This window comes from Nonomuraea solani (assembly GCF_900108335.1).
GTDB classification, from domain to species: domain Bacteria; phylum Actinomycetota; class Actinomycetes; order Streptosporangiales; family Streptosporangiaceae; genus Nonomuraea; species Nonomuraea solani.
In genome coordinates this window covers 112,269-226,333 of the sequence record NZ_FNVT01000013.1, presented here as the reverse complement: position 1 = coordinate 226,333, position 114,065 = coordinate 112,269, and the positions used below count along the sequence as shown (strand labels likewise).

The 114,065-nt window shown below is 70.0% G+C and carries 103 protein-coding genes (1 of these 103 only partly in view); 49 read left to right on the top strand and 54 right to left on the bottom strand.

Annotated features, from left to right (window positions below; translation table 11 throughout):
- The 7 genes from C4V41_RS37850 to C4V41_RS37815 form a co-directional block, all read right to left on the bottom strand.
- Positions 1-73: the beginning of a glycosyltransferase gene (locus tag C4V41_RS37850; protein WP_103960805.1), read on the bottom strand. It extends 1,136 nt beyond the left edge of the window; the window shows 73 of its 1,209 coding nt (coding positions 1-73); the start codon lies at positions 71-73; the stop codon falls past the left edge of the window.
- Between the two features lie 114 nt (positions 74-187).
- A complete protein-coding gene (locus C4V41_RS37845; RefSeq protein ID WP_146103938.1) occupies positions 188-2,455 on the bottom strand; it encodes a hypothetical protein in 2,268 nt (755 codons plus the stop codon).
- On the bottom strand, positions 2,452-3,705 hold the full coding sequence (locus tag C4V41_RS37840; protein WP_235030636.1) for an acyl-CoA reductase: 1,254 nt from the start codon (positions 3,703-3,705) through the stop codon (positions 2,452-2,454). The genes C4V41_RS37845 and C4V41_RS37840 overlap by 4 nt, the downstream gene beginning before the upstream one ends.
- Positions 3,705-4,790 (bottom strand): LuxE/PaaK family acyltransferase, encoded by a 1,086-nt coding sequence (locus C4V41_RS37835; protein ID WP_103960803.1) that lies wholly within the window; start codon positions 4,788-4,790, stop codon positions 3,705-3,707. The genes C4V41_RS37840 and C4V41_RS37835 overlap by 1 nt, the downstream gene beginning before the upstream one ends.
- Positions 4,787-6,517, bottom strand: coding sequence for an AMP-binding protein (locus C4V41_RS37830; protein ID WP_103960802.1), 1,731 nt, complete (start codon positions 6,515-6,517; stop codon positions 4,787-4,789). Before C4V41_RS37830 ends, C4V41_RS37835 begins: the two co-directional genes overlap by 4 nt.
- A complete protein-coding gene (locus C4V41_RS64600) occupies positions 6,514-7,653 on the bottom strand; it encodes an SDR family NAD(P)-dependent oxidoreductase (protein WP_235030634.1) in 1,140 nt (379 codons plus the stop codon). The genes C4V41_RS37830 and C4V41_RS64600 overlap by 4 nt, the downstream gene beginning before the upstream one ends.
- Positions 7,628-7,876 (bottom strand): acyl carrier protein, encoded by a 249-nt coding sequence (locus C4V41_RS37815; protein WP_103960911.1) that lies wholly within the window; start codon positions 7,874-7,876, stop codon positions 7,628-7,630. Before C4V41_RS37815 ends, C4V41_RS64600 begins: the two co-directional genes overlap by 26 nt.
- 161 nt (positions 7,877-8,037) lie before the next feature.
- Here C4V41_RS37815 and C4V41_RS37810 point away from each other — a divergent pair, with 161 nt between their 5' ends.
- Genes C4V41_RS37810 through C4V41_RS37800 form a run of 3 tightly spaced genes read left to right on the top strand, consistent with a single transcriptional unit; the run spans position 8,038 to position 12,463 of the window.
- Entirely contained in the window at positions 8,038-8,919 is an 882-nt protein-coding gene (locus C4V41_RS37810) for a hypothetical protein (protein WP_235030633.1), read from the top strand.
- On the top strand, positions 8,916-10,556 hold the full coding sequence (locus tag C4V41_RS37805) for a methyltransferase domain-containing protein (protein WP_103960801.1): 1,641 nt from the start codon (positions 8,916-8,918) through the stop codon (positions 10,554-10,556). The genes C4V41_RS37810 and C4V41_RS37805 overlap by 4 nt, the downstream gene beginning before the upstream one ends.
- A gap of 20 nt (positions 10,557-10,576) precedes the next feature.
- Positions 10,577-12,463 carry a glycosyltransferase family 2 protein gene (locus C4V41_RS37800; protein WP_103960800.1) on the top strand — a complete coding sequence of 629 codons (1,887 nt, stop codon included), beginning with the start codon at positions 10,577-10,579 and terminating at the stop codon, positions 12,461-12,463.
- On the opposite strand, the gene C4V41_RS37795 is transcribed toward C4V41_RS37800, so the two are convergent.
- Positions 12,464-13,588, bottom strand: a complete 1,125-nt coding sequence (locus C4V41_RS37795; RefSeq protein WP_103960799.1) for an aminotransferase class I/II-fold pyridoxal phosphate-dependent enzyme — start codon at positions 13,586-13,588, stop codon at positions 12,464-12,466.
- Positions 13,588-14,565, bottom strand: coding sequence for a UDP-N-acetylglucosamine 4,6-dehydratase (inverting) (gene pseB / locus C4V41_RS37790; protein ID WP_103960798.1), 978 nt, complete (start codon positions 14,563-14,565; stop codon positions 13,588-13,590). Before pseB ends, C4V41_RS37795 begins: the two co-directional genes overlap by 1 nt.
- Positions 14,566-14,683: 118 nt before the next feature.
- Between pseB and C4V41_RS37785 the strand changes: the two genes are divergently transcribed.
- Complete coding sequence (locus C4V41_RS37785; RefSeq protein ID WP_103960797.1) at positions 14,684-15,397, top strand: cytidylyltransferase domain-containing protein; 714 nt, start codon at positions 14,684-14,686, stop codon at positions 15,395-15,397.
- Positions 15,394-16,383: a PseG/SpsG family protein gene (locus C4V41_RS37780; protein ID WP_103960796.1), complete on the top strand. Its 990-nt coding sequence runs from the start codon at positions 15,394-15,396 to the stop codon at positions 16,381-16,383. Before C4V41_RS37785 ends, C4V41_RS37780 begins: the two co-directional genes overlap by 4 nt.
- On the opposite strand, the gene pseI is transcribed toward C4V41_RS37780, so the two are convergent.
- Complete coding sequence (gene pseI, locus C4V41_RS37775) at positions 16,380-17,423, bottom strand: pseudaminic acid synthase (RefSeq protein WP_103960795.1); 1,044 nt, start codon at positions 17,421-17,423, stop codon at positions 16,380-16,382. The two genes, C4V41_RS37780 and pseI, sit on opposite strands and share 4 nt — an antisense overlap.
- Positions 17,420-17,941 carry a GNAT family N-acetyltransferase gene (locus tag C4V41_RS37770; RefSeq protein ID WP_103960794.1) on the bottom strand — a complete coding sequence of 174 codons (522 nt, stop codon included), beginning with the start codon at positions 17,939-17,941 and terminating at the stop codon, positions 17,420-17,422. The genes pseI and C4V41_RS37770 overlap by 4 nt, the downstream gene beginning before the upstream one ends.
- A 124-nt stretch (positions 17,942-18,065) precedes the next feature.
- Here C4V41_RS37770 and C4V41_RS37765 point away from each other — a divergent pair, with 124 nt between their 5' ends.
- The 3 genes from C4V41_RS37765 to C4V41_RS37755 are packed head-to-tail and all read left to right on the top strand — an operon-like array spanning position 18,066 to position 21,437.
- On the top strand, positions 18,066-19,511 hold the full coding sequence (locus C4V41_RS37765; protein ID WP_103960793.1) for a glycosyltransferase family 2 protein: 1,446 nt from the start codon (positions 18,066-18,068) through the stop codon (positions 19,509-19,511).
- Between the two features lie 48 nt (positions 19,512-19,559).
- Positions 19,560-20,378, top strand: coding sequence for a CDP-alcohol phosphatidyltransferase family protein (locus C4V41_RS37760; RefSeq protein ID WP_235030630.1), 819 nt, complete (start codon positions 19,560-19,562; stop codon positions 20,376-20,378).
- Positions 20,379-20,399: 21 nt separating this feature from the next.
- Entirely contained in the window at positions 20,400-21,437 is a 1,038-nt protein-coding gene (locus C4V41_RS37755; RefSeq protein ID WP_103960792.1) for a sulfotransferase family protein, read from the top strand.
- On the opposite strand, the gene C4V41_RS37750 is transcribed toward C4V41_RS37755, so the two are convergent.
- The 8 genes from C4V41_RS37750 to C4V41_RS37715 form a co-directional block, all read right to left on the bottom strand.
- Positions 21,434-22,498 carry a glycosyltransferase gene (locus C4V41_RS37750; RefSeq protein WP_103960791.1) on the bottom strand — a complete coding sequence of 355 codons (1,065 nt, stop codon included), beginning with the start codon at positions 22,496-22,498 and terminating at the stop codon, positions 21,434-21,436. The genes C4V41_RS37755 and C4V41_RS37750 overlap by 4 nt on opposite strands.
- Positions 22,495-25,128 (bottom strand): bifunctional glycosyltransferase/CDP-glycerol:glycerophosphate glycerophosphotransferase, encoded by a 2,634-nt coding sequence (locus tag C4V41_RS37745; RefSeq protein ID WP_103960790.1) that lies wholly within the window; start codon positions 25,126-25,128, stop codon positions 22,495-22,497. Before C4V41_RS37745 ends, C4V41_RS37750 begins: the two co-directional genes overlap by 4 nt.
- Positions 25,129-25,221: 93 nt before the next feature.
- The gene (locus C4V41_RS37740) at positions 25,222-25,974 is read right to left on the bottom strand and encodes an SRPBCC family protein (protein ID WP_200824486.1); all 753 of its coding nucleotides are present in this window, start codon (positions 25,972-25,974) and stop codon (positions 25,222-25,224) included.
- Between the two features lie 77 nt (positions 25,975-26,051).
- On the bottom strand, positions 26,052-26,906 hold the full coding sequence (locus C4V41_RS37735; RefSeq protein ID WP_103960789.1) for an FAD binding domain-containing protein: 855 nt from the start codon (positions 26,904-26,906) through the stop codon (positions 26,052-26,054).
- Positions 26,903-29,236, bottom strand: a complete 2,334-nt coding sequence (locus C4V41_RS37730; RefSeq protein WP_103960788.1) for a xanthine dehydrogenase family protein molybdopterin-binding subunit — start codon at positions 29,234-29,236, stop codon at positions 26,903-26,905. Before C4V41_RS37730 ends, C4V41_RS37735 begins: the two co-directional genes overlap by 4 nt.
- The gene (locus C4V41_RS37725; RefSeq protein WP_103960787.1) at positions 29,233-29,715 is read right to left on the bottom strand and encodes a (2Fe-2S)-binding protein; all 483 of its coding nucleotides are present in this window, start codon (positions 29,713-29,715) and stop codon (positions 29,233-29,235) included. The genes C4V41_RS37730 and C4V41_RS37725 overlap by 4 nt, the downstream gene beginning before the upstream one ends.
- 71 nt (positions 29,716-29,786) lie before the next feature.
- Positions 29,787-29,990: a hypothetical protein gene (locus C4V41_RS37720; protein ID WP_103960786.1), complete on the bottom strand. Its 204-nt coding sequence runs from the start codon at positions 29,988-29,990 to the stop codon at positions 29,787-29,789.
- On the bottom strand, positions 29,980-31,641 hold the full coding sequence (locus C4V41_RS37715; protein WP_160150521.1) for a PspC domain-containing protein: 1,662 nt from the start codon (positions 31,639-31,641) through the stop codon (positions 29,980-29,982). Before C4V41_RS37715 ends, C4V41_RS37720 begins: the two co-directional genes overlap by 11 nt.
- A gap of 114 nt (positions 31,642-31,755) precedes the next feature.
- Between C4V41_RS37715 and C4V41_RS37710 the strand changes: the two genes are divergently transcribed.
- From C4V41_RS37710 to C4V41_RS37700, 3 genes are all read left to right on the top strand, one after another.
- Positions 31,756-32,964 (top strand): ATP-binding protein, encoded by a 1,209-nt coding sequence (locus tag C4V41_RS37710; protein WP_103960784.1) that lies wholly within the window; start codon positions 31,756-31,758, stop codon positions 32,962-32,964.
- Positions 32,961-33,593, top strand: a complete 633-nt coding sequence (locus C4V41_RS37705) for a response regulator (RefSeq protein WP_103960783.1) — start codon at positions 32,961-32,963, stop codon at positions 33,591-33,593. Before C4V41_RS37710 ends, C4V41_RS37705 begins: the two co-directional genes overlap by 4 nt.
- Before the next feature lie 142 nt (positions 33,594-33,735).
- The gene (locus tag C4V41_RS37700; RefSeq protein WP_160150520.1) at positions 33,736-34,689 is read left to right on the top strand and encodes a L,D-transpeptidase; all 954 of its coding nucleotides are present in this window, start codon (positions 33,736-33,738) and stop codon (positions 34,687-34,689) included.
- A 250-nt stretch (positions 34,690-34,939) separates the two neighbouring features.
- On the opposite strand, the gene pcrA is transcribed toward C4V41_RS37700, so the two are convergent.
- Positions 34,940-37,201 carry a DNA helicase PcrA gene (gene pcrA, locus C4V41_RS37695; protein ID WP_456093861.1) on the bottom strand — a complete coding sequence of 754 codons (2,262 nt, stop codon included), beginning with the start codon at positions 37,199-37,201 and terminating at the stop codon, positions 34,940-34,942.
- A 95-nt stretch (positions 37,202-37,296) separates the two neighbouring features.
- Here pcrA and C4V41_RS37690 point away from each other — a divergent pair, with 95 nt between their 5' ends.
- Entirely contained in the window at positions 37,297-38,016 is a 720-nt protein-coding gene (locus C4V41_RS37690; RefSeq protein WP_103960780.1) for a PIG-L deacetylase family protein, read from the top strand.
- A gap of 296 nt (positions 38,017-38,312) precedes the next feature.
- On the opposite strand, the gene C4V41_RS37685 is transcribed toward C4V41_RS37690, so the two are convergent.
- The 6 genes from C4V41_RS37685 to C4V41_RS37660 form a co-directional block, all read right to left on the bottom strand.
- Positions 38,313-38,723 carry a PIN domain-containing protein gene (locus tag C4V41_RS37685; protein ID WP_235030629.1) on the bottom strand — a complete coding sequence of 137 codons (411 nt, stop codon included), beginning with the start codon at positions 38,721-38,723 and terminating at the stop codon, positions 38,313-38,315.
- The gene (locus tag C4V41_RS37680; RefSeq protein ID WP_103960778.1) at positions 38,723-38,947 is read right to left on the bottom strand and encodes a type II toxin-antitoxin system VapB family antitoxin; all 225 of its coding nucleotides are present in this window, start codon (positions 38,945-38,947) and stop codon (positions 38,723-38,725) included. Before C4V41_RS37680 ends, C4V41_RS37685 begins: the two co-directional genes overlap by 1 nt.
- A gap of 287 nt (positions 38,948-39,234) precedes the next feature.
- Positions 39,235-39,939: a CPBP family intramembrane glutamic endopeptidase gene (locus tag C4V41_RS37675; protein WP_103960777.1), complete on the bottom strand. Its 705-nt coding sequence runs from the start codon at positions 39,937-39,939 to the stop codon at positions 39,235-39,237.
- 336 nt (positions 39,940-40,275) lie between these two features.
- The gene (locus tag C4V41_RS37670; protein ID WP_103960776.1) at positions 40,276-40,533 is read right to left on the bottom strand and encodes a WhiB family transcriptional regulator; all 258 of its coding nucleotides are present in this window, start codon (positions 40,531-40,533) and stop codon (positions 40,276-40,278) included.
- A gap of 97 nt (positions 40,534-40,630) precedes the next feature.
- On the bottom strand, positions 40,631-41,278 hold the full coding sequence (locus tag C4V41_RS37665) for a neutral zinc metallopeptidase (protein WP_103960775.1): 648 nt from the start codon (positions 41,276-41,278) through the stop codon (positions 40,631-40,633).
- 5 nt (positions 41,279-41,283) lie between these two features.
- Positions 41,284-42,654 carry a glutamate--cysteine ligase gene (locus C4V41_RS37660; RefSeq protein WP_235030628.1) on the bottom strand — a complete coding sequence of 457 codons (1,371 nt, stop codon included), beginning with the start codon at positions 42,652-42,654 and terminating at the stop codon, positions 41,284-41,286.
- A gap of 724 nt (positions 42,655-43,378) precedes the next feature.
- Between C4V41_RS37660 and galE (C4V41_RS37655) the strand changes: the two genes are divergently transcribed.
- A complete protein-coding gene (gene galE, locus C4V41_RS37655) occupies positions 43,379-44,356 on the top strand; it encodes a UDP-glucose 4-epimerase GalE (protein WP_103960773.1) in 978 nt (325 codons plus the stop codon).
- A 6-nt stretch (positions 44,357-44,362) separates the two neighbouring features.
- Here galE (C4V41_RS37655) and C4V41_RS37650 read toward each other — a convergent pair whose 3' ends face one another.
- The 3 genes from C4V41_RS37650 to C4V41_RS37640 all read right to left on the bottom strand — a co-directional run bounded on the left by C4V41_RS37650 (position 44,363) and on the right by C4V41_RS37640 (position 46,899).
- A complete protein-coding gene (locus C4V41_RS37650; RefSeq protein ID WP_103960772.1) occupies positions 44,363-45,130 on the bottom strand; it encodes a hypothetical protein in 768 nt (255 codons plus the stop codon).
- 68 nt (positions 45,131-45,198) lie between these two features.
- A complete protein-coding gene (locus tag C4V41_RS37645) occupies positions 45,199-46,056 on the bottom strand; it encodes a hypothetical protein (RefSeq protein ID WP_103960771.1) in 858 nt (285 codons plus the stop codon).
- A 48-nt stretch (positions 46,057-46,104) separates the two neighbouring features.
- Positions 46,105-46,899: a hypothetical protein gene (locus C4V41_RS37640; RefSeq protein WP_103960770.1), complete on the bottom strand. Its 795-nt coding sequence runs from the start codon at positions 46,897-46,899 to the stop codon at positions 46,105-46,107.
- Between the two features lie 347 nt (positions 46,900-47,246).
- On the opposite strand from C4V41_RS37640, the gene sucC reads away from it, so the two are divergent.
- The 3 genes from sucC to C4V41_RS37625 all read left to right on the top strand — a co-directional run bounded on the left by sucC (position 47,247) and on the right by C4V41_RS37625 (position 51,093).
- Entirely contained in the window at positions 47,247-48,428 is a 1,182-nt protein-coding gene (sucC, locus tag C4V41_RS37635; RefSeq protein WP_103960769.1) for an ADP-forming succinate--CoA ligase subunit beta, read from the top strand.
- Between the two features lie 3 nt (positions 48,429-48,431).
- Entirely contained in the window at positions 48,432-49,307 is an 876-nt protein-coding gene (gene sucD, locus C4V41_RS37630) for a succinate--CoA ligase subunit alpha (RefSeq protein ID WP_103960768.1), read from the top strand.
- A 151-nt stretch (positions 49,308-49,458) separates the two neighbouring features.
- The gene (locus C4V41_RS37625) at positions 49,459-51,093 is read left to right on the top strand and encodes a cell division protein PerM (protein ID WP_103960767.1); all 1,635 of its coding nucleotides are present in this window, start codon (positions 49,459-49,461) and stop codon (positions 51,091-51,093) included.
- Positions 51,094-51,172: 79 nt separating this feature from the next.
- Here the strand turns inward: C4V41_RS37625 and C4V41_RS37620 are convergent, their stop codons facing one another.
- Complete coding sequence (locus C4V41_RS37620; protein WP_235030627.1) at positions 51,173-51,592, bottom strand: hypothetical protein; 420 nt, start codon at positions 51,590-51,592, stop codon at positions 51,173-51,175.
- 75 nt (positions 51,593-51,667) lie between these two features.
- Between C4V41_RS37620 and purN the strand changes: the two genes are divergently transcribed.
- The 3 genes from purN (at position 51,668) to C4V41_RS37605 (ending at position 54,375) form a co-directional block, all read left to right on the top strand.
- Complete coding sequence (purN, locus tag C4V41_RS37615; protein WP_235030626.1) at positions 51,668-52,297, top strand: phosphoribosylglycinamide formyltransferase; 630 nt, start codon at positions 51,668-51,670, stop codon at positions 52,295-52,297.
- Complete coding sequence (gene purH, locus C4V41_RS37610; RefSeq protein WP_103960765.1) at positions 52,294-53,850, top strand: bifunctional phosphoribosylaminoimidazolecarboxamide formyltransferase/IMP cyclohydrolase; 1,557 nt, start codon at positions 52,294-52,296, stop codon at positions 53,848-53,850. The genes purN and purH overlap by 4 nt, the downstream gene beginning before the upstream one ends.
- Positions 53,851-54,192: 342 nt before the next feature.
- Entirely contained in the window at positions 54,193-54,375 is a 183-nt protein-coding gene (locus tag C4V41_RS37605; protein WP_103960764.1) for a hypothetical protein, read from the top strand.
- Between the two features lie 150 nt (positions 54,376-54,525).
- Here the strand turns inward: C4V41_RS37605 and C4V41_RS37600 are convergent, their stop codons facing one another.
- The gene (locus tag C4V41_RS37600; protein ID WP_235030625.1) at positions 54,526-55,923 is read right to left on the bottom strand and encodes an ROK family protein; all 1,398 of its coding nucleotides are present in this window, start codon (positions 55,921-55,923) and stop codon (positions 54,526-54,528) included.
- A 403-nt stretch (positions 55,924-56,326) separates the two neighbouring features.
- Here C4V41_RS37600 and C4V41_RS37595 point away from each other — a divergent pair, with 403 nt between their 5' ends.
- The gene (locus C4V41_RS37595) at positions 56,327-57,172 is read left to right on the top strand and encodes a bifunctional methylenetetrahydrofolate dehydrogenase/methenyltetrahydrofolate cyclohydrolase (RefSeq protein WP_103960763.1); all 846 of its coding nucleotides are present in this window, start codon (positions 56,327-56,329) and stop codon (positions 57,170-57,172) included.
- 248 nt (positions 57,173-57,420) lie between these two features.
- On the opposite strand, the gene helR is transcribed toward C4V41_RS37595, so the two are convergent.
- Positions 57,421-59,574: an RNA polymerase recycling motor ATPase HelR gene (helR, locus tag C4V41_RS37590; protein WP_103960762.1), complete on the bottom strand. Its 2,154-nt coding sequence runs from the start codon at positions 59,572-59,574 to the stop codon at positions 57,421-57,423.
- A 789-nt stretch (positions 59,575-60,363) separates the two neighbouring features.
- On the opposite strand from helR, the gene C4V41_RS37585 reads away from it, so the two are divergent.
- Complete coding sequence (locus C4V41_RS37585) at positions 60,364-61,590, top strand: cytochrome P450 (RefSeq protein ID WP_103960761.1); 1,227 nt, start codon at positions 60,364-60,366, stop codon at positions 61,588-61,590.
- A gap of 9 nt (positions 61,591-61,599) precedes the next feature.
- On the top strand, positions 61,600-62,190 hold the full coding sequence (locus C4V41_RS37580) for a TetR/AcrR family transcriptional regulator (protein ID WP_103960760.1): 591 nt from the start codon (positions 61,600-61,602) through the stop codon (positions 62,188-62,190).
- 36 nt (positions 62,191-62,226) lie between these two features.
- Here C4V41_RS37580 and C4V41_RS37575 read toward each other — a convergent pair whose 3' ends face one another.
- Genes C4V41_RS37575 through C4V41_RS37555 form a run of 5 tightly spaced genes read right to left on the bottom strand, consistent with a single transcriptional unit; the run spans position 62,227 to position 67,021 of the window.
- Positions 62,227-63,807 (bottom strand): thiamine pyrophosphate-dependent enzyme, encoded by a 1,581-nt coding sequence (locus C4V41_RS37575; protein ID WP_103960759.1) that lies wholly within the window; start codon positions 63,805-63,807, stop codon positions 62,227-62,229.
- The gene (locus C4V41_RS37570; RefSeq protein WP_103960906.1) at positions 63,804-64,574 is read right to left on the bottom strand and encodes an ABC transporter ATP-binding protein; all 771 of its coding nucleotides are present in this window, start codon (positions 64,572-64,574) and stop codon (positions 63,804-63,806) included. The genes C4V41_RS37575 and C4V41_RS37570 overlap by 4 nt, the downstream gene beginning before the upstream one ends.
- Positions 64,567-65,316 (bottom strand): ABC transporter permease, encoded by a 750-nt coding sequence (locus C4V41_RS37565; protein ID WP_103960758.1) that lies wholly within the window; start codon positions 65,314-65,316, stop codon positions 64,567-64,569. Before C4V41_RS37565 ends, C4V41_RS37570 begins: the two co-directional genes overlap by 8 nt.
- A complete protein-coding gene (locus tag C4V41_RS37560; protein ID WP_235030624.1) occupies positions 65,313-66,086 on the bottom strand; it encodes an ABC transporter permease in 774 nt (257 codons plus the stop codon). The genes C4V41_RS37565 and C4V41_RS37560 overlap by 4 nt, the downstream gene beginning before the upstream one ends.
- Positions 66,083-67,021, bottom strand: coding sequence for an ABC transporter substrate-binding protein (locus C4V41_RS37555; protein ID WP_103960757.1), 939 nt, complete (start codon positions 67,019-67,021; stop codon positions 66,083-66,085). Before C4V41_RS37555 ends, C4V41_RS37560 begins: the two co-directional genes overlap by 4 nt.
- Before the next feature lie 101 nt (positions 67,022-67,122).
- Between C4V41_RS37555 and C4V41_RS37550 the strand changes: the two genes are divergently transcribed.
- Entirely contained in the window at positions 67,123-67,893 is a 771-nt protein-coding gene (locus tag C4V41_RS37550; protein ID WP_103960756.1) for an IclR family transcriptional regulator, read from the top strand.
- 49 nt (positions 67,894-67,942) lie between these two features.
- Here C4V41_RS37550 and C4V41_RS37545 read toward each other — a convergent pair whose 3' ends face one another.
- Both C4V41_RS37545 and C4V41_RS37540 read right to left on the bottom strand, forming a co-directional pair.
- Entirely contained in the window at positions 67,943-68,803 is an 861-nt protein-coding gene (locus tag C4V41_RS37545) for a MurR/RpiR family transcriptional regulator (RefSeq protein WP_103960755.1), read from the bottom strand.
- The gene (locus tag C4V41_RS37540; RefSeq protein WP_103960754.1) at positions 68,800-70,230 is read right to left on the bottom strand and encodes a glycoside hydrolase family 3 protein; all 1,431 of its coding nucleotides are present in this window, start codon (positions 70,228-70,230) and stop codon (positions 68,800-68,802) included. The genes C4V41_RS37545 and C4V41_RS37540 overlap by 4 nt, the downstream gene beginning before the upstream one ends.
- Positions 70,231-70,317: 87 nt before the next feature.
- On the opposite strand from C4V41_RS37540, the gene C4V41_RS37535 reads away from it, so the two are divergent.
- Entirely contained in the window at positions 70,318-71,850 is a 1,533-nt protein-coding gene (locus C4V41_RS37535) for a glycoside hydrolase family 10 protein (RefSeq protein ID WP_103960753.1), read from the top strand.
- A 181-nt stretch (positions 71,851-72,031) separates the two neighbouring features.
- Here the strand turns inward: C4V41_RS37535 and C4V41_RS37530 are convergent, their stop codons facing one another.
- Positions 72,032-72,679 (bottom strand): FHA domain-containing protein, encoded by a 648-nt coding sequence (locus tag C4V41_RS37530; protein WP_103960752.1) that lies wholly within the window; start codon positions 72,677-72,679, stop codon positions 72,032-72,034.
- A gap of 181 nt (positions 72,680-72,860) precedes the next feature.
- Between C4V41_RS37530 and C4V41_RS37525 the strand changes: the two genes are divergently transcribed.
- From C4V41_RS37525 to C4V41_RS37510, 4 genes are all read left to right on the top strand, one after another.
- Positions 72,861-73,982 (top strand): citrate/2-methylcitrate synthase, encoded by a 1,122-nt coding sequence (locus C4V41_RS37525; protein WP_103960751.1) that lies wholly within the window; start codon positions 72,861-72,863, stop codon positions 73,980-73,982.
- Complete coding sequence (locus C4V41_RS37520; RefSeq protein ID WP_103960750.1) at positions 73,979-74,278, top strand: DUF3017 domain-containing protein; 300 nt, start codon at positions 73,979-73,981, stop codon at positions 74,276-74,278. The genes C4V41_RS37525 and C4V41_RS37520 overlap by 4 nt, the downstream gene beginning before the upstream one ends.
- A gap of 53 nt (positions 74,279-74,331) precedes the next feature.
- Entirely contained in the window at positions 74,332-75,546 is a 1,215-nt protein-coding gene (locus C4V41_RS37515) for an NADP-dependent isocitrate dehydrogenase (RefSeq protein ID WP_103960749.1), read from the top strand.
- 157 nt (positions 75,547-75,703) lie between these two features.
- On the top strand, positions 75,704-76,711 hold the full coding sequence (locus C4V41_RS37510) for a polysaccharide deacetylase family protein (protein ID WP_235030623.1): 1,008 nt from the start codon (positions 75,704-75,706) through the stop codon (positions 76,709-76,711).
- Positions 76,712-76,848: 137 nt separating this feature from the next.
- Here the strand turns inward: C4V41_RS37510 and C4V41_RS37505 are convergent, their stop codons facing one another.
- Complete coding sequence (locus C4V41_RS37505; RefSeq protein ID WP_103960747.1) at positions 76,849-77,991, bottom strand: saccharopine dehydrogenase family protein; 1,143 nt, start codon at positions 77,989-77,991, stop codon at positions 76,849-76,851.
- Positions 77,992-78,180: 189 nt separating this feature from the next.
- On the opposite strand from C4V41_RS37505, the gene C4V41_RS37500 reads away from it, so the two are divergent.
- Together C4V41_RS37500 and C4V41_RS37495 are read left to right on the top strand one after the other, a co-directional pair.
- Entirely contained in the window at positions 78,181-80,175 is a 1,995-nt protein-coding gene (locus C4V41_RS37500; protein ID WP_103960746.1) for a serine/threonine-protein kinase, read from the top strand.
- 58 nt (positions 80,176-80,233) lie between these two features.
- On the top strand, positions 80,234-81,220 hold the full coding sequence (locus C4V41_RS37495; protein WP_103960745.1) for a malate dehydrogenase: 987 nt from the start codon (positions 80,234-80,236) through the stop codon (positions 81,218-81,220).
- Positions 81,221-81,462: 242 nt separating this feature from the next.
- Here the strand turns inward: C4V41_RS37495 and galE (C4V41_RS37490) are convergent, their stop codons facing one another.
- Positions 81,463-82,410, bottom strand: coding sequence for a UDP-glucose 4-epimerase GalE (gene galE, locus C4V41_RS37490; protein WP_103960744.1), 948 nt, complete (start codon positions 82,408-82,410; stop codon positions 81,463-81,465).
- An 86-nt stretch (positions 82,411-82,496) separates the two neighbouring features.
- Between galE (C4V41_RS37490) and C4V41_RS37485 the strand changes: the two genes are divergently transcribed.
- The 3 genes from C4V41_RS37485 to C4V41_RS37475 all read left to right on the top strand — a co-directional run bounded on the left by C4V41_RS37485 (position 82,497) and on the right by C4V41_RS37475 (position 86,456).
- On the top strand, positions 82,497-83,810 hold the full coding sequence (locus tag C4V41_RS37485; RefSeq protein WP_103960743.1) for a hemolysin family protein: 1,314 nt from the start codon (positions 82,497-82,499) through the stop codon (positions 83,808-83,810).
- A 14-nt stretch (positions 83,811-83,824) separates the two neighbouring features.
- Positions 83,825-84,829, top strand: a complete 1,005-nt coding sequence (gene trpS / locus C4V41_RS37480; RefSeq protein WP_200824484.1) for a tryptophan--tRNA ligase — start codon at positions 83,825-83,827, stop codon at positions 84,827-84,829.
- Positions 84,830-84,953: 124 nt separating this feature from the next.
- Positions 84,954-86,456, top strand: coding sequence for a DHA2 family efflux MFS transporter permease subunit (locus C4V41_RS37475; RefSeq protein ID WP_200824493.1), 1,503 nt, complete (start codon positions 84,954-84,956; stop codon positions 86,454-86,456).
- Between the two features lie 248 nt (positions 86,457-86,704).
- On the opposite strand, the gene C4V41_RS37470 is transcribed toward C4V41_RS37475, so the two are convergent.
- The 4 genes from C4V41_RS37470 to C4V41_RS37460 all read right to left on the bottom strand — a co-directional run bounded on the left by C4V41_RS37470 (position 86,705) and on the right by C4V41_RS37460 (position 89,008).
- Complete coding sequence (locus tag C4V41_RS37470; protein ID WP_103960740.1) at positions 86,705-86,980, bottom strand: hypothetical protein; 276 nt, start codon at positions 86,978-86,980, stop codon at positions 86,705-86,707.
- Between the two features lie 4 nt (positions 86,981-86,984).
- Positions 86,985-87,179 (bottom strand): hypothetical protein, encoded by a 195-nt coding sequence (locus tag C4V41_RS61030; RefSeq protein ID WP_146103936.1) that lies wholly within the window; start codon positions 87,177-87,179, stop codon positions 86,985-86,987.
- An 89-nt stretch (positions 87,180-87,268) separates the two neighbouring features.
- Entirely contained in the window at positions 87,269-88,459 is a 1,191-nt protein-coding gene (locus C4V41_RS37465; protein WP_103960739.1) for a helix-turn-helix domain-containing protein, read from the bottom strand.
- An 81-nt stretch (positions 88,460-88,540) separates the two neighbouring features.
- Positions 88,541-89,008: a MarR family winged helix-turn-helix transcriptional regulator gene (locus C4V41_RS37460; RefSeq protein ID WP_103960738.1), complete on the bottom strand. Its 468-nt coding sequence runs from the start codon at positions 89,006-89,008 to the stop codon at positions 88,541-88,543.
- A gap of 91 nt (positions 89,009-89,099) precedes the next feature.
- Between C4V41_RS37460 and C4V41_RS37455 the strand changes: the two genes are divergently transcribed.
- Positions 89,100-89,960 (top strand): haloalkane dehalogenase, encoded by an 861-nt coding sequence (locus C4V41_RS37455; RefSeq protein ID WP_103960737.1) that lies wholly within the window; start codon positions 89,100-89,102, stop codon positions 89,958-89,960.
- 66 nt (positions 89,961-90,026) lie between these two features.
- Here C4V41_RS37455 and C4V41_RS37450 read toward each other — a convergent pair whose 3' ends face one another.
- Positions 90,027-90,533: a MarR family winged helix-turn-helix transcriptional regulator gene (locus tag C4V41_RS37450; RefSeq protein ID WP_160150519.1), complete on the bottom strand. Its 507-nt coding sequence runs from the start codon at positions 90,531-90,533 to the stop codon at positions 90,027-90,029.
- A 61-nt stretch (positions 90,534-90,594) separates the two neighbouring features.
- On the opposite strand from C4V41_RS37450, the gene C4V41_RS37445 reads away from it, so the two are divergent.
- Positions 90,595-91,860, top strand: a complete 1,266-nt coding sequence (locus C4V41_RS37445) for an amidohydrolase family protein (protein ID WP_103960735.1) — start codon at positions 90,595-90,597, stop codon at positions 91,858-91,860.
- A gap of 26 nt (positions 91,861-91,886) precedes the next feature.
- Positions 91,887-92,834: a YihY/virulence factor BrkB family protein gene (locus tag C4V41_RS37440; protein WP_103960734.1), complete on the top strand. Its 948-nt coding sequence runs from the start codon at positions 91,887-91,889 to the stop codon at positions 92,832-92,834.
- Between the two features lie 8 nt (positions 92,835-92,842).
- Here C4V41_RS37440 and C4V41_RS37435 read toward each other — a convergent pair whose 3' ends face one another.
- Positions 92,843-93,961, bottom strand: coding sequence for a D-alanyl-D-alanine carboxypeptidase family protein (locus tag C4V41_RS37435; RefSeq protein ID WP_103960733.1), 1,119 nt, complete (start codon positions 93,959-93,961; stop codon positions 92,843-92,845).
- Between the two features lie 83 nt (positions 93,962-94,044).
- Here C4V41_RS37435 and C4V41_RS37430 point away from each other — a divergent pair, with 83 nt between their 5' ends.
- On the top strand, positions 94,045-94,278 hold the full coding sequence (locus C4V41_RS37430) for an SCO4848 family membrane protein (RefSeq protein ID WP_235030622.1): 234 nt from the start codon (positions 94,045-94,047) through the stop codon (positions 94,276-94,278).
- Here the strand turns inward: C4V41_RS37430 and C4V41_RS37425 are convergent.
- Positions 94,250-95,602, bottom strand: a complete 1,353-nt coding sequence (locus C4V41_RS37425) for a peptide ligase PGM1-related protein (protein ID WP_103960732.1) — start codon at positions 95,600-95,602, stop codon at positions 94,250-94,252. The two genes, C4V41_RS37430 and C4V41_RS37425, sit on opposite strands and share 29 nt — an antisense overlap.
- A gap of 530 nt (positions 95,603-96,132) precedes the next feature.
- On the opposite strand from C4V41_RS37425, the gene C4V41_RS37420 reads away from it, so the two are divergent.
- Positions 96,133-97,356: a M20 family metallopeptidase gene (locus tag C4V41_RS37420; RefSeq protein WP_103960731.1), complete on the top strand. Its 1,224-nt coding sequence runs from the start codon at positions 96,133-96,135 to the stop codon at positions 97,354-97,356.
- Positions 97,357-97,389: 33 nt separating this feature from the next.
- On the opposite strand, the gene C4V41_RS37415 is transcribed toward C4V41_RS37420, so the two are convergent.
- Positions 97,390-99,270, bottom strand: coding sequence for a Xaa-Pro dipeptidyl-peptidase (locus tag C4V41_RS37415; RefSeq protein ID WP_103960730.1), 1,881 nt, complete (start codon positions 99,268-99,270; stop codon positions 97,390-97,392).
- 292 nt (positions 99,271-99,562) lie between these two features.
- On the opposite strand from C4V41_RS37415, the gene C4V41_RS37410 reads away from it, so the two are divergent.
- From C4V41_RS37410 to C4V41_RS37385, 6 genes are all read left to right on the top strand, one after another.
- Positions 99,563-100,630 (top strand): BMP family lipoprotein, encoded by a 1,068-nt coding sequence (locus C4V41_RS37410; protein ID WP_103960729.1) that lies wholly within the window; start codon positions 99,563-99,565, stop codon positions 100,628-100,630.
- Positions 100,631-100,714: 84 nt separating this feature from the next.
- Positions 100,715-102,322, top strand: coding sequence for an ABC transporter ATP-binding protein (locus C4V41_RS37405; RefSeq protein WP_103960728.1), 1,608 nt, complete (start codon positions 100,715-100,717; stop codon positions 102,320-102,322).
- Positions 102,322-103,464, top strand: coding sequence for an ABC transporter permease (locus C4V41_RS37400; protein ID WP_103960727.1), 1,143 nt, complete (start codon positions 102,322-102,324; stop codon positions 103,462-103,464). Before C4V41_RS37405 ends, C4V41_RS37400 begins: the two co-directional genes overlap by 1 nt.
- Positions 103,461-104,738: an ABC transporter permease gene (locus tag C4V41_RS37395; RefSeq protein ID WP_103960726.1), complete on the top strand. Its 1,278-nt coding sequence runs from the start codon at positions 103,461-103,463 to the stop codon at positions 104,736-104,738. Before C4V41_RS37400 ends, C4V41_RS37395 begins: the two co-directional genes overlap by 4 nt.
- Positions 104,735-105,130, top strand: a complete 396-nt coding sequence (locus C4V41_RS37390) for a cytidine deaminase (RefSeq protein ID WP_103960725.1) — start codon at positions 104,735-104,737, stop codon at positions 105,128-105,130. The genes C4V41_RS37395 and C4V41_RS37390 overlap by 4 nt, the downstream gene beginning before the upstream one ends.
- A complete protein-coding gene (locus C4V41_RS37385; protein ID WP_103960724.1) occupies positions 105,130-106,404 on the top strand; it encodes a thymidine phosphorylase in 1,275 nt (424 codons plus the stop codon). The genes C4V41_RS37390 and C4V41_RS37385 overlap by 1 nt, the downstream gene beginning before the upstream one ends.
- Before the next feature lie 134 nt (positions 106,405-106,538).
- On the opposite strand, the gene C4V41_RS37380 is transcribed toward C4V41_RS37385, so the two are convergent.
- The gene (locus tag C4V41_RS37380) at positions 106,539-106,925 is read right to left on the bottom strand and encodes a MarR family winged helix-turn-helix transcriptional regulator (protein WP_103960723.1); all 387 of its coding nucleotides are present in this window, start codon (positions 106,923-106,925) and stop codon (positions 106,539-106,541) included.
- Between the two features lie 87 nt (positions 106,926-107,012).
- Here C4V41_RS37380 and C4V41_RS37375 point away from each other — a divergent pair, with 87 nt between their 5' ends.
- The 5 genes from C4V41_RS37375 to C4V41_RS37355 all read left to right on the top strand — a co-directional run bounded on the left by C4V41_RS37375 (position 107,013) and on the right by C4V41_RS37355 (position 111,130).
- Positions 107,013-108,419 carry an MFS transporter gene (locus tag C4V41_RS37375; RefSeq protein WP_103960722.1) on the top strand — a complete coding sequence of 469 codons (1,407 nt, stop codon included), beginning with the start codon at positions 107,013-107,015 and terminating at the stop codon, positions 108,417-108,419.
- A gap of 92 nt (positions 108,420-108,511) precedes the next feature.
- Positions 108,512-109,060 (top strand): AMIN-like domain-containing (lipo)protein, encoded by a 549-nt coding sequence (locus C4V41_RS37370; RefSeq protein WP_103960721.1) that lies wholly within the window; start codon positions 108,512-108,514, stop codon positions 109,058-109,060.
- Between the two features lie 4 nt (positions 109,061-109,064).
- Positions 109,065-109,415 (top strand): cupin domain-containing protein, encoded by a 351-nt coding sequence (locus C4V41_RS37365; protein ID WP_103960720.1) that lies wholly within the window; start codon positions 109,065-109,067, stop codon positions 109,413-109,415.
- Between the two features lie 33 nt (positions 109,416-109,448).
- Positions 109,449-110,522 carry an adenosine deaminase gene (locus C4V41_RS37360; protein WP_103960719.1) on the top strand — a complete coding sequence of 358 codons (1,074 nt, stop codon included), beginning with the start codon at positions 109,449-109,451 and terminating at the stop codon, positions 110,520-110,522.
- On the top strand, positions 110,519-111,130 hold the full coding sequence (locus C4V41_RS37355) for a PH domain-containing protein (protein WP_103960718.1): 612 nt from the start codon (positions 110,519-110,521) through the stop codon (positions 111,128-111,130). Before C4V41_RS37360 ends, C4V41_RS37355 begins: the two co-directional genes overlap by 4 nt.
- Positions 111,131-111,172: 42 nt before the next feature.
- On the opposite strand, the gene C4V41_RS37350 is transcribed toward C4V41_RS37355, so the two are convergent.
- From C4V41_RS37350 to C4V41_RS37340, 3 genes are read right to left on the bottom strand one after another with little or no spacing between them, the layout of a single operon-like run.
- A complete protein-coding gene (locus tag C4V41_RS37350) occupies positions 111,173-111,901 on the bottom strand; it encodes an enoyl-CoA hydratase/isomerase family protein (RefSeq protein ID WP_103960717.1) in 729 nt (242 codons plus the stop codon).
- Positions 111,898-113,367, bottom strand: coding sequence for an AMP-binding protein (locus tag C4V41_RS37345; RefSeq protein ID WP_235030621.1), 1,470 nt, complete (start codon positions 113,365-113,367; stop codon positions 111,898-111,900). Before C4V41_RS37345 ends, C4V41_RS37350 begins: the two co-directional genes overlap by 4 nt.
- Complete coding sequence (locus C4V41_RS37340; protein WP_103960716.1) at positions 113,360-113,998, bottom strand: TetR/AcrR family transcriptional regulator; 639 nt, start codon at positions 113,996-113,998, stop codon at positions 113,360-113,362. Before C4V41_RS37340 ends, C4V41_RS37345 begins: the two co-directional genes overlap by 8 nt.
- Positions 113,999-114,065: the final 67 nt, after the last annotated feature.

Genomic DNA, 114,065 nt, shown 5'->3' with positions numbered 1-114,065 from the left:
TGTCGACGTCGGCGAGCCTGGTCGCCGGGTCGAGAACGTGGGGGCTCGGCTCCATGGCGGCGCGCGTGTCCATAGACTCCCCTGATCTTGCTCGTGGCCGTGGGTCCACGGAAATGCTGGTGGGGGCGTCCAGTGGGGCGCGTGCGGTTTCTGATCACCATTCCATGAAGCGAAGATCTCTTTACCTTCAGCGAATCTGGTAGACGGCGGAGGTGGCGTTCCGGAAGCGCAATGTGGCAAATTTCCCCAGTTCCGGATTTATCCCGGTAAATAGCCACTTGACGCCATATTTCTGGGCGAGGTGCCGGACGTTCTCCGCCGACGGATACTGGAACGCCGCGTCGTTCGCCGCCAGCCGCACCGGGTCCGCGAACGGCACCTTCAGGTAGGAGGTCACGAACAGCTCCGCCCGCGACAGCGTGCTCTCGGCGTAGGCCCACCCCTCGACCAGCACCCGGCGCTCGGTGAACCCCGCCACCCAGTAGTGCCGGCTGTCGCAGCGCACGCGCCAGGCGTACCGGCAGTGCAGATCGGTGGCCACCACGTCGGCGGGCGAGGAGTGGTCGCGCAACCACCGCCCCGCCTCCAGCGCCCCGTCGGGGATCAGCCGCTCACGCTCGCCCTTCTCGGGCGTGACGTGCGCGACCACCTCGCGCACCGAACTCGGCACGGCATAGCCGCCGAGCAGCGCCACCACCGCCGCCACGAGCCCGCGCCGCCACACCAGCAGCGCCGCCACCCCCAGCATCAGGTACGGCGCCACGACCCGCACCAGGGCCCCGCCGGAGAACTCCAGCCCCTCGGCGGCCAGCGCCGCCCCGATCCCCAGCACCGCCATGCCGCCCACCAGGGTCCACGGCGGCCGCCGCGCCGCCAGCACCCCGCACACGGCCGCGATCGACAGGTAGGGCCGGACCGCTTCGAGGAAGTAGAGCTGGGAGTCGGACGGATGCCCGAGCATGACGGCCGCGCCGATGCCCGCCGCCCCGATGCCGAGCAGCAGCAACATGGGCGGCTCCAGCGCTCGCCATCCCAGCCCCGCCACCCCGCCCCACACGCAGGCCAGGCAGAACAGGTGCACCGCCGTCAGCACCACGAGCGGCACCACCGGCGCGCCGGCCAGCTCGGGCCGGTCGATCTCCGCCACCGTCCCCCACAGCGCGCGCATGGTCGCGAACGGCGACACGGCCGTGCCCTGAGCCCCCTGCCCGAACACCACGAACTGCGCGAACAGCAGGCACCCCAGCGTGACGCCCGCCGCCCAGAGCCACCGGCCCCTTCTGAGCACCGCCACGAGCAGCAACCCGGCCAGCAACAACGGCAGATACGTGGCCTTCGCCCCGGTGAGCGCCACCAGCAGCAGCACCATCGCCACCCGGCCGCGCCCACGGACGAGCAGCAGCACCACGGGCACGAACAGCAGCGCCCCGAAGGTCTGCGTGGGGCTGGCCCAGGCGGTGAACATCGACCGCGTCGTGAACACCACCCCCTCCTCCAGCACCGGCCCGAACAGGAAGTACGTCACCCCGACCGCCGCGACCCCGGCCCCCCACCGGCCGCCCAGCCGCCGCCCGAGCACCGCCACCAGCACCACGGTCGCCGCCGTCATCGGCAGCGTGGCCAGCCGGTAGACCAGCGTCACCGGCTCGATCCCGGTGACCCAGCTCGTGGCGGCCATCTCGGCGTAGACGAACCAGTGGTAGGACAGCCGCTCGCCCAGCACCGACGGCAACGTGGGCGGCACGTGGTTCCTCACCTCGCCGACCAGCGCCAGGTGGTAGGGCATGTCCACGTACGCGGTGGTGACCGGCAGCCGGTACAGGAACATCGTGCTCCAGCCGATCAGGTACGCCACCACCCCCGCCAGCGCCCAGGCGGACCAGGCGGGCATGCGCTCCTTACCCGCCGCCCCACGCCAGTGCCGCCGCAGTCCCGGCACGATCGCGAACGTGACCAGCACGACGACGGGCGGGACCAGCACGAGCAGCGGCATCCCGACGGCCCTGGCCGGAATGTAGGCCAGCACCTCGACCGCATACCCGAGCGCCAACCCGGCCGCGACATCCTCCCCGAGGAACCGCCCACCCCGAGCCGCCGCCCCGCCCCCGGCTATCGACCTGCCCCCGGCTATCGTCCCGGCTCCGGTTGTCGCCCCGGCGCCGGCTCTCGCCCCGGCCCCGGCTGTCGACCTGCCCTCACCTTGGGACCGCCCGCCCCTACCCTTCGGTCCGCCGCTCCCGGTCAGGGCCCGCCACAGCAGTGTCCCCGGCAGCGCCACCCCGCCGCCCACATAGGCTGCGAAAACGGCCAGATCACGCGCGGACACCCCGCACCACAGAAAGACGACGATCGCACCCAGGAACACGACCCCGGCGGGCAACCACCCGGAGCCGATGCCGACCCTGGGAGCGGCCGGCGGACGGATGACCCTGCTGTCGGGCGGTGCCAGCGTCATCGGATCACGGTCACCAGTCGGGTGAACTCGGCCGGCAGATCCACCCCGTCCCACACTCGGTGGAAACTCAGCGCGCTCCCGACCGGCACCATACGATCCACCCCACGCCCGCCCAGCCCTCTGGCCAGCTCCTCCAGCTCATCCCCGCCGAACCCGAAGTGCGTCATCGTCTGATCCCGCCGCTCGACCAGCCCGACCAGCTCGCCCAGCGCCGCCAGCCTCGCGTGCGCGAACGTCCCGGCCCCCAGCCAGCGCCTCGGCGCCGCCGTGGCCGCCGCCAGCCGCACGCTGGCCAGCGCGTTCCCCCGGAACTCCACGCTCTCCGCCAGCCCGTCGGCCGCCAGCCCGTAGGTGGAGACCCGTTTCTCCACGGCCATCGCCGCGTCCACCCCCCACCCGCGCACGGTCAGCACCCGCGAGAGGTGGTCGATGAAGTCGGTCCGCGCCGCCTCGCAGTCGCCCTCGGCGCCCACCCAGAACACGGTCCTGGGCGAGGAGCAGGCGGCCTGGTCGAACCAGTAGGTGTCGTTGACGAATCCCTCGGCGACCGTCACCCGGGCGGCCCTCGGGGCGCACAACCAGGCCGCCGCGCGTACCACGGCGAACGAAGAACGATCGGGAAAGACCAGGTCACGGGCGTGCGGCGGCAGCGGCTGCAGCCGGATCTCCCGCACGGTACGGTCGCCGCCCCACACCACCCGCAGGTCGCAGGCGGCCGACAGGGCGGCGGTGACGGCGTCGGAGCGGTCGTAGGAGACGATGCGCTGGGTGGCGGCGACGGCGGGATCGGCCTCGGCCAGCGCTTCGTGCAGCGTCTCCACGATGACCTCGGCGACCGGGCCAGAGCGCGGTGAGAGGCGTACGACGTTGCGGTTGCCCATCAGCGCCGACAGGGCCCAGGAGTAGACGAAGACGGTGTCGACGTTCGCGGGCGGGATGTGGAAGATCAGCCCGCGTGGGACGCGTACGTGCTCGCGCCCGAGACTCGCCACCGTACGGGCCAGCTCACTGGGCCGCAGAAAGAACCCCAGCGAGCCCAGTTCGGGATGCCGCCGAGCCAGAACAGGCCGCAACAGCCGCTTCCCAAAGGAGGACAGAAAGGCCCGAACCCGCTCATCCCCCACCTCAAGCCCACCGTCGCCGTCCAGCACGGCACCGCGCACCTGCCGGAGCAGCGCTTCGGCGGACATGCTCCCGGCGGCGGGAAACCGCACATCGAGCATCAGCTCCGCCTGACGTTCATCAAGCATCAGCCGCCGCCCTGCCCGTAGCCGCCGCCCTGCCCAAGCGTCGCGCTCTGCCCAAGCGTCGCGCCCTGCCCGAAGGTGTCGCTGCAGCCGCGCGCCTCGGCCCGCGGCAGCCTGCCCAGCACCTCGAAACGCTTGCCCGGCCAGCTCCCGTCATCGACGCCGCGCACCACGCCCAGGTCCTCGGTCAGCAGAACATGCCCCGGATATGACGTCGGCAGCGTACTGACCACCTCGATCAGCCCCGGCTCTCCCGGCGGCGCTTCCTGCCAGGTCTCCGGATCGCGGATCACCACATCGGCGAAATCAGGACAGTAGAGCCCGTCCCCATCGACCCCCTCCAGGAAGATCGTGCCGATCTGCTCCACCATGCCGTAGAAGTTGTGCACCCGGCTCAGCCCGCACTCGGCCGCCAGCCGCCCCCGGAACTCGGCGTTGTCCACCGCCTGCTCCGCCAGCCGTTTCCAGCCGCCCGAGTGGATGAGAACCGCCTGCGACAGGTCCGCGCCCAGGTCACGCAGGTAGAGCCAGACCATGAACGTGAACCCGAAGACCAGGAACCGCTCACCGCCATGCCGCGCCAGGAAGCCCTTGACCGCCTCCGCGTCGACCCGCCCGTGTTCGTCGAGGACGAACGTGTGGTCCCTGCCGAAGTTCATCATGCCGAGCACACCCGCGCCGCGCGCGCTCAGCGTCGGGTCGCGTACGACGGAGCGGCTGTCGACGACCAGCATCGGCAGCCGCCGCTCGCCCAGCACCACCCTGAGCGTCGCGGCCAGCATGCGTGTCTGCGCCGCCGCGGCCTCCCGGTCGAGATAGACCCGGCTCGGCCGCTGACCCGTCGTGCCGCTGGAGGTCAGCACCCGGAACACCTCCTCCTCGGGTACGCTGCGCAGCTCGTGCGTCTTGAACAGCCGCACCGGCAGCCACGGCAGGTCGGCCACCCGCTCGTACGGGGGCGCCGCGCCGATGGCGTCGAGAATCCCTCGGTACGCGCGGCACGCCCGGCGATGCCGCTCCGTCAGGGCCGTCAACTCGGGCAGCAGCACGCTCTCGCGCTCGGACGCGGTCAGGGTGAACACGCTCACGCACCCGCTTCCAGTGCCCGATAGTCCACCTTGCCGGTGGCCAGCAGCGGCAGCCGATCAATGCCGCGTACGTCGAATCCGCCCCAGTGAATCCGCAACTCGGCCGCCAGCCGCCGGGCCAGGGCCGCGCACGCGGACACGTCGAGCCCCTCGGCCCAGACCGTCAACCGGTCGTCGCCACTGGTGACCGCGACCGGGCCCGAGTCGCGCAGCAGCCGTTCGACGTCGTCCATGTTGACCCGGACCCCATAGACCTTGGCGATGCGCTTGAGCCGCCCCGTAACCGTCAGAAACCCATCGGAGTCCAGCCATCCCAGGTCACCGGTCCGCAGCACCCCACCAAGATCGTCCCCCCTGGCCAGGTCTTCAGCGGTTTCCGCGTAACCCATCATGACGTTGGGCCCCCGATAGACGACCTCGCCATCTTCAATGCTCAACCGCCCTCCGGGCACGGCCCGCCCGACCGAGCCCGCCTTGTCGGCCAGCCGCTCGGGCGGCAGAACGGCGATGCGGGCGGTCGCCTCGGTCTGCCCGTACATGACATAGAACCGATCGACCTGCCCGGCGAACTCCTTCACCAACTCAGGCGCGAGCCGCCCGCCCGCCTGCGTGAGCGCCGTGAGCGCCGGATGCTCCGCGCCGTTGAAGCGCAGCCGCCGCAACATCTGATACTGGTACGGCACAGCCGCCATCGAGGTGCACCTGTGGGCGTCGAGCAGCCGCCAGAACGACCGCATCATGAACGTGTTCTCCGTCAGCACCACGGTCGCGCCGGCCACCAGATGACTGTTGAGCACCGACAGGCCGTAGCTGTAGTACAGCGGCAGGGTCGTGGGGGCGATCTCACCGGGCCCGATCGCCAGTGCGGAGGCGATGGAGACGGCATTGGCGAGAACGGCCTGACGCGACAGGCGCACGAGCTTGGGGCTACCGGTCGAACCAGAGGTAGCCAGCAACACGGCCAGATCGGGATGCGGCCGAAGCCCATCACCCCACAACGACGCCAATGGACCGCCGGCCGGGTCGCCGCGCGACGGTGGCGGGCCATCAGGCACATGCGTGAACCCCAGCAGCGCGGCCGGCCTGAACCGCCGCGTCAGTTCGGCCAGCGCCTCCGCCGACAGGTTGGGATCCAGCAGCGCGATCGGCCGCCTCGCCTCCCAGGCGCCGAGGTAGCAGAGCACGGACGCGAGATCGTTCCGCATCCCCCGGAACACCGGCCCCGGCGGCAACCCGGCGATCCCCTCCGCCACCCGCCCGACCTGTTCAGCCAGCCCAGCACCCGAAAGGATCCCAGGCTGTTCAGCCAGCCCAGCACCCGAATGGACCCCAGGCTGTTCAGCCAGCCTGGCGCCCGAATGGATCCCAGGCTGTTCAGCCAGCCCAGCACCCGAATGGACCCCAGGTTGCTCAGTCAGAGCGGCACCCGCGACCGCCCCGAGCCCGATAGCCGGCTCGCCGCGCGAAAGAGCACCACATCGACCTGCTGACCCACCATTGCGCTGGCCCGCTGGGGTGCCGCTGTGCTGGTCGGCCGCTTCGGTGGCCGCAGGGGCGTCGTGCCCTCTGGCTGGCTCGCTCCCCGTGGGGGTGCCGCGTTGGCTTGGCGGTTCGTCGGCGTGGTGGCTGGTCGGCTGGGTGACTGCGGGAGCGTCTTGCCGGTCGTCCGCGGTGACCAGTTGGGCTTGGGAGTGGATGAGTGGGACCTGTGGGTTCGGGACGGTCATGGCACCAGCCCTCCGTCCACGCCGAGGACCTGGCCGGTGATGAATCGCGCTCCCGGTGAGAGCAGGAACGTCACAGCCTGGGCGACGTCGTCGGGACTGCCGAGGCGGCCGAGTGGGGTGGCCGCGACCGTGGTCGCCCGGGCCTGGTCGTCGAGCGTGGCGAGCATGTCGGTTTCGATGTAGCCGGGGGCCACCGCGTTGACCCTGACCCCGGCGGGCCCCAGTTCTTTGGCGGCGGCCAGGGTGAGGCCGATGAGCGCCGCCTTGGTGGCGGAGTAGACGGCCTGGCCAGGACCGCCCGCGCGGCCCATGACCGAGGAGATGAGCACGATCGCCGGGTTCGTGCCTCGGCGCAGCAGCCTGAGTGCGGCCTGGAGCGTGTGCGTGGCGCCGATGGCGTTGACCTCGAAGAGGCGGCTCACGCTCTCGTGGCGGGTCATGCCCAGGAGCCCCGCTTCGTGAACCCCGGCGTTGATCACGAGGGCGTCGAGCCGGCCATACCGCTGGTAGATCTGCCGCATCATGGCCGCGACCTGCTTGGGGTCGGCCACATCACCATGCACCGACCCGTGCACCAGCTCATGTGCCGTCTCAGATGCCCACCCGTGAGCCGGCTCGCGCTGGGGGACGCACACAGACGCGGCTGGATGGCTGTGCGCCGACCCGTGCGCCGACCCGTGCGCCGACCCGTGCGCTGGGGCGTGTCCGGGGTTGCGTGCCGATCCGTGCGTCGGCGTGTGTCCGGCGTCGCGTGCCGATTCGTGTGCTGGCGTGTGTTCGGCGTCGCGTGCCGATTCGTGCGTTGAGGCGTGTCCGGCGTTGCGTGCTGACCCGTGCGCTGAGGCGTGTCCGGGATTGCGTGCCGACTCGTGTGCCGGGTCAGGTGGGCAGTTGGTTGTGGTCGCCGCCAGAGCCGTGGCCGCCAGAGCCGGCGCCGAAGCCGCCGTCGTCAGCCCGGCGGGTGCGCAAGCGGTCAGGTCGGCCGCTGCCTTGGCGGCGCGGGACTCGTCGCGGCCGTGGACGATGACCGCATGGCCGCAGGCGGCCAGAGCGTGGGCGGTTGCCTGGCCGATGCCCGTGGTGGAGCCGGTGACCAGGGCGACCCTGTGGTCAGGCGGTGGCGGCGCCGACGTCATGGCTCTCCAGCAGTTCGACGGCCTTCGCGAACGAGCTCATGTCGATCATCTCGTCGGTGTCGACCATGATGGAGAACGCGTCCTCCATGGCCGCGATCAAAGCCATGTGGGCCAGTGAGTCCCACTCCGGGATGGCACGGTATTCGAGGCCGTCGACGTCGGCGTCGGCCGGCAGGTTGAGCGCCGAGCGGAACACGGCCCGCAGGCGATCGAGATGACTCATGATCACTCACTCTCTGTCCTCAAGCCATGACGAAGTGTAGCGGCAATCGGGATCCATTGAAAAACCAAGGCCCCGCGCTGAGTAATGGAACCGTATAACGAGGCGTGACCCGGGATGGGTGCTGGGAATGTCGGATGGGACACGGCAACCGTACGGGGGGAATGATGGACGAATCCAATCACTGGTACGGGCACTCCCGCATACTCGGCAGATACTGCGGCCAGCCGGACGAGTCGCCAAAGCGGATTCAAGGTTTCCTCCAGCATGGATGGAACTATCTGCATGGATTTCCGCCCAACGACCACTGGTGCAGCCCCGGCTACCCGCGTTTCGTGTGGTCGGACGTGCTGCGTCGCAGGGGTTGGTCGATGGGCCGCCGCAGTCACTATCTGATCGGCGCCCCCTGGATCTACCTTCTTTACCTGGAGCCTGAGCTGGGCGTGCGGCCCGATCGCGACGGTACGATCTGGTATCCCTTTCACGGCTGGGAGAAGCATTCCGTCAGCGGTGACCACGCCCGGCTCGCCGACGAAATCCGAAATGTCGAGACTGGTCCGGTCACGGTCTGCCTTTATTGGCTGGAATTCGCAAACCCGGACATTCGGCAATCGTATGAATCGAGGGGATTCCGGGTTATCTGTCATGGCGAGCGCGGTTCCCGCTGGGAAGGGAAAGGCCGCGACTTCCTGCGCAAGCAGTTGGTCGAGTTGCGGCGCCACCGCAGGGTGGCCTCCAACCGGCTCGGCAGCGCGCTGTTCTACGGCGCCTCGGTGGGATGCGACGTGGCCGTGTACGGGGACCCGATGCAGTTCGAGGACGAACGCCCCGAATACGGCGGTACGGCGCGCCGCATGCGCCTCTGGCCCGACCTGCACGGCACGAGCGTCGATCCCGGGCTGGCGGCGGAGGTGGCGCGGCGTGAGCTGGGATTCGAGTATCAGGCGACACCGGAGGAGCTACGGCGAATGTTCGGATGGAAGCCGGCGCGAGGGGGCACCGGCGGACGGCCGTGCCTGCCTCTGGGAGTGAGGTCCCGGGCATGAACGAGGCACCCGACAACGTCCGGTTGATCGGCGGGGAGATGCTGCTCTGGTCCGACCTGGCCGGCATGGGCGGCGTCACCGACTGGCGGGGCGCGGCCCTGGAGCTGATCAGGCGGATGATCCCGGCGAGCGGCCGGGTGCTGCTGGTCGGACCGCATCCCGAGGCGCTGGTCGACGACGTGGTCGCGCGGGCCGGCGAGGCCGCCGTGCTGCTGCGCTCGTACCCTGACGCGTGTGCCTTCGGGGAGCGGCACCCAGGGCTGGAGATCTACTGCGGGCGGCTCGACGTGCTCGACGTGGACGAGCCGTTCGACCTGGTGCTGGCCCTGGACGGCCTGCTGCGCACCCACTCGGCCGAGGCGCCCGCCGCGGCCTGGAACGAGTCGCTGGAGGCGCTGGCCGACCTCGTCGCGCCCGGCGGCCGGCTGCTGCTCGGCGTACGCAACGACCTGGGCGTGGACCGGTTCGTCGAGGCCAGGCCGGGCGACCGGGAGGGCGCCGACGACCAGTGGGTGCCGCACGGCTTCGACCCGAGCTACCCCAGCGGCCCAGGGTCACTCGACCTGGGGCTGGAGTCGGCGGGGCTGAGCGTGCAGCGCTGTTACGCGGCCTATCCGGGCCGGGAGGCGCCACGGTCGCTGCTGTCCAGGGAGGCGCTCGCCTTCGATCTGCCCGAGGCGCTCACGTTCCCGCTGAGCGCCAGGGACGACGATCGCATGCTGGTGGCCGACCCGCTCCGGCTGACCAGGCTGGTGTTCCGGCACCGGCTGGGGGAGGAGCTGGCCCCACTGTGGCTGGCCGTCGCCACCCGCCCTCCCCATGGCCCGGATCCGGCGCAGACGGAGCTGCCGCTCGGGCTCATCGAGGAGGGTTCGTCCCTGTACGAACTCACCCCCACGGGCGTCAGACGCCTGCCCGACGGCGAGGAAAGCCCCCTGCCGGCCGGCCGCGTACTGGAGGAGATCCTGGTCGAGGCGTGCGCCCGCGAAGACGTGAAGACCGTCCGCGACCTGCTCGCCGAGCTGGCCGACTGGGTGGAGACGGGCGGCGACCCGTCGGCCGCCGCCGACAGCCTGGTGTACGACGGCGAGCGTTTCGCCGCGATCAGACCAGCGATCAGACCGGCGATCAGGCCGGCGATCAAACTGGCGAAAAGCCCATCGAAGAGCCCGCCACACGTCGTCCTGTGCCGGATCCTGTGGCGGTTCGCGGTCAGGCTGCTGGCCGCCGGTCACCACCACCCGTGGCCGTGGCCGCTGGAGGCCGACCAGCTCACGCTGACCCTGTGCGGCATGGCCGGACGCCCCTGCGAGCCGGGCGACCTCGACCTGGCCCGCAAGCTCGACGCCGAGCTGGGCCACCCCGCCGAGATGACCGAGCAGGCCCCGACCTACCGCGACCTGCTGGGCGCGAGAGATCGCCTGGCCGACCAGCTCACCGCCGCGCTGGCCAGGATCTCGCGCCTGGAGACCAAGCTCTCCTACCGCGAGCGCGAGCTGGTCAGGGCCAAGGCCAAGCTGCGCAGGACCCAGCGCAAGGCCACCGCCTACCGCAGGACGCTCGGCTACCGCCTCTCCCGCCGCCTGGCCCGCCCCCGCAAAGTCGCCCGCCGCGTCATACGCCTGCTGTCCGGCTGACGAAACTATGAGGAGTGTAAGTGCCGGTTCTGTCGGTGATCGTCCCGTTCTACAACGTCGAGAAGTACATCGGACCCTGCCTTGACTCCATCGCCGCCCAGACACTGGGCGACCTGGAGGTGATCTGCGTGGACGACGGCAGCGGCGACGGTGGCCCGGCCATCGTCGAGTCCAGGCTGGCCGCCGACGGCCGGATCAGCCTCATCAGGCAGGACAACAAGGGCGTCGGGCACGCGCGCAACGTCGGCGTACGCCACGCGACCGGCCGCTACCTGGCCTTCGTCGACGGCGACGACATCGTGCCGCCCGACGCGTTCAACCGCATGGTGTCCTCGCTCGAATCCACCGGATCCGACCTGGCCTGCGGAAACGTCATGCGCATCTGCCGCAACCTACTGATCCCGTCGTGGGCGCACCGTGAGGCGTTCGCCAAGCCCGCCAAACGCACCCACATCACCCGCCACCCGCTGCTGATCCGCGACCGCATGTTGTGGAACAAGGTCTACCGCCGCTCCTTCTGGGACCGTCTGGGCCTGAGCTTCCCCGAGCGCATGTACGAGGACCAGCCCGTCGCGATGGCCGCCCACGTCGGAGCCGGTTCCGTGGACGTGCTGGCCAAGGTCGTCTACCACTGGCGTCAGCGCGACGAGCCCGGCACCTCGATCACCCAGCGCCGCCTGGAGCCGGGCAACCTGCGCGACCGCCTGCTGTCGGTGCTGCAGACCGCCGATCTGCTCGCCCGAGACGCGCCCAGGCTCAAGGCCGACTTCGACCGCGACACGCTGGACATCGACATGGGCGTCGCCGTGGAGGCCCTGGCCGCCATGGGCGCGTCGGCGGACCCGAAACTGGTCGACCTGGCCGTCCGCTACCTCGACGGCGTGTCCCGTGAAGCCTGGCAGAGCATCCCGTTCGAGCACCGGCTGCAGGTCCACCTGCTGCACCAGCGCCGCCTCGACGAGCTGTCGGGCGTCTTCGCCCAGGCGCGGGAGGGCCTGCTGCAGCCCAAGGTCGACTCGGCCGGCTTCCTGCGCAAGCGCTGGTACGGCCGGCACCCGAGCCTGCCCGGCCGCCTGTCGGAGATCTCCGGCGAGCTGGGCCTGCTGACCAGGCTGGTCGGCCTCGACTGGCGCGACGGCGTGCTGCGCGGCACGGGCCGGGCGGCCGTCGGCAGGTTCGACCTGGGAGAGCTGCGCCGGGTGCGTGTACGGGTCTGGATGGAGGAGCGCAGGACCGGCGAGAGCGTGCCGCTGTCCGACGAGGAGAGCGTGCCCACCTGGGACCGGGTCGAGCAGGAGGACGGCGCCTGGCTGCCGGAGCACGCCTTCCCGTTCGCGTTCGCGTTCGACCCGGCCGCGCTGACGCCGGCGCAGCTCGCCCGGCGCGGCCACTGGGACCTGCGCGTACGGCTGCGCGGCAACGGGCTGCGCCTCGACGGCCGGGTGGCGGGGCCGCGCTGGCTGCCGCCCCTGGTTCCGGCGCCGCGGCGCAGGTCGGGGGTGTGGCTGGTGCCCGTACGGACGTCGAAGGGAGCCTGGGGCGTACGGCTGCGCACGGCACAGGCGATCATCGGCGAGTGCCGGGTGGACGGCGGGGACCTGGTGTTCTCGGGGGAGATGTCCGACGTCGGCGACGGCGACCCGGTGCTGCGGCTGCGGCGCAGGAGCGACGGCGAGGAGATGTACTTCCCGGTGGCGCTGGCGGGCCAGGACTTCCACGCCCGCGTGCCGCTGGCCGACATCGACGAGAGCGTGGGCCACGAGTCGTGGTGGGAGGTCGTCATCGACCAGGGCCGGCCCATCCGCCCCCTGGTGCGGACGAGGGAGCGGCCGGTCGTGACGGTCGCGGACCGGCGCTTCCTCATCGACAGGGGTGAGGACGGCGGCCTGCTGCTGGCGGAAAGATGATCAGGTGAGGATGCCGGCCAGCGTCTCCGCGACCCGGTCCTGCTGGGCGTCCGACAGGCCGGGGAACAACGGCAGCGACAACTGCCCGGCGTAGTAGGCCTCCGCCTCCGGGCAGAGGCCGCGCCGGTAGCCGAGGTCTTCGAACACCGGATGCCAGTAGGCCGGCACATAGTTGACCTGCACCCCGATCCCGGCGGCGCGCATGCGGTCGTAGACCTCGCGCCGGCGCCCGCCGAGGATCCTGACGGGGTAGAGGTGCCAGCTCGGCCGCACGTAGGCGCGCTGGGCGGGCAGCGTCAGCCCCGGCACGTCGCGCAGCAGCGAGTGGTAGCGCGCGACCAGCTCGGCGCGCCGCTCGCGGAAGCGTCCGAGCCGGCCGAGCTGGCTGAGCCCGAGGGCGCAGAGCACGTCGGGCAGCCGGTAGTTGAGCCCGAACGCGTGCACCTCCTGATGCCAGCCGCCCTCGTCAGGAGTGCGCTGACCTGCTGGGTCGCGCACCAGGCCGTGGTTTCTGAAGCGGGCGGCCCGCTCGAACCGCCCGGGGTCGGCCGCCGCCACCGCCCCGCCCTCCGCCGTCGTCACGGTCTTGGTCGGGAAGAACGAGAACGTGGTCAGGTCGGCCAGCGCCCCCACCGGCCGATCCTTGTACGCCGACCCGATCGAGTGCGCCGCGTCGCCCACCAGCACCGCCCCGGCCCGGTCGGCCACCGTGCGCAGCTCGTCGTAGTCGGCCGGATGGCCCGCGTAGTCGACCGCCGTGATCGCCCGGGTGCGGTGGCCGGCCAGCGCCGCGGCGGCGTCGGGGTCGAGGTTGCCGGTGTCGGGCTGCACGTCGGCGAAGACCACCCGCGCGCCCAGCAGCGCGGCCGTGGCGGCCGTGGCCACGAACGTCAGCGGCGAGGTGACCACCTCGTCGCCCGCCCGCACCCCGGCCGCCACGTAGGCGACGTGCAGCGCCGCGGTGCCCGACGTGACCGACACGCACGGCACGCCGCCCGTCCAGCGGGCCAGCTCCGCCTCGAACCGGGCCACCGCGGGCCCGGTGGTCAGCCAGTCGCCGCGCAGCACCTCGGCGACCGCCTCGACGTCGGACTCCACGATCGACTGCCGTCCGTAGGGCAGCATCAGCCGGCCACCATGCCGCGCAGGTCGTCGACCGAGAGCCACTGGTCGTTGGTGTCGGAGCGGTAGGAGAAGCCCTCGGGCAGCAGCTCGCCGGTCTGCGGCGGCGCGTAGCCCCAGGTCGCGATCGTCGGCTGCACCACGTAGCGGTCGGCCAGCCGCAGCGCCCTGCGGCCGTCGTCGGGGCCGATCATCTCCTCGTGCAGCTTCTCGCCCGGCCGGACGCCGATCTCGTAGATCGAGCTGCTGGGGGCCAGGGCCTCGGCCAGGTCGGTGATGCGCATGCTGGGGATGCGCGGGACATAGAGCTCGCCGCCCTGCATGAGGTCGAACGAGTCGACCACGAACCGGACGGCCTGGTCGAGCGTGATCCAGAACCTCGTCATGCGCTTGTCGGTGATCGGCAGGCTGCCGCCCTGCTCGGCCAGCCGCTGGAACAGCGGGATGACCGAGCCCCTGCTGCCGACGACGTTGCCGTAGCGGACCACGGCGAAGCGGGTCTCGTGGGCGGCGGCGTAGTGGTTGGCCGAGACGAAGAGCTTGTCGGCCACCAGTTTCGTGGCGCCGTAGAGGTTGATCGGGCTGGACGCCTTGTCGGTGGAGAGCGCGACCACCTTGCGGACACCGCAGTCGATGGCGGCCTCCACGATGTTCTGCGATCCGGCGATGTTGGTGCGGACGTATTCGAACGGGTTGTATTCGGCCGTGTCGACCTGCTTGAGCGCCGCGGCGTGGACGACGTAGTCGATGCCGTGCATGGCCCGGGTCAGGCGGTCGCGGTCGCGGATGTCGCCGATGAACCAGCGCAGCCGCTCGTCGTCGGCGAAGAGCTGGCGCGTTTCGTACTGCTTCAGCTCGTCGCGGGAGATCACCACCAGGCGGCGGACCCCGAGCGAGTCGAGCGCGTGGCGGATGAAGGCTTTGCCGAAGGACCCCGTGCCTCCGCTGATCAGAATCGACGATCCACTGAGAATGCTCACGTGGCCCCCTGAAATCGCGCTTACGCGCTGTAGTCGTCTGAGCAGCATGTAGCATAACGCGATCGAACGACAACGCAGAGTCACACGGGGGAATGGGGCTTCGGTGCGGATTGTCGGAATGATTCAGGCCCGTATGGGCTCAAGCCGTTTGCCGGGAAAGGTGCTGCGCGAGCTGGGCGGGCGTTCTGTTCTGGGTTGGGTGGTCCGGGCGGCTCGCGAAGCGGGGGCGCTGGACGATCTCGTCGTCGCGACCACGACCGAGGCGGCCGACGACGCGGTGGTCGCCGAGTGCCGCCGGCTCGGGGTGGCCTGGCATCGGGGGCCCGTGGACGACGTGCTGACCAGGTTCGTGCAGGCGCTGTCGGGGCGGCGGTGGGACGCCGTGATGCGGTTCACGGCCGACTGCCCGCTGCTGGATCCCGCCGTGATCAGGGAGGCGGCGCTGGTCTTCCGTGCCGTGCCGGGGCTCGACTACCTGAGCACGAGCCTGGCCGGCACACTCCCGCGCGGCCTCGACGTCGAGATCGCGGGCTGGACGGCGCTGCGGCGGGCCGACGAGGAGGCCACCGCCCACCACCGCACGCACGTGACCTCCTACGTCTACACGCATCCCGGTGACGCGCGGCTGCTCGGGCTGGCCTACCGGCCCGTCGCCGACGACCTGCGGGTCACGCTCGACACCGAGGACGACTGGCGGCTCATCTCCACGGTCGTGGACGAGCTGGGCGACCGGTGCCTGCCGGTCAGGACGCTGGTGGGCTGGCTGCGCGAGCGGCCCGAGGTGTGCGGGCTCAACGCCCACGTGCGGCAGAAGGATCTGCAGGACGCGTGACGGACGACGTACACCCGGGCCGCAGTGCCGTCCGGGTCGGTTTCCGGTGCGATGCCGGGGTCACGTGCGGAGTCGGTCATCTGGTGCGGTGCGTGGCGCTGGCGGAGGAACTGGACGCCCGGGGCATCGAGGTGGTCTTCCTGGGTGAGGTGTGCGGCTCGGAATGGGCGCGGGCACAACTTCGCGAACGCGGGTACGCGCTGGTCCCGGCCCCGCCGGAGCCCGCCGCGCTGGCCGTCCTGGCCGGCCGGCTGGGGCTCGGCGCGGTCGTGCTCGACTCCTACCACCTGCCGCCTGAGACGGGGGCGACGCTTCGGGCGGCCGGCCTGACGGTGCTGGCGATCGTGGACGGCGACCCCCTGGGCCAGGAGGCCGACCTCTACCTGGACCAGAACCTCGGCGCCGACCAGCGGCCCTTCCACCGGAGTCGCGAGCGGCTGGCCGGCGCCCGGTACGTGCTGCTGCGCGACAGCGTGCGGCGGCGCGGGCGGGCGCCGTCCGACGAGCCGGTGCCGCACGTGCTGTGCTTCTTCGGCGGCACCGACGGCGCCGGCGTCGCCCCGGCCTGGGCGCGGGCGCTGCGGGAGACCGGGCGGCCGTTCCGGGGCACGGTCATCAGTCCGGTGCCGTTCGAGGCGGGTGATCCCATCACGGTCATCCCGCCGACGGACCGGCTGCCCGAGCTCATGGCCGGAGCCGACCTCGTGGTCACCGCCGCCGGCTCGGCCATCTGGGAGCTGCTCTACCTCGGCGTGCCCACGGCGCTGAGCTGGGTGGCGGACAACCAGCTCATCGGCTACGAGGAGCTGGTCGGCCGGGGGGTGGCGGCCGGGCTCGGGCGCGCGGCGGACGCGGCGGCCGTCGGCGTGCTGGCCCGCCTGCTCGCCGACCCCGCCGCCCGCGAGGAGCAAGGCGGCCGCGGCCGCGGCCTGGTGGACGGCCGCGGCCGGGAACGCGTCGCCGACGCCCTCCTGGCGATCGTCTAGATCAGGTCCCAGCTCAGCGGGGTGCCGAGCGGCACGTCGCGGGCGAAGCGCCGCCCCATCACCTCTCCGGCGGCGTCCGGCGGCAGCCCGCCCGCGGGCCTGATCGACCGGACGTTGCCCGGCGTCACCTGCTCGCCCGCGCGCACGTCGCGCACGACGTACAGAGATCGGCGGAACCGCAGCCCCTCACGCTCGGACGGACGCGGCCCGATCACCGGGTTGCCCAGCGCCCGCCAGGCCCGCTCGCTCTCCACCACCAGCGCCGCCAGCTCGGCGGGCTCCAGCGAGAAGGCCGCGTCCACCCCGCCGTCGGCCCGCGACATGGTGACGTGCTTCTCGATCACGCAGGCCCCCAGCGCCACCCCCGCCAGCGCGGCCCCGATGCCCGGCGTGTGGTCGGACAACCCCACGACCTCACCCGTGAGCGCCGCCAGCAGCGGCAGCGCGCGCAGGTTGCTCTCGGAGGGCTCGGCGGGGTAGGAGGCCGTGCACGACAGCACGGCCAGCCGGGTGCAGCCCGCCTCGCGGGCGGCCGACACCGCGGCGTCGATCTCGCCGGTCGAGGCCATGCCCGTGGAGATGATCAGCGGCTTGCCGGTGGCGGCCGCGAGCCGGATCAGCGGCAGGTCCACGATCTCCGAAGAGGCGATCTTGTACGCCGGCACCTCCAGCTTCTCCAGCAGCTCCACGGCCGTCGGGTCGAACGGCGCGGAGAACGCGATCAGCCCCCGATCGCGCGCCCGCGCGAAGATCGGCTCGTGCCACTCCCACGGCGTGTGGGCCCGCTCGAACAACCGGTAAAGGTTCTCCCCGCCCCACAACTCGTGCGATTCGCCCAGCCGGAACGCGGGCCCGTCACAGTCCACGGTCAGCGTGTCGGCCCGGTAGGTCTGCAGCTTCAGCGCGTGCGCCCCGGCCGCCGCCACCGCGTCCACGATGGCCAGCGCCCGCTCCAGGCTCCCGTTGTGGTTGCCGGACAGCTCGGCGACGACGAACGGCGGATGAGCGGGCCCGATCGCCCGCCCCGCGATGGAGATCATGCCTCTTCCTTCCTGAGTTCGAGCGCCACGACGTCGCGCGGCTCCCCGTCCACGTCCCGCTGGTATTCGCCCACCTCGGCGAACCCGAACCGCCGGTGCAGCCGTCTGACCGGCTCGTTGTCGGCCAGCACCTCACCCCGCAGCGTCGTCATCCCGAGCGGCCCGAAGGCGTGCTCGATGGCCGCCCGCTCCAGCCCGATCCAGGCCCGCAGCAGCGCCCCCGAGCGCTCCAGGCCGTCGAGGTCGAGGTAGAAGCCCCAGTAGACGCTCTTGGGCGCCAGGCCCGCGTAGGTCACCACGCCCGCGGCGGCCCCGTCGTGGTGGTAGATCAGCACGTGCCGGGTCGCGTCGGCGCGGGCGGCGGCCCACCAGCGGGCGTGCTCCTCCTCCGTGATCTCGTGCGTGGTGAAGCTGGCGGCACGGACGCGCGGGTGGTTACGCCATCGGCGCATAACCGGCAGATCTTCGTCCTGGACCCTTCTCAGCACCGCTCCCCCTACTATTCGTGCTCGATCCATTGCACAACGTAGCGGATTACGCGTCCGGTAAAGAGCTCATCAGGGACAGCCATCGAACCCGGAATCCAACCGGCGGGCCGGGCATGCTGCCCTCGATGCCATTCCAACCAAGGAGCCATTCGGCATGATCCCCCTGCTCAGCGTCGTCGTCCCGGTTTACAACGTGGAGCCCTATCTCACCGAGTGCCTGAAGTCGCTGGCCGCGCAGACCCTGGAGGACCTGGAGGTGATCATGGTCGACGACGGCTCGATGGACGGCAGCCGGCGGATCGCCAGAGATTTCGCCGCCATGGACGACCGTTTCGTCCTGCTCGGGCAGTCGAACCAGGGGCCGGGGCCGGCGCGGAACGAAGGGATCGGGCAGGCCCGCGGCACCTACCTGGCCTTCGCGGACGGGGATGACGTCGTGCCGCCCGAGGCGTACGAGCTGCTCGTCGGCAAACTCGCGGAGACCGGCTCCGACCTGGCGTGCGGCGCCGTGGCGCGGCTCGTGGACGGCGAGCTGGAGGAGTCCGTCCTGCACGAGAAGGTCTTCAGGCGACCCGAGCTGTGCACCCACATCACGGACAAGCAGGTCCTGGTCAGAGACCGTACGGTGTGGAACAAGGTCTACCGGCGCGACTTCTGGGAGCGCGCCGGGCTGATGTTCCCCGCCGGCATCTACGAGGACGTGCCCGTCGCCATGCAGGCGCACGTGCTGGCCACCAGCGTGGACATGCTCGGCGACGTCGTCTACCACTGGCGCAAGCGCGACGACGCGGGGGAGACCTCGATCACCCAGCGCCGGGCCGAGCTCGCCAACCTGAACGAGCGCCTGACGGCCATCCGCGCCGTCCGGGCCTTCTTCGACGAGCGCGCGCCCGAACTGCTCGACGGCTTCGACGCGCTCGTGCTGGAGAAGGACATCGTGTTCCTGTTCCAGGCGCTGGAGCGGGCCGAGGAGTGCGCGGAGCTGCTGGAGCTGAGCGGCGCCTGGCTCGCCGAGCTGGGCCCGCACGCGCTGGCCACCGCGCCGTCGCTGCGCCGCCTGGAGCTGCACCTGCTCAGGCGCGGCCTGGTCGCGGAGCTGCGCGAGGTGCGCGAGTTCCGGCGCACCCGCGAGGACGGCACCCGGGTGCGCCCGCGCGGCTGGCGTACCACCAACTGGTACGGCGACTACCCCTTCTTCCGCGACCGGCGGCTGCGCATCCCCGACGAGGTGTTCGACGCCCGCGACGAGCTCAAGCTGGTCGCCAGGGTCGAGGAGTGCGAGTGGACCGGCGCCGAATACCGCCTGCGCGGCCACGTCGCCATCCACCGGGTCGACCGCAAGGTCGGCAAGGTGGACCTGTGGCTCAGCGACGGCCGCCGCCGGGTCCCGCTGGAGACCCGGCGCACCGGCCGCCACGGCGTGGTCGCGGCCATCGACCCCGAGCGCCTGGAGGGCGGCGGGCCGAGCTGGCGCCTGCAGGCCCGCGCCGAGACCCGTGGCCTGGTGGTCAAGGGCTGGTGCCGGGACGGCGACGCCAACTCCGCGTGGCGGTTTTCGGTGCCAGGTTGGTCAAGAACCGGCATGGACATCACCCAGTAGTTCCAGACGGTAATCACTCCAGCGCGCAGCGTGGTCATGCTGGGATCCATGAGGACCTATTCGCTGGATGACGTCCACGAGACACGCAAGCGGAGAGACTCCTGGTGGACCGTATATTTCGTGGACCCGGTCGCCTGCCGGGTCGCCCTTCCCATCGCCAACCGCACGCGGCTCACGCCCAACGGGCTCACCGTGTTGTCGCTGGTCCTCGGTGCGGTGTCGGCCGCATGTTTCGCGACGAACCAGCTCGTAGCGGGCGCGTGCGTCTTCTATCTGAGCTTCATGATCGACTGCGTGGACGGCAAAATCGCCAGGCTCAAGGGCACGGGGACGCCCTTCGGCCTCTGGCTCGACTACGTGGGGGACCGGGTCAGGGTGGTCCTGTGTGCCGGGGGGCTGGCATACGGGCAGTACGCCCTGACGGGCGAGGTCGTCTATGTGGTGCTCGGCGCGGCGGTGGCCGTGCTGGACCTGTTCAGGTACGTCAACGCGCCGCAGATGAAGCGCGTGCGCGAAATCATCAGGGAGGAGCGCCAGGAGGACGAGCCCGACCCCCTGGGGCCGGACCCGCTGGAGACGGACCACCAGCCGGTCCGGCGGAGCGGCTTCTCCAGGTTCTTCAGGCGGCTCAACAGGTTTCTGGCCCGTCACCGGGTCCGCTCACACCTGGTCAGCGGCATCGAGTTCCACGCGGCGGTGTTCGTGATCGCGCCTCTTGCGGGGGCATGGGCGCTGATCCCGCTCGCCGCGGCGTCGGGAGCTCTGCTGCTGGCCAACGAGGTCTTCCTTGTCTACCGCCTGTGGATCTTCACGTGCAGGCACGGCGCGGGCTCCGCTCAGGAGAGCCGAGAGCACGTTCTCGTCTAAAATTTCGGGGGATAGTACAAAATGTCAGACCGGCCAGTCTTCGTCATCGGATGCCCGCGGTCCGGCACCACGATGCTCCAGCTCATGCTCCACTCGCACCCGCGCATGGCGGTGCCACCGGAGACGCGCTTCCTCGTTCCCGCTTATTACCGCCGTCGCACGTGGGGCGACCTGCGGCTCGACCAGCGCCGCCGGGCCCTGGCCGAGTGGATCGCGACCGACCGCAGCACGAAGTTCCGCGAGCTGAAGATCGACAAGGACGAGTTCGTCCGGGAGGCCATGGCGGGCCCGGGCTCGCTCGGCTCGGTGATCGGCACGGCCTTCCGCATGTACGCCGACCGCTTCGACAAGGCCCGCTGGGGCGACAAGCGGCCCAGCTACGTCAAGCAGGTCGACCTGCTGCTCCGGCTGTTCCCCGACGCCCAGTTCATCCACCTCATCAGGGACGGCCGCGACTGCGTGGCCTCGCTGAAGGAGATGCCCTGGTACACGCTGGACTCCTTCCACGCCGTCTCCACCTGGGCCGAGGCCATCGACGCGGGCGGCCGGCTGAAGCGCACGCTGGCCGCGGACACCTACTACGAGCTGCGCTACGAGGACCTCACCGACGACCCGATGACCGAGCTGAAGAAGCTCTGCCACTTCCTCGACGAGGAGTTCTCGCCGTCGATGGTCTCCCCGCGCGAGGCGGCCAGCGTGGCGGTGCCCCAGCACAAGGTCTGGCACAGCAACACCCACCGCGAGGTCACCCGCAGCCGCGTCGGGAGCTGGGCGAACCGCCTGGACGACTGGGAGATCGCGCTGTGCGAGCACATGCTCGGCGACCGCCTGGAGTCCATGGGCTACGAGCTGACCGGCGCGCCCAAGCCGACCAAGGAGCACGTGATCGCGGCCCAGAAGACCATGCAGAAGCGCAAGGCCAGCCGCATGCGCAAGGGCATGCGCGACCGGCTGAACCGGCTGCGCGAGCCCAGCCCCGTCGCGGCACTGCTGACCTCACGTCAGCGCTCGCTCGCCGGGGTGCCGCAGCAGCGCGCGGAGCTGACCGAACCGGTCTAGCGCTCGATGTGGGCGAACATCGACTCCCAGCGGTCCAGCACGTGGTCGAGGCGGAACGCCTCGGCCCGTGCGCGGGCGTCGGCCCCGAGGCGCCGCCGTTCCTCCTCGTCCCCGGCGAGCCGGCCCAGCTCGGCGGCGAAGGCGTCCACGTCGCCCGGCGGCACCAGGACGGGCCCGGCCGACCGCACACCCCCCGACACGTCGAACGCCACCGACGGCACCCCGTGCGCCCCCGACTCCAGCAGCACCACCGGCAGGCCCTCGTGCTCGCTGGTCAGCCCCAGGACCGAGGCGCCCAGGTATTCGGCGGACATCCGCTCGCTCGGCACCAGCCCCCTGAACACCACCCGGTCACCGACACCCTCCCGGTCCGCGTGCGCGCGCAGCCGCGCCAGCTCGGCGCCCTCGCCGATCAGGTGCAGCTCCCACGGCGGCGGCGCCCCCGAGCGGGCGAACGCGCTGATCAGCCGGTCGAACCGCTTGACCCCTTCCAGCCGGCCCACGCCGAGCACGCGGGGCGTGTCGAGCGAGGACATCTCCTCCGGCCAGGCGGCCAGCGGGTTCGGCAGGGTCCAGGCGTTGGGCAGCAGGGCGTGCTCGGAGAACAGCCAGGCGTCGTCGGCGCTGAGGAAGACCGCCTGGTCGAGCCGGCCGTAGTGGCGCCGGATCGAGGCCAGGTGCCAGCAGCCGCGGGCGTGGTCGTACGAGCCGTGATACTGGCCGACCGGGCGGAACGCGGCCGGCAGCAGCCCCGACAGCCGGGCCACCACGGACGGCGAGGTCATGACCGCGTAGCCCGGCCTGATCGCCCGGAACAGCTCCCGCACCCGCCGGTCGGACCGGCGGCGGGCCAGCCGGCCCTGCGCGCGCACCGGGCTCCGGCTGATGACGTGCCGGTGGTAGTGGGGGCGCTCCACGTACCGGAACGGGGTCGCGGCCTGGTGCAGGCCGATCACGTGCACCTCGTGGCCGCGCCCGGCCAGCCCCTGGGCCAGGGTGTGGGTGACCTGCTGGACGCCGCCGAGCGTGTCGGCGTCGAGGCAGGCGAAGACGACCGTCATCGGGCGGCCCCCTCGAAGAAGTCGGCCACGATCCTGGACGCCGCGTCCCCGTGCTCGTCGGCGCACCACAGGCGGTGGAAGGCCGCGTACCGCTCGGCGTAGGCCTCGTGCACGGCGGGCAGCTCCCGCAGCGCCGTCACCAGCTCCTCGGTCGTCGAGAGGCACGGGCCCGGCGCGATGGCGGGCAGGTCGTGGTAGACGCCGCGCTCGGAGAGCCGGTAGTCGTCCCAGTCGTCGATGAAGAACAGCATCGGCTTGCCGGTGAGCGCGTAGTCGCACATGACGGAGGAGTAGTCCGTCAGGAGCGCGTCGGAGGCCAGCATCAGGTCGTTGATCTCGGGATAGGACCCGGCGGACCGTACGAAGTGCTTCAGGCGTTCGGGCGGGCTGTAGCGCTCGACCGGATGCGTACGCAGGAGCAGCACCCAGTCGTCGGCCAGCTCCTCGGCCAGCAGGTCCAGATCCACCCGGACGGACTTGCCACTACCGATCACCCGATCCCTGTACGTAGGCGCATAAAGCAGGATTTGTCGCCCAGGCGGGATCTCCAGCCGCTCCAGCACGTCCCCCACCGGCTCCGCCCTGATCAGCGCGTCGCACCGCGGCGTCCCGCACCGGTACACCTTGCCCGCGTACCCGTTCGACGGCAGGAACACTCGCGAGAACTCCGCGCTCGGCGACACCAGCGCGTCCCAGCGGGCCACGGCGGTTCGCCACTGCGCCCGCGGCCGGTCGAAGTCGCCGCGCAGGTCGGGCGCGTCGAAGCCGATCGACTTGATCCCCTGCCCGTGCCATGTCTGCAGGTAGCGCGTCCCTCTGGGCTTCGGGTAGTCGAGCGGGAACCCGTGGCTGTCCACCCAGATCCCGGCCCTGGCCATCGTCCAGATGTAGCGCCAGCTACCCCGGCGCACGAGCCGGGCGTCGGACGGGAAGTTCCTGCGGCCCTTGGCCACCGACCAGACCACCTCGATGGGCAGCCGCCGCCGGCGCAGTTCCTCGTAGATGGCGCGCGGGCTGCCGCTGTAGCCCTTGCCGACGTCCGACTCGAACAGCGCGAGGTCGTCGCGCCGGGGCACCACCCTGATCATCAGCTTGTACGCCCGCAGCTTGTTCGCCGGCGTGTTGAACCGCTTCATCAGCCGCCGCCTCGCCCGCGCCCACAAGGACCGGGCCCGGAAGTCCGGACGAACGCACAGATAAGCCGCGTACCCCTCGGCCTTGAGCGTGCAGCCGGGCAGCTCGATGGGCTCGGTGTGCGGGTCCACCAGGAGCCGGTCGGTCGTGGTGTGCCCGTCGGAGGTCCTTCTGAAGCCGATGCGCGGGTCGCACCTGCCGGTGGGGGTGAACGTGACGCGGCTGACGTACCCGCCATCGGCCGACGGCTCCGGCTCGATGGGGATCCGCTCCCTGCCGAGCTGCAGGAACGCCGTCCAGTCGGGCGGCAGCACGCCGAACGGGTCGTAGCTGCGCACGGCCATGCGCACCCGGTCGCCGTCCGAGGACAGCTCGCTCACCTCGTGGCGCAGGCGGGAGGCCGTGTAGGGCAGCTCGGCCAGCCGCAGCCGGGTGATGTCCAGGCCGGGGGCGGCCGAGGTGCCCCAGTACGTCCGCCCGCCGAGCTGCACCGCCGCCCGTGGCGCGGCCCGCGCCCCGGTCAGCGAGCCCGCCGCCATCCGCAGGTCCTCGATCCGGTCGGCCAGGATGAGCTCGCAGCAGACCCGGTCCATCGGATCGACCCGGTCGAGCACCTCGCCGGGCATCTCCGCGAGATACGGCCGCACCACCGACGCGAACTCCTTGACCCACACCAGGTCGCGCAGCGGCAGCGGGTTCAGGTAGACCCGCAGGTCCTGCCGGACGAACCGGTACTGCCGGTGCGGCACCAGGTCCGCGGCGTCGTGGCAGCGCAGGATGTCGTCGCTCAGCCGGGCCGCGATCACCCGCTGCCGCACGTTCTCCAGGTCGTCGATGCTCAGCGAGATCGAGTCGTTCGTGCGCGCGCGGTGCCAGTGGTAGACCGTCCACGGCACGATCGCGAACCTGTGCGCGACGGCGTACAGCTCGGCGGAGAACACGTGGTCCTCGTAGTGGATGTCCTCAGGGAAGCGCAGCGCCTTGTCCCGCAGCCAGCCCGCGTCGTAGAGCTTGTTGGTGCTGAAGCAGTCGAGGAACAGCTCGGGCTCCCGCCGGATGCCCTCGACCGTCCGCCGCCGGGCGAACAGCGACGGATAGTACGGCTGCAGCCGCCCGTCCGACTCGAACAGCCGCGAGATCTGCCCCGAAACGAAGTCCGCCCCGGTCCGCTCGATCTCGGTGAGCAGGCTCTTGCACGCGTGCCTGGGCAGCTCGTCGTCACTGTCCAGGAACATGACGTACGGCGCCGCCGCCGCGTCGATCCCGTCGTTGCGCGGCGCCCCGCAGCCCCCGCTGTTGTCCTCCCTGCGCAGGTAGCGCACCCGCGGATCGATGTCCATGAGCCGCCGCGCCACCCGCGGCGTGTCATCCGTGCTGGCGTCGTCGGCGATGATCACTTCCAGGTCGCGCAGCGACTGCCGGAGCACGGAACGCACGGCTCTGGGCAGGCGGGCCGCGTCGTTATACGTGATGACGACAACGGTGCAGTCCGGCATCCCAAGTCCCCCCGATAGACCTACACCCGGCGGGAATGGCACTTCCCCCAGCTAGGGGGAAGTGTCCGGACTTGATGGAGTATTTGCCTAAAATCAGCGCATAAGGCGACGAATCACCCAGATGATGACCGCCAGGGCCACGGCCGCGCCCGCGATGGGCAGCAACCGCTTCAGCAGCGGCTGCCCGGCGATCTCCAGCAGGTCGAGAGCCTCCTCGTCAGGTGTGCGCGAGGTGCGCAGCGTGCCCGCGGGCCGCACGTCCTGCTCACCCGCCGGCACCGCGCTCAGATGCCGCTCCTCCTCCTGCTGCGAGGCCGACTGCGAGGCCGACTGCGAGGCCGACTGCTGGGTCGACTGCGAGGCCGGCTGCGGGGCCGGCGCCACGGGCTCGACCGTGGGCTCGGACAGCAGCCTGGCCAGATTTTCGGCGAACCTGTCGATGAGCTTGCCACCGACCTCGGCCATCACGCCGCGCCCGAACTGCGCCGGGCGGCCGGTCACGTTGAACGTCGTCTCCACGGTCACCGCCGTGGCCTCCTCGCGCGGCTCCAGCCGTGCCTTGACCGTGGCGGCGGCGGTGCCCGAGCCCCTGGCCTCCTTGCCCGAGGCCTGGATGGTGAGCGTGTAGGAGTCCTTGTCCACGTCCTCGAACTTGGCCGAGCCCCGGTAGGTCACCGTGATCGGGCCGACCTTGACCTTCATCCTGCCGGTGAACTCGTCGCCTTCGAAGATGTCCAGCGTCGCCCCGGGCAGGCAGGGCGCGACCCGTTCGACGTCGAGCAACACGGCCCACGCCTGCTCGATCGGAACGGGAACTGTGAACTCGTGCTCGAACCGCATCGCCATCGATCCGCTCCTTCCACCGATTCCTGTGACCCTACGTCGGGGCGGGGGCGCCCTGGAAGAGCGCCCCCGCGACGGGTTCAGGGTGATCCGGCCGCCGTGCGTACCGCGCGGTGGGTCAGGACCCTGGCCAGGTGCCGCCGGTAGTCCTGCTGCGCGTGCAGGTCGGTCGGCGGCGAGGTGTCCGCCGCCGCCTCGTCGCACGCCTGGCGTACCTGGTCGCCCAGCTCCACGCCCTGCAGGGCGTGCTCGGTGGCGCCGGCGCGCAGCGGCGTCGGCGCCATGTTCGTCAGCCCGATCCTGGCCTCGGCGATGGAGCCGTTGGAGCGCTTGACCGCCGCCGCCACGCCGACGATGGCCCACGACTGCGCGGTCCTGTGGAACTTCTCGTAGTGGAAGCCCCAGCCCTGGCCCAGCTTCGGGACCTTCACGCCGACCAGGATCTCGCCCTGACGCAGCGACGACTCCAGGTAGTCGACGAAGAACTCGGCGGCCGGGATCTCCCGCTCGCCCCGCTCCGACCTGGCCACGAACACGCACTCCAGCGCCAGCGCCACCGCGGGCAGGTCACCGGCCGGGTCCGCGTGGGCCAGCGAGCCGCCGAACGTGCCGCGGTGCCGGATCGCCGGATCGGCCACCTGCGTCGCCGTCAGCGCGATGAGCGGGCACTCGGCCCGTACCACGCCCGAGCGCACGACCTCGTCGTGCGTGGCCATCGCGCCGATGAACACGTGGTCGCCGCGGTCGTGCACGCCCTTCAGCTCGGCCAGCCGGCCGACGTCGACCAGCGTGGACGGGTACGCCAGCCGCAGCCGCAGCAGCGGCAGCAACGACTGGCCGCCGGCCAGGACCTTGGCGTCGTCGTCGGCCGCCAGGGTCTGGCAGGCCTCGGCGAGCGTGTCCGGACGCACGTAGTCGAACTGCGCGGGGATCATTGCCGGGCTCCTTCCAGGGCGCGCCAGACGCGTTCGGGCGTGCACGGCATCTGGACGTCGCGGATGCCGAGCGGGCGCAGGGCGTCCACGATGGCGTTCACCACGGCCGGGGTCGAGGCGATCGTGCCCGCCTCGCCGACGCCCTTGACGCCCAGCGGGTTGCTGGTCGCCGGGGACTCGGTCCTGTCGAGCGTGAAGTCCGGCAGGTCCGCGGCCGACGGCAGCAGATAGTCGGCCAGCGTCGTGGTCAGCAGGTTGCCCTCGGCGTCGTAGACGGCCTCCTCGTACAGGGCCTGGGCGATGCCCTGGGCGATGCCGCCGTGGAGCTGGCCGTCCACGATGAGCGGGTTGACGACCTTGCCGATGTCGTCCACCGCCACGTACGAGCGGATCTTGACCATGCCCGTCTCGGTGTCCACCTCGGCCGCGCACAGATGGGTGCCGTGCGGGAACGAGAAGTTCTCCGGGTCGAACGTGGCGTCGGAGTCGAGCCGCGCCTCCACCCCGTCGGGCAGGTCGTGCGCCGTGAAAGCGGCGTTGGCCAGCTCCTGGATGGTCTTCTGCGAATCGGTGCCCCGCACCTTGAACGCCCCCGCCTCGAACTCCAGGTCGTCGGGGGCGCACTCCAGCAGGTGCGCGGCCAGCGTACGCGCCTTGTCCTTGACCTTGTCGCACGCCTTGAGCACCGCGATCCCGCCCACGGCCAGCGAGCGCGAGCCGTAGGTGTCCATGCCCTTCGGCACGACCGCCGTGTCGCCGTGCAGCACCGCGATGTCCTCGAACGGCACGCCGAGCGCGTCGGCCACGATCTGGCTCCAGGCCGTGACGTGTCCCTGCCCGTGCGGCGAGCTGCCCGTGATGACCTCGACCTTGCCCGTCGGCAGCATGCGCACCGCGCCGTGCTCCCAGCCGCCGGCGCCGAAATTACCCGCGCCGAGCAGCCTGGACGGTGCCAGGCCGCACATCTCGGTGTACGTGCTGACGCCGATCCCGAGCTGCACCGGATCGCCCCGGTCCCGCCGGTCGGCCTGCTCGGCCCTGAGCTTGTCGTAGCCGAACAGCGACAGCGCCCGGTCGGTGGCCGCCTCGTAGTTGCCCGAGTCGTAGGTGAGACCCGAGATCGTGGTGAACGGGAACTCCTCGTGCTTGATCCAGTTCCGCTTGCGCACCTCCACCGGGTCCAGCTTGAGCTCGGCGGCCAGCTCGTCCATCACCCGCTCGATGATGAACGTGGCCTCCGGGCGTCCCGCGCCCCGGTAGGCGTCCGTGGGCATCTTGGTGGTGAACACACCCGTGCAGGCGAACTCGTACGCGTCCATCTTGTAGATCGCGTTGCACATCTGCGTGCCCAGCGTCGGTACACCCGGCGTGAGCAGCATCAGGTATGCGCCCATGTCGGCCAGCAGGTCCACCTGCAGGCCGCGCAGGCGCCCGTCGGCGTCGGCGGCCAGCCGGACGTGCTGGAGCTGGTCGCGGCCGTGGTGCACGGTCAGGTTGCCCTCGGAGCGGGATTCGGCCCACTTGACCGGCTTGCCCAGCTTGCGGGCCAGCAGCAGGCAGAGCACCTCCTCGGCGGTGACCTGCAGCTTCGAGCCGAACCCGCCGCCCACATCGGGCGCGACCACCCGCAGTTTCTGCTCGGGGATGCCGGTGACCACGGCCAGCATGACCCGCAGCACGTGCGGGATCTGCGTGGACGACCAGATCGTGAACGTCTCGCCGTCGGTGTCGGCCATCACCGCCCGCGGCTCCATCGCGCTCGGGATCAGCCGCTGCTGCACGTACGTGCGGTCGATCACGACGGCCGCGTCCCTGAACGCCGCCTCGATGTCACCCGAGGTGAACTTCATGCTGTACGCCTTGTTGCCCGCCTCGTGCACCTTCGGGCCGCCTTCGGCGAGCGCCTGGGTCATGTCCAGCACCGCGGGCAGCGGCTCGTAGTCGACCTCGATGGCCTCCAGCGCGTCGGCCGCCCGGTAACGGTCGGTCGCCACCACGCAGGCCACGGCCTCGCCGACGTACCGGACCTCGGAGACCGCCATCGGCGGATGCTCCGGGATCACGATGTCGTCGGTCACCGGCCACGCGCACGGCAGGCTGCCCTGCTCGGCGGCGAAGTCCTGGCCGCTGAACGCCGCCACCACCCCCGGCAGACCGCGCGCCCCCGACACGTCGATCCCGGTGATCCTGGCGTGGGCCATCGGGCTGCGCAGGAACATCACGTGCAGCGTCCCCGGACGGGAGAGGTTGTCCGTCCACTGCGTGCGCCCCGTCAGCAGCCGGGCGTCCTCTTTACGCCTGCGCGGCCGCCCGACTTCCTGAACGGTCATGAGGAGCTCACCGCCTGACCCATCTCCTGCGCGCCCCTGCGTACGGCGCGCACGATGTTGCAGTATCCGGTGCAGCGGCAGAGGTTGCCCTCCAGGCCCTGCCTGATGGTCTCTTCCGACGGCTCGGGGTCGTCTCTGAGCAGGTCTATCGCGGCCATGACCATGCCGGGGGTGCAGTAGCCGCACTGCAGCGCGTGCTCTTCGTGGAAGGCCTGCTGCATCGGGTGCATCGACCCGTTGGCGCCCAGGCCCTCGATCGTGACGACGTCGCAGCCGTCGGCCTGCACGGCGAGGACCGAACAGCTCTTGGCGCTCTTGCCGTCGAGCATGACCGTGCAGGCGCCGCAGTTGCTGGTGTCGCAACCGACGGGTGTGCCGGTCTTGCCCAGGCGTTCTCGTAGCAGATGGATGAGCAGGAGTCGCGGCTCGACATCCTCCTCATACTTGATCCCGTCGACGGTGACGGTGATTCGGGGCATACGTCCTCCCTCAGGAGCAGGGGGAAAGGCGGACACTCCGAACGTACGCCGGTGTTTTTCCCGGTCAAGGGTTACTTACCGCGGACCACCCGCGCGACGATCGCCACCAGCCCCGCGAACGCCAGTCCTAGCACCATCACACCGATCAGGACCAGCCAATCCGTGATCGCGCGAGTCACGATCAAAATGCCCAAGACGATGAAGAGCACCCCGCTGAACAGGGCCATCCAGTCCGTCCTGTGCAGGCGCCTGGGGCGGTCGACCTCACGCGGCACGCCGCACCTCCATGTCGCCGAGACCGCCCTTCAGGTTGAGCACGATCGTCGAAACCTTGCCCTCCGGTTTGATCTCCGGCTCCAGGACCTTGTCGCACCGCACGTCCACGCCGCCCTTGAGCGACTGGTCGATCTTGATGTCGCCGACCTTGTTGGTCGCGTGCACCTCCACCCTGGCGGTCGGTGGCACGATCACTTCGAGCTCGCCCGCCGAGATCGCGGCGTTGAACGTCACCTCCGCGCCCGGTGGCAGCACCAGCTCCGACAGGTCCAGCCGGCCGTCGCCCACTCCGACGTCGTAGAACCGGCTCGCCTCCGCGACCTTGGTCGGCGTCCATTCCACCGAGCCGATGTTCTTGGGCAGGCCGCCGAGCATCAGGCCCACGCCCACGATCAGCGTGACCACCGTGCCCGCCGCCACCAGCCCGGCGCCCCTGCCCCACCAGGCGGCTATGAGCAGCCCGGCCCCGATGGTGATGAGCATGGCGCCGCCGACGATGGTCGGGCTCACTCCCGCGGCCGACCTGGCCTGGACGACCACGACGATCCCTCCAATGATGAATGCCAGCATGAACGTGATGAGGCCGATGAACGACCGCGGGCGGCGCTTGCGTGCCTGCTGGGGGAACGGGCGGCCGTACAGGGCGGGGTCGTAGGGCGAGTAGCCGGCCCTTCTGGCCGGGTCGAGCGGCTGGTACGGGCCGTTGGGCGCGAACGGCTCGCCGTGGCTGGCGTACTCGACCGCGGTCCTGGGCTGGGGGCGGTAGGCGGGCTGCCGGTACGGGGGGACCGCGTGCGCCGCGGTCACCGCCTCCGGCCTGTCGTCCTCGCGGACCGGGGCCTCATCGGGGACGGGCGCCACGACCTCTTCCCGCACCGGCTTTACGGCCTCTTCCCGGGCCGGCTTTACGACCTCTCCTCGGGCCGTCGTCGGCTCTTCGGCCTTGATCGGCTCAGGCGCCACAGGGCTCTGGCCGGGCTCCGGCCTGGCGTGCGCCGTGGTCGGCTCGGCCTCCTGGAGATGCGCGGCGGCCGGCTCTGGCCGCGACGGGACCGGCTCGGCGGCCGGCGCGGGCTGCTCCGGAGGGGCCGGTGGGACCGGGTTTTGGGGTGGTGCCGGGCGTACCCGGGTCGGGTCGGAAGCCGGGGGAGCCTGGTCGTGGTGGCGGTAGGAGGCCGCCGGCGACTCCTGCCGGCGGCGCCTGCTCAGCCGCTCGGGCATCGTCCTGGCCAGCCCGAGCAGGTCCACCCCGCTCGAATGCGCCGCCAGCAGCGCCACCGCCAGGAACACCCCGACCACCAGCGTGCCCGTGTCCAGCCACACCGTCGCCAGGTTGATCGCCAGCCCGCACGCCAGCACCGCCGTCAGGAGCGCCATCACGGTGTCGGCGTCGAAGTCGCGCCGCGTCCAGTGCTCGATGAGCCCCGGCCGGCCGGTCGGCTCCCTCATCAGCAGGAACGCCGCCAGATAGAGGAACAGCCCGATGCCGGAACCGAGCAGAAGCACCGTGAAGCCCACGCGGAACACCACCGGGTCGATCCCGGTGTGCCGCCCGAGCCCCGCGCAGACCCCCATGAGGAAACGCCCCTCGCTGCTGCGGCGCAGCTCTGCGTGGGGGGCGGCCGGTCGCCTGGGCGGAGCTTCTGTCATGGGAACCATCGTGGACCCACGCGCGGGGTGCTCGCATCCGGGACACCCCTGACCCGACCCGGGGGTTGTTCCCTGATGCCCGTGACGCCCCCGACGTGTGACTATGGCCATGTTATGGCTGACCAGAAGACTCTCGCCGAGCAGAGCGGCGACAAGCCCTACCGCAGGATGATGCGCCCCATGGAGGGCCGCCTCCTCGGCGGTGTCGCCCAAGGGCTGGCGGCGCAGCTCAAGCTTGACCCGGTGGTGGTCAGGCTGATGTTCGTGCTGCTCACCGTCGTCCAGGGGGTGGGCGGGGTGGCGTACGCGGTGCTGTGGATGATCACGCCCAAGCAGCCGCACCAAGGTGCGCCGCCGCAGCGGGACTGGAGCCAGCTCGCCGCGTTCAGCGCGATCGCGGCGGCGCTGTTCGCGTTCGGGTGGCTGACGGGCGCCTCGCAGGGCGGCATGGCCATGTTGCCGTTCGCGGTGGGCGGGATCGGCGCGCTGATCCTGTGGCAACAGGCCGATCCGGTACGCCGCAAGGGCTGGGTGAGCGGCGCGTCCCTCAGCATCAGGAAGAACCGGGTACGCACGCTGCTCGGCATCGTCCTGATCGTGATCGGCGCGACCGGCTTCCTGGCCGCCGAGGGCGAGCTCCCCCAGATCAGGGAAAGCCTGATGTTCACCGTGGTCGTGGTCGGCGGCCTGGCCGTCATGGCCGCGCCCTGGCTGGCCGGCCTGTGGAAAGAGCTGCAACTGGAGCGCCGCGAGCGCATCAGGCAGGAGGAGCGCGCCGAGGTGGCCGCCATGGTGCACGACTCGGTGCTGCACACCCTGACGCTGATCCAGCGCGTCGCCCACGACCAGCGCGAGGTCACCCGCCTGGCCCGCTCCCAGGAGCGCGAGCTGCGCAACTGGCTCTACCAGCCCGCCCAGGACGCCGACGCCACCCTCGCCGCCGCCGTGCGCAGGATCGCCGCCGAGGAGGAGGACGCGCACGGGGTGCCCATCGAGATCGTCTGCGTCGGCGACATCGCCCTCGACCCGGCGGGCAAGCTGGGCGCGATGCTGAAGGCGTCCCGGCAGGCGATGGTCAACGCGGCCAAATACTCTGGAAGTCCTTCCATTTCCGTCTATGCGGAAGTGGAGGGTGAAGAGGCCACGATTTTCGTGAAGGATCGGGGCAAAGGGTTCGATCTCGAGACGGTGCCGCTCGACAGGATGGGGATCAGGGAGTCCATCATCGGGAGAATGGAACGTCACGGCGGGACGGCCCGAGTCCGTACCGAGCCCGGCGAGGGCACGGAAGTGATGTTGACGATGAAGGTGGAGAAGGCATGACGCGCGTACTGATCGTCGATGATCACCGATTGTTCCGGTCGGGCGTGCGCGCCGAGCTGGGCGACTCGATCGAGGTCGTGGGCGAAGCCGAGGACGTCGAGACGGCGGTCAAGGCCATCGCCGAGCACCAGCCCGACGTGGTCCTGCTCGACGTGCACATGCCCGGGGGCGGTGGCCAGGAGGTGCTGCGCCGGGTCCTGGGCGCCGGCTCCCAGGTGCGGTTCCTGGCGCTGTCGGTCTCCGACGCCGCTGAAGACGTGATCGGCGTGATCAGGGGCGGCGCGCGCGGCTACGTGACCAAGAACATCAGCGGCAAGGAGCTGACGGACGCCATCCGGCGGGTGGCCGACGGTGACGCGGTGTTCTCGCCGCGGCTGGCGGGGTTCGTGCTGGACGCGTTCGCCTCGTCGGAGGCGCCGTCCATCGATCCCGAGCTCGACTCGCTGACGCAGCGCGAGCGCGAGGTGCTGCGGCTGATCGCGCGCGGGTACGCGTACAAGGAGATCGCCAAGGAGCTGTTCATCTCGGTCAAGACCGTGGAGACCCACGTCTCGTCCGTGCTGCGCAAACTCCAGCTCTCCAACCGCCACGAGCTGTCCCGCTGGGCCACCGCCCGCCGCCTGGTCTGATCCGATCCCTTACCGGGGGCGGCCTTTCGGCATGTCCAAATTTGGACCGTTACAGGAAAGTTATGGGGTTTCGGCCCTCGAATCACCCGTCCCGATTGTCACACAAGGAGGTAGTCGAAGCACGAAGTCCAGGAGTAACCCTTTGAAGCGCGTCACCCGGATGCTTCCGGCACTGGTCGCACTGGTCGCCGCGACGGCCTGTGCGGCGGAGAGCGTCCCCGCACCACGAGCACAGGCCATCGGCGTTCCCACGATCCAGGCCGCCGCCATCGCCGCTCCGGCGAAGAAGGTCAAGCTCGACATCGCGGACATCACCCCGATGGGGGAGAAGACCGAGAAGGTCGGCGTAGGTTTCCCGATCATCGTCACGTTCGACCGTGACGTCAAAGACAAGGCGGCCGTCGAAGGGCTGCTGGACGTCGAGTCGGAGAAGCCGGTCGACGGCGCCTGGCGCTGGGTGTCGCAGCGCAAGGTCATCTATCGGACGAAGACGTTCTGGAAGCCGTACCAGAAGGTGCTGTTCACCGCGCGGCTGTCCGAGCTGCCCGGCAACACCGCCGCCAAGGACGTCTCCCGCCGCTTCGCCGTCGGATCGCAGAACATCTCGGTGGTCGACACCCGCAAGCACCAGATGAAGGTCTACCGCAACGGCAAGCTGGCCAAGAAGATCCCGATCAGCGCCGGACGGGGCGGGCTGGTCAAGAACGGCGTGGACGTCTACCTCACCACCAGCGGCACGCACCTCACGATGGGCAAGAAGGCCGTCGAGACGATGACCTCCTCCTGGCTGGGCGTGACGGATCCCAAGGATCCGCGCTACTACAAGGAGGAGATCCCGTGGGCGGTGCGCATCTCCGACAGCGGTGAGTACGTCCACCAGAGCGCCGGCTACTACCAGTATCTCGGCCGCTCCAACCAGAGCCACGGCTGCGTCCGCGCCACCCCGGCCGGCGCCAAGTGGTTCTACACGATCGCCCAGCGCGGCGACGTCGTGAAGATCAAGGGCACCAAGCGCAAGCTGCAGTGGAACAACGGCTGGAGCTACTGGCAGCTCAACTGGACCCAGTGGCAGAAGGGCAGCGCCCTCAAGCGCTGACCCTGATGTGCCTGCCGGGGCCGCTCTCCCACGACACGGAGAGCGGCCCTAAGCCTTTTGCGGGCCTTGGGCCCTTCAGACCTTTCCGGGCCCCACAGAGCTTTCCCGGCACCTCAGACCTTTCCGAGCCCCTCAGAGCTTTCCCGGCACCTCAGGCCTTTCGGGCACCTCGGACCATTCCGGGTCCCTCAGACCTTTCCGGGGCCCCTTTCGAGCCCTGCCGGGCCGCCTCAGAGTCGCGGCCAGGCCCTCAGAGCTTCTCAATCGGGGCGTAGACCGCGAGCAGCGTCTTCTCCCCGCCACTCCCAAAGTCGATCTTCACCTTGGTCTTCTCCGCCACGCCGTCCACGGACACCACCGTGCCCAGCCCGAACGCGTCGTGCGAGACCCGGTCGCCGGGCGCCAGGTTGGGCACCTTGCGCCCACCGGCACCGCCGCTCTTCGCCACGGCCGGGCGCGCGGCCGGCTCACGCCGGGTGGCCGCGCTCCAGGCGGACTTCTCCGGATCGGTACGCCAGTCGACGAGCTGCCCCGGCACCTCGTTGACGAACCGCGAGGCCGGGTTGAACGACGGCGCCCCCCACGAGCTGCGCACGGCCGCCCGCGTCAGGTAGAGCCGCTTCTGCGCCCTGGTGATGCCCACGTAGGCCAGCCGCCGCTCCTCCTCCAACTCCTTGGGCTCGCCCAGCGACCGCACGTGCGGGAACACGCCGTCTTCCATGGCCGTCAGGAACACGACCGGGAACTCCAGCCCCTTGGCCGTGTGCAGGGTCATCAGCGTGACGACCCCCTGCCCGCCGTCGGCGTCGGGGATCTGGTCGGCGTCGGCCACCAGCGACACCTGCTCCAGGAACTCCACCAGCGTCCCCTCCGGGTTGGCCTCCTCGAACTCGGAGGCGACGGAGATGAGCTCGTTGAGGTTTTCCAGGCGGGACTCGTCCTGCGGGTCCTCCGACGCCTCCAGCTCGGCGCGGTAGCCGGTGGACACCAGGATCTCCTCGGCCAGCGCCGACGGCGGCATGCCCTCGGCCTTGGCGATCAGCTCCTCCAGCAGCGCGACGAACTCTCGTACGGCATTGAGGGAGCGCGTGGCCATCCCGTACGCCTCGTCGGCGCGGCGCAGCGCGTCCCAGTAGGAGATGCGCTCGCGTGAGGACAGCGCCTCGATCATGGCCTCGGCCCGGTCGCCGATGCCGCGCTTGGGCACGTTGAGAATGCGCCGCAGCGACACCACGTCGGCCGGGTTGGCCAGCACCCGCAGGTAGGCCAGCAGGTCCTTGACCTCCTTGCGCTCGTAGAAGCGCACGCCCCCGACGACCTTGTAGGGCAGGCCGGTGCGGATGAAGATCTCCTCGAACACGCGGGAGGCCGCGTTGGTGCGGTAGAAGACGGCCACCTCGCCCGCCTTCACGCCGTCCTCGTCGCTGAGCCGGTCGACCTCCTGGGCCACGAACATGGCCTCGTCGTGCTCGTTGTCGGCCACGTAGCCCACGATCTTGGGCCCGTCGCCCTGGTCGGACCAGAGGTTCTTGGGCTTGCGCGACTCGTTGCGCGAGATCACGGCGTTGGCGGCGGCCAGGATGTTCTGAGTGGAGCGGTAGTTCTGCTCCAGCAGGATCGTGCGCGCGTCGGGATAGTCGCGCTCGAACTCCAGGATGTTGCGGATGGTCGCGCCGCGGAAGGCGTAGATCGACTGGTCGGCGTCGCCCACCACGCACAGCTCGGACTGGCCGGTGCCGGAGCGCACCAGGTCGCCGTCGGCCGTGCGCAGCTCGGGATGCCCGACCAGCTCCCTGATCAGGATGTATTGGGCGTGGTTGGTGTCCTGGTATTCGTCGACCAGCACGTGCCTGAACCGCATCCGGTAGTGCTCGGCGACGTCGGGGAAGAGCTGGAACAACGTCACCGTGTTCATGATGATGTCGTCGAAGTCCATCGCGCCGGCCTCGGTCAGCTTGAGCTGATAGGCCTTGTACGCCTGCGCGAGCGTCTTCTCCAGGTGCGAGCCCGCCCGGTCGATCGCCGTCTCGTAGTCGACCAGCTCGTTCTTGAAGTTGCTGACCTGGGCCGAGAACGAGCGCGGCGGATAGCGCTTCGGATCGAGCTCCATCTCCCTGCAGACCATCGCCATGAGCCGCTGCGAGTCGGCCTGGTCGTAGATCGAGAAGCTGGACGGGAACCCGAGCCGCTTGGCCTCACGCCGCAGGATGCGCATGCAGGCGCTGTGGAACGTCATCACCCACATCGCCTTGGAACGCGGCCCGATCAGCTTGTCGATGCGCTCCTTCATCTCCTTGGCGGCCTTGTTGGTGAAGGTGATCGCCAGGATCTCGCCCGGATGCGCCTCACGCTCGGCCAGCAGGTAGGCGATGCGGTGCGTGAGCACCCGCGTCTTCCCGGATCCCGCCCCGGCCACGATGAGCAGCGGACTGCCGTGATGGATCACGGCCTCGCGCTGCTGCGGGTTGAGGCCGTCGAGCAAGGGGTGGTCAACAGAGACTTGGGTCGGCACCCACCTAGGTTAAGACGCCTCACCGACAAACGGCGCCCGGAATGCCATCGACGGGGTTCCGGTTGTGACCCATGGAAGGTCCAGAGAGGGGAATCATGCTGCCGGAAGCCGAGATCAACCGGGTACTCGTCGTGACCGCACATCCGGACGACGCCGATTTCGGCTCGGCCGGAAGCGTGGCGCTGTTCGTGGACAGGGGTGTGGAGGTCACCTACCTGCTGGTCACTGACGGTGACGCGGGCGGCAACGAACGTACTCTGGACAACTCCGGCATGGCGGAGCTGCGCAGGTCCGAGCAACTGACCGCGGCCAAGGCGGTCGGCGTCACCGACGTGCGCTTCCTCGGCTACTCCGACGGCCAGGTGGTGCCCTCGCTGGAGCTCAGGCGCGCCATCGCCCGGGTGATCCGCCAGGTCAGGCCCGACCTGGTCATCACCCACCACCCCGACCGCAACTACCAGTTCATCGCCCCCAGCCATCCCGACCACCGCGCCGTGGGCGGAGCCACCCTGGACGCGGTCTATCCGGACGCGCGCAATCCGTACGCGTTCCCGGAGTTGATCAAGGAGGAGGGGCTGGAGGCGTGGACCGTACGTGAGGTGTGGCTGAACGGCGGATCCACCCCCAACCACTGGGTGGACGTCACCGACGTCATGGACCGCAAGCTCGCGGCCTTGCAGTCACATGTGAGCCAGGTTTCCCACGTTGAGGGCTTCGCGGACTTCGTGAAAAGCCGCTTCGCCGCCTGGGCCGAGCAGGCCGGCTTCGGACCGGGCCGCTACGCGGAAGGCTTCCAGGTCGTCCCCACGGCCTGAGCCCTTCAACGCCTTAGGCCTTCAGGGCGCCTCCGGAACCTTCAGGGCGCCTCCGGAACCTTCAGGGCGCCTCCGGGACCCGCAGGGGCATCTCCGGGACCTTCGGGCACCTCCGGGACCTTCGGCACCTTCGGCACCTTCGGGCACCTCCGGGCACCTTCGGACCTGAGGGGACCTTCGGACCTGAGGGGACCTTCGGACCTGAGGGCGCCTTCGGAACCCCAAGGACCTCAAAGACCTCGGGTGGCCTCTGGAACCTCAGGGACCTCGAACAACCTCAGAGACCTCTGGTGGCCTCAGGGGACCGAACCGGGCGGCACCACCCATAGCGAGGGCTGCCCGGTCACTTCCGAGATGATGTCGAAGGCATGGCCGTAGTGCAGGATCGTCGCCCCGTGCACCTCGGCGCAGGCGGCGATCAGCAGCTCGTTCGGGCCGATGCCACGATGCTGGGAGATCTCGACGAGCTGCCGCTGCACGGCCATGGCGCGCGCCTGCACCTCCTGGTCCACGGGGAGCAGGACGCACTGGCGCTGGGCGTGCAGCATGCGCTGATAGTGGGCGTAGTCGCGGGCGCTGTAGAGCACCTCCAGGTCGATGACGCTGCAGGTCGCCACCTCCCGCGCCGCGAAGAGCGGGTGGAGCGCCTGGGCGACGACATCACTGGCGCGGATGCGGGCCAGGGCGCTCTTGTCGAGGAGATACATCAGTCCTGTCGTAGCCACGCATGCTTCGTGATCTCCGGATCCAGCAGTTCCTGGCTCCCCTCCGTGCGCCAGAACTCGAACGCTCTGATCGCACACGCCTTGCCCGCGTCCCTGTCGACGACCGCCCGCAGCGCGGCGTGGACCGTTTCTCTCATGGTCGGCGTACCTAGCATCTGCTGGGCCGCCTCCAGGAGCTCCTTGTCGATGTCGATTACCGTACGCATGCAACAGCACCTCCGTACCTCCGGCGTATATCAGTTTGCTCGATGACGTTGTGCGGGCACCTCAAGCCGATGCGGGCATGAGAGAACGCGCTTCGCAGACGTTAAAGCTTCGAGCTGATCTGGCCATAAGGGGAGTTGAGAGGCGGAGGAGAATACTCTGCCGGCAGATGAAAACCTTCACCCCGAGCGGGGCCGATGATCCACCTGGAACAGTGTGCGCACCCACCTTCCGACCTAACATTGCGTAACGGTCCGGGCGAACCACACATCCTGGACAGGCTTGCGCTTCAGGCCTCTTTGGGAGTGGGCCTTTCCCCCTTGGCCGCGATCCGGGCGAAGAGGTAGCCGAAAGAGTTGGTCGCCAGGTGCAGCATGGCCGGCGTCAGCAGCCCCCGGCGACGGCGCAACTCACAGAACAACACCCCAGCCGCCGCCGTGGACACAACACTGCCCACCACCACGCGGGCGGTGTCCAGATGCCCTGGCGACTCACCCGCCGTCAGCGCACCCAGGGCAGGGTTGGCCCGGGCCATATCGATGGCCGGCAGGATATGCCAGAGCCCGAACAGAGCCGAGGAAACGGACGTGGCCGCCACGGTGCCGTGCCGCTGCCGCAACATGCCGTACAGGGCGCCCCGAAAACCCACCTCCTCCAGCAACACCGTCCCAAAGGGCACCTGCACCAGGGCTTCTTCCAGAACGCGGGCGCGCGAGAGCGACAGGGCCCGTTCATCTTGAAACAACGCTCTGGTACGGGGGAGCGCGATCCCGGCCGTATAGACACCGGCCACGGCAGCCGCTAAGGCCCCCCCGGCCACGGCACCACGCCGGCCATGCTCGAACCCGATCTCCTCCCAGGACAGACCAGACCGGCGAGCCATGGCGACGAGGGCGGCGGTCGCGGCAGCAGAGGTCAGGGGGCCTAGACGGGGGGCGATCTTGTTGTTCAGGATGTTGGCGGCGGCAAGAACGACCACGGAACGAAACAACACCCTTGCAGGCTACGCGCGCCCCCACCCACCTGCGCCCGCCCCCAACCCGCCTGCCCCGCGACCTGCTCGCGTTGCCCCGGGACCGGCCTGCCCGCGACCTGCTCGCGCTGCCGCGCGACCGGCCTGCCCGCGACCCGCTCGCTTTGCCGCGCGGCCGCCCTTCGGCCCGCCTGCCCTGCGATCCACTCGCTCTGTCCTTCGGCCCGCCTGCCGCACGGCGTGTGGTCGTTCGCTATTGAGCGGTTCGGGGTTCAACGCCCGTTGTCGAGTCGACCCGATGAGTGGTCCCTTCGGTCGGGTAGCCCTGGGCAGGCGGCCCGTTGGCGGGTTGAAGGGCTAGGACGCGGCGGGGCGACGCCAGCCTTCGGGGAAGCGGGTGCGGCGGCGTTCTTCTGGGGTGAGGCCGCCCCAGATGCCCTCCGACTCCCCGGCGCGTAAGGCGTAGGCGCGGCACTCGTTCAGTACCCCGCACCCCGCGCACACCGCCTTGGCGTGTGCCTCCTGCAGTGGGGTGGGTGCGAGGGGGAAGAAGAGGTCAGGGTCGCTGGACCGGCACGCACCCCTGCGCAGCCAGCCGATCTCCTCCAGTGGCATGGGTCAAAGGTAGAGCGTGGTCATGATCGACCACATCATCCTGTGGGCTGACCCGCCACTACATCCCCAGGTTCGACGTGCGTGGCCGCGTACGACCTCAGCAGGTGCTCACCCCGCCCTGGTAGCCCTTGGCGAACGACGACTGCCGTTGTTCGGCCGTGCCGTGGGCGGCCGGGTTCAGCCAGTCGTCCGTCGGGTCGCCGGCGGCGGCCAGGCTCACGAACAGCTCGTTCTCGTCGCCTGGATCCGTCGTCAGCGCGCCCGCGCCGACCAGGGCCGACAGGGTTCCGCCTGCGTAGCAGTCGGCCTGGAGCTCTAGTTGCACGTTCAGGGAGAAGCTGGTCTGGAGCTGGGCCTGGATGGCGTGGCCGAACTCATGCGGAATGATGACATAGACGGATCCGTCCCCCATCTCGTTCCACAACCCCTCCATCCACCCCTGGTCGTACGCGATGAAGTGCCCGTCCGGGCAGTAGAAGGCGTTGTTGGGAACCGACGGCTCGCCGCCGCAACTGGGACCGGCGTCGCCCGAGTAGGGGATGAAGTCCCTGATAGGGCGATATGTCTCGCCGAACTGCTGAAACTGCTGCTTCCAGAACTCCTCCGACAGCTCACGCGCCGCGCGTACGTCGTCCTCGAACGAGTCGGCGCCCCGCGCGTCCATGGAGGGCGGCCTGACGAGACCGCACGCGGCGCACAGCAGGACCAGGGCGAGGAGCAGGGCGCGGGTCACGGCACGGGTCACGGGTTCTACACATCCCAAGTGTGTACGGGTTCGTTGGTGTGCATCCGCTCGATGTACTCGAGTGTCATGGACCGCAACGCCTCGTGCCGGTCGCCCTTGTGCGCGCGCACCCGGTCCACCTGCCAGCTCGCCCCGGTACGGCCGGACAGGCATCGGCCCTCGACGATCGACAGCAGCCGGTCCGCGACGGAGCGGTCCACGCCCCACCTTGCCAGCCCTTCGTGCGCCATGGGCAGCAGTCGCCGCAGGATCAGCTCGGCCGCCGGCACCTCGCCGATCCCCGGCCAGTACAGCCGCGCGTCCAGACCGTGCCTGGCGGCGGCCGCGAGGTTGTCCTCGGCCGCCTGGAACGACATCTGGCTCCAGATCGGCCGCTCGGTGTAGGGCAGCACGCGCATCAGCCCGTAGTAGAACGCGGCGTTGGCCGCGATGTCGGCCACGGACGGCCCGGCGGGCAGGACGCGGTTCTCCACGCGGAGATGGGGCACGCCGTCAACGACCGCGTAAACGGGCCGGTTCCACCGGTAGATGGTGCCGTTGTGCAGGGTCAGCTCGTGGAGCTCGGGGATGCGGCCCTGTTCGAGCTCGGCGCGCGGGTCCTCGTTCTCGCACAGGGGCAGCAGCGCGGGGTAATAGCTGACGTTCTCCTCGAACAGGTCGAAGACGCTCGTGATCCACCGCTCCCCGAACCACACGCGCGGCCGTACGCCCTGCGCCTTCAACTCCGCCGGCCGCGTGTCCGTGGCCTGCTCGAACAGGGCGATCCTGGTCTCTCTGTGCAGTTCCCTGCCGAAGAGGTACGGCGCGTTGGCCGCCACCGCGACCTGGGGCCCGGCGATGGCCTGGGCCGCGTTCCAGTGCGCGGCGAACTCGTCCGGGCTGACCTGCAGATGGAGCTGCACACTGGTGCAGGCGGCCTCGGGGGCGACGCTGTCCGCGTGCGTGTCGAGACGTTCGACGCCCTCGATGGCCAGGTGCAGGTCCTCGCCCCGGGCGGCGAAGATCTGCTCGTTGAGAAGCCGGTAGCGGGGGTTCGCCGAGAGGGTGCCCTCGCCGATGTCCTGTTCGCGCAGGGTGGGCAGGATTCCGATCAGTACGAGGTGACCGTCCTGGGAACGGGCACGCTCCTCGGCGTGGTTGAGCCTGGCCCTGACGTCGTCCTCCAGGCGCAGCGCGCCGTCGCCCGCCAGGTCCTGGGGCTCGATGTTGATCTCGATGTTGAACTGGCCCAGCTCCGTCGCCCAGTCCGGCTGTTTGATGGCGTCGAGCACCTCGGCGTTCCGCATGGCGGCCTCGCCCCTGGCGTCCACGATGTTGAGCTCGATCTCCAGGCCGGCGAGCGGGCGGTCGAACTCGAACCGGGACTCACGCAGCATCTGCGCGAAGACATCAAGACATCGATGGACTTTTTCCCGATATTTCCGGCGATCGTCCCGACTGAACACGACGACTGGCACATCTCTGCCCATATCAGGAAATGTCGCACGCCAAAGCCGACAAGACCAGACCGGGGGTACGACAAGGTCGGGAAAGCGCTTGCAGGCGTGCCGATCCGGCGGTCCGGTGGCCGGGCGGAGGCCAAGGGTTGGGCGGTCCCGGCGATCCGGCCATGGTGGGGCCGCTGGTCCGGGTGATGGCGTGGGCCCGGAGGCCCGGAGGCCCGGAGGCCCGGAGGCCCGGAGGCCCGGAGGCCCGGAGGCCCGGGGGCCCGGGGGCCCGGAGGCCCGGGGCTCCTGTGGCCCCGGGGGGGAGAGAGTTCGGTGGTCCTGTGGTGGGAGGGGCCTGTGGTCCCGTGGGGTGGGGAGGGGGTGGTGGTCCTGTGGTGGTGTGGGGCCGGTGGTGGTGGGTGGCGGGTGCTCCGACGGATCCGGCTTCGGGTCAAGAGCGTCCATGCCGGTACGGCTTTTGGCCACGGAGCCCGGCCCACTGTGCGCTTCGTAGCGGCGGCGCGCCACTGAAGGGTCAGAGGCCGTGTCCCTGGAAGGTCCTCAGCCAAGGTGCGGCGGGTGGCCGGGGCGGGGCGGAGCCGTAACAGATGGGTGTTCATAGGAGACGGCAGTAACAGATGGGTAATCACGGCGGAGCCATTAGGCTTCGGGGATGCGTGTTTTGATTACTGGTGGGGCGGGCTATATCGGAAGCACGGTCGCGTCGGCGTGCCTGGACGCCGGGATCGACCCCGTGATTCTGGACAGTCTCGTGACAGGGCGGCGCGAGTTCGCCGAGGGCCGGGTCTTCTATGAAGGCGATATCAGCGACGGCCCGCTGATTGACAAGATATTTGCGGAAAATCCCGATATAGCCGCCGTCATTCACTGCGCGGCCCTCATCGTGGTCCCCGATTCCGTCGCCGACCCCGTCGGCTACTACCGCGCGAACGTCGCCAAAAGCCTCGAGTTCGTCGACCATCTGCTCCGCAACGGCCGCACCCGGATGATCTTCAGCTCCTCGGCGTCCATCTACCGCACGGGCGACGACCACACGGTGACCGAGGAGTCCCCCCTGGACCCCCAGAGCCCGTACGCCCGCACCAAGGCGGTGTGCGAGGCCATGTTCGCCGACATCACCGCCACCCGCCCCATCAAGATCCTCTCGCTGCGCTACTTCAACCCCATCGGCGCCGACCCCCAGATGCGCACCGGCCTGCAGCTCCGCCGTCCCAGTCACGCCCTCGGCAAGATGATCGGCGCGTACGAGGACGGCGTCCCCTTCCAGATCACCGGCACCGACTACCCGACCAGCGACGGCACCGGCATCCGCGACTACGTCCACGTCTGGGACCTGGCCGCCGCCCACGTCGCGGCCCTGCGGCGGTTCGACGAGCTGGACGCCGACGTGATCAACCTCGGCACCGGCGCCGGCACCACCGTCCGCGAGCTGGCCGAGGCGTTCAACCGGGTCGTGGACCGCCCGATCGAGGTCGTCGAGGCCCCCGCCCGCCCTGGCGACGTGGCCGGCGCCTACACCCGCAGCGACCGGGCCCACCGCCTGCTCGGCTGGCGGGCCCGATACTCGATCGAGGAGGGCATCAGGCACTCCCTGGAGTGGGCGAGCCTGCGGGAATCACGCCTGGGCTGATCGGGGCTACCGGCCCTGGGAGCCGAGCGCCTCGTTGGGGATCACCTTGAGCTCATCGAGCAGCTCGTCCACAATGGCGTCCGCCACCGCGTCCTCGTCGATCACCTCGTGGTCGGGCGGGGGCGCGATCGTGACCTCGTGGCCCCAGGCGGTGTACCTGGTGTCGGTGTACTCCGCCGCCTTCGAGATCGACTCCTTGTCCGTGGTGTACAGACGGGTCGGCAGACCGCTGGCGTCGGTGCTCAACCGGAAGCCGAACCCATCGTGGCCCCTGCCGTCGCTGACCTTGCGCGCCTGCCTGTCGGTGAGGGTGCCGCGGTGGACGCCGTCCCGTACGGAGCCCGCGTGAGAGAGCAGGGCCTTGAGCTGCGGAGGCCGGAAGAGATCGACAGGCTGGGAGGAAATGGCCGCCCGGCCGCCGCCCTTCATGCGGATCCACGTCTTGCCTTCCGGCAGGCGGAGGTCGACGTCGTCGCTGCTCATGTAGGCGTACTTGCCCACCGTGCGGATCTTCAGGGTGGATGACTTGCGGGAAAAGATATCGCTGGTGAAGGACAGGTCGGCGGCGACGACGCCCGACCTGCCGAACCCATAGGTGCCCTTGAGCTTTATGGAGGACTTCCCTATCAGGTTGATCTCGGAGATCTTGACACCGTGCCCCGGGGCGAACCGGCTCTTCACGGCCTGCACCGGGTCCTTGGGCGCGACCGCCTGCGCCGGCGAGGCGCCGAGCAGGGCCGCGGCGGCCACCGCGGCCGCCAGTACTCGCTTCATGTTCGTCCTTGACAAGAGAGAGAAGCCCCCTCCCACCGGCCGGTGGGAGAGGGCTGGAAAACGCAGGATCAGCCGGCCAGGCTGCCCAGCGGGATGTTCAGGTTGGAGAGGTCGTCCTCGCCGTTCTCGAACTTGTCCGCGACCTCGTCGGTCGGCGCCTTGATGGACACGGCGCCACCCCAGCCGGAGTACCGCGTGTCGACGCTGATGCTGCCATCGCCCCCGAGGACGGACCCGGGGAACGTCGTCACCAGGCGCGTCGGCAGGCCGGCCGCGTTCACGGTGATCTTCCAGGAGAACGAGCTCTTCAGCGCCTTGGCGGACGGCTTGCCGAGCAGGCTGGCCCGCAGCCAGGGCGAGGCCTTCCAGACGTCGCCCACCTTGGTCTTGCCCGCGTAGCTGCTGCCGCTCGCCTTGGCGCCCTTGAGCAGGGTCTTCAGCGTCGCGGCCTCGGCCAGGTTCAGGGGCTGGCCGAAGGTGCCGGTCAGACCGCCGGTCGGGCCCTTGGCGGCCTTGAACCAGGTCTCGCCCTCGGGCAGCATGCTCGCCCAGATGCCACCGGACAGGTACGACGTGGTGCCGACCCTGACCGTGCGCTCCTTGGTGGCCATCGCCTTGAGCATGTCACCGGTCTCGCCCTCGGGCAGCTCGCCCAGGTCGCTCAGGTTGATGTTGAACTTGCCGGTGATGTCCGAGGCCGCGATCCCCGACTTGCCGAACTGCAGGGTGCCGGTGCGCCGGACGAAGATCTGACGGGTCACGCCGTCGATGATGGTGGTGCGCTCGGTGAACTTCACGCCCTTGCCGGCGACGTACTGCTTCTTGACGGCGACCACCGGGTCCTTGGGCGCGGCGGCCAGGGCGGGGGTGGCGGTCATCAGCGCGGCGGTCGTGGCTAACGCCACGCCCGTCAGGATTCGCTTCATGCGGAAGTTCCTTAAGTGTTGAGGGGGAAAACTGGTGAGGCTCAAGGCCTAGCGGGCGCCGCCGAACGAGTTCAGCGAGCCGTCCGGGATTTCCTGCGGCACCGAGGAGTCGGACCCGAGGTCGTCGAAGTCGATCACTTCGTCCGCGGGCGGAGCCTTGATCGTGATCTTGGCGCCCCAGCCCGTGAAACGGGTGCTGATGGCCGACGTGCTCTTCCCGAGGATGCCGAAGTCCAGCGTGTATTCGCTGCGAATCCCCGTGACCAGGCCCTTGGAGTCGACCCCGAGCGCGTAGGAGATCTTGATCTTGCTCAGCTTCTTGTCGACGGTCTCGCCGTAGAGCTTGGACATCGTGCCGAAGCTGATCGAGCCCCGGTACGTCCCGCCCTTGAAGCTCTTGGCCTGCGAGACGAGCGTCTTCAGCACCTTGGGCTCGAAGATGTCGAGCGGCTGGCCGCTGAGGCGCGGGTCGGCCTGCCCCGGGTAGCGCACCCACTTCTTGCCCTCGGGCAGGTCCTGGCTGAACACGTCGCCCTGGGCGTAGCTGCTGCCGCCCACCACGATCATCCGGGGCGGCACGAACGCGGATTTCGCGCCCTTGGCGCGCACTTCGCCGGCGACGACACCCTTTTTGCCGAACTCCAGCGTGCCGGTCCTGCTCAGGATGGCGGTCGTTTTCCCGTCCGACCGTGTACGAACGGCTTCCGAGAATCGCACTCCGTGTCCGGCCACGTACTGCTTTTTCAATGCCTTCGACGGATCCGCCGGCGCGGCCTGCGCGGGCGTGGCCGTGATGAGCGCGGCCGACGACGCCAGCGCCAGGCCTGCGAGAATTCGCTTCATAGGTTTCCTTTGATGCAAAGAAGAGGGGCTAAGTTTGCCGATAGAAGATCACGAAGTTATATCGAGCATCGGTGCGTACGGCGTCTAATCGGTGCAATTTCCGTGCAGGGGCCGTCCTGGAGAAGTGAGATCACCGTCACATAGTGGGAGAACCGCTACCCGATGACCTGGGCAGGTCAAGCTTCGGGCTAGGCTTCACTGGCGGAAACGCCCGGCACGCACCCCTGAACGCAGGAGCTCGCCGTGAGAGAGCGAGGAACGACGCTACCGAGCGGCGAGCGGACGCGACCGTCAGCGCAGTTGACCGGGCCGTCGAACATCAGTCGGATAAGCAAGGACGGACCCTCGTGGACCTGTTCGAACATCAGGCGAAGGAGCTCTTCGCTGACTACGGCATCCCGGTGCCACGCGGCATCGTCGCCCACACCGTGGAGGAGGTGCGGTCGGCCGCTGAGCAGCTGACTGGCCGCGTTGTCGTCAAGGCCCAGGTCAAGACCGGTGGCCGAGGCAAGGCGGGCGGCGTGAAGGTGGCCGACGACGCCGCCGACGCCGTCGGCAAGGCCGAGGCCATCCTCGGCATGGACATCAAGGGCCACACGGTCCACAAGGTGCTCGTGGAGGAGGCCAGCGCGATCGCGGAGGAATACTACTTCTCCTTCCTGCTCGACCGCGCGAACCGTACCTTCCTCGCCATCTGCTCCGCCGCGGGCGGCATGGACATCGAAGAGGTCGCCCACAGCGCGCCCGAGAAGGTCGCCAAGGTGCCGGTGTCGGCGCTGACCGGCATCGACCGCGCGAAGGCCCGCGAGATCGCGGTGGCCGGCGGCCTGCCCGAGAAGTCGCTCGACGGCGCCGCCGAGCTCATCGAGAAGCTCTGGTGCTGCTTCGTTGACGAGGACGCCACGCTCGTCGAGGTCAACCCGATGATCCTGTCGGCCGACGGCCAGGTCAAGGCCCTTGACGGCAAGGTCACGCTCGACGAGAACGCCTCCTTCCGCCAGGCCGACCACGAGGCCCTGGCCGACAAGGCCGCCGAGGACCCGCTCGAGGCCAAGGCCAAGGAGAAGGACCTCAACTACGTCAAGCTCGAGGGCAACGTCGGCATCATCGGCAACGGCGCCGGCCTGGTCATGTCCACGCTCGACGTGGTGGCCTACGCCGGTGAGGCCTTCCCCGGCAAGCCGTCTCCCGCCAACTTCCTCGACATCGGCGGCGGCGCCTCGGCCGAGGTCATGGCCGCGGGCCTGGAGATCATCCTCTCCGACCCGAGCGTCAAGTCGATCTTCGTGAACGTCTTCGGCGGCATCACCGCCTGCGACGCCGTCGCCAACGGCATCGTCTCGGCGTTCAAGCTGCTCGAAAGCCGTGGCGAGGCCGTGACCCACCCGCTGGTGGTCCGCCTCGACGGCAACAACGCCCTGCTCGGGCGCCAGATCCTGGCCGACGCCGCGCTCCCGCGCGTCGAGCTGGTAGACACGATGGACGACGCGGCCAAGCGCGCCGCCGAGCTCGCTGCGGTAGGTGCGTGACCCATGGCCATCTGGTTGACTGAGAACAGCAAGATCATCGTTCAGGGCATGACCGGCGGCGAGGGCACCAAGCACACCCGCCGCATGCTCGCCTCCGGCGCCCGCGTCGTGGGCGGTGTCAACGCCCGCAAGGCCGGCACCACGCACGAGGGCCTGCCCGTGTTCGGGACGGTCAAGGAGGCGATGGAGCAGACCGGCGCCGACGTGTCGGTCGTGTTCGTGCCACCGGCGTTCACCAAGGACGCGGTCAAGGAGGCCATCGACGCCGAGATCCCGCTCGTCGTCGTGATCACCGAGGGCGTGCCCGTCCACGACTCCACGGAGTTCTGGGCCTACGCCGTCGACAAGGGCAACAAGACCCGCATCATCGGTCCCAACTGCCCCGGCATCGCCTCGCCCGGCGCCTCCAACGCCGGCATCATCCCCGCCGACATCACCACCGCCGGCCGCATCGGCCTGGTCTCGAAGTCGGGCACGCTGACCTACCAGCTCATGTACGAGCTGCGCGACTTCGGTTTCTCGACCGCGGTCGGCATCGGCGGCGACCCCGTCATCGGCACCACGCACATCGACGCCCTCCAGGCATTCCAGGAGGACCCGGGCACCGACGCCATCGTGATGATCGGTGAGATCGGCGGCGACGCCGAGGAGCGGGCGGCCGCCTACATCGAGCAGCACGTCAGCAAGCCGGTCGTCGCCTACGTGGCGGGCTTCACCGCCCCCGAGGGCAAGACGATGGGCCACGCCGGCGCCATCGTGTCCGGCTCGGCCGGCACCGCGCAGGCCAAGAAGGAGGCCCTGGAGAAGGTCGGCGTCCGCGTCGGCAAGACCCCCTCCGAGACGGCCCGCCTCATGCGCGAGATCATGCAGGCGCGCTGACCGCTTCTTTCCGAAAGGGCCCCGTGTGCATACGCGGGGCCCTTTCGTGTGCCGCCCGTCACAAGGAAAGGCAGAGGAGTGGGCACAAAGTAGTCATCCAGCGGCGCGTCAACCAAGCGCTGGTCGGGAAACCTTGAGAAAATCGCCTACTGTGACGGCGATTCTCGACCAGTTGCGTGCTGCCCCCCGGTCAGTGCTCGGCAAGCTCCCCGGGGTCTCGAGCGACGACGACGATTCGAGACGGCCGCTGCCGGTGTCAGGGATGCTGGCCGCCGCCGTCACGCTCGGCGTCGGCCTGGCCGCCCTCACCACCCTCACCCTGGTCGGCTGGATCGCCGCGCCACGCGGCACGCTGGGCGCCGGATTGCCGGGCGTCTTCCGTACGGCGGCGCAGCTCTGGCTGGCCGCTCACCACGCCGGGTTCGCGATCCCCAGCGGTCGTGTCGGGTTGCTGCCCCTCGGGCTGACGATCCTGCCCGCCGTCCTGCTCTACCGCGCCGGGCGATGGATGGCCCGCGACGCCGACCTGCGGCTGCGGCTGCCCGCCCGGCTGCCCAAGAACAGCCCGAAGGAGCAGGCGGGGGCCCGGCGCAAGGCCCAGCTCGTCGTGGTGGTGCAGGCGGGGGTGTCGCTGGCGGCCCCGTACGCGCTGCTGGCGGGTCTGATCGCGCTCGTGGCGAGCAACGAGATCACGCAGCCGTTCATCGGCGAGGCGCTGCTCAGCCACTTCGTCCTGGCGTTCCTGGCGGGCTCGCTGGCCACGGCGCGGATGATCGGGCCCTGGCGGGTGATGCTGCGCCTGCTGCCCGAGCGCGTACGCGCCCTGACGGTCGGCACCGCCGTCGCCACGGCCGTGCTGCTGGTGGCCGGGCTCGCGCTGGTGCTGATCGCGTTCGTCCTGAACTTCGGGCAGGTCAAGGAGCTGTCCGATGTGCTCTCGCCCGGGTTCGTGGGCGGGGTGCTGCTGGCGCTGCTGCAACTGCTCTACCTGCTCAACGCCGTCATCTGGGCCTTCTCCTATATCGCCGGGCCAGGGTTCGCCATCGGCGCCGACACCCTGGTCGCGCCCACGGGGGTGCAGCTCGGCACGGTGCCGAGCTTGCCGCTGCTGGGGGCACTGCCGGAGAGCGGGCCGGTGCCGGCGTTGATGATGGCGGTGATCGCGGTCCCGTTCGCGGCGGGGGCCGTGGCCGGGGTGATGGTGGCGAGGATCTCGCCGTCGCCGTCGTATGAGGCCGCGCCGCTGTGGGGGTTCCTCACCGGGGTCTCGACCGGGCTCGTGGCGGGGGCGCTGGCGGCGCTGTCCGGCGGGCCCATCGGTGGCGGGCGGCTGGCCGCGATCGGGCCGTCGCCCTGGGAGGTGGCGCTGTCGGTGGCGCTCGAGGTCGGCGTGGCCGCGGGCATCTCCGCGGGCGTGGCCAACCTGCTGCTGCTCAACAAGCGCGCCCGGGCGCCGCTCGATAAGGCCGCCGCTCCGGTACGCAAGGCGGGCGCGGCCATCGCCAAGGCGGCGAGCAAGGTGGGGCTGGCCGAGTCGGACCCGCGTCCGCTGCCCGGCCACTGGATGGACGCCACCGAGGCCGACACGCAGGAGATCCCGGTCATCAGGGACGACTGGCAGGACGAGCACGCCTCGGCGGAGGCGGAGACCCTGGCCCAGGCCCGGCCGCGCCTGGCCGAGCCGGACCCGTCGCCGCGACCACCGCGCAAGGACATCGTGGACGAGTCGGACGACCGTGGCGGCCACGTCATCTACGTCGACCCGTACGCCTGGGACCGCGACTGAAGCCCAGGGGGCTCAGCCCGCCTGACGCCTTTGCCGGTCCCGGGCAGGCGCTGAGCCCGCCCGGGACCTCAGCCCTTCACTACGGCTGCATGGCTCCGAGCACTTCCAGCACGTCGGGCGGAAGCTTGCGCTGCGCCGCGTCTCTGAACTGGGTGAAGCACTCACCCTGGGACGAAACCGTGCCCGCCCCCTTCATGCACTCCTGGTAGGCCGAGTATTCGTCCATGAGATAGAGCTGCATCCCCGTGGCCATGGCCGACAGGGCCAGTGCGATCGAGGAGACGGTGATGCCGCCCACGGCCATTCCCGTGGGCCTGCCCGCGCCCTTCAGCAGCGGCAGCGCGCGGATCCCCGCCATGAGCGCGAACAGCGCCATCACCAGGCCGGCGAGCGGCAGCATGAACGTCATGGCCAGCGCTGCGATGGACAACCAGATCGCTCGGCGGCCCGCTGAATCCGCGGGCTGCTGGCCTGCCGGTGCCTTCACCGGTGTCGACACCTGACCTCCTCTGCGTCGCCGGACGTTGAACAGATACCCTGTGACCCCCACCCTCGTTTCCTCTTTGGAGTGTGCGTGTCAAAGGCTGGGCGGCTAGTCGTCCTCGTCTCCGGCTCTGGAACCAACCTACAGGCCCTGCTGGACGCTTCTGCCGATCCGTCGTATGGCGCTCGCGTGGTCGCGGTCGGTGCCGACAGGGACGGGATCGAAGGGCTGGCCAGGGCATCGAGGGCCGATGTCCCGACTTTTGTTGAAAAATTGCGCGATTATGCGACGCGAACCGACTGGGACGCCGCGATCGCCGCCAAGATCGCCGAGTACGAGCCCGACCTGGTCGTGTCCGCCGGCTTCATGAAGATCCTCGGCCCGCCGACACTCACGGCCTTCCCCCTGCTCAACACCCACCCGGCGCTGCTGCCGTCGTTCCCCGGCGCCCACGGCGTGCGCGACGCGCTGGCCCACGGCGTCAAGGTGACCGGCTGCACGGTCATGCTGGCCGACGCGGGCGTCGACACGGGGCCGATCGTGGCGCAGGAGGCGGTGCCCGTGCTCCCGGGCGACGACGAGGCGGGCCTGCACGAGCGCATCAAGACCGTCGAGCGCCGCCTGCTCGTCGACATCGTCGGCCGGATGGCCCGCGAGGGCTGGACGGTCAGCGGACGTACCGTCCGAATCGGCAACCACACAGGAGGGGAATCCACGTGACACGCATCGCCATCCGGCGCGCGCTGATCGCTGTTTACGACAAGTCCGGGCTCGAAGAGCTGGCCAGAGCCCTCGACGGCGCTGGCGTGGAGATCGTCTCGACCGGCGGTACGGCCGCCGCGATCTCGTCCTTCGGGATCCCGGTGACGAAGGTGGAGCAGCTCACCGGGTTCCCCGAGTGTCTCGACGGGCGGGTCAAGACGCTGCACCCGCGCGTACACGCCGGGCTGCTGGCCGACGTCACCAAGCCGCACCACGTGGCCCAGCTCGACGAGCTGGAGATCGACCCGTTCCAGCTCGTCGTGGTCAACCTCTACCCGTTCCAGGAGACGGTGGCCTCCGGGGCGTCCGGTGCGGAGTGCGTCGAGCAGATCGACATCGGCGGGCCCGCGATGATCCGTGGCGCCGCCAAGAACCACAACACCTGCGCCGTCGTGGTCGACCCCGGCTTCTACGACGACGTGCGCGCCGCGCTGGCCGAGGGCGGGTTCACGCTGGTCGAGCGGCGCCGGCTCGCGGGCATCGCGTACGCGCACACGGCCTCGTACGACGTGGCCGTGGCGAACTGGTTCGCGGGGACGTACGTGAACGAGGACGAGAACGAGAACGAGTTCCCCGGTTTCACCGGCGCCGCCTACCAGCGCAAGGCCGCGCTGCGCTACGGCGAGAACCCGCACCAGCGCGCCGCCCTCTACACGGGCGGCACCGGCGGTGGCCTGGCCAACGCCGAGCAGTTGCACGGCAAGGAGATGTCGTACAACAACTACCTCGACTCCGACGCCGCCTGGCGCGCGGCCTGGGACTTCTCCGAGCCCTGCGTGGCCATCATCAAGCACCAGAACCCTTGCGGCATCGCGATCGGCGCCGACGTGGCCGAGGCGCACCGGAAGGCGCACGCGTGCGACCCGGTGTCGGCGTACGGGGGTGTGATCGCCGTCAACCGTACGGTCACCGTTGAGCTGGCCCGCCAGATCAAAGACGTGTTCACCGAGGTCGTCATCGCGCCCGGCTTCGACGCGGAGGCGCTGGAGGTGCTGCGCGAGAAGAAGAACCTGCGCCTGCTGCTCTGCCCGCAGGGCCCGGCGGACGCGACCGAGTTCCGCAGGATCGACGGCGGCCTGCTGGTGCAGAGCGTCGACCGCGTGGACGCCTCCGGCGACTCCTCGGCGCAGTGGGAGCTTAAGACGGGTGCGCCCGCCTCGCCGGAGGTGCTGGCGGACCTGGAGTTCGCCTGGCGCGCCTGCCGCTCGGTGAAGTCGAACGCCATCCTGCTGGCCAGTGACGGGGCGACCGTGGGCGTGGGCATGGGCCAGGTCAACCGCGTGGACTCGTGTCGCCTCGCGGTCACCAGGGCGGGGGAGCGGGTGGGGGGCGCGGTGGCGGCCTCGGACGCGTTCTTCCCGTTCCCGGACGGGCTGGAGGTGCTGACGGAGGCGGGCGTACGCGCGATCGTCGAGCCCGGCGGCTCCATCCGCGACGACCTGGTCATCGAGGCGGCGGAGAAGGCGGGCATCACCCTCTACTTCACCGGCACCCGCCACTTCTTCCACTGACCAGCCACAATCACACACCGACCAGGCGCTGATCACGCACCGCTCAGCGCCTGATCGCCGCCGCCCACCGGCTGACCGTGCGCGCCGCTCAGTCGCTGACCACCCGCCGCCGATCACCCACCGATCAGGGGCCAGGTCACCTCACCGATCAGGGCCCTGATCGGTCAGCGATCAGGGCCGATCGCGCGCCGACCAGGGGGCCGATTGGCCGCCGCTCGGCGCCTGATCAGCCATAAAGGGCGACATGGCCAACATGTCGCCCTTTATCCGTTTTTGCGACGATCACTATCCAGCTCGGGTTACCCTGAACTTTCCTCGCTCCCTGCACTCCGGAGATCCCCTATGGCGCTCGACGCGATCCTGCACGGCTTCGTCACCATGAACGGCCTGGCCACCAGCCCCATCGTTCTCCTGGTCCTCGCCTTCATCGGCGCCTACCTCGGCAGCCGCGTCGTAGAAGTCATCCCCTTCACCCGCCGCATCATCGAGCGCCGCGAGGCCCAGGCCGCCGCCGAACGCGAGTAGCCCCTTCCGCACGCTCCGCCATCCGGCCCGCCACATGGCAAACCGGAGCCACGGCCGTAGTCGTCGCGACAGAGCGCGCTGAACCGCGCTTCCACCTTCCGATGGCCGACGGCCGTCCTCCCACCCCCCGATTACGAGCACACGACAAGATCAGCTTGATGGTCGGATCGCCTGCCAGGCCAGGTTCGCCGCCCCGGCCAGCCCGGCGCGTACCCCCAAGGTGCTCTGTTTGACCTGGACCACCCTGACGAAATCGAGCCCGGCGACATCGTCGAACGCCCGCCTCAAGGGGTCGAACAGGATGTCACCCGCCGCCGACACGCCGCCTCCGATGACCACGGTCGTGACCTCGGCAGCGGCGGCGGTGGACGCGATCATGCCCGCCAGCGCCCTGGCACCCCGCTCGAACGCCGCCACCGCGACCGGATGCCCCTCAGCGGCATCCCTCGCCAACGCCCGAGCATCCACCTTCACCTCGGTACGCTCTACGGCCCCGTCACGTCCAACGACCCCATCGCGCTCTGCGACCTCGTCGCGTCTGACGGCGGCTCCATCGCCTTCTGCGGTCCTGTCGCGTTCGACGATCCCATCGCCCTCTGTGGCCCTGTCGCGTCTGACGGCGGCTCCATCGCCTTCTGTAGTCCTGTCGCGTTCGACGGCCCCACCGCCTTCTGTGGCCCCGTCACGTCCGACGATCCCATCGCCTTCTGCGGTCCTGCCGCGCCCGACAGTCCCATCACGCTCTGCGGCGCTGCCACGGTCGAGGGCCGCGTCGCGCTCGACGACCCCGTCGCGCTCAACGCTCCCGTCCCGTCCAGCGCCCCCGTTTCGCCCGGCAACTCCGACACCTGCTGGGGAGCCGTCGTAAGCTCTGCCATCGCCGCTGAGATGAGGTTGCTGAGCCCCCGGGACGGTGGGTTCGCTTGCGTGAAGGGCGGGGGCCTGCCTGGGCTCGGCGGCGGTGGCGGGTGACCAGCCGTTTTCCAGGGCCCAGCGGACCATGTTGGGGCCGCTGGCGTAGCGCTCCACGCAGCCCCGGCCGCCGCATTCGCAGCGCTCGCCGTAAGGGTCGATGCTCATGTGCCCGACATGTCCGGCGTTTCCGGTGGGGCCCAGGAGTGGGGCGCCGTCGATCACCAGGCCGCCGCCGATGCCGGTCGACACGACGATGCCCAGCAGCGACGAGCAGCCGCGCCCCGCCCCCAGCCAGTGCTCCCCGAGTGCGAAGCACTGGGCGTCGCCCGCGAGCATGGTCGGGAGGCCGGTCAACTTGCGCACCTCGTCGCGCAGGGGGAACTTGCGCCAACTGGGCATGTTCACCGGGCTCACGGTCCCCGTGGCGAGGTCGAGCGGGCCCGCGCAGCCGATGCCGACGGCCTGGGGTGGCGGGCCGCCGTCCAGCACCTCGGCTATGAGGGCCGCGAGAACGGACATGACGTCCGCAGGCGGTGTTGGCCGGGTGGCGGAACGCAAGATGGAACCGGCCTCGTCCACCAGCGCGGCGGCGAGCTTGGTTCCTCCGATGTCAATGGCGAGTACGCAGGTCATCAATGTGTGTGGGGGTTGTCGGGCCGGCCAGGACGGTCGGCGAACTCGGAGCCGGGGACAAGAGGCGAGGGGCTGGGAGCGTATCCCTTGCCGCGCGGATCCGGAGACGGCCCGAGGGCTTCGCGTGGCGGCTCTGCGTTGGAGGCCGCGAGTGGGTTGGCCGGCCGGGCGGATGGTGGGCGGAAAGGCAAGGGGAGACCTCCGGGCATGTGTTGGTGGCGCGACGTAACACTAAGCCCTTCCAAGATCAATGACAACGATGTCAGTGGTGGCCTGTGGATAACTCGGGGGTGGCTGCCTGGCCACTGTGGATAACCTGTGCGGTCGTGCTCATAACCATGCTCATGGCAGGGCCTGTGCGGGTCGGTGCCGGGGGCCTGGGAGGGCATGGAAGGATTGCGCCATGAGCGCTGTGAAACTCGATGGCAAGGCCACCGCCGCCAAGATCAAGGCAGACCTCACGGCCAGGGTGGCCGCGCTCAAGGAGCGCGGCATCACGCCCGGTCTGGGGACCGTCCTCGTGGGCGACGACCCCGGCAGCCAGATCTACGTCGCCGGTAAACACCGCGACTGCGCCGAGGTGGGCATCGCCTCCATCCGCGTCGATCTGCCGGCGACCGCCTCCCAGGCCGACGTCGAGGCGGCCATCGACGAGCTCAACGCCTCACCCGCGTGCACCGGCTACATCGTCCAGCTCCCGCTGCCCAGGCAGCTCGACACGATGGCTCTCCTTGAGCGCATCGACCCCGCCAAGGACGCCGATGGCCTGCACCCGGTCAACCTCGGCCGTCTCGTTCACATGGTCGACGCCCCGCTCCCGTGTACGCCGCACGGCATCGTGCTACTCCTCCAGGAATACGGTGTCCCCATCAAGGGCGCCGACGTGGTCGTGGTCGGCCGTGGCATCACGGTGGGTCGTTCGCTGGGCCTGCTGCTGACCCGCCGCAGCGAGAACGCCACCGTCACCCTCTGCCACACCGGCACCCAGGACCTGGCCGCCCACGTACGCAGGGCGGACATCGTGGTGGCGGCGGCCGGCGTGCCTGAGCTCATCAAGCGCGACATGGTCAAGCCCGGCGCGGCCGTACTGGATGTCGGGGTGTCCCGCGTGGACGGCAAGATCGCCGGTGACGTGGCGCCGGACGTGGAGGAGGTCGCCGGGTTCCTCACACCCAACCCCGGCGGCGTCGGCCCCATGACCCGCGCCCTGCTGCTGTCCAACGTCGTGGAGGCCGCAGAACTCCAGTAACGGCCCAACCAGGCGGCAGCGGCCCAGCCAGGCGGCTGCCCCACCAGGCGGCAGCGACCCGGCCGGGCGGCTGCCCAGCCCGGCGGTAGTGGCTCAGCCGGGCATCGCGGGCGCGCCGATCTAGAGGACGGTCGGTGCGCGACCGCCGGTGCGGGGCTAGAGGGCGTGCTGACAGGTGGCCGCCGGTGTGCGGGGCATGGTGCCAATGCGATGCCAAAGCCCCCGCACACCCGTAGCCGCTCCGGCTGTCAGGAGCTGGTGAGGATGACGAGCTGCTGGGTCGCTCGCGTCATGGCGACATACCGATCCACCGCCCCCTCGATCCCCTCGCCGAACTTCTCCGGATCGATGAGGACGACCAGGTCGAACTCCAGCCCCTTCGACAGCTCCGGAGTCAGCGACCGGACACGAGAGGTCGTCTCGAACGTGGGATCCCCGATGACGCAGGCGATCCCATCGGCGTTCGCGGCGAGCCACGTGTCCAGGATCGAGTGGAGCTCCGAAACGGATCCGTGAACGACCGGGATGTCGTTGCTGCGGATGGAGGTCGGTACGTTGGCGTCCGGCAGCGCGGCCCGGATGACCGGCTCGGCCGCCGCCATGATCTCCTCCGGCGTCCGGTAGTTGATGCTCAGCGAGGCCAGGTTGATCCGGTCGAGCCCGACCCGCTCCAGCCGCTCCTGCCACGACTCCGTGAACCCGTGCCTGGCCTGGGCGCGGTCGCCCACGATGGTGAAGCTCCTGGACGGGCACCGGAGCAGCAGCATCTGCCACTCCGCGTCCGTCAGTTCCTGGGCCTCGTCCACCACGATGTGCGCGAACGGGCCCGCGAGCTGGTCCGGTTCGGTGCCGGGCGCCGTGGTCTCCTCGACCAGGGAGTTCTGGATGTCCTCTCCGCGCAGCATCGTCACCAGGCCCTCACCGTCGTGATCGGACTCGATCAGGGCGTCGACGACCTTGTTCATCTTCTCGCGCTCGGCGGCGAGGTCGGCCTTGTGCCGGCGCTTGCGCCGTGCCGCCTCCGGGTCGCCGAGCCGCAGCCGGGCCGCGTCCAGGAGCGGCAGGTCGGACACCGTCCACGCCTGGGCGTCCGCGCGCTGCAGCAGCCGGATCTCGTCGGTGCTGAGCCAGGGGGCGCACTTCCGCAGATAGGCGGGCACCGTCCACAGGTCTCCGACCAGGTCGGCCGCCTCGATCAGCGGCCACGCGCGGTTGAAGGTCTTGAGCAGCTCCCTGTTCCGCAGCAGTGACTTGCGGAGCAGGTCGGGTGAGGCCTCGTCGTCATCGTGTTTGTCCAGCAGGATCGTGAGCAGTTCCTCCCAGATCTGGTCGCGCGCCTCGTTGTGCGGAGTGCCGGGTTCGGCCGCGTCGAACGCCTCGGCCCAGTCCTCGGGGCTCAGCCAGATGTCGGAAAAGTGGGTGGTGACCGTCATGCCCTTGGTGGGCGGGTTCTCATAGAACCGGACGGCCGGCTCGATCGCCTTCACCAGCTCCGCGGACGACTTCAGCCGGGCCACCTCCGGGTCGGTCTCGACCGCCGCCCCGCCTCCCTCGGCGACGAGGTCCCGCAGAGTGCAGGTCTGTACGCCCTCCTCCCCGAGACTGGGCAGGACGTCGGCGACATAGGCCAGGTACGGCTGGTGCGGACCGACGAACAGCACCCCGCCCCGCCGGTGACCGAGACGAGGGTCGGAGTAGAGCAGGTACGCGGAGCGGTGCAGAGCGACGACGGTCTTCCCCGTACCAGGACCGCCGTCCACGACGAGAGCCCCACGGGACCCCGCGCGGATGATGGCGTCCTGGTCGGCCTGGATGGTGCCGAGTACGTCCCGCATCCGCGGCGACCGGTTGCCGCCCAGGCTGGCGATGAAGGCGGACTGGTCGTCGAGCGCGGCGGCGTGCCCCTCGAACCCGTCCGAGGTGAACACCTCGTCCCAGTAGTCGCTGATCCGGCCCCGGGTCCAGCGGTATCTGCGGCGGCTGGCCAGACCCATCGGGTTGCCGTGGGTGGCGCCGAAGAACGGCTCGGCCGCGGGGGAGCGCCAGTCGAGCAGCAGCCGGCGGCCGGTGCTGTCCGTGAGGCCGAGCCGCCCGACGTACACGGGCTCGGGGTCGTCCGCGCTGACCATGTGCCCGAGACACAGGTCGAGGCCGAAGCGGCGCAGGGCGCGCAGGCGAGCGGTCAGCCGGTGGATCTCCAGATCACGATCCATCGCCTGCCGGCCGATGCCGCCGGGCGACTTGCGCTCGGCGTCGAGGCGGTCGGACAGCTCGGCGATCGACTGCTCAAGGCTCTCCGCGATGGCCGCGAAGTGCTGTACGTCGCGGGCGATCAGCGCCGGGTCCGCCTTGGGGGCGAGGTGGTCGGGAAGGTCGAACGCGCTGGTGGTCAGCGAATTCACGTTATTGGCTCCGATCTAAGGTCGCTTGCGACCGTTGCGCGTGGCAAGTCGTGATGAATCTGGTGGCCGGGACGCCTGTGCGGGAGCGCACGCGGGTACGGGCGGCTCGACGTCGCCGCGCGACCCGTACATCGACGACAGCACCCGCACTCCGACCCCCATTTCCGCAGGTTCTGGCTCCGGGCGACGATTCTGCGGCATGACCCGGGTCTTGTGGCAAGCCCCCCGGTGCGCTATACGTTGAGAGTGGAAAGGAGTGGTTAATCCCCTTTCCAAGCAATCCCTGGGTCCCGGGCGGCGATCGCCCGCCCATTGACGTGGCGCAGTCACTGCGCACGGCCGCCGATCTGGTCCCCGGGCGAGTCAGGTCATTCCGCGGCCAAGGTACGAGACTACCTCCACCAGGGCGAATGGGAGATCGCGCTCGCCATCTCGCAGGACTTCGACGGCGTCGAACGGCAGCCGGTGCGGTACCGGTCCCCGCCTGCGGCCGTTGTGGTCCATCGGCCGTCCCGAGCCGGTACGCGGATACGTACCCCATGTGGGTCTCATCCAGGTCGAAGGCGCTCCGCGGATCGAGCCGGGAGCACGTGGCCGGATCCGGATCTGCGCCCTCCAAGTCCAGAACCGGCGGCACCTCGTGATCACCATGCACGAAGCCCGGCCCGTGGCCGGGGTCGCGACGATCACGAGAATCCACTTCCCGTCCTGAGCAGGCAGCCCCGCCCGCGATTGACATATTGACCCCAGGTCATTATTAATGACCTAAGGTCAACAAAGGAGCGCGGCATGAGCCACCCGTCCGGTATCCAGCTCGTCGGCAAGCTGCTCGACCCCGCGTCGAGAGCCGACCCGTACCCGATCTACGCGGAGTTCCGCGCCCGCGGCCCCGTATGGGTCGAGGAGATGTCCACGTTGGTGGTGACCAGCTACCGCGACTGCGAGATCCTGCTGCGCGACCAGCGCCTCAGCGCCGAACGCGGGCGGTTCTTCCAGGCCGATCAGACCGACCCGTTCCCCGCCGACGCGCCGGCCTCGGTAAGGCGGCCCTGGTTCCTGTCCCTTGATCCTCCCGACCACACCCGGCTGCGGCGCCTGGTCAGCAGCGCGTTCACCGCCAGGGCCGTCGCCCGCATGGAGACCCCCGTCGCGCGGCTGGTCGACGACTTGATCGATCGCGCGGCCGAGCGGGAGACGTTCGACGTGGTGGCCGGCCTCGCCTACTCCCTGCCGGTGACGGTCATCTGCCGGATGCTCGGCGTCCCGCAGGCCGACGAGCGGCTCTTCCACGGGTGGTCCGCGCAGCTCACCCGGCTGCTCGACGGCTTCTCCGACCCGGGCGGCCAGAACGAGTGGGTGGGAGGCATGGTCGAGATGCACCGGTACGTCAACGAGCTCGTCGCCGACCGGCGCAAGAGCCCGCGAGGCGACGACCTGATCTCCGAGCTGCTCGCCGCGGAGGACGGCGGTGACGTGCTCGGCCACGACGAACTGGTCTCCACGATCGTGCTGCTGCTGGTGGCCGGGCACGAGACGACGGTCAACCTGATCGCCAACGGCGTGCTCGCGCTGCTACGGAACCCCGGCCACCTCGCCGCCCTGCGCGCTGACCCCGGCATGGCGCCCGCCGTCGTCGAGGAGACCCTGCGCTACGACCCGCCCGTCCACCTCACCGCCCGGGTGGCCGGTGAGGACCTGCTCGTCGGGCAGGCGAAGGCGCCCGAGGGCAGCCTGGTCATCCTGCTGCTGGCCGCGGCCCACCGGGACCCGGAGGCGAACCAGGACCCGGACCGGTTCGACCCGTCCCGCCCACAGGTGCGCCACCTGGGCTTCAGCGCCGGCCCGCACTTCTGCCTCGGCGCACCCCTGGCCAGGCTCGAAGGCCGGCTGGCGCTGACCGCGTTCGCCCGGCGCGTACGGGAACCCGAGCTCGTCGCCGACCCGCCGTACCGGGAGCACATCAACCTGCGCGGCGTCAGCGAACTCCGCGTCTCCCACGCCGGGGTGGTCGGCTAACCTGGTGCGATGGTCGCCTCCAGGAGCCGGCGTCGCCTCTCTCCTGAGGCCAGGCGCGGTGAACTCATCGACGCCGCCATCCGGCTCCTGGACTCCGGGCAGGACATCACCAACTGGGTCCAAGCCGTCACCACCGAGGCCGACTCCGCCAAGGGCACCTTCTACGTCTACTTCTCCTCCTGGGAGGAGATGCTCGCCGCGGTACGGGACCGCGTGCTGCGCGACTACGTGGACCGCTTCCACCGGTTGGCCGAGTCCGCCGAGCCGATCGACTGGTGGGCCACCGTCGACGCCGAATGCGCGGCGGCCATCGACTCCATCGCCCGGCCCAGCGGGCTCCATGCCGCCGTCTTCCACTCCGGCTCCGTGTCCGCGCCCGGACGCGCGGAGCCGGACATCATCGACGCCATCGCCAGGGCGCTGCGGCGCGGCATGGACGAGGGCGCGTTCCGCCCCGTCGACCCGCGGATCGCGGCCACCATCCTGTTCACCGTCCTGCACGGCGCCGCGGACGCGATCGTCGCCGGCGAGCGGCGGCAACCCTGGCAGGAGGCCGTACGCGACCTCACCCGCCACTGGCTCGCCCCCGGCGACGGCTAGACCCGACGTCCTTCGCTCAAAGACCCACCGGCGACCTCAGGGCTGGAAACCCGGATCCACGGCCACGGACACGTCGAGCAGCAGCGGTGAATCCCGCGCGGCGAGCGTGGGCACGATCTCGTCGAGGGCCGCCGTCAGCTCGTCGTACGACCCCACGCGCACCGCCGGGCACCCCAGCGACCTGGCCAGTGCCCCCATGTCGACCTCGTCGAACGGCGGCCACGGCGCCTTGCCCTCGCCCCGCTGGTCGGCCAGCCGGTCCATGACCGCGTACCGGCCGTTGGCGAGCACGACGAACAGCGCCCCCACCCGATAGTGCGCCGCGCTCCACAGCGCGTGCAGGCCGTAGAGCGCCGACCCGTCACCGACGACCGCCACCACCGGCCGGTCGGGCAGCGCCATCCGCAGCCCGACCGCGGCCGGCACGGCGAACCCCAGCCCGCCCATGGCGGCGGACAGGAACCCGAGCGGTGTCCTGGCGGGCATGAGCCGGTGCAGGTCAGGCCGTGAGGACGGCGTCTCCTCGATCAGTACGGTGTCGGCCGGCAACCGCAGGGCCAGCTCACGGAGCACGTGCGCGGCCCGCAGCGGCGGCAGTTCGGGAATCTCGGCAGGAGGCGGCTGATGGCGCCCGCGACCAGTCCGGGCCGGCAGCAGAGCGGTCAGCCGGGCGCAGACGGCGCCGGGGGAGGCCAGGTACGCCAGCTCCGCCGGACTCCGATGCGCCTCCGCCGGATCGTCGGTGACCAGCGCGACCACCGTCCCCGAGGCCACCAGCGGCCCCGGCGCGTACGGGTACTGCCGGAACACCGGCGCCCCCACCGCCAGCACCACGTCGTGCCCGGAGAGCGTCTCCCGCAGCCGCCCCCGATCGGCCGGCAGCACGCCCGCGTACTGCGGATGATCCTGCGGGAACCCGGCCCGCGAACCGAACGACTCCTGGAACACCGGGCACCCCAGCAGCTCGGCCAGCGGCACCAGCGAATCCCAGTCCGCCCGGGCACCGGCCACGATCGCCGGGGAGAGCGCCCCCGACAGCAGCTCGACCAGCGGCGCGAGGTCGTCGTCGGCGACCGCGGCGGGCCGCAGTAGCCTGCCGGGCGCCGCCACGGTCTCCCCTTCGAAAGGCGCCTCCCAGTCGTCCATCGGCACGACCACCAGGGCGGGGCCCCGCGAGGTGGCCGCCTCGTGAAAGGCCCGGGCGATCGCGCCGGGCACGTCCTGGGCGCGTACCGGCTGGTCCACCCGTACCGGATAGTCCCCGGCCAGCCCGTCCAGCCGCCCGGTCAGGAACGGCTCCAGCGCCAGGTGCCGCCGGTCCTGCTGGCCGACGAGGATCACCAGCGGCACCCGGTTGACCCGCGCGGTGGCGATGGCCCCGACGGCGTTGCCCAGCCCGGCGGTGGTGTGCAGGACGGCCAGCGCGGGAGCCTCACGCCCGATCGCCCAGCCGGTGGCCATGCCCACCACCGAGCCCTCGTGCAGGGCCAGTACGAAGCGCAGGTCGTCCGGCAGGCCGGTCAGCAGCGAGACCTCGGTCGAGCCGGGGTTGCAGAACAGCGTGGTCAGCTCGTAGCGCCGCAGCAGGTCGAAGACGGCGTCCCGCACCGTGGTCATCGTTCGCCCCTGGCCGCCTGGATCTGCCGGTAGACGTGCCCGCGCAGCTCCCCGAACCGGGGCAGCGACCGCGTTGTGAGCTGGTCGCGTTCGGGTGGCAGGTCGATCTTGAGGTCCTCCATGATCGTGGTGGGCGACGAGGACAGCACGACGACCCGCTGCCCCAGGTAGACGGCCTCGTCGATGTCGTGCGTGACGAACAGCGTGGTCACCTCCAGCTCGCGCCACAATCGCAGGATCAGGTCCTCCAGGTCCGCCCTGGTCTGGGCGTCCACGGCGGCGAACGGCTCGTCCATCAGCAGCACCTGCGGCTCGTACGCCACCGCCCGCGCGATCGCCACCCGCTGCTGCATCCCGCCGGACAACTGCCACGGATGGGCGTCGGCATCGTCGCTCAGCCCCACCGCCCGCAGGGAGTCGTCGACCAGCTCGCGCCGCCGCCCGGCCGGCACCCGCTTCTCCTTCAGCGGCAGCTCCACGTTCTGGCGCACGGTCATCCAGGGGAACAGGCTGCGCCCGTACTCCTGGAAGACCACGGCCATGCGCGGCGGCGGCCCGGTGACGGGCACGCCGTCCAGCCGCACCTCGCCCCCGCTGGCCGGCAGCAACCCGGCGACGCAGCGCAACAGCGTGGTCTTGCCGCACCCGGAGGGGCCGACGACGCACACGAGCTCGCCGGCGCCGACGTCGAACGTGATCGAGCCGATGGCCTCGACCCGGCGGCCCGGGCTCTCGTAGACCTTGTTCAACGAGGAGATCTCAAGCACGGGCGGCTCCACTGCCGTAGTACCAGGACAGGACGCGCCGTTCGACGCGGCGGAAGAGCGCGGACAGTCCCAGCCCGAGCAGGCCGAGCAGCAGGATCCCGCTCCACATCTCGGCGATCTGGAACTGCCGCTGGAACAGCACGATCGTGAACCCCAGACCGCTGGAGCTGGCGAACATCTCGCTGATGACCATGAGGATGATCCCGATGGACAGCGCCTGCCGCAGCCCGGTCATGATCTGCGGGCCGGCGCCTGGGAGCACGAAACTGCGCATTCGGGACGGCCCGCGCACGCCGTACATGCGGCAGGTGTCGGCGAGGACCTCGTCCAGCGCGCGTACGCCCTCCACGGTGTTGAGCAGGATCGGCCAGACGCAGCCGGAGACGATGACCAGCACCTTCATGGGGGTGTCGATACCGGCCAGCAGCATGATCAACGGCACCAGCACGGGCGGCGGGATGGCGCGGAAGAACTCCAGCACCGGTTCGAGCGTGGCCCGCAGCCGCCGCGACAGCCCGATCGGCACGCCCAGCCCCACGCCGAGCACCCCGGCCAGCGCGTAGCCCGCCAGCAGCCGTCCGACGCTCGGCAGCACGTCGTCGGCCAGCCGCTCGGAGAACCACGTCTCGGCGAACGCCCGCCCGACGGCGGCGGGGCTCGGCAGGTAGAAGGAGCTGCCGCTGACCGCCCACCAGACCAGTACGAGCAGCGCGGGCAGGGCCAGCAGCCTGACCACTCTCACGCGGCCACCTCCGCGCGCACGGCCGGGTGCCAGGCCAGCACCCTGCGTTCGAGCAGCCGTACGGCCGCGTTGACCCCGATGCCGACCAGTCCGGCCACCACGATCAGCGCGTACACCGCGGGCACCGCCCCGCTGCTCTGCGCCACCTGGATCTCGGCCCCCAGCCCCGGGCTGCCGATCACCAGTTCGGCCGTGACCGCCAGGATGAACGCCACCGCCGCCGCCAGCCTGAGCCCGGTCATGACGTACGGCAGCGCGGTCGGCCACACCAGGTGCCTGACCCGCGACCAGGCCGACAAGCCGTAGGACCGGGCGGTGTCGGAGGCGACGGAGTCCACGGCCGCGACGCCGTACAGGACCTGGATGAGCACCTGCCAGAACGACGCGTAGACCACCAGCAGCAGCGTCGAGCCCAGCGACGGCCCGAACAGCAGCGTGGCCAGCGGCACCAGCGCGACCGAGGGGATGGGCCGCAGGAACTCGATGGTGGAGCTCGTCAGCGCGCGCAGGCCGGGCACGATCCCGATGAGCACACCGGTCACGACCGCCGCGCAGAACGCCAGCGCCAGGCCCACCGCCCAGCCGCGCATGGTCTCGCCGAGCGCGATCCACAGCTCGTCGGTGGCGAGTTGCCCGGCCAGCGCGCTCAGGATCCGCGAGGCGGGCGGCAGGAAGCGCTCGTCCACCAGGCCGAGCCTCGGCACGGCCTCCATCAGGACCAGGAGCGCGCCGAGCCCGGCCAGGCCGTACCCGAGTCTGGTGCGGATCACGGCACCAGCGCCGACACGTCGATCTTCTCCTTGAGCACCCCGTCGGCCACCGCCAGGTCGGCGATGGTCTGCACGGACTCCTTGTTCACCTCGACCGGCCACTTCGGCAGGTAGATCTTCGCGATGACGTCCGGCGCGATCTTCGTGTACGTCTTCAGCACCTCGCGCACCTCGTCCGGATGCGCGTCGGCGTACTCCAGCGACTTGCGCATCGCCGCCGTGAACCGCTTGGTCAGCTCAGGGTCGGTCCTGCCCGTGGTGAAGTACATGGCCACGGTCAGGTTGGCGGCGGCGTCGGCGAAGTTCCAGGCCACGGGGCGGGCGCCCTGGCTGATCGCCTGGCTGACGAACGGCTCGACCACCCAGATGGCGTCCACCCGGCCGCCCTGCAGCGCGGCGGGAGCGTCGGGGAAGGGCAGCTCGACGAACTCGATGCCGGTCGGGTCGCCGCCGGCGTTGCGCACGGACGCGCGTACGGTCGTGTCGCCGATGTTCTTGAGCTGGTTGACCGAGATCTTCCGTCCCGCCAGGTCCTTGGCCGTCTTGATCGGGCTGTCGGGTTCGACCAGCACCGCGCTGAAGTCCTTGCCCTGCTCGCCGGTCGACGAGACGCCGTTGGCGACCACCTTCACGTCCAGCCCCTGCTGCTTGGCGGTCAGCAGCGAGGTCGTGTTGGCGAAGGCGAACTGGAACTGCCCGCTCACCGCGCCCGAGACGGCGGCCGCGCCACCCTGCACGGGGGTGATCGTGAGGTCGATCTTCTGCTCGGTGAAGAAGCCCTTGGCCTTGCCGAGATGGATGGGGGCGGTATCGACGATGGCGATCACACCGGCGTTGACCTTGGTCACACCGGAGTCCGGGTTGGGCGCCGCGGGCTGCGTGCCGCCGCACGCGGCCACGAGCAGGGCGGCGAGGACAACGAGAGCGCGACGCACGGTTGCTCCTATTTGTTCGCGATGCGCACATGTATTCTCTGACCGAACGACCCCGTATCGCGGAACTTACGCCTTTGTCCGCTCATGTCAAGGGGATCACCATGACCGATCATGTGCAGTCGCTGGCCCGCGGACTCGCGGTGATCCGGGCGTTCAGCGCCACCGAGCCCGAGCTCACGCTCAGCGAGGTGGCCCGCGCGACCGGGCTCAGCAGGGCGGCCGCCCGGCGGTTCCTGCTCACGCTCGCCGACCTCGGCTACGTGCGCAGCGACGGCCGGCTGTTCGCGCTCACGCCGCGGGTGCTGGAGCTCGGGTACGCCTATCTGTCCAGCCTGTCGCTGCCCGAGGTGGCCGACCCGCACCTCGAACGGCTGGCCGCCGAGGTGCACGAGTCGGCCTCGGTGGCGGTGCTCGACGGGGAGGACGTGGTCTACGTGGCGCGGGTGGCCACGGCGCGGATCATGCGGGTGTCGATCAGCATCGGGACGCGGTTCCCGGCCTACTGCACGTCGATGGGGCGGGTGCTGCTGGCGGGGCTGCGGGCGCCCGAGCTGGAGGCGTACCTGGAGCGGGTGGAGTTGCGCCGGCTGACCTCGCGCACGATCGCGCTGCCCGCCGCGCTGCGCTCTGAGCTGGACGAGGTGCGCGCCCAGGGCTGGGCGATGGTGGACCAGGAGCTGGAGGAGGGGCTGCGCTCGATCGCCGCGCCGATCCGCGACCGCTCGGGGCGGACGGTGGCCGCGGTGAACGTCTCCACGCACGCCACCAGGACGAGCATGCAGGCGGCCCGTCGCGACCTGCTCCCACCCTTGCTGGCCACGGCGAAAAAGATCGAAGCCGACCTGGCCTCGGTCCCGGGCAGCCGTCCCTGATCGAACGGGCCGAAGCGACCCGCACTATGGAAGGGGGTACAGCGGGCTTTTACCGGTTCCGGTAGCGGTCCGTCGCGTCCCTGGTGGCGCGGATGGCGGCGTCGGCCGTGTCGTACGTGCGCTGCGCCAGCCCGACGAAGATGCAGTCCACGATCAGGAGCTGGCTGATCCGGCTGGCCAGCGCCCCCGGCCGGAAGGCCGTTTCCCGCCCCGCCGAGACGAGCGTGTGGTCCGCCAGCTCGGCCAGCGTCGACCGCGGGTTGTTGGTGATGCCGACGATCAACGCCCCCGCCTCGGCCGCCGTACGGGCCGGGACCAGCACGTCGGGCGTCTCGCCGCTGCAACTGATCGCCACCGCCACGTCGCCGCTCCTGAGCAGTGCCGCGCTGGTCAGCGCCAGGTGGGCGTCGCTGAACGGGTGGCTGGACAGCCCGATGCGCAGCAGCTTCTGCGACATGTCGGCGGCCACGAGTCCCGAGGCCGCGACCCCGTACACGTCCACCCGCCGCGCCGCCGAGATCGCCTGGACGACCTCCCCGAGCCGGTCGGGGTCGAGCTGCGCGGCCGTGTCGGCCAGCGCCTCCGACTCGGCCCGCGCCACCTTGGCGATCACGTCCGTCAGCGGGTCGTCGGGCGCGAGGTCGCCGGGCACCAGGCGCTCGGGCTCCTTGGCCACGGCCGCGGCCAGCGCGAAGCGCATCTGCGAGTACCCGGCGAAGCCGAGCGCCCGAGCCGTCCGCACGATCGTCGCCTCGCTCGTCCCGGACACCCCGCTGAACTCGGTGATCGTGCTCCGCACGACCAGCCCGGGGTCCTCCAGGATGAGACGCGCGATGGCCTGCGCCGCCGGGGTGAGCGAGGGCAGCACCGCGCGTACGGCCGCGACCGGGTTCGCCGGCTCGGCGCTCATCTGAGCAGCCATTCCGCCGCGGCCAGCGCGGACACCCGGGAGATCCCGTGGGTGGCGACGTGGGTGGCGCCCTGGGGCGGAGCCGGGATGCCGGTGTCCACCACGATCAGGTCGGGCCGCAGCGCCAGCGCCCTGGCCACCGTGTCGCGCACCCAGGCGTGCCGGGCGGAGTCGTGCACGACCAGCACCACCGGCCGGTCGTCGAACGCGGGCAGCTCGCCCTCCGGCTCCATCTGCGCCCTGGCGGTGTTCGGCAGGAGGGAGGCGAGGGCCGCCGTGATGCCGGTCGGTGTGGCGGGGTCGACGGCCTTGTTGAAGCGGGTGTTGACCTCGACGACCAGCGGTCCCCTGTCGAGCGCGGCCTTGCCGGTCGTGGTCAGCGCCGCCCTGGCGGCCCGCAGGCCCACGCCCTCGTCGACGTCGTCGTGGGCCTGGTCGCGGAGGGCTGACCGGGCGGCGTACCAGGTGGAAAGGTCGCGCACGCGCGCGGCGGCCTCGGCCAGCCGCTCCTCGGGCAGGACGCCCGCGCGGACCGCGGCCACGATCGCGTCGCGGATCTCGTGCAGGCTCTCCTCGGTGGACAGCCCGACGCAGATGGCGTCCACGCCCGCGCCGAGCGCGCGCACCGCGATCTCGCCGGGGCCGAACATGGCGGCCACCGCCCGCATCTCGATCGCGTCGGTGACGAGCATTCCGTCGAAACCGAGCTCGCCCCTGAGGAGTTCGGTCATGACGGTACGGCTCAGCGTCGCCGGCCCCGACGGATCGAGTGCGGGCACGAGCAGGTGGCCGGACATGATCGAGCGCACCCCGGCGCCGATCGCGGCCCGGAACGGCGGCAGGTCGCGTTCCATGAGGACCTCGCGCGAGGCGTGCACCGTGGGCAGCGCGAGGTGGGAGTCGGTTACCGTGTCACCGTGCCCGGGGAAATGCTTGGCGCAGGCGGCCACGCCCGCGCCCTGGACGCCGTTGACGTAGGCGACCGTGTGCCGGGCGACCAGCTCGGGGTCGGGCCCGAACGACCGCACGCCGATCACCGGGTTGTCCGGGTTGGCGTTCACGTCGGCGGAGGGCGCGTAGTCGAGCGTGATGTCCAGGTCCGCCAGCATCCTGCCGATCTGGCGGCCCACCTGCTCGGTGAGCTTCACGTCGTCCACCACGCCCAGCGCCCGGTTGCCGGGGAAGGAGCTGCCGGCCATGACCTCCAGCCGGGTGACGGTGCCGCCCTCCTCGTCGATCGCCACGACCGTGCCGGGGTTCTCGGCGCGGAACTGCCGGATGAGCGGCTCGTCGATGGCGTTGCGGGCGAACAGCACCACACCGCCCAAACCCTCGCCCAGAGCCCGGCGCAACCAGTCGGGGGCGGAGGTTCCCTCGAACCCCGGATGCAGCACTGTCATCGCCAGTCTGTACAGGTCACCGCTCATCGGCATTTTCCTTCACAGTTGTTGATCTGAAGGTAATTTTCTGTCATCGTCGCCCTCGACACAACCACTTCCGAGAGGCCACCCCCCATGCCCAGCAGAAGGACTCTCCTGAAGGGCCTCGCCCTCGCCGCCGCCTCCTCCGCCCTCCCGCTGCCCGCCTTCGCCGAAACCGGCTACGTTCCCCCGCTGCGGCAGATGCGCGGCATGTGGATCGCGTCGGTGGTCAACATCAACTGGCCCTCGAAGATGGGGCTGAGCGCCGATGAGCAGAAGGCCGAGTTCCTCGCCTGGCTGGACGTGGCCGTGCAGCGCAAGCTCAACTCGGTGTTCGTGCAGATCCGGCCGACGGCGGACGCCTTCTGGCCGTCACCGTTCGAGCCGTGGTCGCAGTATCTGACCGGCACCCAGGGGCAGGACCCCGGCTATGACCCGCTCGGGTTCGCCGTGGCGGAGACCCACAAGCGGGGACTGGCCTTTCACGCGTGGTTCAACCCGTACCGCGTCTCGATGCAGCCCGACCCGGCCAAGCTGCACCCCGACCACCCCGGGCGCAAGCACCCCGACTGGATCCTGCCGTTCGGCGGCAAGCTCTACTACAACCCCGGCATGCCGGAGGTCCGCAAGTTCTGCCAGGACGCCATGATGGACGCGGTCACCCGCTACGACATCGACGGCCTGCACTTCGACGACTACTTCTACCCGACCAACACCACGGCCTTCGACGACAGCGCCGCCTTCGCGCGGCACGGCGCCGGCTTCCCCGACCTGGCCACCTGGCGGCGCCACAACGTCGACCTCATGGTCCAGGAGATGCAGCAGCTCGTGCTGCGGGCCAAGCCGGAGATCGCCTGGGGCATCAGCCCGTCGGGCATCTGGCGCAACAAGGCCAGCGACCCGCTCGGCTCGGAGACCAGCGGCGGCCAGTCCTACGACAACCTGCACGCCGACACCCGTGGCTGGGTCAAGAAGGGCTGGCTGGACTACATCGCGCCGCAGCTCTACTGGTACATGGGGCAGCCGCCGGCCGACTACACCAAGCTCGTGCCGTGGTGGTCGGACGTGGCGAGCGGCACGAAGACGCTGCTGTGGATCGGGCAGGCGGCGTACAAGGCCGGCGACCCCGCCCAGGCGGCCGAGTGGCAGGTTCCGGGCGAGCTGTCCAAGCACCTGACGCTCAACCGGAACCACCCGGAGATCGGCGGCGACATCTGGTACAACGCCAACGACGTCAAGGTGGACCGGATCGGGTCGATCTCGACCGCCGTCGCCGACCACTACCAGCGGCCCGCGCTCGCGCCCGTGCTGCCCAGGCTCGCCGGCGGCAAGGCGCCCAACCCGCCGTATCTTGCGCACGCGGTGCGCAAGCAGGGCGGCGTCGAGGTGCGGGCGGTGGCCACCGGCAGGGCGACGCCCTTCCTGTTCGCCATCTACCGCTTCGACCGCAGCGCTCCGGCCGACGCCTTCGCCAACGCGCGCAACCTGGTCGCGGTCGTGCCGCTCGACCGTAACCAGGCCGTCTGGACCGACCCCGAAGGTCAGCGCGGCCACCACTACTACGTGGTCGCGGTGGACCGGGCCAACAGGACCAGCGAGCCGAGCAGCGGAATCAAGGTGACCTAGGGGCCAGCCTCGGAGCATGCTACGCCTGCGCGCGTCGCCGGCCGATTCCTGACCGGCGACGAGCCCGGCGGGTCGCCCCGAGGGGGCGCTCGCCGCTGCTCATGGCCGTGCCGCTGGGGCCACGGTCGAAGGTTTCGACGCTGCCGGAACCCCTCGCCGTAGCCCCGGTCGCGATCCGTCGTTAAGAAGCCCTGCGCCCGGCCGCCGATGGCTGCTCGGCCGCGGGTCCCGAAGACCGCTGTGGTGGCACCACGGGGGTCGGGCGGACCAGACCGAGCGCGACGACCTCATTGGCCAGCCGTGTGCGCCGGTTGGTGCCCTCGGGAATCCGGAACTTCTGGTAGAGCCGCAGCAGATGTTGCTTGACCGCGGCCTCGGTCACGACCAGGTCGTCGGCGATCTCGCGTGCGGTCGCCGGGGCGACGAACGCCTCATCCGACAGCGCCGGCCTGCAGAGCGAGGTCAGCACATCGACCTCGCGCCTGGTCAGCTCGGGCGCCGCCGCCCTGCGCAGCTCGACCTCAGGGGCGAAGTCCTCACGAGGGACTCCGCCGATGCGACCCCGCGCCGCGCCGAAGGAAACGACGTCGCCGTCGTCAAGGACCCTCCGGGCGATCGGCCTGCCGTTCACCCGTGTGCCGTTCCTGGACAAGCCCAGGTCGACGACATACAGGTAGGGTCCTCGTCTGACGAACTCGGCATGGAGTCGAGACACGCTCGGATCGGTGAGCCGGATATCGACACCCCGGCCCCTTCCGACCGTCGTGATCTCGGGGCGCAACGGGACCACCTCGCCAGTGTCCTCGATGCGTATGAACGGCCCCTCCACGGCAGTTCCTCCCCAGGTAGCCCGCCGTAACTATTACTACAGCTCCGGCTTACCCAACCGAGGGGATGCGGAATCTCCTTTGCCGAAAGCAGAATCCCTCGTGAAATTGGTCTGGACCTTTGCAGTCGGTTTTACCTGCTCACGGGTAGACTTCGGACGAAGATAAGCGGAGGAATCACTCATGGCGGACAAGCCCACGAAAGGTCTGGCCGATGTCGTCGCCGCGTCCACAGCGCTGAGCGACATCGACGGAAAGGCCGGTCGCCTCTTCTACCGTGGATACGACATCCACGACCTGGCCGGCCGCGCGACGTTCGAGGAGACCGCGCACCTGCTCCAGCGTGGCAAGCTGCCCACCCGTTCCGAGCTGGCCGCCTACGGCGACGAGCTGGCGCGGGGCCGGGAGCTGGGCGCCCTCCTGTCCGCGAACATCGCCGAAATAGCCGAGAAACAGAAACCGATGGAGGCGCTGCGCTCGCTGGTGTCGCTGGCCGGCGCGGACGATCCGGACAAGGACTCCATCGACCCCGAGGCCAACCTGCGCAAGGCCGCCCGGCTGGTCGCGCAGCAGCCCCTGCTGGTGGCCCACTACCACGCCGCCCGCACCGGAGGCAGCGCCCCTGAGCCGGACCCCTCGCTGAGCATCGCCGCGAACTTCCTGCTCCAGGTCACCGGCCGCACCCCCGGGCCGCGCGAGGTCGAGATCTTCGACGAGTGCCTGGTCCTGCACGCCGACCACACCATGAACGCCTCCACGTTCGCCGCCCGCGTCTGCGCCGCGACCCTGTCGGACATGCACTCCGCCATCGTCGCCGCCATCGGCACCCTCAAGGGCCCCTTGCACGGCGGGGCGAACGAGCAGGTCATGAAGACGCTGGAGTCGCTGGCTCCCGGTGGTGTGGCGCAGGCCGTACGCGACAAGCTGGCCGCGGGCGAGAAGATCATGGGCTTCGGGCACCGCGTCTACAAGACCGAGGACCCCCGCGCCACCCACCTGCGCAGGATGTCCGCCGAGCTGGCCGAGTCCACCGGCGACGACACCTACTACCGGATGTCCAAGGAGATGGAAGAGGTCGTCCTCGAGACCAAGGGCCTCTATCCGAACGTCGATTTCTTCGCCGCCTCGGTTTACCACTACCTTGGCATTCCGACCGACCTGTTCACGCCGGTCTTCTCGATCAGCCGCATGTCGGGCTGGACCGCTCACGTCATCGAGCAGCACGCCGACAACCGGCTGATCCGCCCTGACAGTGAGTACATCGGTGAGACGGACCAGAAGTGGAAGCCGATAGACGAACGGTGAGCGACAGCACCGGGCGCGAGCGCTGGGGGCCGTATCCGCTGATTCTGGCGGGTGCGGCCATCGGCGTGCTCGTGATCTTCGTGATGAGCCCGCGCTGGGGCGGGTTCGCGCTGGGCGCGGTCATCATGATCGCCGCCGCCCTCCGCTTCGCCGGGTACGGCGGTCAGCTGGCCATCAGGAGCAAGAAGAACGACGTCATCACGCTGTCCGCGTTCGGATTCGTGCTCGTGCTGACCTCGCTTCTGCTCTACAACAACGAGCTGAAGGCCCTGATCCTGTCCCTTTTGGCCCCGTGACCTGAGGGTCCGATAGCCTCAACGCATCAATTCATTGAAGGGGAACCATTCGCATGCCCAAGATCAAGGTGGAGGGGCCCGTCGTCGAGCTTGACGGCGACGAGATGACCCGGATCATCTGGCAGTTCATCAAGGACCAGCTGATCCTGCCCTACCTCGACGTCGACCTGAAGTACTACGACCTCGGCATCGAGCACCGAGACGCGACCGACGACCAGGTCACCATCGACTCCGCCAACGCCATCAAGAAGTACGGCGTCGGTGTGAAGTGCGCCACCATCACCCCGGACGAGGCCCGGGTCGAGGAGTTCGGTCTCAAGAAGATGTGGAAGTCCCCGAACGGGACGATCCGCAACATCCTCGGCGGTGTCATCTTCCGCGAGCCGATCATCATGTCGAACGTGCCGCGCCTCGTTCCCGGCTGGACCAAGCCGATCGTCGTCGGCCGTCACGCCTTCGGTGACCAGTATCGCGCCACCGACCTGAAGATCCCGGGCGAGGGCACGCTGACCCTGACGTACACGCCGAAGGACGGCTCCGAGCCGATCGAGCTCGACGTGTACGACTTCCCCGGCAGCGGCATCGCGATGGCGATGTACAACCTGGACGAGTCGATCCGCGACTTCGCGCGCGCGTCGATGCGCTACGGCCTCAACCGCAACTACCCGGTCTACCTCTCCACGAAGAACACGATCCTGAAGGCGTACGACGGCCGCTTCAAGGACATCTTCGCCGAGGTCTACGAGACCGAGTTCAAGAGCGAGTTCGAGCAGGCCGGCCTGACCTACGAGCACCGCCTGATCGACGACATGGTCGCCGCGGCGATGAAGTGGGAGGGCGGCTACGTCTGGGCCGCGAAGAACTACGACGGCGACGTCCAGTCCGACACGGTCGCCCAGGGCTTCGGCTCGCTCGGCCTGATGACCTCGGTCCTGATGACCCCCGACGGCCGGACCGTCGAGGCCGAGGCCGCGCACGGCACCGTGACCCGTCACTACCGCCAGCACCAGCAGGGCAAGCCCACCTCCACCAACCCGATCGCCTCGATCTTCGCGTGGACGCGTGGTCTGGCCCACCGCGGCAAGCTCGACAACACCCCCGCGGTGACCGAGTTCGCCAACAAGCTGGAGGAGGTCTGCGTCGAGACCGTCGAGGGCGGCCAGATGACCAAGGACCTCGCGCTCCTGGTCGGCGGCGACGCCAAGTGGCTCACCACCCAGGACTTCCTGGCGGCGCTGGACGAGAACCTCAAGAAGAAGATGGCCTGACCGTCTCCCTCAGTGTGAAAGGGCCGCCTTCGGGCGGCCCTTTCCCATGTCTTGACGGTGCGGCGGCGTGCCGTAGTTGATCAGCTGGGTAAGAGCCTCCTCGTAACAGTCGTACGCGTCTCGGGGGGTTCGGATGCGACTGCGTATTTTGGGTGGGGTGGGACTGGTCGCCGCCGCCGCGCTCGTGGCCGGCTGCGACTCGCAGCAGCCCGACACCGCCAAGCTGACGGACACCAAGGCGAACGCCGCCGCCAAGGTCAAGGCGGGTAAGGCCGCCAAGACGAAGGCCGCGGCCAAGGTCAAGGCGAACGAACTGGGGCAGATCCCGGTGCTGATGTGGCATCGGATCGTGCCCAAGCCACAGACGACGGACGACAGGTCGCCGCAGCAGTTCAGGGCGGACCTGGAGCGGCTGGTCAGGGAGGACTACGTACCGGTCACGGCCGCCGAGATGGTGGCCGGGAAGATCGACATTCCGGCCGGCAAGCATCCCGTCGTCCTGACCTTCGACGACTCCTCGCCCTCCCAGCTCACCCTGAACGAGATGGGCGTCCCTCAGAAGGACACCGCGGTCGCGATCCTGAAGGAGGTGGCCGCCAAGCACAAGGGGTGGCGGCCGGCGGCCACGTTCTACGTGACGCGGGACATGTTCGGCAAGACCGTCCGGGAGGAGCAGGCGCAGGCGCTGCTCTGGCTCAAGGACAACGGCTTCGAGATCGGCAACCACACCCGCGACCACCTCAACCTGCGGGGCCGCTCGCAGAAGGAGGTCGAGGAGCAGATCGGCACGATCGGCAAGCAGATCAACTCGCTGTCCTACGTCAACCCGACGACGATCGCCCTGCCGTACGGGAACCAGCCGCGCAACAAGCAGTGGGCCATGCGCGGCAAGCAGTACAACCACCATGGAGCGTTCCTGGCCGGGTACACGCCCGCGCCCGCGCCCTTCAGCAAGTCGTTCGACGCGGCCGGGATTCCGCGGATCAAGGTCATGGAGAAGAAGGGCGACTGCGCCCAGTTCTGCTCGGCGGCCTGGCTCGACTGGCTCAAGAACAACCCGGACATGCGCTACACCTCCGACGGAGATGTGAGCACGGTGGCCTATCCCAAGTACAAGACCCCGTACCTGCGCAAGTCCTTCACCACCTGGAGCCTGCCCTACTGACCCGCCGCACTTCGGTACATGTCCCTTCGCTCAGAGGGCACGTGGGGCCGGCCTGTGGGAGCCGGCCGCACGTCGGCACCACTGGCCCGCCTCTCTCCGCGGAGGTCCTTCGAGAGAACGGGTGAGGTCGGTTCTCGTCACGGTGGCGGGCGGAGCCAGCGGGCGGTGAAGGTGATGCCCGCCGTGTGGAGGCGGTCGATGAGGGGGCGGCCCATGGCGGATGCCGTCGTGAGCTGCCCCGCCAGGTCGGGTACGTCGTCGAAGGCCAGGCAGAGCGCCGACTCCGCGAGCATCTTGGCCGTCTCGTCGTACCCGGGATCGCCGCCCGCGACCTCGGTCACCACCCGCTCGCCACCCCCCTCGCCCACCACCGTGACCTTGAACCAGCTCCGCGCCCGCCGCTCGGCAGAAGGCCCGTCGCCGGGCTCGATCAGGCCCTGGAGCCAGCCGCGGGAAGGCGGGAACTGGGCGAGCACCGCCAGCGCGCCCGCGCCGGCGACCGTGGTCAGCGCGGCGGGCAACGTCTTGACCGCGTAATACTGCCGGTAGGTGAAGTCGGGGCCGTAGCGGTCGAGCAGGCGGGCGGAGTAGCCGACGATCTGGTGGTCGAGGCTGGGCATGGGCAGGGCCCAGCCGCCGACGTACCGCAGGCCGCCGGGCAGGGAGCTGACGCGGCGGCCCCGCGGCCTGATCTCGGCCGAGCGGCGCCGGGTGCCCGCCTCGACGGTCTGGCGGGCGCGGCCGAGTACGGAGACCGCGGTGGCCAGGGTGCCGCCCGACGGCCGCCCGTTGGACCGCAGGAAGGCGCTGACCTTGAGTGGGACGTCCTTGGGCAGCCGGGTGACGGTGTGCAGGACGCCGAGGTCGTACGGGATGGAGTCGAAGCCGCACGCGTGCACGAGCTTCGCGCCCGTTCTGGCGGCCCGGTCGTGGTAGCGCATGTACACGCGGTCCACGAACTCGGACTCGCCCGTGAGGTCCAGGTAGTGGGTGCCCGCGTCGGCGCACGCGGCGACGAGCGGTTCGCCGTACCGCGTGTAGGGGCCGACCGTCGTGGCGAGGACGCGGGTCTGACGGGCGAGGTCGGCCAGCGCGAGCGGGTCCGTGGCGTCGGCGAGCAGGATCGGCGCGTCGAGCCCGAGCCGCTCCAGTTTGGCGCGGTCGCGCCCGGCCAGCGCCCAGCGGGTGTCAGGACCGGCGGCCCGCGCGAGGTAGGCGGCCGTGAGCGCGCCCGTGAAGCCGCTCGCTCCGAAAAGGACGATGTCATAGGGGCGGTCCATGGTGCTCGGCCTCCTTCGCGCGGCTGTCGGGATCACTGTCGCACGGCCCGCTGATCGGACTGGCGCAGACCGGGCGTTTTGCGCAAAGAGTCAAAGCCGTGACGTCACGAAGCCTTAACGGATCCCTGTGAAGTTGCTGAGCGTCGTAAAGTTTGCGTCGTTGGGGTTCTGAACACGTGGGGATGACGAATGCCGCAAATCTCGCCGCTGGTGGCCGGCGATCCCACTGAGCTGGGGTCATTCCGGCTGTCCGGACGGGTCGGGGAAGGTGGCCAGGGCATCGTCTACCTGGGCGTCAACGACGAGGGCGAGCGGGCAGCGATCAAACTGCTGCACGTGAAGTTCAGCGGTGACACCATCGCCAGGTCGCGCTTCGCCAGGGAGTTGAAGGCGGCGCAACGGGTGGCGTCGTTCTGCACGGCCCGGGTCATGGAGGCCGACCTCGACGGCGACACCCCCTACATCGCCAGCGAATACATCGACGGCCGTCCCCTCCGCGAGATCGTCGAGACCGACGGGCCGCTCACCGGCACGGTGCTCGACCGGCTGGCCATCGGCACCGCCACCGCGCTCACCGCGATCCACCACGCCTCGATCGTCCACAGGGACTTCAAGCCCGACAACGTGCTGATCGCCGCCGACGGCCCGCGCGTGGTCGACTTCGGCATCGCCCGCATCATCGACTCCACCGGCACGATCACCAGCCGCGCCATCGGAACCCCCGCCTACATGGCCCCCGAGCAGATCGCCGGCGACGACATCGGGCCCTACACCGACGTGTTCTCGTGGGGCGCGACGATCGCCTTCGCGGCGACCGGCGAGACCGCCTTCGAGGGCAAGTCCATCGCGGTGGTCCTCAACCGGATCCTCAACCACGAGGTCGACGTCGGCATGATGCCGGAGCCGCTGCGGAGCGTGGTGCGCTCCGCGCTGGCCAAGTCGCCGGCCGAGCGGCCCTCCGCCGACCAGATCCTGCTGCGGCTGCTCGGGCAGTCGTCCACGGTGGGGGCCTCCACGGCCGTGCTCACCAGGGGCGTGCAGGTGGCCAGCGACGACACCACGCCGTTCACCCGGGTGTCGGCCGGATCCATCACCGACCAGCCGGGCCGCCAGAGCTCCGTGGTGCCGCCCCAGCCCGCGACGCCCCCTCCAGGGGCCACAGGGCAGCACGGGGCCATCACAGGGCAGCACAGCGCCGCCACAGGGCAGCACGCCGCCGTCGGCCCCACGGGGCCGTCCGGTGCGATGGTGCCGCCGGAGGGGGGTGGGGCGCCGTACCCGACGCCGGAGCCCCCCGCGCGGCGCGGGCGGGCGAAGGTGTGGATCGCGCTGAGCACCGTGGTGGCGCTGCTCGCCGCCGCCGTCGCCCTCTACATGAGCGGCCGGCTCCCGCTGGCGTTCGGCGGGCCGCCTGACACCAAGGAAGAGCCCGAGGCGGAACTGCCCGGCTCGTTCGCCAGTGTGGTCGACAAGGTGGCTCGGACCGGCAAGATCGTGATCGGGGTGAAGGGCGACCTGCCGGGCCTGGGGCTGCAGAATGGCGACGACTTCCAGGGCATGGAGGTCGAGTTCGCCAAACGCGTCGCCACCGAGCTGGGGGCGAAGGAGACGACGTTCGTCCGGGTCGGCGGCGGGCGCGCCCGCGCCGACGCCGTCGCCGAGGGCACGGCCGACCTGGTCATCGCGACCTACTCCATCGACAAGAGCGAGACGCAGTTCGCGGGCCCGTACTATCTGGCCCACCAGGACGTCCTGGTCCGCGCGGGCAGCGGCATCGACTCGATCGGTGAGCTGGCGGGCAAGAAGATCTGCGCCCCGAACAACCCGTCGGTGAGCGCCGTACAGGACCAGGTGAAGGTCGAGCCGGTCATGGCCGGCGACTACGCCGCCTGCATGGACATGCTGCGGAGCGGCAAGGTCGACGCGGTGCCCGGCGACGATCTCATCCTGGCCGGGTTCGCGGGCCGGGAGCAGAACCTGCGCTACAAGATCCTCGGCGCCAAGCTCTCCAACGAGCGCTACGCCGTCGCCATGAGGGACGGCGACGCGGCGACGTGCAAGGCGGTCCGGGCGGTGATCGCCGACCTTTACCAGACCGGTTTCATGGAGCGGCTCCTGACCAGCCAGTTCGGCAAGGTCGACTTCAAACCGGAGCTGAAAGTGCCCGCGATGGAAACCTGCTGATGACGAGCAGGTAACATCCCGAACGTCAATGAATCGTGCCGCGAGTTAGGGGAAGGCCATGGCGTCGTCAGCCACTGTGCCCGTCAAGGTGACCGTCACCGGAGCCGCCGGCCAGATCGGCTACGCATTGCTGTTCCGCATCGCGTCGGGGCAGTTGCTCGGCGCCGACGTGCCGGTCAAGCTCAGCCTGCTGGAGATCCCGGCGGCGGTGAAGGCGGCCGAGGGCACCGCGATGGAGCTGGACGACTGCGCGTTCCCGCTGCTGTCCGGCATCGAGATCACCGACGACCCCAACGTCGCCTTCGCCGGGGCCAACGTCGCGCTGCTGGTCGGCGCCATGCCGCGCAAGGCCGGCATGGAGCGCGGTGACCTGCTCGGCGCCAACGGCGGCATCTTCGGGCCGCAGGGCAAGGCCATCAACGACCACGCCGCCGACGACATCAAGGTGCTCGTCGTGGGCAACCCGGCCAACACCAACGCGCTCATCGCCCAGCAGAACGCGCCCGACGTGCCCGCCGACCGCTTCACCGCGATGACGCGGCTCGACCACAACCGCGCGCTGTCCCAGCTCGCCGCCAAGCTCCAGGTCCCGGTCTCCGAGATCAAGAACATGACGATCTGGGGCAACCACTCCGCGACCCAATACCCCGACCTTTTCCACGCCGAGGTGGGTGGCAAGGTCGCGGCCGAGCAGGTCGAGCAGGGGTGGCTGCGCGACACGTTCATCCCGACGGTGGCCAAGCGCGGCGCCGCCATCATCGAGGCCCGTGGCGCCTCCTCGGCCGCCTCGGCCGCCAACGCCGCGATCGACCACGTCTACGACTGGGTCAACGGCACCGACTGGACCTCGGCGGCCGTGGTCTCCGACGGCTCGTACGGCGTACCCGAGGGTCTCATCTCGTCGTTCCCCGTGCGTGCGGCGAACGGCCGGTTCGAGATCATCCAGGGCCTGGAGATCGACGCCTTCTCCCGCGAGCGCATCGACGCCAGCGTCGGCGAGCTGGCCGAGGAGCGCGACGCGGTGAAGGAGCTCGGCCTCATCTGAGCCACCGCCTGACGAACGCGCGCTTCCCACAGGGGGCGCGCGTTCATCGTTTCTGCACCCCAGGCACGCCCGGCGACGACACCGGTTGCACGGCCGGCGCCGTCTGGGGCGTCGCGTAGATCACGCCGCCCGCGGCCATGAGGCTGCCCACCATGACGAGCGCGCCGAAGCGCAGCCTCGTGACCCTTGGTGAAAAGCTCCTCACATTTCGATATCCCAGCACATATCGCAGCGCCGCATGGCTAATTCCCGGAAAGCGCTCCCCAGGCGTCCGAGACGATGTCCCGCAGCGACGCCCGCTCGGCCTTCCACCCCAGCTCTCGCTGGATCTTCGCGGACGAGGCCACCAGCACGGCCGGATCGCCGGGCCGCCGGTCGCCGAACTCCACGGGGATCGCGTGCCCGGTCACCTCACGGCAGACCGCGATCACCTCCTGCACGGAGAACCCGGCGCCGCTGCCCAGGTTGTAGATCCTGTGCTCGCCGGGAGTGGCCGCGTCCAGCGCCAGCAGGTGGGCCTTGGCCAGGTCGGAGACGTGGACGTAGTCGCGTACGCAACTGCCGTCGGGCGTCGGGTAGTCGGTGCCGAACACGCTCACCGACGCGCGCTCGCCGGTCGCGACCTTCAGCACGTTGGGGATGAGGTGGGTCTCGATCGTGTGCCGCTCGCGGTAGCGGCCGTAGGCGCCCGCCACGTTGAAGTAGCGCAGGCTCACCGCGCCCAGCCCGCGCAGCCCCGCGTACGCGCTCAGCGCCGTGTCCACGGCCAGCTTGGAGGCGCCATAGGGGTTGGTCGGCCGGGTCGGGTCGCTCTCCTCGATCGGCGAACGCTCCGGCTCCCCGTACGTGGCCGCCGTCGAGGAGAACACGATCCGCCCCACGCCCCGCTCCCGCATGGCGTCGAGCAACGCCAGCGTGCCGCCCAGGTTGTTGGCCCAGTAGAGCCCCGGCTTCGCCACCGACTCGCCCACCAGCGACTTGGCCGCGAAGTGCAGCACCGCGTCCATGCCGTCCAGCGCGTCGTGCGCCTCGGTGATGCTCGCCTTGACGAACCGGGCCCCCGGGGGCACGGCGTCCTCATGCCCCGTTGACAGGTCGTCGAGTACGGTCACCTCGTGTCCCGCCTCTATGAGCTGCGCCGCGACGACGCTGCCGACATATCCGGCACCTCCCGTGACCAGCAGCCTCATGTGTACTCCTGTTCAAATATGTTTGATTTTGTACGGCTTGCCGTTCAGCATACGCGGGAAACCCGACGAGTACGCTGCCAACCACCATGTTTGACACCGTCGCGGCCAACATCGCCCTGGTCCTGCTGTTCATCCTGATCGGAGGCTTCTTCGCCGCCGCCGAAATGGCCATGGTCTCCCTGCGGGACAGCCAGCTCCGCAGGATCGCGGGGCAGGGCCGCAGAGGCGAGCGTGTCGCCAAGCTGGCCCGAGACCCCAACCGTTTCCTGTCCGCCGTGCAGATCGGCGTCACCGTGGCGACCATGCTGTCGGCCGCGTTCGGCGCCGACCGGCTCGCCGCCCAGCTCGTGCCGGTGCTGGAGGGCTGGCGGGTGCCGGTGGCCGTGGCGCCCGTGCTGGCGCTCGTGCTGGTGACGCTGGCGATCTCGTACGTGTCCCTGGTCCTCGGGGAGCTGGCGCCCAAGCGCCTGGCGCTGCAGCGGGCCGAAGGGCTGTCGCTGTTCGTGGCCCCGTTCCTCGACCGCCTCGCGTCCCTGTCGCGCCCGATCATCTGGATGTTGTCCAAGTCCACCGACGGCGTGGTCAAGCTGCTCGGCGGCAACCCCAAGGCCGACAGGGAGGAGGTCACCACCGAGGAGCTGCGCGACATGGTGGTCGGCCACACCGACCTGACCGCCGACGAGCGCAAGCTCATCGCCGAGGTCTTCGCCGCCGGGAAACGGCAGCTCAGGGAGGTGATGCTGCCGCGCACGGAGGTGGAGTTCATGGAGGCCGACACCCCGCTCAACGAGGCGGCGCGCCTGGCCGCCACGCTCCCGCACTCGCGCTTCCCGGTCTACCGCGAGTCCTACGATGAGATCATCGGCTTCGTCCACGTACGCGACCTGCTGGAGCCCGAGCTCGCCGGTCGCACCGAGCCGATCAGCGCGGTCGTGCCCATCAGGCCGGCCAAGTTCGTGCCCGCCTCCAAGCGCCTGCTCACCACCCTCAACGAGATGCGCGACGAGGGCCAGCACCTGGCGATCGTGGTCGACGAATACGGCGGCACGGCCGGCATCGTCACCATGGAGGACCTGGTCGAGGAGCTGATCGGCGACATCAGGGACGAGTACGACGTCGAGGAGGACGTCGTGATCCTGCCCGCCGGCGAGATCGAGCTCGACGGCCTGACCAACCTCAACGACTTCGTCACCGAGACCGGCATCCGGCTGCCCGACGGCCCTTACGAGACGCTGGGCGGCTTCGTCATGGCCATGCTGGGCCACGTTCCCGACGCCGGGGAGCGGGTCGAGTTCTCGGGCTTCGAGCTGGCCGTCACCGAGCTGGACGGCCGCCGTATCGCCCGGGTGAGAGTGAAACGCCGACAGGTCGCCGAGTCGCCGCCCGAGCAGGATTCCTGACACAATTGCCTGCTATGGCCAGACCTCGTGTACTCTCCGGCATCCAGCCCACAGCGGACTCCTTCCACCTGGGCAACTACCTGGGTGCGGTTCGCCAGTGGGTCACTATGCAGGAGACCCACGACGCCTTCTACTGCGTGGTCGATCTGCACGCGATCACCGTGCCGACCGAGCCCGCCATGCTGCTCCGCCGCACCCGCGTGGCCGCCGCGCAGTTGTTCGCCGCCGGTCTCGACCCGGAGCGTTCCACTGTCTTCGTGCAGTCGCACGTGCGCGAGCACACCGAGCTGGCGTGGATCCTGATCTGCCTCACCGGCATGGGCGAGGCGGGCCGGATGACGCAGTTCAAGGACAAGTCGGCCAAGTTCGGCGAGAGCGCGGCCAGCGTCGGCCTGTTCACCTATCCGATCCTGCAGGCCGCCGACATCCTGCTCTACCAGGCCAACCGGGTGCCGGTGGGGGCGGACCAGAAGCAGCACCTGGAGCTCACGCGCGACCTGGGCCAGCGGTTCAACCACCGCTACGGTGACACGTTCACGCTGCCCGAGCCGTACATCCTCAAGGAGGTCGAGAAGATCACCGACCTCCAGGACCCGACGGCGAAGATGTCGAAGTCGTCCTCCAGCCCCGCGGGCATCCTCGACGTGCTGGAGCAGCCCGGGCCGCTGCGCAAGAAGGTCATGCGCGCGGTGACCGACACGGGCTCCGAGGTGCTGTTCGACGAGGAGAACAAGCCCGGCATCTCCAACCTGCTGCGCATCCAGTCAGCGCTGACCGGCACGCCCATCCCCGAGCTGGTGGCCCGCTACGAGGGCCAGGGCTACGGCACGTTCAAGAAGGACGTGGCGGAGGCGGTGGCCGAGACGTTCACGCCGATCAGGGAGCGCACGGAGAAGCTGCTGTCGGACGAGGCGGAGCTCGACCGCCTGCTGGCGATCGGCGCGCAGCGCGCGTCGGCGGTGGCCAAGGAGACCATGGCGCAGGTGCGTGAGCGGGTGGGCTTCCTGCCCACGCCGTAACCATCTCTGTCGCAAGGGCCGGGCACTGTCCGGCCCTTTTTCATGCCCGGGTTGCGCACGCCACGCTCTCATGCGTACAGTGTTCGCATATAAGGAACTTTGTACGCGAGAGGTGAACGACGTGATGGACCGTCATCCGCGACGCTGGCTGATCCTGGTGGTGCTGTGCCTGAGCACGGCCGTGCTGGTGATCGACAACATGGTGCTCAACGTGGCGATCCCGCCGCTGGCCGAGGACCTGGGGGCGAGCGCCCAGGACATCCAGTGGATCATGGAGTCGTACATGCTGGTCTTCGCCGGACTGCTGCTCACGGCGGGCGGCCTGTCCGACCGGTACGGCCGCCGCCGGGTCCTGATCATCGGGCTGGCGTTGTTCGGGCTCGCCTCGCTGGCCGCCACCTTCGCCACCGATCCCGGCCAGCTCATCCTGGCCCGCGCCGTGATGGGCGTCGGCGGTGCGCTGATCATGCCGAGCACCCTGTCGATCCTGATCACCGTGTTCGACGAGGACGAGCGGCGCAAGGCCATGGCCGCCTGGAGCGCGGTCGCGATGACCGGGCTGATCGGCGGCCCCGTGCTGGGCGGCGTGCTCATCGCCTGGTTCTGGTGGGGCGCGGTGTTCCTGATCAACGTGCCGATCGCGATCGGGGCCATCGTCGCCGCCGTCGTGCTGATGCCCGAGTCCAAAGGGCCGTGGAGCAAGCCCGACCCGCTGGGCGCGATCCTGTCCGTGGCCGGCATGACCGCGCTGGTCTATACGATCATCGAACTGCCCGTCCACGGCCTCGGCCGGGTGAGCACGCTGGTCTCGCTCGTGGTGGCGGTCGGCTCGCTGGCCGCGTTCGTGATCTGGGAGCTGCGCACCCCGTCGCCGATGGTCCCGCTGGAGCTGTTCAAGAACCGGAACTTCAGCGGTGCCAGCGTCTCCCTCACCCTGGTCCAGATCGGCAACGGCGGCCTGCTCCTCGTCCTCACCCAGTACCTGCAGTTCGTGCTCGGCTACACGCCTACGGAGGCCGGGCTGGCCTTCCTTCCCATGGCGGTGGCCTCCCTGTCCTGCAACGCCCTGGGCGCCGCGCTCGGCGCCAGGGTCGGCAACCGCGCCCTGGCCGCCGGTGGGCTGGTCGTGGTGGCGGGCGCGTTCGGGCTGCTGGCGACCGTGTCGGCCGGTGACGGGTTCGTGGTGACCGGGGCGGCGCTGTTCCTGCTGGGCGCCGGTGGCGGCCTGGCGGTCCCGGCGGCCATCACGGCGCTGATGGGCGCGGTGCCCGCCGAGCGGGCCGGGGTCGGCTCGGCGCTCAACGACACCATCCAGCAGATGGGCGCCGCGCTCGGCGTCGCCATCCTGGGCAGCATCGTGGCCGCGGGCTTCACCGGGGCGATGCCCGGCTCGGCTCCCGAGCAGGCCCGCCGCTCCCTGCCCGACGCCCTGGGGGTCGCGGCTGGGAACGGTGACGCCGGGCTGGCACAGGTCGCCCGGGACGCCTTCACCGGGGCGATGTCGACGGGCTTCCTCATCAGCGCGGCGGGCGTGCTGATCGCCGCGGCGCTCGCCTTCACGGTCATGCGCCGCCGCCCGGCCCCGGCCGCGGCCGAGGAACCCGCCCTCGTGCCCGCCGGCCACTGATCGGGCGGGACCACGGGACCCCATGGCGGGGGCCCGTGGTCCCGCCCGAAGTTCGTTCGGGCGGCCGAGGATCCGGGCCGCCGTGACCGGCGCGTCGTACACCGGCGGCCGCATTCCCACCACGTACAGGACCCCGGCGAGCACGGCCACCACGACCGGATACCGGCGGCGCGGCGTCGTTCAGTCAGTCGACCCGCTTGGTGATCACCTCATCAATGCACCACAACGGCGCGGACCGCGCAAATGCCTCAGGCCGGCCACGCGCCGGCTCGGCGGGTGTGCAGGAGGGCGGCCTGATGGGCGAGGGCGCCGGCGAGGGTGATGGCGTCGGGGCCGTCGATGCGCTGCCGGAGCCCCGCGGCCGTCATCTGAGCCGTGATCGGCCGCCGGAGCACGGCCGTCCACCTGGCCGTGCCCGGCTCGTCGTGCCGGAAACAGATCTTCCACGCCGGGTAGGTGCTACGCAGGACCTCGAGCTGCCGTCCCACGAGATCGCTCTCGGAAGACGCACTCTCCAACGGCATGAAATCATCTCCTCCGCGCGGCCCGGTGCACGCGCAGCAGGGCACGCAGGGCGGCCAGACTGGGCCGGGTGTACCGGACGTCGTCGCGGGCGGCCGTCCAGCTCGATTGATTCCGCTCGAACGCCCACCCGGGAAACTCTCGTGCCGCCTCTTCCAGCAGGCGTTCCATGACGAAATCGGCACTCGGCGCTCGGGTCATGAGCGCAGCGTGGCATCGACACGCCGGTCCGTGACGAACTCGGGCGCAAGATCTGGCAGTTCGCGGACACCGAACTCAGAGTTCGCGGTTCAGATGGGAATGTCGTGCCGCTCGGCCAGATAGCGCACCTCCGGAGCCCACGACGGCCGCGCCCGCCGCGCCAGCGACCGCACCATCTCCCTCAGCAGCAGCTTGTGGTCGAGCTCCTCCGGGCACTCACGCTCGATGCGCAGGAGGTGGAGCAGGCTGGCGGCGTCGTCGCCCAGGTCCTCGCAGGCGCGGGCGACGTGGCCGAGGTGGGTGGTCCGCCGCTCGATCGACGGTGTGCGGCGCAGGTCGATGTCGTCGGCGATCCGCAGCACCGCCTCGGGGCGGCCGGTGTCGTTCTCGATGCTGGCCATGTGGATGGCGACGTTGGTGGGGCCGAAGAAGGCCAGGTCGTAGACGCCCGACCCGTCCTCGACGCGTTCGGCGAGCTGCGCGGCGGGACCGCGTACCCGCTCTCTGGCCTCGTCGTCGTCGCCCATCCGGGCCGCGCCGATCGCGGCGAGCAGGTGCAGGGCGCCGAGCGCCTTGAGGTGGCGGTCGTCGCCGTCGCCGACGTGCGGCTCCAGGAGCTCGATGCCGCGCCGCGCGACGTCGTACGCGATCTGGTGCATGTCGTCCGACAACATCGACTGCCCCAGGTTCCAGTACGCCCACGCGACCATCAGCGGATCCGCCGACTCCTCGGCGAAGCGCATCGCCCGGTCGGCCGCGAGATGCGCCAGGTCCACCCGGCGCAGGTGCTTGAGCACCCCTCTGGCCAGCAGGTACGCGTCCGTGGCCACGCTGTAGGCCGACGGCGTGCGATCAAGGGCCAGGCTCTCGGCGTCGGAGACCAGTGAGGGCAGCGCCGCCATCAGGATCGAGTAGCGGCGCGTCGAGGTGAACCAGGCGTTGCGCGCCGCCGACACCCGTTCTGAGAGCTGCTCGGCGTCGGGCGGCTCGATGTCGGGCGCCATCGAGCGGCACGTGAACAGCGCCCGCTCGATGTCGCTGATCTGCGGCCGGCTCGGCTCATGGGAGTCGCGCGGGGTCTCTCCCAAGAGGACCGCGGTACGTACGCCCAGCACCTTGGCGATCTCCCTGAGCAGGGGGAGCGACGGTGTCCGCTTGCCGTGCTCGATGAGCTCGATGTGCCTGGGGGTGCAGCCGGACTGGGTGGCCAGTGCGGTGGTGCTCATGCCCCGGCGCTCGCGCTGGAGCCTGACCATCTGCCCGGTGCTGATTTCGGCCATGGGCGCGACGCCTCCTGGATCGTTCCCGACATCCCACAGGCTAGGGCTCCCAATGCGCGGCTGCCATGGTTTCGGCCCTGCTCAGGAAGGTTCGCGCCGGGTGTGATGGGCCAGCAGCCGGGTCAGAAATCCGGTGAATTCCTCACGTTCCGGTCGAGTCAGTGGCGCGAGCAGGTCGTCCTGGAGGCTGGAGATCAGCTCGTCCAGCCGGTCGAGCTGCCGGCGGCCCTGGGCGGTGATGGTGATGACGTTGCGGCGGCGGTCGGCGGGGTCGGGGGCGCGCTCCACGAAGCCGCGCTCGGACAGCTCGTTGATGACGGCGACCAGGTCGCTGCGGTAGATGCCGGTGCGGCGGCTCAAGCCGGCCTGGCTCGCAGGGCCGGACTCGCGCAGCGCCACGAGCGCCGCGTAGTGCCATTTACGGGCGTCCGCGCCCGCCAGCCCGTCGCTCACCAGCCGGTCGGAGTGCATCGCGACCAGCGACAACATCCGGCTGGGGAGGACGCGCAGCGGTGCCGGGGTGTCCTGCTCGTCCATGGTGTCCGTCATGCCGGCGATCCTACCCGTTGCGTTAGTCGCACTAACGATGTAACTTCGTTAGTGTCACGAACGTTAGTCACACGAACGAAAGAAGCTCGATATGCCCTTCATCGAGGTGCTCGACTCGACCATGTACTACGAGGACTCCGGCGCCGGCGTCCCCTACGTGTTCCTGCACGGCAACCCCGCCTCCTCGCACGCCTGGCGGAAGGTCATGCCCGGGGTCGCCGCTCCCGGGCGGCGGCTGCTCGCCCCCGACCTCATCGGCATGGGCCGTTCCGGCAAGCCGGATATCCCGTACCGGTTCGCCGACCACGCCCGCTACCTCGACGCCTGGTTCGACGCGCTCGGGCTGGAGGAGGTGGTGCTGGTCGGCCACGACTGGGGCGGCGCGCTCGCCTTCGACTGGGCGGCCCGTCATCCGGGGCGGGTGCGCGGGGTGGCGTTCCTGGAGACCATCGTGCGGGAGATGAGCTGGGCCGACCTGGGCGAGGGGCCCCGTGCGCGGGCCGAGGCCATCCGGGGGCCCGGTGGGGAGGCGCTGGTGCTGGACCAGAACTTCCTCGTGGAGACCGCGTACACCGGCGGGGTGCTGACGCCGCTGGGGGCGGAGGAGCTGGAGCCCTACCTGGCGCCGTACCCGGACCGCGAGAGCCGGCGTCCGCTGCTGGAGTGGGCGCGCTCGTCACCGCTCGACGGCGACCCCGCCGACGTGGCGTCGCGCGTCGCGGGCTACGGCCCGTGGCTGGCCGGCAGTCGTGAGGTCCCCAAGCTGTTGCTGACCTTCGACTCCTCTCCGACGCTCCTGATCACGGAACACATGGCCGCCTGGTGCGCCGGCCACATCGCCGCCCTGGAGATCGAACCCTGCGGCCCGGCCGGCCACCACGCCCAGGAGGACCGCCCCTCGGAAATCGCCACAGCGATCGCGGCCTGGTCCACCCGCCACAACCTCCACTGACCACCCACCCCGCCCCGTCCCATCTCCGAAAGGACCTCGGCCGAAGTGTGGCGGACGGGAAGGGATCTACCGGTAGCGGCGGCGTTTCATCGGGGTGAGGACCTCGCGCAGCGCGTCCGCCGCCCGCCGCACCGCCTCCTCCTCGATCCCCGCCGTAACGTCCGAGTAGGCCCGCGACGAGGCCCCCAGGGCCGAGGTCGCGACCTGCCGCCCGCTCTCCGTCAACTGGACCCAGCGACTGCGCGCGTCCCCAGCGTTGTCCTCACGCTCCACATGCCCGGCCGCCGTAAGCCGCTGCAGCACGTTGCTGATGCCCCCCGAGGTGAGCAGCAGCGCCTTCGACAGCTCGCTCGGCTTCATCCGGTACGGCGGAGCCGCCCGGTTCAGCGCCATCAGCACGTCGAACTCGGCATAGGTCAGCCCCAGCTCCGCCAGCTCGGCCTTGATCGCCTGCTCGAACAGCAGGTGCAGCCGCGAGATCCGTTTGCCGAGCTCAAGCGTGGCGATGAGCGACGACGACATGCCCGCCTCCTTCCAGCGGGGCACCAGCTCGTCGATCTCATCCGGTTTCACGTTCCCGAGGATACCCAGAACCAGATTGCTTTCTGAAAAGCTTCTTATTAAGCTTTCAGGCATGACAACTCTGATCAAGAACGGCGTCGTCATCGACACCGAGCCGCAGCCCGTCGTCCTCGGCCGCGCCGACGTGCGGATCGAGGGCGACGTGATCGCCGAGGTGGGCCCCGGCCTGCCCGACGTCCCCGGCGCGGAGGTCATCGACGCGACCGGCCGGATCGTGCTGCCCGGCTTCGTCGACACCCACCGGCACACCTGGCAGGCCGCCATCAGGGCCGTCGCGCCCGACGTCGACTTCCCCGGCTACATGCGGCGCATCGTCGGCGAGCTCGCCGGCCGCTTCCGCCCGCGGGACGTCTACGCCGGCAACCTGGCGGGCGCGCTGGAGAGCCTCGACACGGGCGTCACCACGCTGCTCGACTGGTCGCACATCCAGCTCAGCCCCGACCACACGGACGCCGCGCTGCGGGCGCTGCGCGAGTCCGGCATCAGGGCCGTGTTCGGCTACTGCAACGGGGGCGACGACTTCGAGGAAGGCACCCGGCGGGTGCGCGAGCGGTTGCCCGACGACTCCGGCCTGGTCACGATGGCGCTCGCCGCCCTGGGCCCGGAGATCGCGGGGGAGGAGCGCGCGCTGGTGGAGTGGCGGCTGGCCGCGGAGCTCGGCCTGCGGGTCACCTCGCACCTCGGGCACAGCCTGGACGGCGCCGCGAGCGGGCTCGACTTCCTGGAGTCCAACGGGCTGCTCGGCGTACCCACGACGTTCGTGCACGCGCTCAACTACACCGACGAGCACTTCAAGCGCATCGCCGCGGCCGGCGGCAGCGTCTCGCTCGCGCCCGTGGACGAGATGAACCTGGGGATGGGCTACCCGGCCACCGGGCGGGCCAGGGCGGCGGGCGTCCCGACCGCGCTCGGCGCCGACACCGTGGTCTGCTCGCCCGGCGACATGTTCTCCCTGATGCGCACCATCCACCTGCTCGAACGCGGCCGCCCCGACGGCGCCGGGCTCGGCTTCACCACCCGTGACGCGCTGCGCATGGCCACCATCGAGGGCGCCGAGGTGGTGGGGCTCGACGACGTCGTGGGCTCGCTGCGGCCGGGCAAGCAGGCGGACCTGCTGCTCCTGCGTACCGACACGCTCGGCATGGCGGCCGCCCACGACCCGATCGGCGCCGTCGTGCTCAACGCCGACACTTCTTCCGTCGACACCGTCATCGTCGCGGGGCGTGCCGTCAAGCGTGGTGGGCAGTTGCTCCACCACGATCTGGCGACGGTTCTCACGACCCTGGCCGAGTCCGCCGAGGCGGTGGTGGGAGCGTGATCGTCGCCCCTGGGTAAGGGAAGTGAATGGCGAGTCTGGCGGAGCGGATCGAGTCGGTGAAGGCCGGGGGCCGCCGGAGGGTGGCCGACTGGCGGGTCCGGCGGTTGTCGTTCGACCACCTGCTGCGGGCGATACAGCGCTACCAGTTCCAGTTCGGCGACCGGCTGGCGGCCTCGGTCACCTACTTCGCGTTCCTGTCCTTCTTCCCGCTGATCGTGCTGTCGTACGCGATGCTCGGCTATGTGGTGGCGACCAGCGCCGCTACCAGGAAGGCCCTGCAGCAGGCGATCGAGGAGCGGCTGCCGGGCATCGCCGAACAACTGCCGCTGGAGAGCATGGCCACGGCCAAGGTGGCCGCCGGAATCATCGGCCTGCTCGGTCTCCTCTACGCCGGGCTCGGCGCGCTCGACGCGCTGCGCTGGGCGCTGCGGGAGATGTCGATGACCACCGAGCCGCCGCTGAACTTCTTCGTCGGCAAGCTGCGCGACCTGGCCTCACTGCTCATGATCGGGGTGACGGCGATCGTGTCGGTGCTGGTCGCGGGGTTTGCCACGACGGCCACCGACAACATCCTGCACTTCGTGTTCGGCAGTGAGTCCCCGCTGGCCGCGTTCGGGCTCAGGGTCGCCGGGGTGTCGGCGAGCGTGGGGGCCGACTGGCTGCTGTTCATGATCCTGCTCGGCTGGGTGGCCCGGCCGAGCCAGCCGTTCAAGGTGATCGCCAAGGGCGCGCTGCTCGGCGCGATCGGGTTCGGGGTGCTCAAGCAGGTGGCGACGCTGCTGCTGGCGAGCACCCTGAACAACCCGGTCTACGGTACGTTCGCCGTCATCGTAGGGCTGCTGATCTGGATGAACTTCTCGGCCAGGCTCGTCCTCTACGTCGCCGCCTGGACGGCCACCGCCGGCCTCTGCCCGCCCCCGGCCCCGACGCCGATTCCACCCGCGGGCGCCGAGCCGGAGACCTCAGAAGCGTGAAAGAGCACTCAGGAGCGTGAGCGGGCGCGCCTGCGGCGGATTCCGTAACCGAGCCAGATCAGCCCGAACAGCAGCCCGCCACCGATCACTACCGAGCCCACCGTCCTGGTGGAGTCGTCCTGCTTGCGGGCGGCACGTTCCATCAGCGGCGGTTGGGCGGCCGGGGTGACCGAGGCGGCCGGCGCGGACGCCTGCTGCTGGGGCGCGGCCAGCGCCGAGGCCGGCAGCGGGTCCACGAGCCGCCCGACCGGCGCGGCCTTGCCCCTGACCGAGAAACCCCAGTCGAGCAGGTCGGACACCTCCTCCCAGAAGAAGCCCTCGTGCCGCATGATGGTCACCACGATCGTGTGGCCGCCCCGGGTGGCCGCGCCCACGAAGCTGGCCCGCGCCTTGGAGGTCCAGCCATTCTTGACGCCGACCATGCCGTCGTAGCGCCAGAGCAGCTTGTTGTGGTTGCTGATCTCGTAGTAGCCCTTGGGTGCCGGGAACTTGGCGGTCTTCGTACTGATGTAGCGCTTGAAGTCGGGGTTGGCCAGGCCGGCGCGGGCGATGAGGGCCAGGTCGTAGGCCGAGCTGCTCTGTCCTGGTTTGTCCAGGCCGCTGGGCGTCTTGGCCACCGTGTCGTTCGCCTGCAGCCGCTTGGCCTCGGTGTTCATGTCACGCATGGTCTGGGTGAGGCTGCCGTTGGCCTCGGCCAGGGCCATGGCGGTGTCGTTGCCCGACGACATCATGAGGCCCTTGAAGAGATCGTCGATCTTGTACGTCACCTTGGGCGACAGGCCGACCGCGCTGCCCTCCTGGTTGCAGGCGTTGTGGCTGGGCCGGACCTTGCGGTCCTTGTCCAGCTTGGGGATCAGCGTCAGCGCGGTCAGGGCCTTCAGCGTGCTGGCCGGCAGATAGCGCCCGTGCGGGTCCTTGGCCGCCAGCACCTGCCCCGTGTCCGCGTCCGCGATCACGTAGGACGTAGCCTTGCTCTTGGGCGGCTTCTTGACGCCCTCGGGGGCGACCAGGCCGCGGCTCCCCAGAGCCTCGCCGCCGACAGGCGTCGTCGGTGCGGCGTATGCGGTCCCGGTGGTGAGCGAGACCGAGGCGATGAGTGCCGTGACAGGCAGAATTTTCGTCCACATGGCGGTCTCAGCGTAGCTCCGTGTACATGCACATGTGGCGACACATCCCCCGAAGATCGACGTTCGATGCTAGAGAGGTACATGTGTCACGAAAGATCGCCGGATTCCTCATCATCCTGGGCGCATTCATGATTTTCGAGTGGGTGAACCTCGGGTTTAACTTGGCCGACGGCCATCCGACCAGCTTCTACGTGGTGCACGGGATCCTGATCGCGGTGAACATCGTCCTCGCCGTCGTGCTCGGGGTCATCGGCTGGCGCGGCCTCCGGGCCGCCGGGGCCGGGCGGGTCAAGGACCGCAGAGGAGACGCCGGGTGAGGGCATGCAGCTCGTCGGCCTCCTCGCGGGAGTCGCCGATCGTGGTGAAGCCCAGCTTGCCGTGCTCGGGGACGGCCCCGAGCAGGTGGAAGACGTTTCCGGTACGCCGTTCCGCGTTGAAACCGATCCCGAGCCGGTCGGCCGTCCGCATCACCTCACCGGGCGTACGCCCGCGCAGGCATGCCGAAGCGCAGTTGTCGGTCGCGGTGTAGAACTTCGGCTGATTTCCGGACATGAGGAGGCCGGTGCCGGGATCGTACCTGGCCCCGGTCGTCAGCACGGCGGCGCCGAACGGATGCGTGGTGCCCCCGATCCGCAGGTTGATCTCGCACAGCAGCGCCGCGTACCCGGCGTCGGCCTTCAGCGCGAAGAAGTCCATGCCGAACAGCCCGACCACGCCCCGATCCGCCAGCACCCGGGCGATCCGGGCGGCCGAGGCGCCCACTTCGGCGCGGTACTCGGGCGCCGCGGGGAACGTACAGCCCTGGTAGACGTGCCCGTTGTTGCCGCCCAGCACCTGGTCGTGCGTGGCGAGCACCTCCGCGTGGCCGCCGGGCGTGATTTGAGCCAGCGCGCTCGGGTAGTAGAGCGGGCGATGCTCAATGAACTCTTCAACCACGGCCCCCCGGTCCCTGATCTTCGCGGTGAAGCTGCCCCAGGTCTCTCCCGCCGCCGAGAAGCTGGTCAGTGACCTGTCGGCCTTCGTGACGATCGCGTTGCCGAGCCCGGAATATCCGTCGTTCAGCTTCACGATCACCCGCTGCCCGGGCAGGGCGTCCATCGCCTCCTCGATTTCGAGCACCGAGCGCAGGTCGCAGAAGCCGCGCGCCATCGGCACGCCGGCCTCATGTCCCACCTCCCTGCCGCCGCTCTTGGAGCCGTAATAGGAAAGGGACGTCGCGGGACCGTAGAGGGGCACGTTGAGTAACGAGGCGAGCTCCTCCTCCAACTCGCTCAGGACGAACGGCACCAGCCAAGCGTCACCGTCGATCGCCGAGCGTAACTGCTCGATCGCGTCGGGGCGGGCGAGCAGCGTCCTGGTCAACGGCTGCGACCAGGGGTCGTCGAGGCTGATCAGCGTGAGACGCTTGGCGGCGTCATCCGGGTCGGGCAGGAACGCGAAGTAGTACTCGATGATGTCGGGATCGATGGGGGCGGAGGAGAGGTAGACCACCTTGACCCCGGGTTCGCGGAGCGTGAGCAGGAGGAACAGCAGGCGCTCCTCGTACGACCTGGCTCCCGTGATCCGGCGTAGCTCATCCTGCGGAAGGGAGAGCGAGGGCACGACCACCAGGGTCCCCTCGCCCGGCTCGAAGATGCTCAACCCAGCATTCTTCTCCCCGAACGGGATATTAGTGATCATACAGCGAGTGAAACACGCATTCTATGCAAAAGCAGCCATCGCCGAAGTGTGATGACCATGACGGAAGGTGACAGGATTCGGAATCATCGACCACGTTTGGAAGTGGCGACATCGGGTCACCATCTAATGATCCCTTGTGACTATTTCCGGATCAGCGGCACCTGTACGGAACGTGACGACCTGCGGTTACGGGCCTGCCGTCGGCCAACTTTTGGTGTATCTGTCGGCGCGAAGCCGCATGCAGGCGATAAAGTCGAAGCATCGCCATCGGGCTCACGGCCGACCGCTGTGCTCCCGGGATGCAGCGGCACTCGCGACCGATGAACGCAATGCCCGTGCTGACGATCTCGCGCACCAATACCAACGGGTGTGACTTTTGATTCGCCGAGCGGCCGCACAACCGGGTGGCCGCCGCGGGATGGAGAATTTTTAGCGCATGAGCCGCGATGGCCAGCATCTGTGGGGCGCGGCATGGGACGGGATGGTGACATATGCGGGGACGTGAGCTTCGGGGGGAACTCGACGCGTTCCTGGCGGAGATCGAGCAGGATCTCGTGGCGTTCCGCCGCGACCTCCACATGCACCCTGAGCTCGCTTTCGCCGAATATCGCACGACACAGCGGATCGCCGAGCGGCTCACCGCCGCCGGGCTGACCCCATCGGTGCTCCCCAGGGGCACGGGGCTGATCTGCGACGTGGGCAGCGGCGACGGCCCGACCGTCGCGCTGCGCGCCGACATCGACGCGCTGCCCCTGCAGGACGAGAAGGACGTCTCCTACCGCTCGACCGTGGCCGGATCCTGCCACGCCTGCGGGCACGACGTGCACACCACGGTCCTGCTCGGCACCTCGCTCTTCCTGGCCCAGCAGGCCGCGGCCGGCCTGCTGCCCGGCCGGGTGCGGCTGATCTTCCAGCCCGCCGAGGAGTTGCCGGGCGGCGCGCTGGAGGTCATGGCCCACGGCGGCATCAGCGGGGTCGACCGCATCTTCGGGCTCCACTGCGACCCGCGGGTGGACGTCGGGCAGGTCGGGCTCAGGTCCGGCCCGATCACCTCGGCCTGCGACAAGCTGGTCATCAGGGTCTCGGGTCCCGGTGGTCACACCGCCCGCCCGCACCTGACGGCCGACCTGGTCTTCGCGCTGGCCAAGATCCTGACCGAGCTGCCCGCCGCCCTGTCGCGCCGCGTCGACCCGCGCTCCTCGCTCAGCCTCGTCTGGGGCAAGGTCCAGGCGGGTTCGGCGGCCAACGCCATTCCCGACGACGGCGTGGCCGAGGGCACGGTGCGCTGCCTCGACGAGAACGCCTGGCACGCCGCTCCCGACCTGATCAAGTCGCTGCTGGAGTCGGTGGCCGGCGCCTATGGCGTCGAGGCCACGATGGACTACACCCGCGGCGTGCCGCCGGTGGTCAACGACGAGGTCAGCGTCGAGATGCTGGCCGAGGCCACCGAGCGCGCGCTGGGCGCGGGCGCGGTCGTCCCGACCCAGCAGTCGCTCGGCGGCGAAGACTTCGCCTGGTACCTCGAGTCGATCCCCGGCGCGTTCGCCCGCCTGGGCACGCGCTCGCCCGACGGTCTCACCTACGACATCCACCAGGGCACGTTCGACGTGGACGAGAAGGCGATCTCGATGGGCGTGCGGGTCATGGCCACCACCGCGCTCACCGCGCTGTGGGAGGTCGGCCCGCTCGACTCGATCACCAGCGCCATGGCGTGACGGCCCGCCCCTGACGGGCGGGCCGCCAAAGCCCTAAAGCAACCTGCCGAACACCACGGGCAGTCGCAGCGCCGACTGCCCGGGCGCGACCGTGATCTTCGTGCCGGGCGGGTAGCGCAGCGTGTAGTCATAGTCGGTCGAAATGATCACCAGGCCCAGCCGGTGACCCTTCTTGAACAGGTAGTCCGTCGGCTGGAAGTCCCAGTTGAAGGTATATTCCCGGCCCGGCCGCAGCGGCTCGGTCCGGTCCGGCCGGTGCCGGTTGCGGACGTCCAGCCAGCCCCTGGTGACGATCTTGTACGGGGTGCCGGCCGTGCCGAGCGTCCTGAGCGTCGTGCAGCCCGTGTCACCCGGGATGCCCTGGCCGTAGCAGTAGGTCTGGCCGGTGGACAGCAGCGTGCCGTTCGGGCGCACGTCCTCTCCGTAGTCCACCAGCAGCGCCGTCAGGTACGGCGACGCGCCGTCCTTCAGCGAGGCCCGCACCGAGATCGTCGGCGTCCCCGAGATCCGTACGTCGGCGGGCAGCGCCCCGGTCGTGTACGCCAGCCGGTTCGGATCGGCCCCCGCCGCCTCCACGAGCTGCTCGGCCGTCCTGACCTTCTGGTCGACGAAGGTCTCCCTGGGCGAGTGCGCGCGCGGGAACAGATTGAGCTTCGAGCCAGACCCCGGATACACGGGCACGGTCGCGGTTCCCGGCAGCGGCCACGAGGCGTGCTGGGCCCACTGGCCGGCCCCGATCTCCACGTCAGCCTGCGGCTCGCGCATGATGCCCGAGTCGATGCGGTAAAGCCAGTAGTCGAACCAGCCGTGCAACTGGCGCAGCCACTCGACCGTGCGCAGGTTGAAGGGGTTCATGTGGGTGCCCTGGTGCAGCCAGATCTTGCGCGGCACCTGGCGCTTGGCCAGCGCGTACCACCACTGGGCGAACTGCTTGGTCTTGACGTTCCAGTCGTTGAGGCCGTGCACCACGAAGACACTGGCCCTGACCTTGTTCACGTCGTTGAGGTAGTTGCGGTCGTCCCAGAGGCGGCTGTAGTCGCCGGTGATCCGGTCCTGTGTGGCCGTGAGCCGATCCATCAGGGCGCCGCAGACCTCCTGGCCGTTCTCCCTGGTCAGCACGTATTTGGCGAGCACGTCCAGGTCCTCGCCCTGGAAGCCGCCGGGGGCCAGGACGCCGCCATTGGCGCGGTAGTAGTCGTACCAGCTGGAGATCGCGGCGATCGGCACGATCGTCTCCAGGCCCTTGACGCCCGTGGCGGCGACCGCGTTGGGCAGGGTGCCGTTGTACGAGACGCCGATCATGCCGACCTTGCCCGTCGACCAGGTCGCCTGGACCGCGTTGCCCGCGGCGTCGAAGCCCTTGGCGCGGCCGTTCAGCCAGTCGATCGCGGCCTTCGGGCCGGCCGTCTCGTTGCGGTCGCCGGAGGTCGGGCAGCCGGTGGCCCGGCCGCTGCCCAGGTTCTCGACCAGCGCGATGGCGTAGCCGCGGGGCACGAAGTAGTTGTCGTAGTAGCCGTCGAAGGGCTCGGCGGCCAGCTTGTTCGCCGCCGACTTGAGCGCGGGCAGCGGGTTGCCGTTCTCGTCGACGTCCACGGGGTGGTTGGACACGTCGTTGCCGCCCGCGTAGTACGGGCTCGCCTCCATGATGACCGGGACCTTCAGGCCCTGGTCGGTCTCCTTGGGCCGCAGGATGTCCACGGCGACCCGGTCAGGCTTGCCGTCGTTGTCGCTGTCCGTCCCCGCGACCTCGACGAACACCGTCTGCTGGATGGCGTCCGCGCGGGAGAAGACGGGCTGGGTGGCGTTGTTCTCGACCTTGATGGCCGGCGTGTCGGCGGACGCGGGCACGGTGCCGGCCAGCGTCGCGACGAGTAACGCGGTCAGAGGTACGGTGAGGGTCTTCCAAGGGCGCATACGGGACTCCGATACGAAATTTCCTCCGTCGGTGGGAATCTCTGCCACGATCGGCTCCAGGGCAAGAGGCGATCGAGGCCCAAAGTTGGGCAAAACTTTCCCCGAGCGTCCGAAGTGCCTGAATCGCGATTCAGGTCACAGACGCGACTGATGTCGATAACGGAGCGGTTGCGACCCTGTGCGCCGGTTTGGTTCGCCCTGGTCAAGCAACTATCTTCCGTGCAGGTGCCGTACGTTCTTCACGCCTGCGTTGAAGTTCTCGACTACGGCGGGGACATGGAAGGGAGTCGCCTTGCTCGGCAAGCGATTCAACAGGCTGGCGATCGGCCCCGTGGCCGGCGTCATGCTCATGGCAGCGGCCGCCTGTGGCGGCGACGGCGGGGGAACCACGGCCAGTGAGGCGCCGACCGGCGGCGCGAGCAGCGAGGCTCCGAAGAGCGCGCTCAAGGTGGGGCTCGCGTTCGACGTCGGCGGTCGTGGCGACAAGTCGTTCAACGACGCCGCGTACACCGGCCTGGAGAAGGCCAAGACGGACCTCCAGGCGGATATCAAGGAGCTGAGCCCGTCCGCTGACGGCTCCAACCGCGGCGATCTGCTGCGTCAGCTCGCGGACGCGGGCTACAACCCGATCATCGGGGTCGGCTTCGCCTACGCCGAGGACATCAAGAAGGCGGCCACCGAATACCCGGAGATCCAGTTCGCGGTCGTCGACTCCGCCTCCAACGCGCCCAACGTGACCGGCCTGCTGTTCGCCGAGGAGCAGGGCTCCTACCTGGCGGGCGTCGCCGCGGCGACCAAGTCGGAGAGCGGCCACCTCGGCTTCGTCGGCGGTGTCGAGAGCGACCTGATCAAGAAGTTCGAGGCGGGCTTCGTGGCCGGCGTGAAGTCGGTCAAGGCGGACGCCAAGATCGACATCAAGTACCTCACGCCCGACGGTGACTTCTCCGGCTTCAAGGCCCCCGACAAGGGCAAGGTCGCGGCCGAGAAGATGTACCAGGACGGCGCGGACATCGTCTACCACGCCTCCGGCGACTCCGGTCTCGGCGTGTTCCAGGCGGCCGCCGCGGCCAAGAAGAAGGCCATCGGCGTCGACTCCGACCAGCGGCAGACGGTCAAGGAGACCGACCTGCAGTCGGTCATCATGACCTCGATGCTCAAGCGCGTCGACGTCGGCGTGTTCGAGTTCATCAAGTCCTTCCAGGGTGGCGCCAAGGGCGGCAGCAACGTCACGTACGACCTGAAGGTCGACGGCGTGGGCCTGTCCACCACCGGTGGCGAAATCGACGACATCAAGGACAAGCTCGACGCTGCCAAGAAGGACATCGTCGACGGCAAGATCACGGTTCCGGCCAAGCCGTAATCGGGGTAGGAGTGACACCTGAGGGCCCGGAGTCCGAAAACTTCGGGCCTTCTGTCTATGCCGCCCCTGTCTAGGAGAGGCGAAATGAGTGCTGACACCCTGGCCACGGTGAAACCCGCCGTAGAGCTGGAGGGCATCACTAAGCGTTTCCCCGGTGTCGTCGCGAACCACGACATCCGCATCACCGTCCAGCCCGGCACGGTGCACGCCATCGTCGGGGAGAACGGCGCGGGCAAGTCGACGCTGATGAAGATCCTGTACGGCATGCAGAAGCCGGACGAGGGGACGATCAGGGTCAACGGCGCGGAGGTCAGCTTCCGTACGCCGAGCGACGCCATCGAGGTCGGAATCGGCATGGTGCACCAGCACTTCATGCTCGCCGACAACTTCACGGTGCTGGAGAACATCGTTCTCGGCGCCGAGCCCACGAAGGCCGGCCGGCTCGACGTGGCCGCCGCCCGCAGGCGCATCACCGAACTGGCCACCGCCCACGGCCTGCGCGTCGACCCCGACCGGCTGGTCGAGGACCTCGGCGTCGGTGACCGCCAGCGCGTGGAGATCCTCAAGGTCCTCTACCGCGGCGCCCGCATCCTCATCCTCGACGAGCCGACGGCCGTACTCGTGCCGCAGGAGGTCGAGGAGCTCTTCCAGAACCTGCGCGAGCTCAAGGCCGAGGGCCTGACCGTCATCTTCATCTCGCACAAGCTCGACGAGGTGCTCGACATCGCTGACGCGATCACCGTGATCCGGCGCGGCACCACGGTCGCCAGCGTGGACCCCGGCGAGGTCACCGCGCGGCAGCTCGCCGAGCTGATGGTCGGCAGCGAACTGCCCACCCCGGAGACCCGCGAGTCCACGGTGACCGACACCGTGGCGCTGAAGGTCTCCGAGCTCACCATGGAGGCCGGCGCCCACCGCCCCGTCCCCAAGGGCACCTCGGTCAGCGTGTACGCCGACAAACTCCGCCAAGAGGGCGGCCGCCTGCTCCTCGACGACGTGTCGTTCGAGATCCGCAAGGGCGAGATCCTCGGCATCGCCGGCGTCGAGGGCAACGGCCAGTCCGAGCTGATCGAAGCCATCATGGGCATCCGCCCCGCGCACGGCACCATCGAGCTGACCGGCCAGGACATCACCACCTGGTCGACGCTCAAGCGCAGGGAGTCCGGCATCGGCTACATCCCCGAGGACCGCCACCGCCAGGGCCTGCTCCTGGAGGCGTCGCTGTGGGAGAACCGGGTGCTCGGCCACCAGACCAGGAAGCCCGCGCGCAAGGGCGTCTGGGTCGACCGGCGGGCGTCGAAGGCCGACACCGCGCGCATAATCAAGGACTACGACGTCCGTACCCCCGGTGTGGACACGCTGGCGCTGGCCCTGTCCGGCGGCAACCAGCAGAAGCTCATCGTGGGCCGTGAGATGAGCGGCGAGCCCGCGTTCCTCATCGCCGCCCACCCGACCCGCGGCGTCGACGTCGGCGCCCAGGCCGCCATCTGGGACCACCTGCGCAACGCCAGAGCGGCCGGCCTCGCCGTGCTGCTCATCTCCGCCGACCTCGACGAGCTGATCGGCCTGTCCGACTCCATCCAGGTCATCTACCGGGGGCGGCTCGTCGCCGCGCTCGACCCTTCCGACATCACGCCCGAGCGGCTGGGCGGCTACATGACCGGCGCCATCGCCGGTACTGAGGAGACGTGATGCCCGCCGGGCTCAACCGGGCGCTGCTCACCGTCGCCGGCGTCATCGTCGCCGTCATCCTGGCGATCGCGATCTGCAGCGCGGCGATCATCATTGCGGGCGCCAGCCCACTGGACGCGATGGGCGCCTTCTTCGACTTCGGCGCGACCGAGCGGACACAGTCCAACGGCATCGCCACCTTCCTCAACCGGGCGGTGCCGCTGTTCATCGCCGGTCTGGCGGTGGCCGTCGGCTTCCGCATGAACCTCTTCAACATCGGCGTCGAGGGCCAGTACCGGATCGCCGCCATCTGCGCGGCGTTCGTCGGCTCGACGTTCTCGGCGCCCGCGCCGATCCAGATCGCGGTGATCATCGTGGTCGCGGCGGCCGTCGGCGGCCTGTACGCGCTCATCCCCGCCGTCATGAAGGTGACCAGGGGCGTGAACGAGGTCATCTCCACGATCATGCTGAACTACATCGCGATCAGCCTGGCCGCCTACCTCGTCCGCGGCCCCTTCGCCGGGGTGCGCGCGGAGGGCGAGCTGACCACGACCACGCCGAAGCTCCCCGAGTCGGCGATGTTCCCCGACCTGAACTTCCTGTTCGACTGGCTGGGGATGCTGGCGCCCACCCGCAACGGCGGCCTGTGGGGCTTCCTCATCGTGGCGATCGTGCTCGGCGTGGTCATCTGGGTGGTGCTCGAACGCACCCGGTTCGGCTTCAACATCAAGGCCAGCGGGCTCAACTCCTCGGCCGCGGTCGCCTCGGGCGTCAACTCCAAGCGCATGGTGATCGCGGCCATGGTGCTGTCCGGCGCGATCGCCGGGCTCATCGGCCTGCCCGAGATCCTCGGCGACAAGGGCGCCTTCAACTCCAACTTCACCGCCGGCCTGGGCTTCCTCGGCATCGCGGTGGCCCTGCTCGGCAGGAACAAGCCGGTCGGCATCGCGATCGCCGCACTGCTGTTCGCCTTCCTCGACCGGGCGCAGGGGCCGCTGCAGTTCGCCGACATCCCCCCGTCCGTGATCACGATCATCCAGGGCACCATCGTGTTGCTGGTGGTCGTGGCCAACGAGGTGACGAACCGGATCGCGCTCAGGATCGAAGAACGGCGGGCCGCCCAGCAGCTCGGCAGGAACACTCCCGTTGAGGTGACGGCATGACCAGGGTCGGCAAATACCACGTGGTGCTGCTCGGCATCGCCGCGCTCATCCTGCTGATGTCGCTGGTCCGGATCGTGTCGGGCCAGAACGACATCACCTCATCGGGCACGTTCGCCGCCGCCCTGGGGTTCGCGGTGCCGATCGGCCTGGCCGGTCTCGGCGGCCTGTGGGCCGAGCGGGCCGGCGTGGTCAACATCGGCCTCGAAGGCATGATGGTGCTCGGCACCTGGATGGCCGGCTGGGCCGGATACCAGTGGGGCCCGGTGGCCGCGCTGATCGCCGGACTGCTCGGCGGCGCGCTCGGCGGGCTGCTGCACGCGATCGCGACCGTGTCGTTCGGCGTGGACCACATCATCAGCGGTGTCGCCATCAACCTGCTCGGCCCCGGCATCACCCGGTTCCTGTCCGAGGTTCTGTACAAGGAGGGCACCCAGGCGGCCGACGCGGGCGCGGGCATCACCACCTCGCCCGCGATCAGCGGGAAGTGGGAGATCAGTTTTCCCATCCTCTCGGACGGGCCCGACCTGCTCGGCAAGCTGGAGGCCACGCACTGGTTCCTGGTCGCCGACCTGGCGGGCATCCTGCGCGGGCTCACCCACGGCGTCAACGTGCTGACGGTCCTGGCCGTCCTGCTGCTGCCGCTGACGTTCTTCGTGCTCTGGCACACGGCCTTCGGCCTGCGGCTGCGCTCGGCGGGCGAGAACCCGTGGGCGGCCGAGTCGCTGGGTGTGAACGTCTACCTCATCAAGTACGTCGCCGTCGTCATCTCCGGCGCGTTCGCCGGGCTCGGCGGCGTGTTCCTGGTCTTCATCTCCACCAAGTACGTGGAGGGCCAGACGGCCGGGCGAGGCTTCATCGGCCTGGCCGCCATGATCTTCGGCAACTGGCGGCCCGGCGGGCTCGCGGCCGGCGCGTCGCTGTTCGGCTACGCCGACGGCCTGCAACTGCGCAACCAGGGCGCCGTCACCTCGTTCTTCCTGTTCGGCGCTGTGCTCCTGCTGATCTACCTCGTCCTGCAGGTCCGCCGCCTGCTGTCTTCCGACCAGCCCGCCGAGCTGGTCACCAGGGGCGCCAAGCAGTACACCACCATCGCCGTCGCCGCTCTGGGCATGGTCATCCTGCTCTGGCTCTGGCTGACCGTCGAAAAGTTGCCGAACGAGTTCGTTTACATCACGCCACATGTGCTCACGCTGCTCGTGCTCCTGGTCGCTTCGCAGCGTCTGCGGATGCCCAAGGCCGACGGCGTCAGCTATCGCCGGGGGGAACAGCATTGAAAATCGACTGGGACGGTCTGCGCGCCGAGGCCACCGAAGCCATGCGGAACGCGTACGCGCCGTACTCGAAGTTCCCCGTGGGGGCGGCGGCGCTGGTCGACGACGGGCGCACCGTCACGGGCTGCAACGTCGAGAACGCCTCCTACGGCCTCGGGCTGTGCGCCGAGTGCGGGCTGGTCTCGGCGCTGCAGCTATCGGGCGGCGGCCGCCTGGTGGCCTTCACCTGCGTGGACGGCCACGGTGAGCTGCTGATGCCGTGCGGGCGCTGCCGGCAGCTCCTGTACGAGTTCGGCGGCGAGGACCTGCTGGTCGAGACCGAGGACGGGCCCAAGCGGATGGCCGAGATCCTGCCGTACGCGTTCGGGCCGCAGGATCTCAGCAGGAGCGCCTGATGGACGCCATCGAGGTCATCCGCGCCAAGCGTGACCGGGGCGGGCTGACCACGGCCCAGATCGACTGGGTGATCGACGCGTACACGCGCGGCGATGTGGCCGACGAGCAGATGTCCGCGCTGGCCATGGCGATCCTGCTGAACGGCATGGACCGGCGCGAGATCGCCGACTGGACGCAGGCCATGATCCGCTCCGGCGAGCGCATGGACTGGTCCGTGCTGGACCGGCCCACCGCCGACAAGCACTCGACCGGCGGGGTCGGCGACAAGATCACGCTGCCGCTGGCGCCCCTGGTGGCGGCGTGCGGCGCGTACGTGCCGCAGCTCTCGGGCCGTGGCCTCGGCCACACCGGCGGCACCCTCGACAAGCTGGAGTCCATCCCCGGCTGGCGGGCGTCGCTGTCGAACGACGAGATGCTGGACGTGCTGCGCACGGCGGGCGCCGTCGTGTGCGCCGCCGGCTCCGGCCTGGCCCCCGCCGACAAGAAGCTGTACGCCCTGCGCGACGTCACCGGCACGGTCGAGTCGATCCCGCTGATCGCCTCGTCGATCATGTCGAAGAAGATCGCCGAGGGCACCGGGTCGCTCGTCCTCGACGTGAAGGTGGGCTCCGGGGCGTTCATGAAGACGACCTCGACGGCCAGGGAACTGGCCGAGACCATGGTCGCGCTCGGGACGGACGCCGGGGTGCGCACGGTCGCCCTCCTGACGGCCATGGACCGGCCGCTGGGGCGGGCTGTGGGCAACGCTCTGGAGGTCGAGGAGTCGGTCGAGGTCCTGGCGGGTGGCGGGCCCTCGGACGTCGTGGAGCTGACCGTACGGCTGGCGCAGGAGATGCTGGAGGCCGCCGGGGTCTCCGCCGACCCGGCCAAGGCCCTGCGGGACGGCTCGGCCATGGACGCCTGGCGTCGCATGATCACGGCCCAGGGCGGTGACCCGGACGCGCTGCTGCCCCGGGCGGCCGAGTCACTGACCGTGGAGGTGCCCTCGTCGGGCGTGCTGACGCGGCTGGACGCGTACGCGGTGGGCCTGGCCGCCTGGCGGCTCGGCGCCGGGCGGGCGCGCAAGGAGGACCCCGTGTCGTTCGGCGCCGGCGTCACCCTGCACGCCAAACCGGGCGACCTGGTACGGGCCGGGCAGCCGCTGATGACGCTGCACACGGACGAGACCTCCCGCTTCGACCGCGCCCTCGAAGCCCTGGAGGACGGCTACGCGGTGGGGGAGGCGAGCGAGGACCACCTCCCGCTCATCATCGACCGCGTCACCGCCGAATAACCCGCCGAGGTTCTTCCAACAGCCGTCCTGCAAGCCCTGGCCGATGGGCGGGCCGCGCCAACAGCCGCCCGCCCGTCACAACGGGACCTCAGCCCGGTCGGTGGCGCGGGACTTCCAGCGGTGTCCCCGAAAGCTCAGCGGGACAGGGCCGGGGCGTCGGCGAAGATCTCGGTGAGGACCGCCCGCTGCGTGGGCAACGCCTCAGAGTGCCGGGCCCGCCCCGCGTCGGTGATGCAGACGAACACGCCCCGCCGGTCCGAGTCGCACACCCCGCGCGACACCAGCGCCGACTTCTCCAGCCGGGCCACCACCCGCGACAGCGCGCTCTGGCTCAGGTGCACCTCGTCACAGAGCTCCTGAATGCGCAGCTTCCTGTCGTGATGAACGATCCGATCCAGCACCTCGAACTCGCTGGGCCCCAGCCCGTGCCGATCGCCCAGCTCGCGCTCCAGCATGCACATGGCCTTGGCGTGTTTGGCCAGGACGTAGTGCCAGGTGTCCACCACGAACTGCTCGTCCATGACGCGGAGGTTACCACCTCGATAAAATTGATGCAACGGAATTAAATGCGCTTGCATTAGATGTGAGTGCATGTATTGTTCTGACTCATGTCCTCTTCCTCATCCCGTTGGGGCGCGCTCGCCGTGCTCTGCGCAGTGATCTTCCTTGACGCCCTGGACGTCTCGATGGTGGGCGTCGCCCTCCCGGCCATCCAGCACGACCTGGGCCTTACTACCTCTTCTCTGCAGTGGGTGGTCAGCGGCTACGTGCTCGGCTATGGCGGTCTTCTGTTGCTCGGGGGCAGGACCGCCGATCTGCTCGGGCGGCGCAGGGTTTTCCTGGTCGCACTGGGTGTTTTCGCCGTGGCGTCGTTGCTCGGTGGTGTTGTGGACGACGGGGGGCTGCTGATCGCGGCCCGGTTCATCAAGGGTGTGGCCGCCGCCTTCACCGCACCGGCGGCGTTGTCGATCATCACGACGACTTTTCCCGAGGGGCCTGAGCGCAACAAGGCGTTGAGCATCTTCACCGCCTGCGGCGCCAGCGGCTACTCGCTCGGCCTTGTGCTGTCCGGTCTGCTCACCGAGATCGGCTGGCGGTGGACGCTGCTCATGCCGGTCCCCGTCGCGATCATCGCGCTGATCGCCGCGCTGAAGGTGCTCCCGCGGGGCAAGGAGGACCGGGCCGAGGGCGGTCACGACCTGGTCGGCGCCGTGACGATCACGGCCTCGATGCTGCTGCTGGTGTTCACCGTCGTGCAGGCGCCGGAGGCCGGTTGGGCCTCGCTCCAGACGATCGGCTCCCTGGCCGGCGTCGCCGCGCTGCTCGGCCTGTTCGTCTTCGCCGAGCTGCGGACGCGCCACCCGCTGGTGCGGCTGGGCATCCTGCGCTCGGGGCACATCGTCCGGGCCAACCTGGGGCTGCTCATCCTCATGGGCTCGTACGTGTCGTTCCAGTTCGTGGCCATGCAGTACTTCCAGAACATGCTCGGCTGGTCCGCGCTCGGCACCGCCATGGCGTTCCTGCCGGCCGGACTCCTCGTCGCGCTCACCTCGACCAAGATGGGCGACTTCGCCGACCGGTTCGGCACCGGCAAGCTGATCGTCGTCGGCGCCGCCGCGCTGGCCGGCGGATACGCGATCTTCCTCGGCATCGACAGCACCCCCAGCCTGGGCGGCATGGTGATCCCCGGCATGATCCTGCTGGGCATCGCGTTCGCCCTGTCGTTCCCCTCGCTGAACATCCAGGCCACCAACGGCGTGGACGACGACGAGCAGGGGCTGGCCTCCGGCCTGCTCAACACCTCCGGGCAGGTGGGCGGCGCGATCGTGCTGGCCGTGGTGACCGCCGTGCTCACCTCCGGCGGTGAGACCCTGTCCATCGGCTCGCTGCGCGCGGCGATCGTCGTGTCGCTGGTCCTGGCCCTGGTCGGCCTGGCGATCTCGGCCACCGGGCTGCGCGCCCGCAAGGCCGTGACCGCCGAGCCGGAGAACGTGAAGGTCTACGAGACCGTCTGATCGGCTCGACAGCGAGGGCCCCGCAGAAGCCGGCGGGGCCCTCGTTGTGTTTTCGGCCGCTTGCAGGCCCGTGAGCTGGGAATCTACTGGGCATGCGCTCGCTCTCCGCGCCCGCCCGCGTGGCCGTCCCGCTCGTCTGTCTCGCCCTGCTCACCGCCTGCGGCACGGCCCGGCAGGCCGCCCTGCCGCAGAGCTCGCCCGCTCCCGACACCCCCACGAGCACCGCCGAGGTGGAGGTCGACCGCTCCGGCATCGAGCCCGCCGTCGTGACGGCCGTCCGGTACGCCGCCCACGGGACGTACGACCGCCTCGTCGTCGACCTCAAGGGCGCTATCCCGGGATATAGCGTGAAATGGGTGGACGAGTTCGTCCAGGACGGCTCCGGCAAGCCCATCGACGTCCACGGCGGCGCATACCTGCAACTGACGCTCTTCCCCGCCAACGCCCACGACGACGAGGGCGTCTCCACCTGGGACGGCGGTCCCGTCTACGCTGCGAACCTGGGCAACCTCACCCATGTCGTCAGGACCGGCGACTTCGAGGGCCGGGTCGGCATCGGGCTGGTGCTGGCCAGGCAGGCCGCGTTCCAGCTCAAGGAGCAGGGCGAGCCGAACCGGCTCGTCATCGACGTGGCACACTGACGTCGTGGTCAGAAAGATCGAGGCACCGGCCCGCATCCCCGTCCCCGGCGGCAAGCTCATCGACGAGCACGTGGGCCGGGTGAGCAGCGGCGACGAGGAGATCTCCATCGCCCACATGTCCGCGCCGCCGGGCTGGGAGGAGCCGGCCCAGACGCCGTCGTTCACCGAGTACACCGTGGTGCTGCGCGGCACGGTGATCGTCGAACACGCCGAGGGCACGACCGAGGTGACGGCCGGCCAGTCGCTGGTGACCCACCCCGGTGAGAAGGTGCGCTACAGCGCCGGTCCCGAGGGCGCCGACTACGTCGCGGTGTGCCTGCCGGCGTTCTCGCCGGAAAGTGCCGGGCGTGACTGAGCCGTAGCGGCGCGGTACTCATATCATGGCGAGATGAGGCCCACGCTTGACCAGATCCGGCGGGCTCCCAAGGTGTTGCTGCACGATCACCTCGACGGCGGGCTCCGCGCCGAGACGATCGTCGAGCTGGCCAGGGAGACCGACTACGGCCGGCTGCCCACCACCGATCCCGACGACCTGCGCGTGTGGTTCGAGGAGGCGTCCGACTCGGGCTCGCTCGAACGCTACCTGGAGACCTTCGACCACACGGTCGCGGTCATGCAGACCCGCGAGTCGCTGGTGCGCGTGGCCGCCGAGTGCGCGGAAGACCTGGCCGCCGACGGCGTCGTCTACGCCGAGGTGCGCTTCGCGCCCGAGCAGCACACCACCAACGGGCTGAGCCTCGACCAGGTGGTGGAGGCGGTGCTCGACGGGTTCGACCAGGGCTCGGCGGGGCGCGGCATCCGTGTCGGCACGCTGCTCACCGCCATGCGGCACCAGGCGCGCTCCAGGGAGATCGCCGAGCTCGCGGTGCGCTACCGCGACGGCGGCGTCGTCGGGTTCGACATCGCCGGGGCCGAGGCGGGTTACCCGCCCACCCGACACCTCGACGCGTTCGAATACCTGCAGCGGGAAAACGCCCACTTCACCATCCACGCGGGCGAGGCGTTCGGGCTGCCGTCGATCTGGCAGGCCATCCAGTGGTGCGGCGCCGACCGGCTCGGGCACGGGGTGCGTATCATCGACGACATCTCCGTCTCCGACGACGGGTCGGCGAAGCTGGGGCGGCTGGCGGCGTACGTCCGCGACAAGCGGATCCCCCTGGAGATGTGCCCGACGTCCAACCTGCAGACCGGCGCCGCCGCGTCGATCGCCGACCACCCCATCGGGCTGCTGCGGCGGCTGCACTTCCGGGTCACCGTCAACACTGACAACCGGCTGATGAGCTCGACCGGCCTGTCGCTGGAGTTCCACAAGCTGGTCGAGGCGTTCGGCTACGGCTGGGACGACCTGCAGTGGTTCACCGTCAACGCGATGAAGTCGGCGTTCCTGCCCTTCGACGAGCGGCTGGCGCTGATCAACGGCGTCATCAAGCCCGGGTTCGCGCAGATCAAGTGGCAGCCGTGAAGCAGACCTACCGGGCCAGGACCGCATACGTCATGGCGTGGGTGTGGATCGCGTTCGTGGCCTTCAACGTCTATGACCTGATCGCGCGCTACAGCGGCAAGTCGTCGCTGGTGGCGCTGGCCGTGCTCGGGGTGCTGACGGCGCTCGTCTACGCGGTGGCGCTGCGTCCCGCCACCGTGTTCACGGAGGAGGGGCTGGTGGGGCGCAACCCGTTCCGCACGACCTTCCTGCCCTGGGCCGCCATCGACGACGTGACGGTGTCCCACTCCATCAACGTCCGCCACGGCGAGGAGCGGGTGCTGCGGCTGTGGACGCCGATGAGCAGCGCCAGAGAGCGGGCCAGGGCGCAACGGCGCGGCGTGCCCAAGGTGGAGCGGGGGCGCTTCAAGACCGAGCCGACGCTGTCGAGGTCCGAGCAGGCGGCGGTGGAGGCGTTCGCGGGCAAGACGCACGCCGACTGGGTGGCCGACCAGATCCGCGACCGCGCCGAGTCGGCCCGGCGCCGCGACGAGACGGCGGCGCCGGTCCGGGTCACCTGGGCCTATGACGCGATCGCGGTGCTGGCCGTGGCGGTGGTGCTGGTCGTGGCGTCGATCGTCGTCGCCTAGCTTTGTGTACGACCCCCGCCGCACTGCGGCGGGGACGAGTGGTCATTGCCGGGGCCGGTTGACGAAGGCGGTCATGCCGGCTTTGGCGAGGCCCGACGCCTCCACCCGCCCGGCCGCCTCCGTCTCCGCCGCGAAGGCACGCTCGACCTCCGCCAGTGACGGCCGCAGCAGCGCGAGGTGGACGGCCGTGGCGGTGCCGGGCGCGCTCCAGCGGTGCACCCGGGCGATCGCCGCCGCCAGCAGTTCCTCAGGGGCGACGATCTCGTCCAGCAGGCCGAGGGCGAGGGCGTCGTCAGCGCCCATCCGGGCCGAGTCGAGCACCAGTCGCAGGGCCTTCGCGCCGACCAGGCGGGGGAGCAGGTAGCTGGAGGCGTTCGAGATCGACAGGCCGAGGTGGTTCTCCGGCAGGAAGAACTCGGTCGCCGGAGTGCCGATGCGGGCGTCGAAGCCGAGCGTCCACTCGGCGGCGCCGCCCACGGTCAGGCCGTTGAGCGCGGCCACCACCGGGACCGGCGTCTCCAGCACGGCCCTGGTCATGTCGTGGAAGGTCTCCACCTCCTCGACCAGCGACAGGCCGAGGGCCTGGCCGATGTCCTCGCCGGCCGAGAACGCCCGGCCCGTGCCGGTGACCACGACGCCTCTGGCGCGTGCCCCCTGCTCGCGTACGGCCGCCGCCAGGTCGACGCGCATGGCGGTGGTGAGGGCGTTGAGCTTGCCGGGGCGGGCGAGCGTGATCACGGCCACGCCGTCGCGTTCGGTCACGTCGATCATGTCTGCTCCTTGTCGACCGGGATGGCGGGGGCGGCGCGCTGGTCGCGGCCGGGGGTGAGGAGGTGGCGCTTCTCGATGCGGGCCGACGGGGTCAGGGAGAACTCCTCGACGAACTCCACGTACGCCGGGAGCTTGAAGCGGGCCAGCCGGCTCCGCGCGTGCTCGATCACGCTCGCCACGGTCTCGGCGGTGGCCTCATGACCCGGGCGGAGCTGGACGAACGCCTTGGGCAGCTCGCCGAACAGCTCGTCGGGGATGGGCACCAGGGCCGCCGACAGGACCGCCGGGTGCTGGGTGAGCACGCTCTCCACTTCGGCGCACGAGATGTTCTCGCCGCCTCTGCGCACCATGTCCTTGATCCGCCCGGCGTGCCGGATGTAGCCGTGGGCGTCGCGGACGCCGAGGTCGCCGGTGTGGTACCAGCCGCCACGGAACGCGTGGGCGGTGGCCTCCGGGTGGTTCCAGTAGCCCTTCATCATGGGGACGCCCCTGATGAGGATCTCGCCGGTCTCCTCGTCGATCACCACCTCCTTGCCCGGCGGCGCCACGCCCATGGCGCCGGTGCCGACCGTCTCCCCGGCGGCCACGGGCACCATCAGGTCGCAGCCGCTCTCCGTGGAGCCGTACAGCTCGCGCCAGGGCGCGCCCCAGCGCTCCTCGAACGTGCGGTGCAGGGCGGGCTGGATGCCGGAGCAGAGCACGAGGCGCATGCGGTTGTCGCGGTCGTCCGGGCGGGGCTGCTGTTTGTGGGTCAGAAGGGGCATCGTGCCGAGTACGTACGTGAGCGTCGCGCCGTGCTCCCTGGCCGAGGCCCAGAAGCCGGAGGCGGAGAAGCGGGGGAGCACCACGAGGGGGATGCCGCCCATCAGGCACACCAGGGTGACCCACTGGGGGTCCATGTAGGAGTACGCCTGCGCGATCATGAAGACGTCGTCGTCCCGGAGGCCGATCTCGTCCACGACGACCTGGGCGGTTCTGAGCCAGTAGTCGTGGGTGAGCATGCAGGCTTTGGGAAAGCCCGTCGTCCCCGACGTGTACTGAAAATTCGCGACATCGTCGTTCCTGACCGGAACGTTCCGAGCGGTGCCGCCGCTCAGCGAGTCGAGGGTGTGCACGGTGCCCGGGATGTGCGGCGCGTGCTCGTTCGTCGTGATCGTCGCGACGGCGCCGGAGTCGCGCAGGACGTGCTCCAGGTCGGCCGCCCGGTAGCGGACGTTCACCGGCACGGTGATCGCGCCCGCCTTCAGGATCGCCAGCCAGCTCAGCGGCCAGCCGGGCACGTTGTCCATCATGATCGCCACCCGGTCGCCCGGCCGTACGCCCTTGTCGATCAGGGCCCCGGCCAGGCGGTCGGACCGCGCGTCGGCGTCCGAGAAGGTCAGGGAAGCGTCGGGGAAGCGGAGAAATTCGCGGTCGCCGTACGTACGGGCGGCGTGCCGCATCAGCTCGGGAATCGTGTCATTCATCCGGCGGCTCCCATGGGTACTCGGGCAACAGGGAGAAATCGGCTGTCGCGACGGCCTGGGCGGGGGCGCGGACGGCGGCCAGGCCGATCGTGACGAACTCGGCGCACACCTGCTCCAGCGTGGAGGCCCCGTCGGGGCGGTACCACTCGCTGGTGCCGGTGCACATGGACATCAGGGCGAGCCGGGTCAGCTTCTGGTCGGCGACGCGGAACGTGCCCTCGGCCACCCCGTCGGCGAGGGCACGCTTCCAGTGCTCCTCGTACGCGTCCCGCAGCGCGATGATCTCGTCGTGGGCGGCCGAGCCGGGCGTCAGGGAGCGTAGTTCGCCGTCCATGACGCGGGTGGTCATGGGGTTGCGGGCGTGGATGGCGGTGAGGGAGCTGATGAGCACGCCGAGGCGGTCGGCCGGGCGGTCGAAGGGGGTCAGCATGCGCTCGGTGGCCTCGGTCACGCCGCGCTGGGCGACGCGCATGAGGTCGGCCAGCAGGGCTTCCTTGCTCGATACGTGGTGGTAGATCCCGGCGTTGGTCATGCCGACCGCCCTGCCGAGGTCTCTGATGCTCGTGGCGGCGTACCCCTGGCGGGCGAACAGCAGCACCGCCGCCGTCCTGATCCGCTCACTCGCATCCATGTGTCACCTACCGAACGTTCGGTCGCACCTCTTGGTCGCAAATTACCCCAAGTCATCCAAAATCGCC

Coding starts and splice junctions, on each gene's coding strand:
- C4V41_RS37495 (WP_103960745.1), top strand. CDS start 80,234: ATGGCGTCGTCAGCCACTGTGCCCGTCAAGGTGACCGTCACCGGAGCC.
- C4V41_RS37345 (WP_235030621.1), bottom strand. CDS start 113,367: ATGAATGACACGATTCCCGAGCTGATGCGGCACGCCGCCCGTACGTAC.
- pseI (WP_103960795.1), bottom strand. CDS start 17,423: ATGATCTCCATCGCGGGGCGGGCGATCGGGCCCGCTCATCCGCCGTTC.
- C4V41_RS37770 (WP_103960794.1), bottom strand. CDS start 17,941: ATGGATCGAGCACGAATAGTAGGGGGAGCGGTGCTGAGAAGGGTCCAG.
- C4V41_RS37710 (WP_103960784.1), top strand. CDS start 31,756: ATGGCTGACCAGAAGACTCTCGCCGAGCAGAGCGGCGACAAGCCCTAC.
- C4V41_RS37460 (WP_103960738.1), bottom strand. CDS start 89,008: ATGACGGACACCATGGACGAGCAGGACACCCCGGCACCGCTGCGCGTC.
- C4V41_RS37585 (WP_103960761.1), top strand. CDS start 60,364: ATGAGCCACCCGTCCGGTATCCAGCTCGTCGGCAAGCTGCTCGACCCC.
- C4V41_RS37735 (WP_103960789.1), bottom strand. CDS start 26,906: ATGATCCCCGCGCAGTTCGACTACGTGCGTCCGGACACGCTCGCCGAG.
- C4V41_RS37750 (WP_103960791.1), bottom strand. CDS start 22,498: ATGACGGTCGTCTTCGCCTGCCTCGACGCCGACACGCTCGGCGGCGTC.
- C4V41_RS37400 (WP_103960727.1), top strand. CDS start 102,322: ATGCCCGCCGGGCTCAACCGGGCGCTGCTCACCGTCGCCGGCGTCATC.
- C4V41_RS37600 (WP_235030625.1), bottom strand. CDS start 55,923: ATGACCTGCGTACTCGCCATTGACATCGGAGGAACCAAGCTCGCCGCC.
- C4V41_RS37475 (WP_200824493.1), top strand. CDS start 84,954: ATGGACCGTCATCCGCGACGCTGGCTGATCCTGGTGGTGCTGTGCCTG.
- galE (WP_103960773.1), top strand. CDS start 43,379: ATGCGTGTTTTGATTACTGGTGGGGCGGGCTATATCGGAAGCACGGTC.
- C4V41_RS37845 (WP_146103938.1), bottom strand. CDS start 2,455: ATGACGCTGGCACCGCCCGACAGCAGGGTCATCCGTCCGCCGGCCGCT.
- C4V41_RS37380 (WP_103960723.1), bottom strand. CDS start 106,925: ATGGACGAGCAGTTCGTGGTGGACACCTGGCACTACGTCCTGGCCAAA.
- C4V41_RS37545 (WP_103960755.1), bottom strand. CDS start 68,803: ATGAGCGCCGAGCCGGCGAACCCGGTCGCGGCCGTACGCGCGGTGCTG.
- C4V41_RS37550 (WP_103960756.1), top strand. CDS start 67,123: ATGACCGATCATGTGCAGTCGCTGGCCCGCGGACTCGCGGTGATCCGG.
- C4V41_RS37515 (WP_103960749.1), top strand. CDS start 74,332: ATGCCCAAGATCAAGGTGGAGGGGCCCGTCGTCGAGCTTGACGGCGAC.
- C4V41_RS37395 (WP_103960726.1), top strand. CDS start 103,461: ATGACCAGGGTCGGCAAATACCACGTGGTGCTGCTCGGCATCGCCGCG.
- C4V41_RS37370 (WP_103960721.1), top strand. CDS start 108,512: ATGCGCTCGCTCTCCGCGCCCGCCCGCGTGGCCGTCCCGCTCGTCTGT.
- C4V41_RS37690 (WP_103960780.1), top strand. CDS start 37,297: ATGCTGCCGGAAGCCGAGATCAACCGGGTACTCGTCGTGACCGCACAT.
- C4V41_RS37840 (WP_235030636.1), bottom strand. CDS start 3,705: ATGCTTGATGAACGTCAGGCGGAGCTGATGCTCGATGTGCGGTTTCCC.
- C4V41_RS37755 (WP_103960792.1), top strand. CDS start 20,400: ATGTCAGACCGGCCAGTCTTCGTCATCGGATGCCCGCGGTCCGGCACC.
- C4V41_RS37745 (WP_103960790.1), bottom strand. CDS start 25,128: ATGCCGGACTGCACCGTTGTCGTCATCACGTATAACGACGCGGCCCGC.
- C4V41_RS37360 (WP_103960719.1), top strand. CDS start 109,449: ATGAGGCCCACGCTTGACCAGATCCGGCGGGCTCCCAAGGTGTTGCTG.
- C4V41_RS37680 (WP_103960778.1), bottom strand. CDS start 38,947: ATGCGTACGGTAATCGACATCGACAAGGAGCTCCTGGAGGCGGCCCAG.
- trpS (WP_200824484.1), top strand. CDS start 83,825: ATGGCCAGACCTCGTGTACTCTCCGGCATCCAGCCCACAGCGGACTCC.
- sucD (WP_103960768.1), top strand. CDS start 48,432: ATGGCCATCTGGTTGACTGAGAACAGCAAGATCATCGTTCAGGGCATG.
- C4V41_RS61030 (WP_146103936.1), bottom strand. CDS start 87,179: ATGACCCGAGCGCCGAGTGCCGATTTCGTCATGGAACGCCTGCTGGAA.
- C4V41_RS37500 (WP_103960746.1), top strand. CDS start 78,181: ATGCCGCAAATCTCGCCGCTGGTGGCCGGCGATCCCACTGAGCTGGGG.
- C4V41_RS37685 (WP_235030629.1), bottom strand. CDS start 38,723: ATGTATCTCCTCGACAAGAGCGCCCTGGCCCGCATCCGCGCCAGTGAT.
- C4V41_RS64600 (WP_235030634.1), bottom strand. CDS start 7,653: ATGACGTCGGCGCCGCCACCGCCTGACCACAGGGTCGCCCTGGTCACC.
- C4V41_RS37535 (WP_103960753.1), top strand. CDS start 70,318: ATGCCCAGCAGAAGGACTCTCCTGAAGGGCCTCGCCCTCGCCGCCGCC.
- C4V41_RS37540 (WP_103960754.1), bottom strand. CDS start 70,230: ATGAGCGGTGACCTGTACAGACTGGCGATGACAGTGCTGCATCCGGGG.
- C4V41_RS37810 (WP_235030633.1), top strand. CDS start 8,038: ATGATGGACGAATCCAATCACTGGTACGGGCACTCCCGCATACTCGGC.
- C4V41_RS37795 (WP_103960799.1), bottom strand. CDS start 13,588: ATGCTGCCCTACGGACGGCAGTCGATCGTGGAGTCCGACGTCGAGGCG.
- C4V41_RS37705 (WP_103960783.1), top strand. CDS start 32,961: ATGACGCGCGTACTGATCGTCGATGATCACCGATTGTTCCGGTCGGGC.
- C4V41_RS37525 (WP_103960751.1), top strand. CDS start 72,861: ATGGCGGACAAGCCCACGAAAGGTCTGGCCGATGTCGTCGCCGCGTCC.
- C4V41_RS37650 (WP_103960772.1), bottom strand. CDS start 45,130: ATGAAGCGAGTACTGGCGGCCGCGGTGGCCGCCGCGGCCCTGCTCGGC.
- galE (WP_103960744.1), bottom strand. CDS start 82,410: ATGAGGCTGCTGGTCACGGGAGGTGCCGGATATGTCGGCAGCGTCGTC.
- C4V41_RS37465 (WP_103960739.1), bottom strand. CDS start 88,459: ATGGCCGAAATCAGCACCGGGCAGATGGTCAGGCTCCAGCGCGAGCGC.
- C4V41_RS37385 (WP_103960724.1), top strand. CDS start 105,130: ATGGACGCCATCGAGGTCATCCGCGCCAAGCGTGACCGGGGCGGGCTG.
- C4V41_RS37760 (WP_235030630.1), top strand. CDS start 19,560: ATGAGGACCTATTCGCTGGATGACGTCCACGAGACACGCAAGCGGAGA.
- C4V41_RS37455 (WP_103960737.1), top strand. CDS start 89,100: ATGCCCTTCATCGAGGTGCTCGACTCGACCATGTACTACGAGGACTCC.
- C4V41_RS37805 (WP_103960801.1), top strand. CDS start 8,916: ATGAACGAGGCACCCGACAACGTCCGGTTGATCGGCGGGGAGATGCTG.
- C4V41_RS37605 (WP_103960764.1), top strand. CDS start 54,193: ATGGCGCTCGACGCGATCCTGCACGGCTTCGTCACCATGAACGGCCTG.
- C4V41_RS37830 (WP_103960802.1), bottom strand. CDS start 6,517: ATGACCGTCCCGAACCCACAGGTCCCACTCATCCACTCCCAAGCCCAA.
- C4V41_RS37445 (WP_103960735.1), top strand. CDS start 90,595: ATGACAACTCTGATCAAGAACGGCGTCGTCATCGACACCGAGCCGCAG.
- C4V41_RS37740 (WP_200824486.1), bottom strand. CDS start 25,974: ATGGCGATGCGGTTCGAGCACGAGTTCACAGTTCCCGTTCCGATCGAG.
- C4V41_RS37435 (WP_103960733.1), bottom strand. CDS start 93,961: ATGTGGACGAAAATTCTGCCTGTCACGGCACTCATCGCCTCGGTCTCG.
- C4V41_RS37485 (WP_103960743.1), top strand. CDS start 82,497: ATGTTTGACACCGTCGCGGCCAACATCGCCCTGGTCCTGCTGTTCATC.
- C4V41_RS37415 (WP_103960730.1), bottom strand. CDS start 99,270: ATGCGCCCTTGGAAGACCCTCACCGTACCTCTGACCGCGTTACTCGTC.
- C4V41_RS37640 (WP_103960770.1), bottom strand. CDS start 46,899: ATGAAGCGAATTCTCGCAGGCCTGGCGCTGGCGTCGTCGGCCGCGCTC.
- C4V41_RS37340 (WP_103960716.1), bottom strand. CDS start 113,998: ATGGATGCGAGTGAGCGGATCAGGACGGCGGCGGTGCTGCTGTTCGCC.
- C4V41_RS37420 (WP_103960731.1), top strand. CDS start 96,133: ATGCGGGGACGTGAGCTTCGGGGGGAACTCGACGCGTTCCTGGCGGAG.
- C4V41_RS37715 (WP_160150521.1), bottom strand. CDS start 31,641: ATGACAGAAGCTCCGCCCAGGCGACCGGCCGCCCCCCACGCAGAGCTG.
- C4V41_RS37730 (WP_103960788.1), bottom strand. CDS start 29,236: ATGACCGTTCAGGAAGTCGGGCGGCCGCGCAGGCGTAAAGAGGACGCC.
- C4V41_RS37405 (WP_103960728.1), top strand. CDS start 100,715: ATGAGTGCTGACACCCTGGCCACGGTGAAACCCGCCGTAGAGCTGGAG.
- C4V41_RS37660 (WP_235030628.1), bottom strand. CDS start 42,654: ATGCTGCGTGAGTCCCGGTTCGAGTTCGACCGCCCGCTCGCCGGCCTG.
- C4V41_RS37580 (WP_103960760.1), top strand. CDS start 61,600: ATGGTCGCCTCCAGGAGCCGGCGTCGCCTCTCTCCTGAGGCCAGGCGC.
- C4V41_RS37725 (WP_103960787.1), bottom strand. CDS start 29,715: ATGCCCCGAATCACCGTCACCGTCGACGGGATCAAGTATGAGGAGGAT.
- C4V41_RS37785 (WP_103960797.1), top strand. CDS start 14,684: ATGATTCAGGCCCGTATGGGCTCAAGCCGTTTGCCGGGAAAGGTGCTG.
- C4V41_RS37470 (WP_103960740.1), bottom strand. CDS start 86,980: ATGCCGTTGGAGAGTGCGTCTTCCGAGAGCGATCTCGTGGGACGGCAG.
- C4V41_RS37350 (WP_103960717.1), bottom strand. CDS start 111,901: ATGATCGACGTGACCGAACGCGACGGCGTGGCCGTGATCACGCTCGCC.
- C4V41_RS37440 (WP_103960734.1), top strand. CDS start 91,887: ATGGCGAGTCTGGCGGAGCGGATCGAGTCGGTGAAGGCCGGGGGCCGC.
- C4V41_RS37505 (WP_103960747.1), bottom strand. CDS start 77,991: ATGGACCGCCCCTATGACATCGTCCTTTTCGGAGCGAGCGGCTTCACG.
- C4V41_RS37375 (WP_103960722.1), top strand. CDS start 107,013: ATGTCCTCTTCCTCATCCCGTTGGGGCGCGCTCGCCGTGCTCTGCGCA.
- C4V41_RS37670 (WP_103960776.1), bottom strand. CDS start 40,533: ATGCCACTGGAGGAGATCGGCTGGCTGCGCAGGGGTGCGTGCCGGTCC.
- C4V41_RS37765 (WP_103960793.1), top strand. CDS start 18,066: ATGATCCCCCTGCTCAGCGTCGTCGTCCCGGTTTACAACGTGGAGCCC.
- C4V41_RS37815 (WP_103960911.1), bottom strand. CDS start 7,876: ATGAGTCATCTCGATCGCCTGCGGGCCGTGTTCCGCTCGGCGCTCAAC.
- C4V41_RS37575 (WP_103960759.1), bottom strand. CDS start 63,807: ATGACCACGGTGCGGGACGCCGTCTTCGACCTGCTGCGGCGCTACGAG.
- C4V41_RS37595 (WP_103960763.1), top strand. CDS start 56,327: ATGAGCGCTGTGAAACTCGATGGCAAGGCCACCGCCGCCAAGATCAAG.
- C4V41_RS37645 (WP_103960771.1), bottom strand. CDS start 46,056: ATGAAGCGAATCCTGACGGGCGTGGCGTTAGCCACGACCGCCGCGCTG.